Annotated in this window: 75 protein-coding genes and 1 pseudogene; 46 read left to right on the plus strand and 30 right to left on the minus strand. The window is 47.8% G+C overall.

All coding sequences use genetic code 11. The annotated features are described in order from the left end of the window. The 4 genes and pseudogenes from DW800_RS19910 to DW800_RS06105 form a co-directional block, all read right to left on the minus strand. Window positions 1–385, minus strand: a pseudogene (locus DW800_RS19910) (IS66 family transposase); the annotation flags it as partial. A gap of 131 nt (window positions 386–516) precedes the next feature. Continuing rightward, window positions 517–2,073, minus strand: coding sequence for an ATP-binding protein (locus DW800_RS06095; RefSeq protein WP_119957899.1), 1,557 nt, complete (start codon window positions 2,071–2,073; stop codon window positions 517–519). A 73-nt stretch (window positions 2,074–2,146) separates the two neighbouring features. Then, complete coding sequence (locus DW800_RS06100; protein ID WP_117589604.1) at window positions 2,147–2,632, minus strand: UpxZ family transcription anti-terminator antagonist; 486 nt, start codon at window positions 2,630–2,632, stop codon at window positions 2,147–2,149. Window positions 2,633–2,666: 34 nt separating this feature from the next. Continuing rightward, entirely contained in the window at window positions 2,667–3,203 is a 537-nt protein-coding gene (locus tag DW800_RS06105) for a UpxY family transcription antiterminator (RefSeq protein WP_057256474.1), read from the minus strand. A 615-nt stretch (window positions 3,204–3,818) separates the two neighbouring features. Here DW800_RS06105 and DW800_RS06110 point away from each other — a divergent pair. The 11 genes from DW800_RS06110 to DW800_RS06160 all read left to right on the plus strand — a co-directional run bounded on the left by DW800_RS06110 (window position 3,819) and on the right by DW800_RS06160 (window position 15,003). Beyond that, window positions 3,819–4,178 carry a hypothetical protein gene (locus DW800_RS06110; protein ID WP_119957900.1) on the plus strand — a complete coding sequence of 120 codons (360 nt, stop codon included), beginning with the start codon at window positions 3,819–3,821 and terminating at the stop codon, window positions 4,176–4,178. A gap of 180 nt (window positions 4,179–4,358) precedes the next feature. Next, window positions 4,359–4,724 carry an SH3 beta-barrel fold-containing protein gene (locus DW800_RS06115; RefSeq protein WP_119957901.1) on the plus strand — a complete coding sequence of 122 codons (366 nt, stop codon included), beginning with the start codon at window positions 4,359–4,361 and terminating at the stop codon, window positions 4,722–4,724. A gap of 25 nt (window positions 4,725–4,749) precedes the next feature. Next, window positions 4,750–5,451, plus strand: a complete 702-nt coding sequence (locus tag DW800_RS06120; protein WP_005837302.1) for a Lin1244/Lin1753 domain-containing protein — start codon at window positions 4,750–4,752, stop codon at window positions 5,449–5,451. Between the two features lie 59 nt (window positions 5,452–5,510). After that, on the plus strand, window positions 5,511–6,275 hold the full coding sequence (locus tag DW800_RS06125) for a glycerophosphodiester phosphodiesterase family protein (RefSeq protein WP_005837303.1): 765 nt from the start codon (window positions 5,511–5,513) through the stop codon (window positions 6,273–6,275). Between the two features lie 340 nt (window positions 6,276–6,615). Then, window positions 6,616–7,464: a diaminopimelate epimerase gene (gene dapF / locus DW800_RS06130; RefSeq protein ID WP_119957902.1), complete on the plus strand. Its 849-nt coding sequence runs from the start codon at window positions 6,616–6,618 to the stop codon at window positions 7,462–7,464. 27 nt (window positions 7,465–7,491) lie between these two features. Then, window positions 7,492–8,724, plus strand: a complete 1,233-nt coding sequence (locus DW800_RS06135) for an LL-diaminopimelate aminotransferase (RefSeq protein WP_119957903.1) — start codon at window positions 7,492–7,494, stop codon at window positions 8,722–8,724. 84 nt (window positions 8,725–8,808) lie between these two features. Beyond that, window positions 8,809–9,534 carry a hypothetical protein gene (locus tag DW800_RS06140; protein WP_119957904.1) on the plus strand — a complete coding sequence of 242 codons (726 nt, stop codon included), beginning with the start codon at window positions 8,809–8,811 and terminating at the stop codon, window positions 9,532–9,534. A 71-nt stretch (window positions 9,535–9,605) separates the two neighbouring features. Continuing rightward, window positions 9,606–9,962 carry a P-II family nitrogen regulator gene (locus tag DW800_RS06145; protein ID WP_005827548.1) on the plus strand — a complete coding sequence of 119 codons (357 nt, stop codon included), beginning with the start codon at window positions 9,606–9,608 and terminating at the stop codon, window positions 9,960–9,962. A gap of 58 nt (window positions 9,963–10,020) precedes the next feature. Next, entirely contained in the window at window positions 10,021–11,289 is a 1,269-nt protein-coding gene (locus tag DW800_RS06150) for an ammonium transporter (RefSeq protein ID WP_035448679.1), read from the plus strand. A 45-nt stretch (window positions 11,290–11,334) separates the two neighbouring features. Continuing rightward, entirely contained in the window at window positions 11,335–13,524 is a 2,190-nt protein-coding gene (locus DW800_RS06155) for a glutamine synthetase III (protein WP_117652645.1), read from the plus strand. Window positions 13,525–13,704: 180 nt separating this feature from the next. Further along, window positions 13,705–15,003, plus strand: a complete 1,299-nt coding sequence (locus tag DW800_RS06160) for a S28 family serine protease (protein WP_119957905.1) — start codon at window positions 13,705–13,707, stop codon at window positions 15,001–15,003. 85 nt (window positions 15,004–15,088) lie between these two features. On the opposite strand, the gene DW800_RS06165 is transcribed toward DW800_RS06160, so the two are convergent. Then, entirely contained in the window at window positions 15,089–15,664 is a 576-nt protein-coding gene (locus DW800_RS06165; RefSeq protein ID WP_057256468.1) for an HdeD family acid-resistance protein, read from the minus strand. 628 nt (window positions 15,665–16,292) lie between these two features. Here DW800_RS06165 and trpB point away from each other — a divergent pair. The 26 genes from trpB to DW800_RS06300 all read left to right on the plus strand — a co-directional run bounded on the left by trpB (window position 16,293) and on the right by DW800_RS06300 (window position 44,487). Then, window positions 16,293–17,468: a tryptophan synthase subunit beta gene (gene trpB / locus DW800_RS06175; protein ID WP_207814323.1), complete on the plus strand. Its 1,176-nt coding sequence runs from the start codon at window positions 16,293–16,295 to the stop codon at window positions 17,466–17,468. Window positions 17,469–17,530: 62 nt separating this feature from the next. After that, window positions 17,531–18,931, plus strand: coding sequence for an anthranilate synthase component I family protein (locus tag DW800_RS06180; RefSeq protein ID WP_016273891.1), 1,401 nt, complete (start codon window positions 17,531–17,533; stop codon window positions 18,929–18,931). 146 nt (window positions 18,932–19,077) lie between these two features. Next, window positions 19,078–19,704, plus strand: a complete 627-nt coding sequence (locus tag DW800_RS06185) for an anthranilate synthase component II (protein ID WP_022401209.1) — start codon at window positions 19,078–19,080, stop codon at window positions 19,702–19,704. A gap of 64 nt (window positions 19,705–19,768) precedes the next feature. Continuing rightward, a complete protein-coding gene (gene trpD, locus DW800_RS06190) occupies window positions 19,769–20,764 on the plus strand; it encodes an anthranilate phosphoribosyltransferase (RefSeq protein ID WP_005827521.1) in 996 nt (331 codons plus the stop codon). A 4-nt stretch (window positions 20,765–20,768) separates the two neighbouring features. Further along, window positions 20,769–21,596: an indole-3-glycerol phosphate synthase TrpC gene (gene trpC / locus DW800_RS06195; RefSeq protein WP_119957907.1), complete on the plus strand. Its 828-nt coding sequence runs from the start codon at window positions 20,769–20,771 to the stop codon at window positions 21,594–21,596. Window positions 21,597–21,699: 103 nt separating this feature from the next. After that, entirely contained in the window at window positions 21,700–22,323 is a 624-nt protein-coding gene (locus tag DW800_RS06200) for a phosphoribosylanthranilate isomerase (protein ID WP_057089591.1), read from the plus strand. 212 nt (window positions 22,324–22,535) lie between these two features. Next, window positions 22,536–23,315, plus strand: a complete 780-nt coding sequence (gene trpA, locus DW800_RS06205; protein WP_117652637.1) for a tryptophan synthase subunit alpha — start codon at window positions 22,536–22,538, stop codon at window positions 23,313–23,315. Between the two features lie 141 nt (window positions 23,316–23,456). Next, window positions 23,457–24,497 (plus strand): asparaginase, encoded by a 1,041-nt coding sequence (gene ansA, locus DW800_RS06210; RefSeq protein WP_119957908.1) that lies wholly within the window; start codon window positions 23,457–23,459, stop codon window positions 24,495–24,497. 180 nt (window positions 24,498–24,677) lie between these two features. After that, entirely contained in the window at window positions 24,678–26,957 is a 2,280-nt protein-coding gene (locus DW800_RS06215) for an LruC domain-containing protein (protein ID WP_119957909.1), read from the plus strand. Between the two features lie 25 nt (window positions 26,958–26,982). Then, on the plus strand, window positions 26,983–27,342 hold the full coding sequence (locus DW800_RS06220; RefSeq protein ID WP_119957910.1) for a PleD family two-component system response regulator: 360 nt from the start codon (window positions 26,983–26,985) through the stop codon (window positions 27,340–27,342). A gap of 18 nt (window positions 27,343–27,360) precedes the next feature. Then, window positions 27,361–28,527, plus strand: a complete 1,167-nt coding sequence (locus tag DW800_RS06225; protein WP_119957922.1) for a sugar transferase — start codon at window positions 27,361–27,363, stop codon at window positions 28,525–28,527. A gap of 34 nt (window positions 28,528–28,561) precedes the next feature. Continuing rightward, a complete protein-coding gene (locus DW800_RS06230) occupies window positions 28,562–29,398 on the plus strand; it encodes a TolC family protein (protein ID WP_035449302.1) in 837 nt (278 codons plus the stop codon). A gap of 6 nt (window positions 29,399–29,404) precedes the next feature. Beyond that, complete coding sequence (locus DW800_RS06235; RefSeq protein ID WP_117703265.1) at window positions 29,405–31,564, plus strand: GumC family protein; 2,160 nt, start codon at window positions 29,405–29,407, stop codon at window positions 31,562–31,564. Between the two features lie 11 nt (window positions 31,565–31,575). Further along, a complete protein-coding gene (locus DW800_RS06240) occupies window positions 31,576–33,033 on the plus strand; it encodes an O-antigen ligase family protein (protein WP_165859890.1) in 1,458 nt (485 codons plus the stop codon). A 14-nt stretch (window positions 33,034–33,047) separates the two neighbouring features. Beyond that, window positions 33,048–34,274, plus strand: a complete 1,227-nt coding sequence (locus DW800_RS06245) for a glycosyltransferase family 2 protein (protein WP_035448697.1) — start codon at window positions 33,048–33,050, stop codon at window positions 34,272–34,274. After that, the gene (locus DW800_RS06250; RefSeq protein ID WP_035448699.1) at window positions 34,258–35,394 is read left to right on the plus strand and encodes a glycosyltransferase family 4 protein; all 1,137 of its coding nucleotides are present in this window, start codon (window positions 34,258–34,260) and stop codon (window positions 35,392–35,394) included. Before DW800_RS06245 ends, DW800_RS06250 begins: the two co-directional genes overlap by 17 nt. A gap of 15 nt (window positions 35,395–35,409) precedes the next feature. Then, on the plus strand, window positions 35,410–36,609 hold the full coding sequence (locus DW800_RS06255; RefSeq protein ID WP_117703263.1) for a glycosyltransferase: 1,200 nt from the start codon (window positions 35,410–35,412) through the stop codon (window positions 36,607–36,609). Beyond that, window positions 36,606–37,553 (plus strand): phosphoribosyltransferase, encoded by a 948-nt coding sequence (locus DW800_RS06260; RefSeq protein ID WP_035448703.1) that lies wholly within the window; start codon window positions 36,606–36,608, stop codon window positions 37,551–37,553. Before DW800_RS06255 ends, DW800_RS06260 begins: the two co-directional genes overlap by 4 nt. Window positions 37,554–38,073: 520 nt before the next feature. Next, on the plus strand, window positions 38,074–39,198 hold the full coding sequence (locus DW800_RS06270; RefSeq protein WP_044467799.1) for a DUF4373 domain-containing protein: 1,125 nt from the start codon (window positions 38,074–38,076) through the stop codon (window positions 39,196–39,198). Then, window positions 39,141–39,332: a hypothetical protein gene (locus DW800_RS19530; RefSeq protein WP_133303830.1), complete on the plus strand. Its 192-nt coding sequence runs from the start codon at window positions 39,141–39,143 to the stop codon at window positions 39,330–39,332. The genes DW800_RS06270 and DW800_RS19530 overlap by 58 nt, the downstream gene beginning before the upstream one ends. A 94-nt stretch (window positions 39,333–39,426) precedes the next feature. Next, window positions 39,427–41,241 carry a bifunctional DNA primase/helicase gene (locus DW800_RS06275; RefSeq protein ID WP_117703261.1) on the plus strand — a complete coding sequence of 605 codons (1,815 nt, stop codon included), beginning with the start codon at window positions 39,427–39,429 and terminating at the stop codon, window positions 41,239–41,241. Between the two features lie 130 nt (window positions 41,242–41,371). Further along, window positions 41,372–41,620 carry a DUF4248 domain-containing protein gene (locus DW800_RS06280; protein ID WP_005827481.1) on the plus strand — a complete coding sequence of 83 codons (249 nt, stop codon included), beginning with the start codon at window positions 41,372–41,374 and terminating at the stop codon, window positions 41,618–41,620. Between the two features lie 406 nt (window positions 41,621–42,026). Further along, window positions 42,027–42,542: an HU family DNA-binding protein gene (locus tag DW800_RS06290; protein WP_005837337.1), complete on the plus strand. Its 516-nt coding sequence runs from the start codon at window positions 42,027–42,029 to the stop codon at window positions 42,540–42,542. Window positions 42,543–42,637: 95 nt separating this feature from the next. Next, entirely contained in the window at window positions 42,638–42,751 is a 114-nt protein-coding gene (locus DW800_RS19615; protein WP_005837338.1) for a smalltalk protein, read from the plus strand. A 33-nt stretch (window positions 42,752–42,784) separates the two neighbouring features. Then, entirely contained in the window at window positions 42,785–43,228 is a 444-nt protein-coding gene (locus DW800_RS06295; protein ID WP_055288648.1) for an N-acetylmuramoyl-L-alanine amidase, read from the plus strand. Between the two features lie 107 nt (window positions 43,229–43,335). Further along, window positions 43,336–44,487: an AAA family ATPase gene (locus DW800_RS06300; RefSeq protein WP_181979429.1), complete on the plus strand. Its 1,152-nt coding sequence runs from the start codon at window positions 43,336–43,338 to the stop codon at window positions 44,485–44,487. A 23-nt stretch (window positions 44,488–44,510) separates the two neighbouring features. Here the strand turns inward: DW800_RS06300 and DW800_RS06305 are convergent, their stop codons facing one another. From DW800_RS06305 to DW800_RS06360, 12 genes are all read right to left on the minus strand, one after another. After that, entirely contained in the window at window positions 44,511–45,578 is a 1,068-nt protein-coding gene (locus tag DW800_RS06305) for a glycosyltransferase family 2 protein (protein WP_117703258.1), read from the minus strand. Then, window positions 45,563–46,549 carry a glycosyltransferase gene (locus DW800_RS06310; RefSeq protein WP_117703257.1) on the minus strand — a complete coding sequence of 329 codons (987 nt, stop codon included), beginning with the start codon at window positions 46,547–46,549 and terminating at the stop codon, window positions 45,563–45,565. Before DW800_RS06310 ends, DW800_RS06305 begins: the two co-directional genes overlap by 16 nt. A gap of 8 nt (window positions 46,550–46,557) precedes the next feature. Then, window positions 46,558–47,736: a glycosyltransferase family 4 protein gene (locus DW800_RS06315; RefSeq protein WP_227224401.1), complete on the minus strand. Its 1,179-nt coding sequence runs from the start codon at window positions 47,734–47,736 to the stop codon at window positions 46,558–46,560. A gap of 127 nt (window positions 47,737–47,863) precedes the next feature. Continuing rightward, on the minus strand, window positions 47,864–49,393 hold the full coding sequence (locus DW800_RS06320; protein ID WP_117703256.1) for a lipopolysaccharide biosynthesis protein: 1,530 nt from the start codon (window positions 49,391–49,393) through the stop codon (window positions 47,864–47,866). Continuing rightward, window positions 49,387–50,328 carry a glycosyltransferase family A protein gene (locus DW800_RS06325; RefSeq protein WP_051642933.1) on the minus strand — a complete coding sequence of 314 codons (942 nt, stop codon included), beginning with the start codon at window positions 50,326–50,328 and terminating at the stop codon, window positions 49,387–49,389. The genes DW800_RS06320 and DW800_RS06325 overlap by 7 nt, the downstream gene beginning before the upstream one ends. A gap of 17 nt (window positions 50,329–50,345) precedes the next feature. Next, window positions 50,346–51,374, minus strand: a complete 1,029-nt coding sequence (locus DW800_RS06330) for a glycosyltransferase family 2 protein (protein ID WP_117703255.1) — start codon at window positions 51,372–51,374, stop codon at window positions 50,346–50,348. A gap of 6 nt (window positions 51,375–51,380) precedes the next feature. After that, complete coding sequence (locus DW800_RS06335; RefSeq protein WP_243634909.1) at window positions 51,381–52,415, minus strand: glycosyltransferase family 2 protein; 1,035 nt, start codon at window positions 52,413–52,415, stop codon at window positions 51,381–51,383. Between the two features lie 16 nt (window positions 52,416–52,431). Then, window positions 52,432–54,333: an asparagine synthase C-terminal domain-containing protein gene (locus tag DW800_RS06340; protein WP_119957912.1), complete on the minus strand. Its 1,902-nt coding sequence runs from the start codon at window positions 54,331–54,333 to the stop codon at window positions 52,432–52,434. Window positions 54,334–54,370: 37 nt separating this feature from the next. Continuing rightward, window positions 54,371–55,543: a glycosyltransferase gene (locus DW800_RS06345; protein ID WP_119957913.1), complete on the minus strand. Its 1,173-nt coding sequence runs from the start codon at window positions 55,541–55,543 to the stop codon at window positions 54,371–54,373. 640 nt (window positions 55,544–56,183) lie between these two features. Continuing rightward, a complete protein-coding gene (locus DW800_RS06350; protein WP_119957914.1) occupies window positions 56,184–56,852 on the minus strand; it encodes a bifunctional 4-hydroxy-2-oxoglutarate aldolase/2-dehydro-3-deoxy-phosphogluconate aldolase in 669 nt (222 codons plus the stop codon). Between the two features lie 100 nt (window positions 56,853–56,952). Further along, window positions 56,953–57,318: a four helix bundle protein gene (locus DW800_RS06355; protein WP_080650799.1), complete on the minus strand. Its 366-nt coding sequence runs from the start codon at window positions 57,316–57,318 to the stop codon at window positions 56,953–56,955. 51 nt (window positions 57,319–57,369) lie between these two features. Then, on the minus strand, window positions 57,370–58,395 hold the full coding sequence (locus DW800_RS06360) for a sugar kinase (RefSeq protein ID WP_005837352.1): 1,026 nt from the start codon (window positions 58,393–58,395) through the stop codon (window positions 57,370–57,372). 341 nt (window positions 58,396–58,736) lie between these two features. Between DW800_RS06360 and DW800_RS06365 the strand changes: the two genes are divergently transcribed. The 5 genes from DW800_RS06365 to DW800_RS06385 all read left to right on the plus strand — a co-directional run bounded on the left by DW800_RS06365 (window position 58,737) and on the right by DW800_RS06385 (window position 64,851). Continuing rightward, window positions 58,737–59,792 carry a LacI family DNA-binding transcriptional regulator gene (locus DW800_RS06365; RefSeq protein ID WP_005827435.1) on the plus strand — a complete coding sequence of 352 codons (1,056 nt, stop codon included), beginning with the start codon at window positions 58,737–58,739 and terminating at the stop codon, window positions 59,790–59,792. A gap of 115 nt (window positions 59,793–59,907) precedes the next feature. Beyond that, window positions 59,908–61,419 carry a UxaA family hydrolase gene (locus DW800_RS06370; protein ID WP_119957915.1) on the plus strand — a complete coding sequence of 504 codons (1,512 nt, stop codon included), beginning with the start codon at window positions 59,908–59,910 and terminating at the stop codon, window positions 61,417–61,419. 176 nt (window positions 61,420–61,595) lie between these two features. Next, window positions 61,596–62,906: a Na+/H+ antiporter NhaC family protein gene (locus DW800_RS06375; RefSeq protein ID WP_119957916.1), complete on the plus strand. Its 1,311-nt coding sequence runs from the start codon at window positions 61,596–61,598 to the stop codon at window positions 62,904–62,906. A 175-nt stretch (window positions 62,907–63,081) separates the two neighbouring features. Then, complete coding sequence (locus tag DW800_RS06380; protein WP_005837359.1) at window positions 63,082–63,630, plus strand: 30S ribosomal protein S16; 549 nt, start codon at window positions 63,082–63,084, stop codon at window positions 63,628–63,630. A 123-nt stretch (window positions 63,631–63,753) separates the two neighbouring features. Continuing rightward, window positions 63,754–64,851: a TlpA disulfide reductase family protein gene (locus tag DW800_RS06385; RefSeq protein WP_035448721.1), complete on the plus strand. Its 1,098-nt coding sequence runs from the start codon at window positions 63,754–63,756 to the stop codon at window positions 64,849–64,851. 155 nt (window positions 64,852–65,006) lie between these two features. On the opposite strand, the gene DW800_RS06390 is transcribed toward DW800_RS06385, so the two are convergent. Continuing rightward, complete coding sequence (locus DW800_RS06390; RefSeq protein ID WP_005827419.1) at window positions 65,007–65,978, minus strand: hypothetical protein; 972 nt, start codon at window positions 65,976–65,978, stop codon at window positions 65,007–65,009. Between the two features lie 419 nt (window positions 65,979–66,397). On the opposite strand from DW800_RS06390, the gene DW800_RS06395 reads away from it, so the two are divergent. Continuing rightward, window positions 66,398–68,605 (plus strand): anaerobic ribonucleoside triphosphate reductase, encoded by a 2,208-nt coding sequence (locus DW800_RS06395; RefSeq protein ID WP_035448722.1) that lies wholly within the window; start codon window positions 66,398–66,400, stop codon window positions 68,603–68,605. A 137-nt stretch (window positions 68,606–68,742) separates the two neighbouring features. After that, entirely contained in the window at window positions 68,743–69,249 is a 507-nt protein-coding gene (gene nrdG / locus DW800_RS06400) for an anaerobic ribonucleoside-triphosphate reductase activating protein (protein ID WP_022401184.1), read from the plus strand. A 164-nt stretch (window positions 69,250–69,413) separates the two neighbouring features. Here nrdG and DW800_RS06405 read toward each other — a convergent pair whose 3' ends face one another. Next, window positions 69,414–70,760 carry a threonine/serine exporter ThrE family protein gene (locus DW800_RS06405; protein WP_005827410.1) on the minus strand — a complete coding sequence of 449 codons (1,347 nt, stop codon included), beginning with the start codon at window positions 70,758–70,760 and terminating at the stop codon, window positions 69,414–69,416. 112 nt (window positions 70,761–70,872) lie between these two features. On the opposite strand from DW800_RS06405, the gene DW800_RS06410 reads away from it, so the two are divergent. Further along, the gene (locus DW800_RS06410) at window positions 70,873–71,595 is read left to right on the plus strand and encodes a DUF6064 family protein (RefSeq protein ID WP_005837362.1); all 723 of its coding nucleotides are present in this window, start codon (window positions 70,873–70,875) and stop codon (window positions 71,593–71,595) included. Window positions 71,596–71,623: 28 nt separating this feature from the next. On the opposite strand, the gene gpmA is transcribed toward DW800_RS06410, so the two are convergent. Both gpmA and DW800_RS06420 read right to left on the minus strand, forming a co-directional pair. After that, the gene (gene gpmA, locus DW800_RS06415) at window positions 71,624–72,370 is read right to left on the minus strand and encodes a 2,3-diphosphoglycerate-dependent phosphoglycerate mutase (RefSeq protein WP_005827407.1); all 747 of its coding nucleotides are present in this window, start codon (window positions 72,368–72,370) and stop codon (window positions 71,624–71,626) included. Window positions 72,371–72,406: 36 nt separating this feature from the next. Then, window positions 72,407–72,703, minus strand: coding sequence for a hypothetical protein (locus tag DW800_RS06420; RefSeq protein WP_005837364.1), 297 nt, complete (start codon window positions 72,701–72,703; stop codon window positions 72,407–72,409). A 243-nt stretch (window positions 72,704–72,946) separates the two neighbouring features. On the opposite strand from DW800_RS06420, the gene fldA reads away from it, so the two are divergent. Then, on the plus strand, window positions 72,947–73,453 hold the full coding sequence (gene fldA / locus DW800_RS06425) for a flavodoxin FldA (RefSeq protein WP_005827403.1): 507 nt from the start codon (window positions 72,947–72,949) through the stop codon (window positions 73,451–73,453). A 124-nt stretch (window positions 73,454–73,577) separates the two neighbouring features. Here fldA and DW800_RS06430 read toward each other — a convergent pair whose 3' ends face one another. The 9 genes from DW800_RS06430 to DW800_RS06475 all read right to left on the minus strand — a co-directional run bounded on the left by DW800_RS06430 (window position 73,578) and on the right by DW800_RS06475 (window position 85,818). Continuing rightward, window positions 73,578–76,142 carry a glycosyltransferase family 1 protein gene (locus DW800_RS06430; protein WP_005827401.1) on the minus strand — a complete coding sequence of 855 codons (2,565 nt, stop codon included), beginning with the start codon at window positions 76,140–76,142 and terminating at the stop codon, window positions 73,578–73,580. A 30-nt stretch (window positions 76,143–76,172) separates the two neighbouring features. Continuing rightward, window positions 76,173–77,834 (minus strand): glycogen/starch synthase, encoded by a 1,662-nt coding sequence (locus DW800_RS06435; protein WP_005827398.1) that lies wholly within the window; start codon window positions 77,832–77,834, stop codon window positions 76,173–76,175. Window positions 77,835–78,129: 295 nt separating this feature from the next. Beyond that, window positions 78,130–78,549, minus strand: coding sequence for an ATPase (locus DW800_RS06445; protein WP_005827396.1), 420 nt, complete (start codon window positions 78,547–78,549; stop codon window positions 78,130–78,132). A gap of 33 nt (window positions 78,550–78,582) precedes the next feature. Continuing rightward, entirely contained in the window at window positions 78,583–80,409 is a 1,827-nt protein-coding gene (locus DW800_RS06450; protein WP_008664313.1) for a V-type ATP synthase subunit I, read from the minus strand. Further along, window positions 80,406–81,011: a V-type ATP synthase subunit D gene (locus tag DW800_RS06455; protein ID WP_005827391.1), complete on the minus strand. Its 606-nt coding sequence runs from the start codon at window positions 81,009–81,011 to the stop codon at window positions 80,406–80,408. Before DW800_RS06455 ends, DW800_RS06450 begins: the two co-directional genes overlap by 4 nt. A gap of 120 nt (window positions 81,012–81,131) precedes the next feature. After that, window positions 81,132–82,457, minus strand: a complete 1,326-nt coding sequence (locus tag DW800_RS06460) for a V-type ATP synthase subunit B (RefSeq protein ID WP_005827389.1) — start codon at window positions 82,455–82,457, stop codon at window positions 81,132–81,134. Window positions 82,458–82,597: 140 nt separating this feature from the next. Next, window positions 82,598–84,352, minus strand: a complete 1,755-nt coding sequence (locus tag DW800_RS06465) for a V-type ATP synthase subunit A (protein WP_005827385.1) — start codon at window positions 84,350–84,352, stop codon at window positions 82,598–82,600. A gap of 19 nt (window positions 84,353–84,371) precedes the next feature. Further along, entirely contained in the window at window positions 84,372–85,211 is an 840-nt protein-coding gene (locus DW800_RS06470) for a DUF2764 domain-containing protein (protein ID WP_005837370.1), read from the minus strand. Between the two features lie 16 nt (window positions 85,212–85,227). After that, on the minus strand, window positions 85,228–85,818 hold the full coding sequence (locus tag DW800_RS06475) for a hypothetical protein (protein WP_005827382.1): 591 nt from the start codon (window positions 85,816–85,818) through the stop codon (window positions 85,228–85,230). Window positions 85,819–86,121: the final 303 nt, after the last annotated feature.

The raw sequence follows: 86,121 nt of genomic DNA on the forward strand, positions 1-86,121 counted from the left end.
AAATGTAGCACTTCTTATAGTGATCATATTTACGCACTTTACACCAGGTCTCATCGCAATTCACAATCGAGTCTTTTTCCAAAGCTATGGACTTCAATACACAGACCAATTCATCCAGGTATTTCTTGCCTTTCTTAAGCCAGTTGCACAATGTGTTTTTAGAAACGGTCATGCCCATATCTGTCAGCTATTGACGAAGAAGACCGAAAGTCACATTCTTCACATAAACTTCATAGGCAATAGCCTGCAGAAATTCAGGAGTGGCTCTAGTGCCTTCAAAATTGGTTACTACCTCCGGATGGCTTTCAGAAGGGAAATAACCCCACCCGGGCTTTTTACCCGGTTCTGCATAATGAACCATCTCAAAACATTTTTCCGCAAGGAAAGCAATCAATAGCCATTTTTTGACTGCTTACATAAAGAATATCAAAAAAGGACTTGAGTTTTAAGTATTATTAGTTTGGATTCCCATCGTTCATAGGAAAGGAAGTTTGCCGAGGCATGAGTGCTAAAGAGTTATTCCACAATATACCTCTCCACATTCCGTGTCTCCTTGCTGAAGTTCACCCCCACTTTCACCAGCCGCCTGCCATCCAGCACATAAGGAATCAGATAACCTCTCTCATCAATTTGCTTCAAGGCATCTTCGGCACTGCCGTTCAGCTTGAACTCAAAGACGTAAACGGCATCTTTTGTCTGCACCACGGCATCGGCACGACCACGCGCACTGCGCACTTCCGCCTGTACGAATTGACCCAGCAAAGTGAAGACGACATAAAAGATGGCCTGATAGTGGCGTTCGGTATTGTTGCTCAGTTCGTAGGGAATGCCTGCAAAGAATACTTGCAGGCGTTCCATGAATGCATCCACATCACCGGAACGGAGTTCACGCATAAACTTGGCTATGTGGAAACCGGTTTCATCATCAGTCACTCCTGTATAATAAGGAACCAAGAAATTCAAGAAACCATAGCGTACCTCATCATTGGGAAAACCCAAAGTGTACAATAAAACATCCCTATCGTAGTCTTTGATGGTCAGATAACCACTCTGATAAATCATGGGAAGCGGATTCTTTACTTCCGCACGATACTCAAAAAAGGCGGAAGCCGTCACTTCAACTCCCTCAATCAGAAGGCGCAAATCATAATCACTCTCTTTCAATAAATTTACCAAATAGGTAGGAGTACCGGTCTGAAACCAGAAATTATCCAAAATCTTCGACTTGCATGCATTCAACACACTGAAAGGATTAAAAACCCCTTCACAATGAGGGTAAAAATGATAACCGTCATACAGCTTCGTCATCCGCTCCAAAGTTGTATCGAAGTCCATCCCATTGGAAACACCCAAACGTTCTATCTCCGGAGTAAACGTTGTGAGCAGTTCTTCCTTAGTAATACCACATAAAGAAGAATAGTCGGGCCATGTACTGATGTCCTGCAACTGATTTAAATCACTAAACACGCTAATCTGCGCAAACTTCGTCACACCCGTCAAAAAAACAAAGCGGAGATAACGGTCGGCACTTTTCAGTACCCCATAAAAGGCTTTCAATATCCGACGATATTCTTCCGTTAGCTTTTCATCCGAAAGAGCTTGAAGCAAAGGCTTATCATATTCATCAATCAACACTACCACTTGCTTACCCGTCTGGGCATACGCCTGCTCTATCACATAGGCAAAGCGCTCTTCGGGACTACGCTCCTGCTTTTCTGCACCATATTTCAATTCCCACTTTTCCAGATATTGATTAAGCATGGCTATCAAATCTCCGGCTATTTCATATTTACGGGCATTTAAGTCCAGATGTAATACAGGATATTCCTCCCACTGGGTTTCCAGTTTTTCGATGGCAAGTCCGTGAAACAAATCTTTACGTCCTTGAAAGTAAGCTTCGAAGGTAGATATAAGCAAACTCTTACCGAAACGGCGAGGACGGCTCAAAAAATAGGGAGTGGAATTGGATGCTATCTTATAGACCATTGCTGTTTTGTCTACATAAAGATAATTTTCTTCACGCAGCTTTTCAAACGTCTGTATACCAATCGGCAGTTTACGCATCTGTTCCATCTCATTTCTCTTTTTTAGAAGCTATATGCAAATATACGTTTTTTCTTCAAAGAGAAATTCTATTTATACATTTTTATTCCATTTCCTCCCATGGATAAGGATTATCCACCACATTCTGAAACTCGCCAACAGCTTCCTGCTGCTCGGCAGTCAGTGATGCAGCACTCCAGGAAGCAATGATTCCGCGAGCCTCATCCGCCAAAGCCTCATCAAACACCTCCCCATAGCAAGCAGTAAGCAAACGAAGTTTCAGCAATGAAGCAGGCAGAACATCCAAAATATCCCAGCAACGCTTCAATACCTCCTGCACATGCTGCTGTTTTTCACCATGGTCAATGAACGAGGCACTATACCCTTTCAAGAGAGCAAGACAGACATTTGCCTGCTCCTCCACCGTAGTGCCCCAGATACTGGAATTATACAAAGTTGTGGTCAAGCGATAGACTTCGCTGTTACGACGGGACAAGTCATCACTATAGATAGGACTCCCGTCCATACCCAAATACATCAGATCGTGCGCAGCACGCTGAAGGAGGAGTGCTTCTTCTAAAAGAGACATGATTAATTAAAAATTATAAATTAACAATTAAAGACTAGCGGATTACTTCGATGAGGTCTGGATGGATGGTCGCCATAGCAACGGCAATGATACCTTGTATCGCAATTACTACACGACGATCACGGGCACCTTTTACCTTTAGAAAAACACCTTCTTGGCCCTCGAAGTCGCCACCGGTGATACGGACTTTCGTACCTTTGGAGAGATTCAGTTCTTCGGGTTGGAAATAGAGAAGATGGTCATTATAGGTACCGGCGACGGCTATGAAACGCTGCATATCATGGTCGGGAATGATTATTTTCTGGCCGCTACGGGTATCAGTAATATATTGCAAATAAGTAATTTGAGACTTAAATCGCTGCACTTCGGAAGGACGTGCGTGGACAAAAACCAGATTACGGATGACAGGAACCAAAGCACGGACTTTCCTGCCCCTACGGATACTTATCTTATATTGCATGGGAATGAAACAGCCAAGATTTGCCTTTTCGAGAAGATGCATAGCTTCAAGCTCCCTGCGGTATGTAGCACGCATGGCAAACCAAACTTCGGTCTCTTTATCCATTTCTATTCTTGTTAATTTTACTTAGAAAAAGGTATTCCTTGGGGGCTTTGAACTACTATTACAGAACTGTAGTTCAATCACTTGCGAGCATTTTATGGGAAGTTTGACAAGCACTATGCCCTTCTTGTCAACAGATTCTCTGCGGTTGTTCATTACCTTTTGGTAAGAGACTATAAACGAACGTATTAGAAACAAAAAAGCGTTTTTTAATCGTACGTTTAAAAAACACCTATTTCGAACTTATACAAGACATACTCAAAGAGCTAAAAATAAGAAGATTTTAACTGATTACATATATTGCATATACTGCTGAAATTCAATGTAATATACTTATCATTATTTATTATTAGGAACATTTTTCTATCAAACATTTTGCCATTACAAAAAACGTCTCTATCTTTGCGTTCATTAAACGTACGTTTTTAAAACAGCATATCATCTTATATATCAACTATTTACAACTCGCCCTTCACATTTCCCTCCAAAATTCCCTTATTTCTCCCTCACTTTTTATACTTTCGCATTTTTTAACCAGAATAAAAAACAGTTAAACGAACGAAGAATTACACAAATGAAAGAACTCAAAAAAAGAAGCATCTCAACAGTAACGAACAGAGAAGCATGTCGTATCAATCTGATACACAGAAACTAAGAGCAACAAAAGTAAAAGAACACAGTTCCATAGTGGATGAAAAGTTATTGTCAGAACGGGTTTACTACGGAGACCAGACCCATGTTTATGTAGGTTACTTAAGAGCCTTTAAATCAGGCTATTTTGAAGGCACAAAAATTAGAAAAATAACGGATATAGCCAAACTGCTCGTAGCATCCGAAAACTTCACAAAGAGAGCCAGAGGAGAGCAAAAGCCTTTGACTTACAGTACGATAATCACCGAATTGGAGAAGGTATGGGCCATCATAAAACAGGAAGACACCACACTGATTGACCCATACGGATATGATGTAAGGATAAATCACTGATAGTTCAGTACCTGGAAAGGCAGTAATTTTGCCGCCGTCAGCAACCGGACAGAAGGGCTACACCTTTCTTGTCGGATGGTGTAGCCTCAACAAGGCAAGAGCGTAGCCATCCGTACTGAAAGGAGTAGCCCTTTTTCATTGCTGATTATCATACATTTACTAACCCTAAAAACATAAAAAATGGGAAAAGAAAAAACTGAATTTGAGGAGAAATTTGTATCCAAAACAGAAAAAGCAAAAAAGCTATGGGAAAAACGGATTACGGAAAACACGACATTGAGCATGGAGTCTGTACAATGGATGGCACAACGCATAAATTCCCTATTGGAATACATGCGATACGGATATGCATTGATAGCCTACCGAAAGCAGGACGGCAGCTTCTACATGGGAAGAGGAACCCTTGTTTCCTACGAAAGCGACTTCAAAAAGAAACATGACATAACAAGCATTAAAGCTCACGTAGCCTATTGGGACGCGGAACAACAAGGCTGGCGGACTTTTCTGATTGAGAACTTTATGGAATGGAGACCGATAGTAAACTAACAAAAAAACACCAATATCAAAAGCTATGGAGGCTTATTTACTACATGATGCCAATGCCGGCAGCAACTTAAAATTAATGATTATGATACAAGAAGAAGGTATGAAAGGATATGGCATTTACTGGACAGTGCTCGAATTCCTCAGATTGCAGAACGAATATAAAGCCAGCCTGAAAGTGATTCCCATACTGGCACAAAAAGCAAGGGTGACAACCGCCACACTGAAGCGAATCATCTATGACTATGCACTGTTCGAGGTGAACGAGACAAGCTTCTCATCCCCCGGACTAAGCCGCCGCATGGAGCCATGGGACGCCCAACAAGAAGCTAAAAAGGAGGCCGGACGTCGCGGTGGACTGGTTAACCAGCAGAGAATCAGGGATGCCAAGACAAGCAGCGCTTTAGCAAATAAACTAAATAAAGAGAATAAAGAAACCCCCTCTCTATCTCCCCAAGGGGAGACGGGAAGAAGGAAGGAGGAGATTCTTCTGACTCCACCGGAGTACACGCTCAACAGACAGACGCATAATTACCAAGGCCTGATGGAAGAGCTGGCAAGGCAGAAAGTAACCGACATCCACGATTTGAATGCCATCCTGAGACTGACAGATTTTGGAAAACTGGGAGGGAAAATCTGGAAAATCCTATATGAGTTGAACAGCTCACCCCAACTGAAAGCCCGCATCGTGATGCCCGGAAAGTACATACTGAAATTACTCAGGGGTTAGATTTAATAAAAGAAATATAATACTTATCTTTGCGTTCAAAACAAAACACCCTAATCATTATGAATCTGAAAAAACTATTTTTTGCTTCTGCCCTGCTCTTTGCTGCATGCGGCACTATCCAGGCCCAGGAAGTCATTGCCCACCGTGGTTTCTGGACTACGGACGGCTCGGCCCAGAACTCCCTTGCCGCACTTGTAAAGGCTGATTCTATCCACTGCTACGGCTCCGAGTTCGACGTTTGGCTCACCACAGACAATCAGCTGGTTGTCAATCATGACGCCACCTTTAAAGGCGTGACTATGCAAGATGCCACAGCCAAGGTATGCACCGCCGTACAACTGGACAACGGCGAACAACTCCCTACCCTGCAACAGTATCTGGACAAGGCAAAAAGCCTGAAAACCCGCCTTATCCTCGAACTGAAAGCCCACAAGACTCCCGAACAGGAAACACGAGCCGTAGAGGGTATCGTAAAAATGATAAAGGACAAAGGGCTGGAGGACCGTACGGAATATATCACCTTCTCCCAACATGCCACCAAGGAGTTTATCCGTCTGGCACCCAAAGGCACCCCCGTCTACTACCTGACCGGTGACCTTACCCCCAAGGAGCTGAAAGCATGGGGTTGTGCCGGTCCCGACTATCACTTCAGTGTCTTCCAAAAACATCCCGAATGGATAAAGGAATGCCACGACCTCGGCATGAAAGTAAACGCCTGGACCGTAAACGAAGCCAAAGACATGGAATGGCTCATCAGCCAAGGAGTAGATTTCATCACAACCAATGAACCGGTAGTGCTGGAAGAAATTTTAAAGAAAAAATAGCCGCTCCTTATACATTTAGAAACAAAAACCAAACAAACCGCTTCATTATGTCCGCAATGGAGCGGTTTTTTGTTTTCAAAAAGATAGCAATTAGTCTTATAAAAAATCTTTTTTCTTATTTTGAATCAAACTAAACTTTCACATGGATTACAATTTATATAAAAACAAAGCCATATGCTTTTAAATTGAAAGCCTGACAGTAGATATTCTCATTGAATGAAAGTTTCGCTAAAAAATAATAGAAAATAGATATGCTTTACAGTTAATTATAAAACAAAACGTCGTATATTTGCATCGAAATAGAACAAAAGGACATACTAACCAACCAATAAAGGACAAAATGACAAGAGCTATAAAATTCACCAAGATGCACGGTGCCGGAAACGACTACATTTATGTAGATACGACCCAATATCCTATCAGCCATCCGGAAGAGCTTGCGAGGGCATGGAGTGCACCGCATACGGGAATTGGAAGTGACGGTCTGGTACTTATCGGTTCTTCGGACAAGGCCGATTTCAGCATGCGGATATTCAATGCCGACGGCTCGGAAGCCCGGATGTGCGGCAACGCAAGCCGCTGCATCGGAAAATATCTTTTTGACTACGGACTGACCTCCAAAACAGAAATCACACTCGATACACTGTCAGGTATAAGGATGCTAAACCTGCACTTGGCAGACGGAAAGGTCAACTCTGTAACCGTAGACATGGGCATACCTGCCGACGAACCGGCAGATTACGACGGCAAAGGAGCCAAACCGATGAAAGAACAGCCCATCGAAGTGGACGGAGAACGATATGTAGGGACCACCGTATCCATGGGAAACCCGCATCTGGTAATCTTTGTCAATGATATTGAAGCCATCGACCTTACAGTCATCGGTCCCAAACTGGAGAATCACCCTCTCTTCCCCGGACGCATCAATGTAGAATTTGCCCAGATATTGGGAGAAGGAAAAATAAGGATGCGTGTCTGGGAACGAGGCTCGGGCATCACCCAAGCCTGCGGAACCGGAGCTTGTGCCACCGCCGTGGCAGCCTTCCTCACCGGACGCGCAGGAAGGGAATCCATCATCATCATGGACGGAGGCTCACTCAACATCCGATGGGACATCGCCACCAGGCATGTACTGACGACGGGAGAAGCCACCAAAGTATTCGACGGCAAAATTGAATTAATTGACTAACCACCAACTATCAACCAAGAAAAGATTATGGCATTAGTAAACGAACATTTTTTAAAGCTACCGGGCAGTTATCTGTTTTCAGACATAGCCAAGAAGGTAAATACTTTCAGGATAACACATCCCAAGCAAGAGGTCATCCGTCTGGGTATCGGAGACGTTACCCGGCCACTGCCACCAGTCTGCATCGAAGCGATGCACAAGGCAGTGGAGGAGATGGCTGACGCACGGACATTCCGTGGATATGGTCCCGAGCAAGGATACGACTTCTTGATAGAAGCCATCATCAAGCACGATTACCTTCCACGCGGCATCCACTTCGGTCCTACGGAAATCTTCGTGAACGACGGAGCAAAGAGCGACACGGGAAACATCGGTGACATTCTCCGCCACGACAACAGTGTAGGCGTGACCGACCCTATTTATCCGGTCTATATAGACAGCAACGTGATGTGCGGACGTGCCGGAGTATTGGAAGGAAACGGCCAGTGGAGCAACGTTACCTACATGCCTTGTACCGCCGAGAACGACTTCATCCCGGAGATTCCGGACAAACGAATCGACATTGTCTACCTCTGCTATCCCAACAACCCGACGGGAACCACTCTGACCAAGTCCGAATTGAAGAAATGGGTAGATTATGCGCTCGCCAACGACACGCTGATTCTGTTCGATGCTGCCTACGAAGCCTTCATCCGCGAAGACGACGTGCCCCACTCCATCTATGAGATAAAGGGAGCAAAGAAATGCGCCATCGAGTTCCGCAGCTTCTCGAAAACTGCCGGATTCACGGGAGTACGCTGCGGCTACACCGTTGTGCCGAAAGAACTCACTGCCGCCACGCTGGAAGGCGAACGCATCCCGTTGAACAAGCTCTGGAACCGCCGCCAATGCACCAAGTTCAACGGCACCAGCTACATCACCCAACGGGCGGCGGAAGCCATCTATACACCGGAAGGACAACGGCAGATAAAGGAAACGATAGATTACTATATGGACAATGCCCACACTATGAAGCAGGGCCTTGAAGCGGCCGGACTGAAAGTCTACGGCGGTGTGAACGCTCCTTACATCTGGCTGAAAACACCTGACGGAACGGGCTCCTGGCGGTTCTTTGAACAAATGCTGTATGAGGCCAATGTAGTGGGCACGCCGGGCGTAGGTTTCGGCCCCAGTGGTGAAGGATATATCCGGCTGACGGCCTTTGGAAAACACGAAGATTGCGTGGAAGCCATGAAGCGCATCCGGAAGTGGCTGAAATAAAAAACAATTGAATTAGTGAAGTACTTGCTATAATCGAGTCGGACTGATCATCCGGAATTTTTCTAAATTTAAAGGTAAAAAGGTATGAAAACAAGAAGTGTAAAATGGGTAATAATGGCAATGGCGCTATTATCAATGGCAATGCCTTTCACGGCAAAGGCTCAGGATAAAGTGGAAGCATCGATAGGCGTCGACCTCGTAAGCGGTTACGTGTGGCGTGGCCAGGATTTGGGAGGGGTAAGCCTCCAGCCGAGCGCATCCATCGCCTACAAAGGTTTCTCTCTGGGAGCTTGGGGCTCCGTAGGCATCGAGAGTTCGGACACGAAAGAGTTCGACCTCATACTGGGATATTCAACCGGAGGCTTCAGCGTATCGGTGACGGACTACTGGTACAATGTGACCGGAGATGGGGTGACAGCCAAATACTTCCAGTACGGTGCACACAATGCTGCCAACTCACATCTGTTCGAAGCGCAAATCGGCTATGATTTCGGCCCCGTAGCCATAAACTGGTACACCAACTTTGCAGGCGACGACGGTGTTGACAAAGACGGTGACCGTGCTTATTCATCCTACATCTCCGTGGCAGCCCCCTTCACACTGGGCGGTCTGGACTGGACGGCCGAGATAGGCGCTACCCCTTGGGCCACGGACTTCTATGGAGCCAACGGATTTGCCGTATGCGACGTCAGCCTGGGAGTATCAAAAGACATCAAAATCACCGATTCCTTCTCCCTCCCGTTGTTTGCCAAAGCAACCTGGAATCCAAGGTCTGAAGGTGCCTATTTCGTAGTCGGACTAAGCTTCTAAAAGCAAAGAACTATGATTTACACACACCGAACGGTAAATCGTAAATTGTCTAATCGTAAATTATTTAAGGTATGAAAAAGATTGAAGCTATTATCCGAAAGACCAAGTTCGAGGACGTGAAGGACGCGCTGCTCGAAGCGGACATCGAATGGTTCTCCTATTATGATGTACGGGGCATCGGGAAATCCAGGCAAGCCCGTATCTACCGTGGTGTCATGTACGACACCAGTTCCATCGAGCGCATCCTTATCTCCATCGTGGTGCGCGACAAGAATGCGGAAAAGACCGTACAAGCCATCATCAAATCTGCACAAACCGGTGAAATCGGCGACGGACGTATCTTCGTCATCCCCATTGAGGATGCCATACGCATACGTACAGCAGAGAGAGGCGACATCGCACTCTACAATGCCGAACAAGAAAGATAACGGGCAGCTACAAACCACAACCAAGAAAATACAATACAACTAAAAGCAACAAGAAATTATGGATAAACTTATTTTAAGTGAACTGACCAACGGACTGAACACTGTATGGATGTTGCTTGCAGCCATGCTGGTATTCTTCATGCAGCCGGGCTTTGCACTGGTCGAAGCCGGTTTCACCAGAGTAAAAAATACAGCCAATATCCTGATGAAGAACTTCGTTGACTTCATGTTTGGCAGCCTGCTCTACTGGTTCATCGGTTTCGGACTGATGTTCGGTGCAGGCGGATTCATAGGAATGCCCCATTTCTTCGACCTCTCGTTCTACGACGGAGGCGGGCTTCCCACGGAAGGTTTCCTGGTATTCCAGACTGTATTCTGCGCAACGGCTGCCACCATCGTGTCCGGCGCTATGGCAGAACGTACCAAATTCTCCATGTACCTGGTTTACACCATCTTCATCAGTGTGCTGATTTATCCCGTTTCCGGTCACTGGACTTGGGGCGGCGGCTGGCTGATGAACGGTGAGGCAGGTTCCTTCATGATGGAAACATTCGGAACAACTTTCCATGACTTCGCAGGTTCCACCATCGTCCACTCCGTAGGCGGCTGGATTGCCCTGGTAGGTGCGGCCATCCTCGGCCCGCGCATCGGAAAATACGGCAAAGACGGCAAGTCAAGAGCCATTCCGGGACATAACCTCACGATTGCGGCACTGGGTGTATTCATCCTTTGGTTCGGATGGTTCGGCTTCAACCCCGGTTCACAGTTGGCAGCAGCCACTACGAACGATGCAAGGGCCATCTCGCATGTATTCCTCACCACCAATCTGGCAGCCTGCGCAGGCGGTTTCTTTGCATTGGCGGTAAGCTGGATGAAATATGGCAAACCCTCCTTGTCTCTGACACTGAATGGCATTCTGGCCGGATTGGTAGGCATCACGGCCGGTTGTGACATGGTTTCTCCTTTCGGGGCGGTAATCATCGGCACCATCTGCGGCATCCTGATGATTTATTCGGTGGAATTCATCGACCGGACACTGAAAATTGACGACCCCGTAGGGGCCAGTTCCGTACACGGCGTCTGCGGTTTCACGGGAACCATCCTCACCGGACTGTTTTCCACCAGTGAGGGACTGTTTTACGGTGCAGGCTGGAGCTTTCTCGGAGCGCAGGTATTCGGTGCACTCGTAGTAGGCGCATGGGCAGCAGGCATGGGATTCATCATCTTCAAAGGACTCGACAAAATCCACGGCCTCCGCGTTTCCAAACGTGTGGAGGAAGAAGGACTCGACATTTACGAACACGGCGAGTCTGCCTACGGTGCATAATGATTTTATATTTTATTAAACCAACAATTACAACTCTAAGGTATTATGTCAAAATTGAGATTCAGAGTAGTAGAGACGGCGTTCAAGAAGAAACCCGTTGCAGTGGCAGTCCCGGCGGAACGTCCGTCAGAGTATTTTGCCAAGTATGTATTCAACAAGGAGAAGATGTTCCGCTATCTGCCGAGCAAGGTGTATGCCAAACTGACGGATGTGATTGACAACGGAGCTCCGCTGGACCGCAGCATAGCCGACGAGGTTGCCGCAGGTATGAAGAAATGGGCGGTTGAAATGGGGGCGACCCACTATACGCACTGGTTTCATCCGCTGACCGAAGGTACTGCCGAAAAGCACGATGCTTTTGTGGAACACGACGGCAAAGGCGGCGTGATGGAGGAATTCACCGGCAAACTGCTCGTGCAGCAGGAACCGGACGCTTCCAGTTTCCCGAACGGCGGTATCCGCAATACGTTCGAGGCACGTGGCTACTCGGCATGGGACCCCTCCTCCCCGGCATTCATCGTAGACGACACGCTCTGCATCCCGACTATTTTCATCGCCTATACCGGTGAGTCTCTGGACTACAAGGCACCGTTGCTGAAAGCCCTGCGTGCCGTAGACAAGGCTGCCGTCGACGTATGCCACTATTTCAATCCGGAAGTAAAGAAAGTGGTTGCCTATCTGGGCTGGGAGCAGGAATATTTTCTGGTTGACGAAGGGTTGTACGCCGCACGCCCCGACCTGCTGATGACCGGACGCACGCTGATGGGCCATGACAGCGCCAAGAACCAGCAGCTGGAAGACCATTACTTCGGGGCCATCCCCAGCCGTGTGGCCGCTTTCATGAAGGAACTGGAAATCGAAGCGCTGAAACTCGGCATCCCCGTCAAGACCCGTCACAACGAAGTGGCTCCCAACCAGTTCGAGCTGGCTCCCGTCTTCGAGGAATGCAACCTGGCGGTAGACCACAACATGCTCATCATGGCCTTGATGCGTAAAGTGGCACGTAACCACGGTTTCCGCGTACTGCTGCACGAAAAGCCCTTCAAGGGTGTCAACGGTAGCGGCAAGCATAATAACTGGTCGCTGGGTACGGACACCGGTATCCTGCTCCACGCACCCGGCAAACTGCCCGAAGAGAACCTGCGTTTCATCACCTTCGTAGTGAATACGCTGATGGCCGTATACCGTCACAACGGATTGCTGAAAGCCTCCATCTCCAGTGCGACGAACGCCCACCGGCTGGGTGCCAACGAAGCGCCTCCGGCCATCATCTCTTCCTTCCTGGGCAAGCAGTTGAGCCAGGTGCTGGAACACATCGAAGAGAGCACCAAGGACGACCTCGTCAGCCTCAGCGGCAAGCAAGGCATGAAGCTGGACATCCCGCAGATTCCGGAACTGATGATAGACAATACCGACCGCAACCGCACCAGCCCGTTCGCCTTCACCGGCAACCGCTTCGAGTTCCGCGCCGTGGGTTCCGAAGCCAACTGCGCCAGTGCCATGATTGCGCTGAACTCCGCCCTTGCCGAGCAGTTGGTGGAATTCAAGAAAGATGTGGACGAACTGATTGAAAAGGGGGAGCCGAAAATCTCCGCCATCCTCGACGTTATCCGCAAGTACATCAAGATTTGTAAACCCATCCACTTCGATGGAAACGGTTACAGTGACGAATGGAAAGCTGAAGCTGCCCGCCGCGGTCTGGACTGCGAGACAAGTGTCCCCGTCATCTTCGACAACTACCTGAAACCGGAGAGCATCCGGATGTTCGAGTCCATCGGTGTCATGACGAAAAAGGAACTGGAAGCCCGTAACGAGGTGAAATGGGAAATGTACACCAAGAAAATACAGATTGAAGCCCGCGTGCTCGGAGATTTGGCCATGAACCACATTATCCCCGTAGCTACACAGTATCAGTCGGATTTGATTGACAACGTCTACAAGATGAAAGACCTGTTCCCCGCAGAGAAGGCTGCAAAACTGTCTGCCAAGAATCTGGAACTCATCGAAGAGATTGCCGACCGTACCGCCTTCATCAAGGAGCATGTGGATGCCATGATCGAGGCGCGCAAAGTGGCCAACAAAATTGAGAGTGAACGTGAAAAAGCCATCGCCTACCACGACAACATCGTACCGATGATGGAGGAAATCCGTTACCACATCGACAAGCTGGAACTCATCGTCGACAATCAGATGTGGACGTTGCCCAAATATCGCGAGTTACTGTTTATAAGATGAAAAATGAAGGATGAAGGATGAATCCTTAATCCCTATCTCATTCTTTTGTTGGTTGTTTTAAGTTTGCAGGGGGGAGAGGTGCCGCGAGGCAGTTCTCTCTCTTTTTTCGTCCATGCCAACTGTTGGCGGTAAGCGGGAAATAACCTATCTTTGCCCGTCAGATAAAACAATCCTGTCATCATGAAGAATTTACGTAACTGCTATGCAGCGTTCCTGCTGTTTGCCTTGCTGTTCGTTGCGGCTGCTGCCCCGGCACAAACCGATCTGCAGCAAAAACTGGGTCGGATTTCCGCTATTACGGAAACCCGTCCGTTGGAGTCCACCCGGTTCTCCGAGAAGTATGTAACCTATTTTACCCAGCCGTTGGACCACCGTCGTCCCGAAAAGGGCAGTTTCCGCCAGCGCGTGATTGTCTCCCACGTCGGCTTCGACCGTCCCACGGTGATTGTAACCGAAGGCTATGGAGCTGCCTATGCCCTCAACCCCAAGTATCGCGAGGAACTTTCAGAGTTGCTCGATGCCAACATGATTTTTGTGGAATACCGCTATTTCCTGGAATCCACCCCTGAGCCCAAAGACTGGCAATACCTCACCGCCGAGAATTCCGCAGACGACCTGCACGCCGTCCGCAACGCCTTTAAAAGCATCTATCCCGGCAAATGGATTGCGACCGGCATCAGCAAGGGCGGGCAGACTACCCTGCTCTACCGCACGTTCTATCCGGACGACGTGGATATTTCCGTGCCTTATGTAGCTCCGCTCTGCTACGGGGTGGAAGACGGACGCCACGAGCCTTTCCTCAGGAAAGTGTCTACTCCGGAGGACCGCAAACGGATTGAGGACTTCCAGTTGGAAGTGTTGAAACGGAAAGCCGCACTGCTCCCCCGCTTTGAGAAATATTGCAATGAAAAAGGACTCAAGTTCCGTGCGCCCGTTGAAGAGATATACGACTATTGCGTGCTGGAGTATTCTTTTGCCCTTTGGCAGTGGGGAACTCCCGTCAGCAGCATCCCTGCCACCACGGCCTCGGACGATGAGATATTTGCCCATCTGCTCGACATCAGTAATCCCGACTACTTCATTGCCGACAGTCCCACAGCCTCATTCTTCGTGCAGGCCGCCCGCGAACTGGGCTATTACGGCTACGATACGAAGCCTTTCAAGAAGTATCTTTCCATCCAATCGAGCAAGGATTACCTGCACCGCCTCATGCTCCCCGAAGAGCTGAAAGACATGCCCTTCGACAAGACCCTAAGCAAGAAAATCACGAAGTTCCTGAAAGAGAATGACCCGAAAATGATATTCATCTACGGCGAGAACGACCCGTGGACGGCTGCCGGAGTGACCTGGCTGAAAGGAAAGAAAAACATCCATGTATTCGTAGAGCCCGGCGGAAGCCATCGGGCACGCATCGGCACACTGCCCGAAGAGGAAAAGAAGCAAGTGATGGAGCTGATAAATGAATGGTTGAAACAATAAAAACGGATGGTCCGTGTGGCATGAACAGACCATCCGTTTACTCCTGACAGACCATCTGTTCAACCTCAACAGATGGTCTGTTTTTTTATTCTATAATTTGTGCATCCTCAATATCGTCCACTGCCTTTACTGAAGCATCCGGTGTCTTCGGGCGGCGACGCGTAAACTTGAACCAGTTCAGCAGTTCCGAAGCCGCATAGACCAGACTGCTGATACCGATAATGATAAATGCCGTGGAGCGTACTCCCGTAGGATTGAACAGCGCAACCAAGCCGGCAAGCAGAATCAATACCGGAACCACATAAAAACCTCCCGGTACCGGCATCCAGCGACGGGCAGCGGAAAGCGAGGCAATCTGTTGCACTCCTCCCATCACCAGGATAAATCCCAATACAAATGTCAGCAAATCGGCAAAGAAACCGGGCATGATAATCAGCCACAAGCCAAACAGCAGGCTGCCCACCCCCTCGATAGGGAAGCGGCTGCGCATCTCCGTGCTCTGTGCAAAGTAGCCTATGATGCTGACAAGCGAAGGCACCAGGAAAATGACACCTATCGTAATCACAAAGTAATCACCGGCTTGGTCGGGAAACATCACCAGCACCAAACCGATAACCAGCGCACATATAGCACGCAAAAATGAATAACTTAATCCTTTCATGAGTTTATGTTTTTTTGCGAAGATACATCTTTATCCGAATAACTCCACACGAAAATCCCGAAAAATCAGTTTACATTCAGCCAGGCATTCATATCTTCGGCCACAAAGAGCCAGTATAATAACAATAGTACAGCAATAACCACGCCTATGGCAACTAAATGTTTTCTATTCATAGTTTGTTCCTTTCTTTTTTTGAATGAATATTCGTTTTTACTACACTTATAAGAACAATATTTCAAGAAAAATGTTCTTATCCAGAAAAAAAGTCATATTTATTTTGGCAGTTAAAACAAAGTGCTTATATTTGTCGCGAAAACGAAGACAGGCTGCACCTCAGCATAAAAAATGAACAAGTTCATTTTATTATACATTCGGTTTGCACTGTCTTTGCCCCCGATAAAACAAAAAAAGTCAATGAAAACAATGTTAGTAAATACATATTGGTGGTGGCACCCGTTACAACTCCGACAGTCGTAAGGGAGCAGCGCTCGTATGTATATATGTAATATATAGTAAAAAACAAAAAGAGCCCTGTCGCACCAAGCGACGGGGCTCTTTTCGTTTAAGCAATAATGCGTTTTGATTTCTGAAATAGTAAATAGTAAATCGTCAAATAGTAAATAACATGATGAATTTCTTAGTTGACAAAGAAGGTTATTACGGAGAGTTCGGCGGGGCATACGTTCCCGAAATCCTCCACAAATGTGTAGAAGAGTTGCAGAACACCTACCTCAAGGTGCTGCAAAGTGAGGACTTCAAGCGTGAATACGACCAGTTGCTGCGCGACTACGTGGGACGCCCTTCCCCACTCTACTTGGCACACCGCTTGTCCGAGAAGTACGGTTGCCGGATTTACCTCAAGCGTGAAGACCTGAACCACACCGGTGCCCACAAAATCAACAACAGCATCGGGCAGGTGTTGCTGGCACGCCGCATGGGCAAGCGCCGCATCATCGCCGAAACCGGAGCCGGACAGCACGGCGTTGCCACAGCCACCGTCTGCGCCTTGATGAACATGGAATGCATCGTCTACATGGGTAAGACCGACGTAGAGCGCCAGCGCGTCAATGTGGAGAAGATGAAGATGCTCGGCGCCACCGTCGTTCCCGTCACCAGTGGCAATATGACGTTGAAGGACGCCACCAACGAAGCCATCCGCGACTGGTGCTGCCATCCGTCGGACACCTACTACGTGATAGGTTCCACCGTCGGCCCGCATCCCTACCCCGACATGGTGGCACGCCTGCAGTCCGTCATCAGCGAAGAAATAAGGAAGCAGCTCCTTGAACACGAGGGACGCGAATGCCCCGACTACCTCATCGCCTGCGTAGGTGGAGGAAGCAATGCAGCCGGCACCATCTATCACTACGTCAACGACCCGAACGTGCAAATCGTCCTCGCCGAAGCCGGTGGAAAAGGCATTGAAACGGGAATGACAGCCGCCACCATCGCCCTCGGCAAGATGGGCATCATCCACGGCTCGCGCACCTACGTCATCCAGAACGAGGACGGACAGATAGAAGAGCCCTATTCCATTTCTGCCGGACTGGACTATCCGGGCATCGGCCCCATGCACGCCAACCTTGCCAAGCAGAAACGTGCCATCGTCCTCGCCGTCAACGACGATGAAGCCATCCGCGCCGCCTACGAACTGACCCGGCTCGAAGGCATCATCCCCGCATTGGAAAGTGCCCACGCACTGGGTGCGCTGGAGAAGATGAGGTTCAAGCCGACGGACGTGGTGGTGCTGACGGTGTCGGGACGGGGGGATAAGGATATAGAGACGTATTTGAGTGATAAGTGATGAGTTATAAGTGATGAGTTATTTGAAAATACGAGATACAATGAAATAAAATACAAGATACAATGAAACAATATGATTATAAAACAATCAGCCGCACCATGCTCGGTGACTTGCATACGCCGGTGAGCACGTATCTGAAGGTGCGCGACATCTTTCCGCAGAGCGCACTTATGGAGAGTTCCGACTATCATGGCAGTGAGAACAACCGCTCGTTCATCGCTCTGTGTCCGCTGGCAAGTGTCAGCATAGACCACGGCACGGCTATCTTCCGCCTGCCGGACGACAGCCGCGAAGAGCATCCCATAACCGAAGAATACCGGGTGGAAAACGCACTGAACGATTTCCTCTGCCGCTTCCGCGTGGAGGGCGAATACAGCAATTACTGCGGACTCTACGGATACACCTCCTTCAATGCTGTCCGCTACTTCGAGAATATCCCCGTGAAGGACAGCCGCGAAGCTACCAACGATGCGCCGGACATGCTGTACATATTATATAAGTACCTCATCGTCTTCAACGACTTCAAGAATGAGATGCTGCTCCTCGAGATGCTGGCGCCCGGCGAGACCAGCGAACTGGACCAGGTGCAGAAGGCCATCCATAACCGCAACTACACCGCCTACGATTTCCGCGCCATCGGCCCCACCACCTCTCCGCTTACGGACGAGGAGCACAAGGCGAATATCCGCCGGGGCATCGCCCACTGTCTGCGCGGCGACGTTTTCCAGATAGTCCTCTCCCGCCGATTCGAGCAGCGTTTCACGGGCGATGACTTCAAGCTCTACCGTGCCCTGCGCAGTATCAACCCTTCGCCCTATCTGTTCTATTTCGACTTCGGGGGCTTCCGCATTTTCGGCTCGTCTCCCGAAACCCATTGCCGCATCGAAGGCCGCCATGCCTATATCGACCCCATTGCCGGAACCACGAAGCGCACCGGCGATGCAGAGCAGGATGCCCTCAATGCCCGGTACCTGCACGACGACCCCAAAGAGAACGCCGAACACGTGATGCTGGTGGACCTTGCCCGCAACGACCTCTCCCGCAACTGCCACGATGTAAAGGTGGATTTCTATAAGGAGATGCAGTATTACAGCCATGTCATCCACCTCGTCAGCCGTGTCAGCGGAACGCTCCGCGAAGAGGCCGACCCCGTCAAGGCCTTCATCGACACCTTCCCTGCCGGTACCCTGAGCGGCGCCCCCAAGGTACGCGCCATGCAACTCATCAGCCAGCTGGAACCGCACAACCGTGGAGCCTACGGCGGCTGCATCGGTTTCATCGGACTGAACGGCTCGCTGAACCAGGCGATTACGATTCGTACTTTTGTCAGCCGCAACGGTGTCCTCTGGTTCCAGGCAGGCGGCGGCATCGTAGCCAAGAGCAACGACGAGTACGAGCTGCAAGAGGTGAACAACAAGCTCGGCGCACTGAAAAAGGCGATTGAGATGGCAGAAAAAATGTGAGTTTATGTACGATTTGACGATTTACGATGTACGATTTGCCATGCGGCGTACATTGCGCAGCCAAATCGTACATCGTAAATAAAGTAACTTCAATCGTACATCGTAAATCGTCAAATAGTAAATAAAATAGATTGTAAATACAAAAGATGAAAACAGTTATCATAGACAATTACGACTCCTTCACCTACAACCTTGCCCATCTGGTGAAAGAGCTTGGCGCAGAAGTGGATGTGCTGCGCAACGATAAATTCCGGCTCGAAGAATTGGAGCCATACGATAAAATCATCCTCTCACCCGGCCCCGGTGTCCCCGAGGAAGCCGGACTGCTGCTGGATGTCATCCGCACCTATGCCGGACGGAAACCCATACTCGGTGTCTGTCTGGGCGAACAAGCCATCGGACAAGCGTTCGGCGGAAAGCTGGTCAATCTGGAAGAGGTGTTCCATGGGGTACAGACGGAGATAAGGATGAAGGGGGAAGGATTAAGGATTAGGGATGAAGGATTAGGGGGGAAGGATTATGAAGGTATTTCTCTCGAAGAAGACTATATCTTCTGCGGTTTACCCGATAGGATTCCCGTCGGACGATACCACTCCTGGGTGGTCGATACGGAGGACTTTCCCGAAGCGCTGGCCGTTACCGCCATCAGCCCCGAAGGACAAATCATGGCGCTGAAACATCGGGAGTATGACATACACGGCATCCAGTTCCATCCTGAATCGGTACTGACACCCGACGGAAAAACAATCGTAAAAAACTGGCTTTTCAAATGAGGCACTTCAGAAAAAGAGTAAATTCAATCGTCAAATCGTAAATCGTCAAATCGTAAATAAAAAGATGAAAGCAATACTCACCCGTCTCTTCAACCACGAAGAGCTTACGTCGGAGGAAACCAAACAAATCCTCCTCAACATCACCAAGGAAATGTATCCTGAGGCGCAGATAGCAGCCTTGCTCACTGCCTTCCAGATGCGGAGCATCACTGTGGACGAGCTTATCGGTTTCCGCGAAGCACTGATGGAGACACGCCTTCCCATCGACTTCGCCCCCTATCGCCCCATCGACATTGTAGGTACGGGCGGCGACGGAAAGAACACCTTCAACATCTCCACCTGCGCTTGCTTCGTGGTGGCGGGAGCCGGCTACAAGGTTGCCAAGCACGGCAACTACGGAGCCACTTCCGTGAGCGGAGCCAGCAATGTCATCGAGCAGCACGGCGTACGCTTCACCAACAACCCCGACACGCTGAAACGCAGCATGGAGGAGTGCAACATCGCTTACCTCCATGCCCAGCTTTTCAATCCGGCGATGAAGTTTGTCGGTCCCGTACGCAAGACGTTGGGAGTGCGCACCTTGTTCAATCTGCTCGGCCCGCTGGTGAATCCATGCTGCCCGGCATACCAGCTGCTCGGTGTGGCAGACCTCTCGCAGATGCGCCTATACACCAACGTATTCTATAAGCTCGGCATTGACTTTGCCGTGGTCAACAGCCTCGACAGCTACGACGAAATCTCCCTGACGGACGAGTTCAAGGTGATGACCCGCAACTATGAGCGCATCTACCGTCCGCAGGCCCTCGGCTTCAAGGATGCCCGTCCCGAAGAACTCTTCGGCGGCGTATGCAAGGAAGATGCCGCCCGCATCTTCGACAATATCCTTACGGGGCATGCCACACCTGCACAAACGCAATGCGTCATTGTCAACGCCGCCTTTGCCATCCAAGTGATGGAGCCGCAGAAAGAGATTGAAGAGTGCATCGCCATCGCACGCGAATCACTGGATAGCGGACGGGCGCTGGCGACACTGAAAAAATTTATCGAGATTAATAAATAAAGCAATGAAAGATATACTGTCCGAAATCATCGCCCATAAGCAAACAGAGATTGAACTGCAAAAGCAGACCGTCTCTCCGGAACAGTTGCAGGAGCAGGCCGGAATCATCATCCGGGAGAATGCGGCCCACCACCGCAGCATGAAGCAGGCCCTTGCCGCTTCTTCTACAGGAATCATCTCCGAGTTCAAACGCCGTTCACCCTCTAAAGGCTGGATAAACGAGGCTGCCCAAGCAGAGGAAATACCCGCCTCCTACGAAGCCGCCGGCGCCGCCGCCCTCTCCATCCTGACGGATGAGAAGTTCTTCGGCGGTACGCTGCGCGACATCCGCACGGCCCGTCCGCTCGTCCGCATCCCCATTCTGCGCAAGGACTTCATCATCGACGAGTACCAGCTTCTGCAAGCCTGCATCGTAGGTGCCGACGCCGTATTGCTCATTGCCGCCTGCCTCAGTCCGGAGCAGTGTAGCACCCTCACCGCCCAAGCCCACGAACTCGGGCTAGAGGTATTGCTCGAAATCCACAGCCCTTCGGAACTCTCCTATATAAATAAGGAGGTCGACATGGTGGGTGTCAACAACCGCAACCTCGGCTCCTTCGTCACCGATGTGGAGAACTCCTTCCGGATAGCCCGGCAACTGCGCGAAGCCACCCACGGACCGGCATCCCCGCTCCTTGTTTCCGAAAGCGGCATCTCCGACCCCGAAACCATCTGCCGCCTGCGTGCCGCCGGCTTCCGCGGTTTCCTCATCGGCGAAACCTTCATGAAAACAGCCAATCCGGGCGAAACCCTGAAAGAGTTCATCCAAGACAGTCTCTTAATTAGTAATTGAAAGTTGATAATTGAAAGTTGATAATTGTAAATACAAAAGTCTCTCATACAGCGTTACATCGCGCAGCCAAATTGTAAATCGTAAATTGTAAATCGTAAATAAAATGTCTCCTCTCATCAAAGTATGCGGAATGACCGAAGCAGAAAACATCCGCAATGTAGAACTGCAAGGGGTAGATATGATTGGTTTCATCTTCTACCCAAAATCTCCCCGTTGTCTGTGCCAGATGCCCGGGTATCTGCCAGCCTGCGCCAAGCGTGTCGGCGTCTTTGTCAACGAAAGTAAGGAAAACATCCTGATGTATACCGACCGTTTCGGCCTGGACTACATCCAGCTGCATGGCAATGAGGCTCCCGAGTACTGCCGTTCCCTGCGCAATGCAGGCCTGCACCTCATCAAGGCTTTCTCCATCTTGCTGCCCAAGGACCTGCTTTCCGTATCTGCCTACAATGGTCTGTGCGACTATTACCTCTTCGACACCAAGACCCCACAGTACGGCGGTTCCGGCAACCAGTTCGACTGGAACCTCCTACACCGCTACAACGGTCCCACCCCGTTCCTGCTCAGCGGTGGCATCAACCCCTACAGCGTAAAAGCCCTCCGGGAGTTCCGCCACCCCTATTTCGCAGGTATCGACATCAACAGCCGCTTCGAGACGGCACCGGGAATAAAGGATGTGGAACGCATCTCAAACTTCCTGAAAGAACTCAAGGGAGGTACGATTTGACAATCTATACTATTTACGATTTGACGATTTACGATTTACGATTAAAGTTAGATTTTGCTGATAAGAATCGTAAATAAAGTAACTCCAATCGTAAATAGTAAATTGTAAATCGTAAATAGTAAATTGAAAATCGTAAATAGTAAATTGTAAATCATAAATCGTAAATAAAGTAATTTCAATCGTAAATTGTAAATTGTAAAATTGTAAATCGTATGTTGAACCGCATTAACCAACTTTTCCAGGACAGCCCCAAGAATCTGCTGTCCATTTACTTTTGTGCAGGCTGTCCCAACCTCGACGGTACTGCCGACGTTATCCGTGCCCTCGAAAGAAACGGAGTCAGCATGATTGAAATCGGAATTCCGTTCAGTGACCCCATGGCCGACGGCATTGTCATTCAGAACGCCGCCACCCGTGCCCTGCACAACGGCATGTCCCTCCGCCTGCTTTTCGAACAATTGCGCGACATCCGTCGCGATGTCCGCATCCCGCTTGTCCTTATGGGATACCTCAATCCCATCATGCAGTTCGGCTTCGAAGCCTTCTGCCAGAAGTGCGTGGAATGCGGCATCGACGGCGTCATCATTCCCGACCTCCCTTTCCGCGATTACGAAGAGAGTTACAAAGCCATCGCCTCGAAGTATGACATCCGTGTCATCATGCTCATTACCCCCGAAACCAGCGAAGCCCGCGTCCGCGAAATAGACGCCCACACCGACGGATTCATCTATCTGGTGTCCAGTGCCGCCACCACCGGTGCCCAGAAAGACTTCGACACCCGGAAGCAAGCCTACTTCAAGAAGATAGAGGATATGAACCTGCGCAATCCACGCATGGTAGGCTTCGGCATCAGCAACAAGCAGACATTCGATGCCGCCTGCGCCCATTCATCCGGTGCCATCATCGGCAGCCGCTTCGTCACGCTGCTCAACGAGAAGGAAGGAGATGCGGAAAAGGCTATCAGGCAGTTGAAGGAAGATTTGAAACAGTGAGCTTATTCAAATTTCATACAATATATTTTTCGCAATGAAAAAATAAAAGAGACAAAATCTGCAAAGACTTGTCTCTTTTATTTTCTCCCCATCTCATATTTCACTATCTTTGTGCCCGAAAAAAGCTCTAATACGAATATCATGAAAGTCGATTGCCCTTCCGTACTATTGATTTACACTGGCGGAACTATCGGAATGATAGAAAATCCCGAGACCGGTGCGCTTGAGAACTTCAACTTCGACCAACTGCTGCAGCATGTTCCCGAACTGAAGCGCTTCAACTACCGCATCTCTTCCTATCAGTTCGACCCACCGATCGACTCTTCCGACATGGAGCCTTCCCTCTGGGCAAAGATTGTAAAAATCATCAACTACAACTACGACAATTTCGACGGCTTCGTCATCCTGCACGGTACCGATACGATGGCCTATACAGCCTCCGCCCTCAGCTTCATGCTCGAGAACCTTTCCAAGCCGGTCATCCTCACCGGTTCCCAGCTTCCCATCGGCACCCTGCGCACCGACGGGAAAGAGAACCTCATCACCGCCATTGAAATAGCCGCCGCCAAGCATCCGGACGGTACTCCTATCGTCCCCGAAGTGTGCATCTTCTTCGAGAACGAGCTGATGCGGGGCAACCGTACCACCAAAATCAATGCCGAGAATTTCAACGCTTTCCGCTCCTTCAACTATCCCGCACTGGCAAAGGCAGGCATCCATATCCGCTATAACGAGCACCTCATCCGCCGTCCCGACCCGTCGCGCCCCATGAAGCCGCACTACCTTTTCGACACCAATGTCGTAGTGCTCACCCTCTTTCCCGGCATCCAGGAAAGCATCATCAACTCCGTGCTTCATGTTCCCGGCCTGAAAGCCGTGGTCCTCAAGACCTTCGGTTCCGGCAATGCCCCCCAGAAAGAATGGTTCATCCGCCAGCTGAAAGAAGCCAGCGAACGTGGCATTGTCATCGTCAACATCACCCAATGCCAAAGTGGCGCCGTCGAGATGGGGCGTTACGAAACCGGTCTGCAACTTCTCCAGGCAGGTGTCATCAGCGGCTATGACAGCACCCCCGAATGTGCCGTCACCAAACTCATGTTCCTCCTGGGGCATGGACTGGACCAAACCGAAATCCGCCACCGCATGAATTCCGACCTGGCAGGAGAAATCACCAAGATTTAGTAAAGCGGCAATACAGAGGGCATTTAGTAATATTGATAATTTTCAAGACAAACTTGCATTATCTATCCATGTAAAATCGTTAAAAAGCGTTAACCAATACGCTTTTATCCCCCATTAATAAGGCATATTAGCTTAAATAAACGTACTTTTGCTTACAATCAAACAAAACAAATGTAAAATATGGGAGAGAATATCCAATACAAACGCTTTCTGCCGCTTGTTATTCTTGCAATGAGTATACTGCTGCAGGGTTGTAAAGACGATGTTTTTAACCCCGAGAAAGTGAAAGCAGCCTATCAGGATAGGTTTCCGGTCAAGAACATAGACCCGGCTATGGATTGGAAAATGACTCAGCAGGTCCGGGTCAATGTTTCTGTATCCGAAGATACCGGCATCGACTACACCATACGTATTTACGACAAGAACCCCTTAATCAGCCGGTCATCCGCCAAACTGCTGGCAGAAGGCACCGCCAATAATACAACAGTATTTACTACCGTCATGGACTGCCCTTCTGTGCTGACGAGCGCTTTTGTGTGCCGCACCGATGCACACAGCCGCAACATAGTAAAATACGTATCCATCCAAAACGGTCAGCTCCATGCCGCTTTCGGCAGTTCCCCCACAACTACACGTGCCGCATGGACACGCAGTGTCAGCATCGAGACCTATTCACCGGAAAAGTCTGAGGCAGAAATCACCGCAATGCTATCAAGTGCCGAAGAAATAAGGCCGAATACCGATTTTCAAAACGGAAAAGCCTACAAAATCTCCAAAGACAATATATATAGGAATAAAATCAGCAAGGACGGCATGGGAAGTGACAATCCGGCCATCATCATCATTGAAGGCAGCTGGGAACCCAATGGAAACAACATGACCGTTGAACGAGGCTTCGAATTCTATGTGATTGACGGAGGGGAAATCGTGATACCGGACGAGCACACCTTCACTTTAGTGCAATCCAGCCGGTTTATCGTCTACGCGGGTGGAACCATCAAAGGGAACGACATCGAATTGACCAATGCATCCGGAGGCAGCTACAACTACAATGCCGGCACTATGGAAATAGACGATTTCCATGTCAGCCAGGGAGGAGCATTCTATAATTGCGGTACCGTGCGTGTCGATGAAATGAATTTCGACAGCGGATGCAAATTCATCAACCAGGGCAAAGCCTATATCGAGAAAACCGACAGCAACATCACTATAGACAACGGATGCTATCTATATGTAGAAGAATTTGTCGGCACACTGAACATGGGAGACATCTCCTCTGCAGAGATAGAGGATTTCGGAGACCATAGCAACAATTACAACACCCAAATCACGATGGGTGACAACTCCATGATAACCGTGCTTGATGAAGCGGAATTGTCACAAGCACAATTTATGGGTCCAAACAATGAATATGCACTGGTAAAAATCAATAAAATTGAAGATATAGGAAATTTCTCCAGCCAGGGAAACATTCATTATGAAGTGAAAGAAATTGACGATGATATCACCGAGGACAGGTGGGAAGCCAAATTCCTTGATGCCATCAAGAACACCCAAGGAACCATATCCAAATGGGGAGAATCCCCCATCACCATTCCCGCCGGAGACTGTACGGGCGAAGGCAACACTCCGGACGAGTCCGGCTCAGAAACCCCTACAGACCCGGTCTCCTATACGTACGTATTCGAAGACAACTTCCCGTTGGTAGGCGACTATGACTTCAACGACGTGGTCTTGGACGTGGAGACCCGCTATCACCGCGAGAAAAAGACGAACCACATCAAGCGCATACAGCTCGACGTGACCCTTGCTGCAGCAGGAGCAAGCAAGCCGTTGGGCGTAGGGCTACGGATTGTCGGAATCAATAAATCAGCTATCAAAGAAATCAAGACCGGAGGCGACGATTCGCGTTTCCAGGAGTCATTCAACAGCTCGTACAACAAATTCAGGTATAACAACGTTACTTACATGGAAGATTCCGATCCGAGTGTCGTAATCCCCATCGCAGGCGAGGTACACAATGTATTCGGAGTTGAACCGGGTGAGATGGTAAATACCGGCATTGGAGTAACCGCCAAAGAGTACACTTATGAAGTCATTATTGAACTGGCAGACCAAACCCGGACAGAGCCCCCATTCTCAAAAGACAATCTGGACTTCTTCATCTGTTATCAATATAAAAGCATGGAACAACGCATGGAAGTTCATCTTTACGAATTTTGGGGATATGGCGCCACTGCCGCCGGAACCATACAGCAAGAGAATCTTGACTTGGCAGGCAACAACACGTGGGCAATCTGCGTGCCGTATGGCTTCCGCTATCCCAAAGAAACAATCAATGTGTCACGTACTGATATCCCCGAGGCAAGCGCATATCCGGAATTCATCTATTGGGCCCAAGACAGAACCCAGTATACGGAATGGTACGAACACCCGGTAGAAGAAAATGTATATAGATAAATATAGCAAACAACTATCATAAACAATGAAACAAATATTATTTGTAGATGACAAACCTGCCATAGGCAAGGTACTCTCGGTCTATTTAGGGAAAGAGAATGAGCTGGTTTATTTTGAAGATCCCGTCAGGGCCATAGAATGGTTGAACGAGGGGAACGAGCCCGCTCTCATCATTTCGGACATACGCATGCCCAAAATGACCGGAGGTGAATTCCTGGCATATCTGAAAAGCAATTCACTTTTTAAGGACATTCCGGTCGTGATGCTTTCCAGTGAGGAAAGTACCACCGAGCGCATCAACCTGCTCGAAGCCGGAGCCGAGGATTTCATACTGAAACCTTTCAATCCTATGGAGCTGAAGGCCCGCATCAAGAAATTTCTCTAAACAACAAAATCAATGGATATGTTATATTATATCTACATAGGTAGCAACCGCGTCACCATCGACCACTTGAGCAAAATTGCGGGAGGCATGTTCATGGCTGTTTCATCCTGCAACAAAGCGGCGAAAGTCATCGACGGTATCCGCGAACGGTACAACACATCCATTCTTTACGAAGAAAGCACCCCTCAAACGGACAGCCAGAACATCACTTTCCTGCACAAGCGCTTCCCCCGTGTCTACATCATCCTCATCACTGAAGGACTGCAGAAGGAACACCGCAAGCTCTATCTGCAGGCAGGTGTCAACAACACCCTCTCCCCCATGGCCAGCGAAGAGAGCCTCCAGCAAATGACAAAATTCCTCCAACTGCGCAAGGAGCATAAGTTGCAGGAATTCAGCCAGTCACACCGTAAGATATTCAACACCTTCCACCTGCCTGTGTGGAAGCGCATATTCGACATCCTTTTTGCTGTTGCCGTACTGATTGTGCTGTCTCCCATACTCATCGCGACAGCCATAGCCATCCGCGTGGAAAGCAAGGGAAGAGTGATTTACAAGTCCCAGCGTGTAGGCAGCAACTACCAGATATTCAACTTCCTGAAGTTCCGCTCCATGTACACCAATGCCGACAAGCGCCTGAAAGAGCTGAACGCCCTCAACCAATATAAGATAGAGGAAGAGCTTACGGACGAGCAGCCCGATATCCGCTTCGACGACCTGACCGGCACTTCCGAAGAGGAGGCTACCCTGCTGATTTCGGACGATTTCGTCATCTCCGAAGAAGATTTCCTTAAAAAGAAGGCCCAAGAAAAACAGAATACGTTTGTCAAGATAGAGAACGATCCCCGCGTCACCCGCGTAGGCCGTTTCATCCGCAAGTACAGCATTGACGAACTGCCGCAGCTGTTCAACGTCCTCAAAGGAGACATGAGCATCGTGGGCAACCGCCCGCTCCCCCTCTACGAGGCCGAGCTGCTGACCAGCGACGCATATATCGAGCGCTTCATGGCCCCTGCCGGACTGACGGGACTGTGGCAAGTGGAGAAACGAGGCGGTGCCGGGAAGATGTCGGCCGAAGAGCGCAAGCAACTGGACATTAAGTACGCCAAAGAATTTTCATTCTGGCTGGACATGAAGATACTGTGCAAGACGCTGACAGCGTTTGTGCAGAAAGAGAATGTATAAAAATAAAGATAATAGGAATTATATGGCTTTAGAGATGATAAAAAGATATATCACGTCCATCATTTACAGTGTAATCCTCTTAGGATTGTTGGGGGTACCTTTGTCTGTGGCTGCGCAGCAGGAGTTGACACGGGAGGAGCGCATCAAGATATTGGAAGCCTTAAAAGCCGAAGATGAAAAAACAAATATCAGTACAGTTGGTCTGATAACTTCAAGTATGCCTACGGAAATAGACAAATTAGAGCTTCCTCCCCTTTCTGTTTTTTTGGATGCTGTGATAGAAAATGCAACGGTAAAGCGTGCCCAATCACAAGTAGAACAAGTCAGAAACCAATACCGCCTGCAAAAGCGGAATTGGTGGAATTATTTCCGATTCAACGGGAATTATTCTTACGGACGATATAATGTGATTGGTAATGCTAGCGATGAATTCACCCCAATGTACCAAACAACGATGTCAAGTGCCCAACATAATTTTAACGTAGGCGCCAGTGTCGGTATCAGTTTAGGAGAATTGTTCAATCGTCCGTTAAAGCTCAAAGATTACCGTTATCAAATAGAACAACTCCAATATTCACAAGAAGAAGTGATGGAACAACGAAAGCTGAGAGTGTTGGAAGCCTATAATGCAGTTACCGAACAACTGGCAACCATCAAAGCGAAGGCCGAATCGGCTGCATTATACAATGCACAAATGAAGATTTCAGAGAATAATTTCATACAAGGCACTATTGACATAATCTCATTGTCTCTAGAACGTGCCCGCCGTTCCGGCGCCGTTGTTTCTTATGAGCAGGCCCGGGTAGCTTTGCACAACTCTATCGTTCTACTAGAAATGTTGACAAATGTAAAGGTCATTAAAGATAAATAACTCTTTATGGATATAGTACAATTTTTAACCCAATTCTTTTACCGCATCCGTTATTGGTTGCTGTGGGGAAGTCTCATAGTTACCGCATTGGTAATCTATTTTACCCAGTTCCTTCCCTTCAACTATACGGTAAATAGCAGTCTCTATGCTGGTATAACCAACAGCACCAATCTGGATGGAACAGAATTGTTGAATATAAATAGTACCTTTGACAATATCATCAATATTGCCAAATCCAAAAGTACATTGGAAAAAGTTTCCATCCGTCTGCTCGCCACCAACTTGGTCCATGGCGATGAATGGAAAGACAATATGTATATTCAAGCCAAACATTATCGCCAACTCATTCAGGCCACTCCCAAAGAGGTTCTTGCCTTAGTCAATCGTTCGTCTGTAGACAAAACAACAGAAAACCTCACAAAATATCGCAAGGAAAGTGGACAGAATTATATTTATGCAATCTTCAGCCGTCCCACTGCCTACTACAGCTATGCAGCATTGAACACGATTGACGTAAAGCGGTTGGGAACCAGCGACTTGATAGAAATCAATTACACAACTACCGATCCGGGTATTGCCCAAAATACGGTCAAGATACTGGAGGACGAATTAATGAAAGCTTATGAAATTCTGCGTTTCAGTGCCACAAACAATGTCATTGCCTATTTTGAGGAGGAAGTCAGAAAAGCTAAAGCCCTTTTGACAAGAGAAGAAGATGATTTAACTGATTACAGCGTTAAGGAGCAAGTCATCAACTATAACGAGCAATCGAAAGCATTGGCTCTGACCAAATATGCTGCTGATGACCGCATAGAGGCCTCTCAACGTACTTATGAGAGTGCTGTGGCATTACGCAAGATGTTGGAAGAGAAAATGGACATTCGTGCCAAAATAATCCGTACCAATACAAATCTGCTGCAAGAGTTGGAGAAAGTCAGCAATTTGAATCAGAGTATTATGGAGCATGAAATTTTCACAACAGAGAAAAGCCAACAGAGCAGTGAAAAGCTCCTCAAAGAAAAAGAAAATCTTAAAAAGGCGGAAGAGAAAATCAGCCATCTTTCCGACAATTTGAACGAATATAGTTTTTCCAAGGAAGGAGTAGGTATTAAAAACATGGTGGATGAATGGCTTATGGCTTGTATTAACGAAGCAAAAGCTAAAGCAGAATTGCAGGTACTTTCAAATCGCCAAATTGATATCATCAACGAATACGCTCATTTCTCTCCTATAGGTACCCAAGTAAAACGAAAAGAACGTGCCATAGGCATTGCCGAAGATACCTATCGCCAGCAGTTAAAAGGATTGGCAGATGCACACTTGCGTTTGCAAAATATAAAAATGACCACCGCTAACCTACAGATTATTTCAGATCCCAATTATCCGTTGACAGATAACGGTCGAAAAAGAGCCGTTATTATTATAGCAGCATTCTTTGGCAGCCTGATATTTATTACCGCCTACTTCCTGCTCATCGAGTTACTGGACCGTACCCTTCGCGACCCCATACGCAGCAAACGTCTGACGGGATTACCTGTTATTGCTGCCTTCAACGGTATCAGCAATTTAAAATATCGTGGTTTCCTTAAGGCATGCAACCGTTTGGCAGCCGCATACAGTTGTCGTCAATTAAATAACTATTTGCAGCCCGGACGTCCCACTATAATAAATCTGCTCAGCATGAACGCCCGCGAAGGTAAATCATTTCTTGCCAAATACTTTATCCAGTACTGGGAATCGGAAGGTATTCGGGTACGCCTTGTAGAACATAACCATGATTTTGAAATAAAAGACAAAATATATGTACAGGCTCAAGAACTTTCCGATTTTTGGCAATTAAATGAAGCAGAAGAAATACCGGATGTCATACTGGTAGAATACCCTTCCGTCAATGTAGCATCACTGCCTATACCCGTTCTGAAAAAAGCGGATTTCAATCTACTGATAGCCAATGCCTGCCGTTTGTGGGGTAAGGATGACGACAATCGTTTAAAACCGTTGAAAGACGAACTGGCAGACACTCCATTATTCCTTTATCTGAACAATGCCGACCGTGAAGTTGTAGAAGCCTTCACCGGAGAACTGCCTCCGAAGACTCCGGTACACTCCTTCTTCAGCCGATTGGCACAATTAGGCCTGACTTCAAAACCAGCAGCCGTTAAATAATGACCAGAAATATGGGAATTGCAACAAGACACATATCTCCACAAATAGCTTTATCCGCCGTGCTTTTTATCGGTCTGGCGGCTATAGCCTATCATGCACTAAATGACCAATTGCTGAAGGCATTTCTTGTTGTCCTCATCCCCATTGCCATAATTTATATTATATTGTCGATAAAACGTCCTTTGATTGCACTTATCACTTATGGAACGCTCTGCTATTTCTGGGGAGTCATTTATCGCACCTTTATCCGAGTCAACGGCATCAGCATACTCTTGGACATCGGAATGTTATTCTTTCTATTTTGCATGATATTGCATTCCCCTTATTCCAAAGACATCAAGTGGAGACGTTCTTTCAATGTGGTTACGGTAGCTTACGCTATTTGGTTTGTCTTTTGTTTTCTGGAAATAGTCAATCCCAACGGATTGACAGAGGCATGGGTAAACTCCAGAGCCATGTATCCTGCCACACTGATATTCATCATCCTGCTGACAGCTTTCTTTACGCGTTTTAAATTAGTAAAGGCATTGATAATGATTATAGCCATATTTACAACCATATCATTTATCAAGCTAATGATACAAAGATACATAGGCTGGGACCAGTATGAGACAACCTGGCTCTATTCATCCGAAAGTTACCGTACCCACCTTCTCCGCACCGGTATCCGATATTTCTCTACATTTACCGATGCGGGCAATCATGGTTCAAACATGGGCAATATAGCACTGGTATACAGCATCATCTTTTTTTATACCAAAGGGGAAAAAATACGTTGGTTCTATCTGGCAATCGCTATAATGGGAGTTATCGGGCTATTCATGTCCGGCACACGCGGTGCAATGATTGTCCCATTAGGAGGATTGGTCCTTTTCTGCCTAATCAATAAAAGTATAAAGTTCACATTGGCAAGTGCCATAGTAGGAATCGGAATATACATTTTCTTTGCCTTCACCTATATCGGTGAAAGCAATGCTATGATCAGCCGTATGAGAACTGCCTTTAAACCCACCCAGGACGCATCCTTCAATGTACGTATTGAGAACCAGAAGAAGATGGCCGAGTACATGAAAGACAGGCCGTTCGGCGAGGGAATAGGATTGGCCGGAGTAGAAGCGCGGAAATATGGAAACCGATATATCACAACCTTCCCGGTAGATTCATATTATGTCAAAATATGGGTACAAACCGGCATTGTGGGACTTATATTGCATATTGCCGTATTATTAATTTGTCTGTTTTGGGGATGTTATCTCATCATGTTCAAAGTGAGGAATACAGAATTTCGAGGTATACTTACCGCTTTTATATGCGGACTATTTGGATTAATGTTAAGTGCATACGGAAATCAGTTTTTCGGACAGCCCAATACGCAATTTATCCTATGGACATTCTTTGCATGTATCGTCAATAGTCCTTATATTGACAAGCAACTCCTCGAAGAGAAACGACAATTATTAACGAAATAATAAACAGTAACTATATGAACGAAATCTTTTCCATATTCAATCCGGACTGGTGGATGGACGAAAACAACAATGCCCTGCAAATGGGAGATGCTATCTTGTTTTTGATTTTCCTGCTCCCCATTGCCTATTTGTTCATCTATTCTCTCGCTTCTCTGAGAAAGTACAAGAATCCCTATCCCCATGCAAATATACAACACCGTTTTCTTGTTGTATTCACCGTCCTGCGTGACGGCAAAGAGGTTATCAGCAGTATCAACACTTTCCTTGACACGCAAAACTATCCGCGCGAGAAATATGACATTGCAGTCGCTGCCACCCAACTACCCGAGGAGGATCTTATCACACTTCTTCAGATGCCGGTCAATATTGTAGTGCCCGATAAGGAAAGTTGTACCAAAGTATACGCTATCCAGCAGGTCATGGAACGTTATTCTCCACACGAATATGATATGGTAGTTATTTTCAACTCCGACAACCGTGTAGTGCCCAACGCACTTGACTTATTCAACAATGCATATTATTCGGGATGCGATTCCATCCAGGCACACCGTATGGCTGAGAACCTGAATACCAGCATTGCTGTCCTTACGGCTGCCAGTGAAGAAATCAACAACCATATATTCCGCAAGGGTCAAGTAACTCTGGGATTCTCTTCAGCCCTAATCGGTTCGGGGATGGCTTTTGATTTTGCGATGTTCCATGAAATAGCTCCTACATTGAAAGGAAGCGACTTCAGCAAAGCAATGGAAGTAGCTTTGCTGGAACAAAACATATATACAGAATACTTGGAAGAAATTGTCTGTTACAGCAAGAAGAAGGACAATGCGTACGGCTATAACGAAGAGCGCCAGCGCTGGATTGCCTCCCAGTACAGCAGCACTTTCCTGGCATTGAAGCGCCTTCCCCTTGCCTTCCTGCAAGGGCGGTGGGATTATTGCAATAAACTGGTACAGTGGATTATGCCTTCCCGCCTGCTACTTATCGGACTTACCGTCCTCATAGCTATAGGGATGACTTTCTTGGACTGGACACTCTGCTTTAAATGGTATATACTGCTGCTAGCCATTGGCGTCACCTTCCTTATGGCAATGCCCGAAGGGGAAATAGCCCGCCATTTCCGCAAAGCAGTTTGGGCCATGCCTATACTGATATTCTCAAGTATATTCAGCCATATAGGACGCTTTTTCGGCAAAAAAAAGAAAAAGATAACAAGCATCAGTAACCATGAAAATAGCGATTGAAGCTCAACGCATCTTCCGCAGTGACAAGCACGGAATGGACTTTGTCATTCTGGAAACTCTAAAAGAGTTGCAGAAGCGTAAGGACGGGAACCACTATTATGTGCTGGTTTCTGCGGGCGAAGACCGCTGTCTGGAAGAATCGGAGAACCTAAGCATCATAGAAGTGCATTGTCCCTCTTATCCATTATGGGAGCAAGTGGCATTACCTTATACTGTACAGCAATTGCAGGCAGACCTGCTACATTGTACATCCAATACAGCTCCGTTGTGGTGCCCGGTCCCCTTGGTACTGACATTGCATGACATCATCTATCTGGAACCGCGGCAGCACCGCAGCCCTTCGCTCTATCAGGAAATGGGATGGCACTACCGACGGATGGTTGTTCCAAGAATATTGAAGAAGTGTAAAAAGATAATCACAGTGTCACATTTCGAATGCAACCGCATCCGGGAAGCGTTGCACCTGCCGGAGCAACAGATAACAGCTGTATACAACGGATACAATAAACACTTTATCCCTCGGACACCCCACTCCAACATCATCAAAAAATACATCCCACAAGAAGGTTTTCTGTTCTTCTTGGGCAATACCGACCCCAAGAAAAATGCAGCACGCACACTGAAGGCTTATGCCCTCTATCTGGAAAAATCGGCTGTGAAACGTCCGTTGCTGATAGCCGATTTGAAAGAGGAATATATTGACGCCCTCCTCCGGCAAGAGCAAATCACAGAAATAAAGAAACAGTTGTTTTATCCGGGCTACATTGACAACCAAGATTTGGCAGCCCTTTATAATACAGCCTTCACCTTTTTATACCCTTCCCTGCGCGAAAGTTTCGGCATTCCCATACTCGAAGCCATGGCTTGCGGCACTCCCGTCATTACAAGCCACACTTCGGCCATGCCCGAAGTGGCAGGTGAAGGAGCAGTTCTTATCAATCCGGAACAACCGCAACAAATAGCCGATGCCCTGATTAAATTGGAAAATGACGCGGACTTCTATCAAAAACAAGTAGACTATGGGCTGGAACGTGTGAAACTCTTTTCATGGAGGAATACAGCTGAAGCATATTCGAAGATTTATCGCGAAATACAGAAGAAACAATCATTAGAAACCTAAATAAAAGCCATAGGTATGAAAGACTTTATCATTACCAGCCTGCAGACGTGGGACATTGAAATAGGAAGCACCATCAAGAATACGGCGCTAGAAATTTCAAAGCAGAACCGAGTGCTCTACATCAATACACCTATGGACTATTCCACCCGGCTGAAAGGCAACAAGCAAGCTCCCTCCTACATACGCCGTATGTCTGTCATCAAAGGAGAAGCTTCTCCCCTGCGGCAAATCAACAAAAACATGTGGGTACTGGACTGCCCGTTCACACTTTTGTCCGTAAACTTTCTACCCGCTCCCTTGTTCAACTCCTTCAACAGACAGAACAACCGCCGTATCGGCCGGTGGATTGTGCAGCAAGCTGCACAACTCGGTTTTAAGGACTACATCCATCTTATTGATACGGACATCTACCGCAGCCGGTATCTGAAGGAATACATTCATCCGGTGCTATCCATCTACTACCGTCGCGATTACATCATCGGAGAAGCCTATTGGCGCAAGCACGGTACCCGCCTCGAGCCAGAGCTGGCCGCTTCTGCAGACATTGTATTGGCGAACTCCAGCCGCTTCGCTGCAGAATTGCTAGCCTATAATCCGGAGACATATCCGATAGAAACCGGAGTGAACATAGAGCTGTATGATGCTTCCCGAAGCTACGGCATACCCGCCGACATAAAAGGAATTCCCCACCCCATCATCGGATACATGGGTACTGTAAACAGTACCCGCCTGGACGGAGATTTGCTCTATGAAATAATCAGACAACGCCCCGAATACAACTTTGTGTTCACCGGACCGGAAGATAACGGATTCCGCCAACACCGTATCCACACACTGAAGAACGTCCATTTTCTCGGGCAAAAAAAAACAAGTGAATTGCCTGCATATATTGCCACCTATGACGTTTGCATAAACCCACAAATAATAAACGACATCACCGATGGCAACTACCCGCTGAAAATTGACGAATATCTGGCAATGGGCAAACCGACCGTGGCAACCAGTACCCACACCATGCGCAACATCTTTGCAGGCTACACGCACTTGGCCACGAACCCGCAAGAGTGGCTTTCTGCCATTGACCACGCCATAACCGAATCCGATGACAAAAAATTGGCACAACAACGCATATCCTTCGCTGAAACCCACAGTTGGGGGCACAGCGTGAAGAAAATTTATAGAATCATTGAGCATTTCAATAATAGAATATTATGAATTATCGCAACATCGATGACTTGAACCACTGCATCCTGCAACATCTCAGCATACTGCCACGTGATTTTGACCTGATAGTGGGCATCCCCCGCAGTGGCATGTTTCCCGCCAACCTGCTGGCACTCTATTTGAATCTGCCAGTAACAGACTTGGACTCATTCCGCAACGGACACATCTATCAGACCGGAGAACGTGGCAAAACTTTCAACATGACCCACATCCGCAAAGTATTAGTGGTAGATGACAGCATTGCCACCGGAAACGCCATAAATAAATGCCGAACATTGCTGAAAGCTCTCAATGACAACTATGAAATAAAATATTGTGCCATTTACAGTGTGCCTGAACATACCAGAAGCGTGGATTATCATTTTGAGATTCTGGATTATCCCCGTTTCTTCCAGTGGAACATAATGAACCATGGAATCCTGAAAAAAGCATGTTTGGATATTGACGGGGTTCTTTGCGTAGATCCTACTCCCGAAGAAAATGATGACGGACCACGCTACCGCGAATTCCTACTGAACGCCCAACCCTTATTCATTCCCCGTACCGAAGTAGGTACGCTGGTCACTTCACGTTTAGAGAAATACCGCCCGGAAACCATGGCCTGGTTAAAGAAAAACCATGTAAAATATGATAAACTGGTCATGCTAGACCTGCCCAACAAAGAAGCCCGCCAACGTGCCAACTGCCATGCCTCATTTAAAGCCAAAGAATATAAATTATCCACCACCTACATGCTTTTTGTAGAAAGTTCCCTACAACAAGCCATAGAAATCAATCGTCTGACCAAGAAGCCAGTACTCTGTACGGAAACTTTTCAAATGATTTACGATTCAAAATCCATCTACTATAATCTAAAGTCTGGAGAAACTTTCCCTTGGCTACGACGTTTCCTCATCTCAAAGCGTGACAAGCTAAAAAGGCTGCTAAACAAATAAGCTTTATACAATATTATGACTACCTTTGCATCTTTTTAAAAACAAATAATCATGACTAAAAATTTAATTTAGCCCTTACCGTAGATGGGCAAAAGTTCTGGAGTTTTAACGGAACAACCAAACATGCAGAAGAAAGACTGGTAATAGCCGAAGTTATTAAACAAGTCATTCGGACAATCTTCAAGAGTGACCGGAAAGCCAGCTTCAGGGAAAGCAAGGAACTCATCCCCATAGAGAACCGGATAAAAAAAATAAAACAAGTTTCTGAACAAGAGAAAGAATAAAAAGCTTTCAATTTACATTTATTAAGACAAGTACGGTTTCCATAAGTTTAGAAACCGTAACTTGTTGTTTGTCAACAAAAACAACGTATGCAGACCGTACCTATTCGGGCTGCACCACTATTTTATTATCCCTACCTTTGCACCATAAAACAAAGAGAAAACGCTACGAAAAACGCCGTCGCAACAACAAGCAACCACGCTTTACGCAATACTTTTCCTTGCAAAAAACAATTAAAATGAAAAGAAATTTCTATTTACAACATCCCTTGATGGCCATGTGCGACCCCAGAATGCAACAACTGACAGAAAAAGAAGGCTTGAGAGGATTGGGTGCCTATTGGGTCATCATCGAGAAACTGGGAATGCTGCCCGAACCTCGCGCACGACAAGAATACCTCCGTCCCCATTGCGACGGGAAGAAAGTAACGCTTGCCTACCTCCTGAAAATTATCCGGGAATACGGACTCTTCGAACTCGAGGAAGACGGATATTTCACGCCGAAAGAGCTGAATCCCCCACGCAAAAAAGACGAAAAAACGGCAAAAAAGGGGGAGGCAAAGCCGTATTCCAAGGCAAAAAATGACGAAAAATGGCAAAAAACACCGAGGGAAAACGCCGAAAAACAAGCCCTAGAAACAATCAATCCACTAGAAAACAGCGAATTACCGAAAGCGACAGAGGGAAATAATAAAGAGAATATAAATAATCATATAAAAACAACAGCAGCATCAGCAGCAGAAGAAGAAACTGCCGCTGATGCCGATAGGCCTCTTCCGCCGTCGGATGCCGGAGGAGTGCCACCGTCAACGTCCGGAGGAGCGCAGACCACTTGCGACGGCAACGATGACGACGACAACGACGATGGCAGCGACCGGTCGCAAGACCCGGGACACCCCGTACGACCATGGCGCGAAATGGTGGATAACCTCACCCTCGAAAGCTCCTGGCTGGACATCGCCTGCATGAAAAGCGGCTACGGATGCCTGCTGAAACGCCACATCCGGGAAGCGGTGAAAATATTCAAGCAACACATCGAAGCCTACGGCAAAGGAGGTAATCTACTGGAAATAAGTGATGTGCAAGGATATTTCGTCAACTATGTCAGTGCCGGAAGCCGGACCTCACACGCCCTGCACGAGGCTCTCTGCTCCCTGGACACCAAGCAGCAGGCGACAGCACCTCCCGACCCCTACCGCTACGAGCAGCTTGTGGACGGACGGCGCACCTACCTGGGCTGCCCCATCCCCGACGGAGCGCCACCCCGACCGGACAATACCGCCTTCTGGAACGAAACGACCCGTTCGTGGACGTCGCAAACCCCGCCGCCTTCATCGAAAAAGCCGAAACAGAAACCCGGCTGAAACGCCACACTCCGGCATCCGGAATGCCACACCCCAGCGCCCCGGATGCCACACTTCAGCACGTCCCAAGTGTGGCATTCCACCCCGTGAAGTGTGGCATTTCCCCCCGCGAAGTGTGGCTTCGGAAGGGGTGAAACCATTCATGTATAACCATTTACCGGACAAAAGGACAAAGAGACAAAAACGAGAAGACAAGTACGTCCTTCTGTCCAACAAAACAAATCCCATATGAGAAATTTTCATCAACGCGGCATTGACACCCGCGGCCGCATCAGCGGCAAAATCAAGACCATCTGCCCGCAATGCAACGACACCCGCGGACACAAAGGCAACAAGTCACTCTCCATAGACCTGGACAAAGGCCTGTGCTACTGCCACCACTGCGGCTACAAGCTCTACGTGCCCGACGACGCCGAAGAACGCCTCAAGCAGCAGCGCCGCGACATGCACCGGAAGCCCTCCGCACCGCCCCAGCACTTCCGCCGTCCCACCTTCGACCCTGCCCGGATGCAACTCTCCGAGAACCTGGAACGCTACTGGACCACCGTCCGCTGCCTGCCGCAGGAGCTGCTGCGCACCCTGCGCATCACCGAAGAGACGGTGCGCCTCCCGGAGAGCAGCCAGGAGGAGAACTGCATCTGCTTCAACTACTTCGAGAACGGGACGCTCGTCAACACCAAGTACCGCAGCGCCCTGAAACACTTCATGATGGTGAAGGGGGCCGAGCTCATCCCCTACAACGTGGACAGCATCCTCGGCACCCCGGAGTGCATCATCACCGAAGGCGAGTTCGACGCGGCAGCCGTCATCGCCGCCGGACGCAAGGACGTCGTCTCCGTGCCCGCCGGCGCCCAGAGCAACCTCACGTGGCTGGACCGCTTCGTGGAGTCGCACTTCGAAGACAAGCAGGCCATCTACATCGCCGTAGACGAGGACCCGGCAGGGCAGTCGCTCCGGCAGGAACTCACGCGCCGCCTCGGAGTGGAACGCTGCCGCATCGTGCACTTCGGCGAGGGCTGCAAGGATGCCAACGAGCATCTGGTGAAATACGGCGCCGAAAGCCTCCGCATCTGCATCGAGCAAGCCGAAGAAGTGCCCCTGGAAGGCATCTTCACCGCCGAAGACTGCCGCGACGACCTGCGCTCCCTCTACGAGAACGGCCTGCAGCGGGGTGCCGACACCGGCTGGGACAACTTCGACGAACACTGCACCTTCGAGCCCCGCCGCCTGCTGGTGATGACCGGACGCCCCGGCGACGGCAAGTCCGAATTCACCGACGAGCTGGTGCTGCGCCTCTGCCTGCGCCACGAGTGGAAAATCGCCTTCTTCAGCCCCGAAAACATGCCCATCGCCTACCACCTGCACAAGCTGGCGGAGAAGCTGACCGGCCACCGCTTCACCCTCGGACCGGGCATGACGGAAGCCGTCTACGGGCAGGCAGTGGGCTGGCTGGACCGCAACGTGTCGCACATCCTGCCCGACGACGGGAGCTACGGCATCGACCACATCCTGGAGAAAGCCCGCCAGGTGGTGCGCCGCAAAGGGGTGCGCATCCTCGTCATCGACCCCATGAACCGCCTGGAACAACGTCTGGAACCGGGGCAGACGGAAATGGACTACATCACCGACACGCTGAACAAGCTGGGACGCTTCGCCACCCGCAACCAGTGCCTCGTCATCCTCGTGACCCACCCCCGCAAGGTGAACCGCAACGAAAAGGACGGCACCCTGCGCCGCGTCGAGATGAACGACATCAACGGCTCCGCCAACTTCGCCAACATGTCCGACTTCTGCCTCGTGGTAGACCGTAACGACACGAAACAGATAGCCACCATCTACATCGAGAAGGTCCGTTTCAAACACTTGGGCAGTGCCCACACCGAAGCCAAGTTCGTCTACAACCACCTGAACGGACGCTACTGGCCCTGCGAGGAAGACATCATCCACACCCCCCAAGGAGAGCGACCGGGACCGGTGAACACGCAGTTCGACAATGAGAATTGGTTGAAAAATAATGAAGAACAAGGCAGGTTATTCGAATAAAAATCCGTATCTTTACAAGACAGAAAAAGAGAATCCGTGCAAGCATGTGCAAACTGTGCAATCACAGGTTATCCGTGCAATCATGTGTTATCCGTATTAAAGAAAACATACAACCTGAACTTTAAAGAATATGATGAAACAGAATGATTCCTTTGCAGAGCCACGCTTCCCCGTCCGCAGTTACGGGAAAGGCGAACTCGCCATGTACTACCTTCCGGGCATTGCCCAGCAGACTGCCGTCAACCGGCTGAACGAATGGATACGCACCGCCCCCGGGCTGGAACAGCGCCTGCTTGCCACGGGCATGAACCCCTATTGCCGACGGTACACGCCCGCGCAGGTGCAGCTTATGATCAATGTCTTCGGGGAGCCTTCTTAGAAGGTTCCCCACTTTTCACATAAATCCTCACCCCCACTCTGTCTATATGCTCACGCAATGCCTCGTTTTCAAGATTGGCATATACCACCACATCACGCACTTCATCAAAACGAGCTAAAACAGCACATATCCTGATTACTGTTTTCCAACATATTCCATGTCTTTTTATTCAGTTTACGCACATCTATGCGAATACAAATATACCTCCTATTTGTCACAAATCCAAAACAAAAGAAACAATAACCTCCCTTATCCTCTCCCAACCTCCTCCTGCCTCCCCCAACCTCCCTTCTTCCCTGCCCCATGTCCTATCTTTGTATCAACGAAACGGAACAGAGGCCATCGCCGCGGAGACACCTCCTTTCCCCCTTCGGAATGAAACATTAACCATTAAACATCAACCATCATGTCAACAGCATTAGTAGTGCGCACACAGCGCCACAAGAAAATCGGGGACAGCAGCTCCCCCATGGTCTACACCCTGAAACGCAAGCCCCAAGATGCCAAAATCTTCGACCTTGCCCGCATCGCAAAAGACATTGAAGCCCTGGGCGCCATGTCGTCCGAAGACGTGGAGCACGTAGGCAAAGCCATCGTACGCCAGATGCGCCAGACGCTGACGGACGGCAACAGTGTCCGTCTGGACGGTTTCGGAATCTTCCACACCACCTTCAAGTGCCGTGCCACCGAACTGGCCAAAGACTGCACCGTAAAAAACATCGAGCGCGTCAACATCCGCTTCAAGGTAGCCAACACCCTGCGCTTAGTGAACGACAGCAACGCCACCACCAAAGGCGGAGCAAACAACCTCGTCTTCGAGCTTGTAACTGCCGACAAGGATAGCACCGGCGGCGGAAGCGGCGACAATAATCCCGATGGCGGAGGTTCCGACGGAGACCAGGGGGAGAATCCGCTGGGATAAAAAATAGGGGTTAGCGATAAGCGATGAGCTTGTGTTCCCTAACCCCTACCCCTAATCACTAACCCCTAATCCCTAATCACTAACCATTAACCATTATGAGTACAAAATCATCAACCTGGGACAAGATTCTGAAAGTAATCATCGCTGTAGCTTCGGCACTTTTGGGTGCATTCAGCGCACACGCCATGAACAGCGGTGGTCCCCTTTAGCGCACAGCCCCCAAAGGCAAACAGTAGAAAGAAATGAGAAAAATCAACTTGATTGTAATACATTGCAGCGCCACGTGCGAGGACCGTCCCTTTACCGGGCAAGCTCTGGAAGCCGCGCACCGCCGACGTGGATTTGATGGCACGGGCTATCATTTCTACATCCGCCGTGACGGACAAATCCTGACCACACGCCCGGTCGAGAGGGTCGGCGCCCACGCCCGCGGCTACAATGCCCACTCTATCGGAATCGCCTACGAAGGCGGATTGGACCACTATGGGAATCCCAAAGACACACGCACGGAATGGCAGCGCCACTCGCTCCGCGTACTGGTCCGCGCTTTGCTGATGGACTATCCGGAAGCCAAAGTGGCGGGACATCGCGACCTCAGCCCCGACCGGAACAACAACGGAGAGGTGGAACCGATGGAATGGACGAAACAATGCCCGTGTTTTGAAGTAAAAAAAGAGAAGTGGTAACCAAGAAAAGGGAGGTGACAAAGCATGACAAAAGCTTTGCCACCTCATTTTTTATTCATACATTTCTTCTAATTAAGCAAAATGCGCATCAAACAAAGTTCAGCCGTATGAAGTACCCTATTGGAATACAGAGTTTTGAGAAAATCCGTCTTGGTGAGTACACCTATGTAGACAAAACTGCATTGATTCACCAATTGGTCAATACAAGTAACTACTACTTTCTGAGCCGCCCACGGAGATTCGGAAAGAGTCTGCTCATCAGCACACTGGAAGCCTACTTCAACGGGCAGCAGGAACTGTTCAAGGGACTGGAAATGGAACAGCTTGAAAAAGAATGGACGAAATATCCGGTACTGCATTTGGATTTGAACACAAGCAAATACGATGAGAAAAACAGCCTTATCAATGTATTGAACGATACCCTCTGCCAGTGGGAAAGCATCTACGGAACTGTCCCCAGCGAAGTCAACCCAGAACTGCGCTTCAAGGGAATCATCCGCCGCGCCTACGAGCAGACCGGCCAGCGCGTGGTCATCCTCGTGGACGAATACGACAAACCCATGCTCCAGTCCATAGGCAACGAAGAACTGCAGAACGAATACCGTAACACGCTCAAAGCCTTCTACTCCGTAATGAAGACGCAAGACCGGTATATCCGCTTCGGATTTCTGACGGGGGTGACGAAATTCGGAAAGGTCAGTGTGTTCAGCGACCTGAACAACCTGATAGACCTCTCCATGGACCGACAGTTCCAGACGCTCTGCGGAATGACCGACAAGGAGATACACACCTATTTTGAAGAACCGCTGCACCAGATAGCCGAAAACTACGGTATCACCTACGACGAAGTCTGCCTGCGACTGAAAGAAAGGTACGACGGCTACCGCTTCCGCCAGAACGGAACCAATCTGTATAACCCCTTCAGCCTGCTGAATACGTTCCGTTCCTTGGAGTTCGGCAGCTACTGGTTCGAGACCGGCACCCCCACCTACCTTGTGAAACTGCTGAAAGACAACAACTTCTGTCTGCCCAACCTTACGAGTGAAGGAGTGACTGCAGAGGCACTGACAGACGTGGAGTCGTTCAAGGACAATCCCATTGCCGTGATTTACCAAAGCGGCTACCTCACGATAAAGGAATATGACGAAGAATTCAACATCTATCGGCTGGGATTCCCTAACAAGGAAGTAGCCGAAGGATTCATCAAATACCTGGTTCCCTACTACATGCCGATAAAGGACAGTGAGTCCGTCTATTAATAGATGAACAACAATGCCACTTGCTAAAAATGAAGCCAGCGCTTCACCTTATCCTTCAGATTTATATTGACCATGAAGCCAACCATCCACTTTTTAGCGGCCATAGGCATCATATAGAACAGAAGAAAAGGAAGCAGTTTCATCAAATTTTTATCCAAATGCCAATGTGACGGATAGGAAAAATGGCGGGATAAAAGATTTTCCAGATATTGCCGCTTCTTCTTCGGCGAAATACATGCAGAAGCATATAACCGGTTGGCATGATAAAGGCTCATTTTCAAGATGTCGAGCATCAGTCCGTTATAGAAGGGTTCGCCAGTCAAAGAGTGTATATACCCGGACTTCAACAACTGCGTACCGATATATTGTTCTGTCAAGAACTCGGAATACCCTTGCCGCTCTTTCACACTGGTCACCGATTGAGGATTATAAGTAAAGAACAGTGTACAATCCGGCAACAAGCGGCAAGAACGGGCCCGCAATATCACTTGATACGTAAACCAGGGGTCATCAATCAGGTAATGAGGAATACAACGAACCTCGTTCTTGCGCAGAAACTCCGTCCGGTAGAGCTTGTTCCAGGTAGCTACAAAAATATTCTGTCCCCGTCCGTAACGATATTTAGCCACAGCATAATCTCCATCAGCAATCAGAGTATCCGCGTACCGGCATCCGCCGGGATACACTTTTCCTTCCAAATCACGCCGGACGAAAGATGCTGCCACAAAATCCACCGGATGTTCCTGCATCTTATTGTATAGTAATTCGATGCACTCCGGTATAAGAACATCGTCGCAATCCATCGTAAACAGATATTCTCCCGTCGCCTTCTCCACAATGGCATTGCGTGCCGCCCCCGTACCCTGATTGACCACTTGGTCGATAATACGGACAGCACTTCCACGTGGATGTTCCCCGACTACCCTGCGAACTATATCCATACTGTCCCCTTTATCATCGACAAAAACAAATTCAATGTTCGGATACGTTTGATTAAGGGCGGACAATAATGTACGCTCTATAAGACTCGCAGCATTATAAATAGGTATTCCCAGCGTTATGAGCGGAAAAGTATTCATCTTTTTATCCATCGTTTCATTGTACGTAAAAAACGTTGCACATCCAGTATCAATAAAGGGGAAAGCGAAGCCAGGCATAAGACAGCATAATCAATGGACAACCGGAAAGGCAACCGCTTCAACGCCGACCTTAGAGCCGACCTCTCCCGGCAAATGAACCCGCTTTTCTCTTTCCTATTACCACAAGCAGTATCCAGCCAAATGTGTACCCGTCGTATATCGTGTACACAAACCCTCATCCAGAAACCAGGGGCCGGATGTTCTTTCATATAGTCACTGTGGCTTTCGAGCCCTTCTAATAAAGACTCTATAATTCTTTTCTGATTATCAACATGATGAGACACCGACTGACTACGCATCCGATAATAATAAGCATCGACCGGAAGTGAACAGACAGCATTGGCATGATAAAAACAAAGAGGATTCAGCACACAATCCTCTGCCTTATTCCCCGGAATATAACGCAAACGGTGCCTTGCCAGCAGGTCACGGAGTATCAAGCGATTGGTCAGTACCGGATTGTAATAGAAATCCTGATAGAGTTCTATCCCCGTCTTTATCGGTGATTCGGGTACATCAAATCCGACAAAACGCCTGCATTTGCCGTCTTCAAAAGCTACATTATTGAATATCAGCATGTCCAAATGGCCTTCACGGGTCTTCTCATAAAGACGGGACAACAAGCCGGGAGCTATGAAATCATCGCTGTCAACAAACCAGATGTATTTGCCGACTGCCTTTTCAATGGCCTCATTGCGAGTTTCAGCCGCTCCGGAATTCGGATGGGTAAAGACACGGATATTAGCATAATCAGCCCCATATTTCTGCGCTATCCGTAGACTTCCGTCAGTGGACCCGTCATCATAGAGTATTATCTCATATAGCTCTGACGGAACATCCTGATTCAACAAGCTATCTACACATTCAGACAGATAATCTTCCACATTGTATACCGGAACAATAAAACTCAGCCACTTCTCCATAAATTCTGTTACTTTAATAAATCAGAATGTTCTTCCAGCAATTTCTCGAAAAGTTTTTTCCATTGCAAAGCCACCATCTCTATTTGGAAACAACCAACACTTTTAATAGCATTCTGCCCCATCCATTTTCTTTCTTCCTCATGCTCTATCATGTATATAATCTTCTGAGATAGCTCATGGACATTCCCATTCTCTACCAAAAATCCGTTCACTCCTTCCTGAACAAGATTTTTAGGACCACATGGACAAGCATATGAAACAACAGGGAGCCCACACGCCATAGCCTCTGCTATCACCATTGCAAACCCTTCAAAACGAGAACTCAACACAAAAACTGAATTCTCCACGTATTTTTCGGCTACATTATCAGTACGACCTTCCAAAAAGCAGGACTCATCCAATCCCATCCTATCAATTTGGCTTTGAAGCTGCTCTCTCAATTCACCCTCTCCCCAAATATGCAACTTCCAATCAGGGCACACTGCCACAACTTGTGCCCAAGCAGTAATCAACATATCAAAGCCTTTTTGAGGAACATACCTTCCTACTGCTATCACATGATGATTAGTACAAGTGGAAAAAACAGAAGGGACAAAAGCTATAGGATTAGGAATGATTTCTACATTATCCAATTCTGTCCAAAGAACTCTATCCTCTTGGGTAAGAACTACAAAACGAGACAAGCAATTGAGTTTTTTTACAATTTTTTTTATCCAATAGTCCCACATAAACCTGGGTAGAAATCTTGACAGTTGTGGATTTATATGTAAAAAACAATCTTTATAGAAATGACTTTCCGCTATTTTGATGCTTCCATCTGACATACTGGACAAAAATCCCACCTCACGACGTAGCATCGCAATTGTAATATCTGGTTTTATTTTATTTAGACATTGCTCCAAACGCCTTTTATACAAGAAACGTTTATAAGCATACATCAAAAAACGCTTATATTTAGGCATCCATACATCAAAATGGATATTCAAATCATGAATCTGAACAGAAGGATGAAAATTGAAAAAAGGAGTACCTGAAATGCCTTCAGTTGTAATGATATGCACTTCATAACCGAAAGTCTCAACAAAGAAATTCACTTTCAAAGCAAGCACTCTTTCCATTCCCCCCATTTTATAAACAGAAGGAATGCAATACACTATCCTCAATCGTTTTCCCATTTCATATTCCATGCTATAACACAAATATAGAAGTTTACTTTTAGCCTCACAAATAAAATTATAGAAAAGGCGAACCGATTCCGTAAATTGCCTTCATCGACATGTATCACTTTTATAAATCTGTTTTTATATTCAAAAGTTACCAATGAATAAATCGCCCCAGCAAAGTCCGAATACCTTTTGAAAAATTATAAAATAGAATTGTCAAAATCGACAAAAATAATAACGAAGAAACCAAAGCATACAAGCTCCACTCTAAATAACCTTCCTCTGGTTTTGGCAGAGCCAATGATAAAAGAATACCATCTGTCAAAGCCCAAGAAAAAACAAACATACATAAATACAGCAATACATTTTTCCAATAAATTCCAACAGACATTTTAAAACCGTAGCGATATAAAAAATAAGGTTTCCAAATGCTTATGACAGTTATGGAACTGGCAACATCTCCTAACAAGACCCCTGGAAGTCCCCAATAATATCCTCCAACCAAAGCTGCCAGTATCGTGATACCAAGTGTAGCAATGGGCGCCCAGGTATCTTGAAAAAGACCATAGCCATAAATAAACTGATCATTTGTACCGCGAAACTGACTGATGAAAAAATTGGCAAGAATCACTACCAATACAGAATGAGGCAATACATACTCTGTCCCTAACCATACAACAATAAAGGAATCCATCAGGTGGTATAGAGCAAATGTTAAAAAAGAAGCTACCATAAAGCGTAAAGAGCTGAGTTCCCAAAATACTTGTTGTATACGCTTTGAGTCACCCTCGGCAATCAAATTTCCCACTCCAGCCCCCGTACTTCCTAAGAAATTATTAACGAGCTGGTTCAATTTGGTCAACAGCAACATGTAATTGCTATAATAGGCTACCAATTTTAAGGAAGTAAATGCGTAAACCAAAAAAGGAAGCAGCTGGGAACGCCCCATCCCTGCCAATTGATGTACAAACATCTGACGTGCCTTGCGTACGATTATCTTATTTTCAGGATATTTTCGACGACCTTCAGCAATGCTACACTTCAACCATGGATATACCCTATTTATCTTCCAATTAAGTATGTATGAATACAAAATACCAAAAAGCAGCTCAATGGCAATCCATAGATAAAAACTGCCTATATAGCAAACAAGCATCATCTGCACCAATATCTTTACAATATTTGCAGTCTGGAAATAGGCAGTCACAACATAATTACGCTGATCGGCTCCTAATAAGGTTTGTCGATAATTAATAAAATAACTGATTAGGGCAGAAGACAGAAAAGCAAAATATGCAAAATAGACTACGCCCAAACCAATGCTGATATTTGCAAATATCAAGGGAAGGAAGCAGGCTAATATAAGCCCCACCCCCAAAATTATCAGTCCGACATTGCGATACAGATACCCCAATACAGAAATTATATCCCGTATCTTGTCCTTGTCGCCATTAAATAGAGGTTTGTAAAGAACAAAACCAATAGATGCCCCAATTCCCAATTCGGCCAGATTCAAAAAGCCCAATAAATTTTGCAATGTCCCCATAAGACCTACAAAATCCGCTCCCAACATATCCAGGAATATCTTGCGGGAAAAAAAAGAAATGAATAGGGTAATAAAATAGAAAAGCACGTTTACCCGGGCATTCAAATAGCTTTTTTTAAGACGAGACTCTACCATGATGTTAACTTTTCACAAATATTTTTCACCTTATTCATTAAAATTCCCCTAAAAGTAGCATACACCATATTCCGGTGTTCATTACATACAAAAATCCACAAAGCTTTGTAATATCCTCGCTTTCCAAAATACTTTCTACATTGCATTACACGGTAATAGCTGCTCAAGAGTTTATCCTCACGTCCTATTCTTCTCAAAAAACTATTGCAGCGGCACACCACTCGAACTCTTGCCAGCAAATTATCCAGCACAACGCCATATTGTAAAGAGTCCTTACGTATCGTAGCACAATAAATAGCATCTGAACATACAGTTACATGCTGTGCATAATAATCCAAATAAAAAGAGAACATTATGTCATTGCCAGCCGGTATTTCATCAAATTGAAGCGAATATTTCCGAACCAAAGCTCCGGAAATCATTTTTGCCCAAGGTACATCATTCTTATACTTTAACTTCTCCACATCAATATTTTCAGCTACGTCGAAACCTAAAAATTCAGATTGTCGCGAATGTACTGAAGTTAATGTATCTGATTCAACGCTCGTAGCCCGAAAAGTTATTAAATCATAATCTGTGGAACAATAACGATCCAATGTTTTAAGAAAATCTGGAAGAAAGAAATCATCAGCATCAGCAAACAGCAACCACTTTCCTTTTGCTTGAAGCAATCCACAGTTACGAGCATATCCGGCTCCCTTTCCATCTTTGGTAAAGATAATTTCTACATTCTCACGGTCAGTACCCGGAAAGTTAGTAAAATCTACCACATTGCTGGAACTGCCATCATCAACCACGATAATTTGGACATCATTACGCAAAGGAACAGAGTCCAAACAACGTTGCAACAACAACGGAATATTCTTATGAGGTATAATGATAGTGTAAGTATACTCAAAAGGAATAGTAACAGATGTAGTCAAAACTTCTTTCATGTTTTTATCCATTTATGTCAATGTACTCCGAAACTTTTTTTGAACCGGAGAAAACGTAACAAAGAAATCCAGCAATCAAAGAAACCGCCTCCCATGTGGCAAAGAAGATATTTCGCTATGCAATCTGCTTTATAATCTGGCATGAATCTTTCTTCTATCCATTCCTTTTCCTTGGACAATAAATCTTCCAAACAAGATATCCGTTGCCTGAATGGATAGCAATTAGCATGGAGGGATAGCAATACACGCTGAAAAACCAAACTTACGGAGTGCCTCAAATAGTAGGTAAGCTCATCCGACAAATAATAAATATCCTCAAATCTTTCCATTCTGCCTCTATAAGCTGAAAAAAGATTGTATTCATCGCTGTATGTATTCATACGGGAAGAAAGAGTTTCTGCAGAATATGCTATTCTATAATTATAATCCATGAAATTGCAAAGAAGAATATAATCTGAAAGCAATATATAATCCATCATAAAAATCAAATCTTCCATGCAATGGACATTACAATCAAAACATAATTTATTTTCACGAATCAATTCCGCACTATATAGTTTTGAACAAGAAAATCCAAAACGGTCAAGGCCATACTCCGCAAAACCTTCACCTATATTACTTCCTAATAATATTTCCGGAAGTGCAATCTTTCCTATTAACTTACCATCAATTGAATATTTTAAAGCTCCTCCCATCACCAAACCAATACCCGTATCGGGCAGGCTCTTATATAAATGCAACAAATAATCCGTGGAAACCCAATCATCTGAATCCACAAAAACAATATATGTACCCTTAGCATGCTGCAATCCTATATTACGTGCAGCGCTAACGCCACTGTTCTGTTGATGGAACACCCGTATCCTCATATCCTTCCCGGCATACTCTTCACAAATCTCCCCGCAACGGTCAGGGCTCCCGTCATCTACCAGCAACAGCTCAAAATCCGTAAAGGTCTGTGCAAGAATACTGTCAATGCACTGGGGCAAGTACTCTTCTACCTTATAAACGGGTACTATAACGGATATTTCCGGAAGATTATTCATATTCGCTCATTTTACATGAAACACTGCCTTCATTTTTATAGACAACACCAACAAATAGTAGGCTGACTTTACAAAAGCCTTAAAATACAGATAGCCGGCATACGTAGGAAGCACATAATGGATGTTCTGCAACATCAGCTTCCATTCGGGACGCAGGCCCGTCATCTCCAACAAAGACGCATACTTTTTGTTCCTGAATACCAAATAACTCTGATAATGAAAGGATGTGTCTTTCGTGAAATACAGAATACGGTCAAAATATTTCGCCTTCAGACTCTCAAAGTATATATATATCAGCCGGTTATCCTGCAAACACCGGGAAGACCGGATAAAGTCGTAGATATAACCAAGCACCAGCACACGACATTCCAAATTACGCATAGACGGCGCTCGCATGATGGAATCTGGCTGCATGGAATAATAGTAAGTGGTCTCATTGACGACATACATACTTTGAGACATACATGCCAACTTAAATGACCATAAATCATCCTCGTGTACAATGCCCTCCTGGAAGTAGAGTTTATGCTGCAAAACGAGGGGACGACTCACCAGCTTGTTCCATGCCATGACATACCATTTTCCCTGCACATAAGTGGAAAGTACAAGAGCATTCCCTTCATAAAACCCGGTGCCTAATGATAAAGGAGGAGCCCAACGTCTGGCGCCGGTCACCTCGTAATTGCCTATCACAAAATCCGGTCGCTTCTGCACCGCTGCATCCGCCAAAAGCTCTATTGCATTCGCTGAAATATAGTCGTCGCTATCCAAGAAGTACAGATAATCGCCAACAGACGCTGAAATACCGGTGTTTCTTGCAGCAGAAAGCCCTCTGTTCTCTTCATGTTCCAGACATCTCACCACCGTTCCGCGCGGATGCGAAGCCACCACCCGTCTGGCTATCTCCATAGAGTTGTCCGGAGTGCAGTCATTCACAAGAATGACTTCCAAATCCTGCCAAGTCTGGTCCAACACGGACAACAAACACCGTTCTATGTACTTGGCAACATTATAAACCGGAATAATAATGGAAACTTTCATGCTTTCAATCATATTTTCAGAATTTCACCTCATGGCCTTCCACAAACTCTTCCCACCACACAACAAGCGTCAACAGATTGAAATATTGCAAAGCCTTGTTCTGCCTATGCCAGAACCAACCACCCTCCTTCTCTGCAACTTGTTCATAATCTGTAAGAAACTTCTCCACTGCATCACGACGCAGATAGTTGTCCATAATGCCGGAAGCAAGAATAAATTCCTTAAAGAAAGCACGTCGGGCCCTATCACGGAAGAACAGTGGCATAGGTGCAAAACCGCCCTGCTTCTTCTTCAAGGTAATGGCCTCGGGAAGTAAAGGTTTATAATGGTGCTTTAACAGATATTTAGAAACGGAACGGCCCCGCGCAATGTCCAGTACACTGTTGCCCCTGCACTTCAACCCTACCGGCAGCTCCTGCAGGAAATGGAAAAGCTCCAGGTCCATAAAAGGATACGTCAGATTGTTACCGAACATGCGTGCCATGCTGGAAGCCTTGAAAAGAATGATACGGTTGATTACAGTCTCCAAATCGGAAAGAATGGCATGCTGCGCGTAAAGATGTTCGAAACTGTGGATATCGGGCCGTAGTGATTTTACCGGCTCAAAATCTTCTTTCGGATTTTGCAGAAGGGCACACAAGGCAGAGTCGGAAAAGCCGAAACGCTCCCCTTCCAGAATATGAAGTATCTTATCCAAATGGAAATTGATGCGGGAAAGCTCTCCGCCGGTATCAAAGGTTTCATGCTCCAGCAGACGGTTGATGCCACGCAGCAAGGGACGCAATCCTATGCGGGCGGCTAAATAATGCAGCGCCACTTCACGGCCGGAAGTACCGAAATACTGGTCACTGCCGTCACCTCCCAAAATCACGTCGGGCTTGTCATCGCCTATCATGCGCATGGCACAATAGTTTACCATCAGCCCACCTTCCATAAAAGGCTCACCCAGAAAACGGACAATGTCGGGCAAGGCACTGATTTCCGTACCGTCAATCTCGTACTCGTGGTGACGGGTACCAAAAGTTTCGGACATCAGGCGGGCCATGGGCAGCTCCGTCCAGGTATCCCCTTTAAAGCCTACGGAATAGGAGTCAATCTGTCCGTCGTAAATGCTGCGCAGCGCAGCAAGGTTTGAACCGGAATCATAGCCGCCACTCAGCAGGATACCTACCCTGCGGCTATGGCCGATACGCCGGCGGATGGCTTGCGCATGCAATTCTCCATAACGGCGGGAATAGGCCTCGACATCCGGATTCCGTTCAGTCACCACCTTGGGTTCATGCTCAAAAACGCTGTCGCGCTTCAGACAATAAATGTCATCTGCCACCTTTTCATATAAGCCGGGATTTCTTTCCTTCAGCGAATCAAACATGGAATGTACGTTCGCCTGTGTCTCTAACTTTACAGAAGCCCAAACCGGCATCAGATAACCAAGCTCTGTCAACATGTAGAACTTTTCGCCGGCACCTAAAGAATGAACATCGAATAGGGCGAAATTATTCTTCTTCAAAATGCCACGCTGAAGGAATGTACTCAATGAAACCAGATTAGGCTCGAAATTTTCTTCCAGCTGGTCCTCTAAAAATTGCCAGGAAGTGGCAAAATTACCATCAATGTGACAATAGACGGGATAATGCGTGCCATGATGGTCGCGCACCACTCCGCATTCATTTTCTGAATAATATACTATGGTGAACGAACCGTCCAGGCGTGAAAAGCCATATGCCGGATCGGATAGAAACGCATCGGCAGCAAGCTTGGCATTGGTATCATCCGGAGTTGCCTGCAAGGTGTCCCGATTATACAAAGTTCCGAAAAAGAAAAGTCTCAGATTATAACTTTCAAAAGAAGATTCCGGCTCTTCTCCCTCTACGCAGGCTGTACGCCAATCTTCTAAAGTGATTTTTCCGTATATCATTTGTTTGCTTATAGACTTGTTTATTGTGTATCCCTTTCTATTTTTCCACCACCCCATGCCTGGTATGTATAAAGCTCTTGTTTGCCCCCCGCAGCTTAAAGATATTTCCCGCCATCAGCAGGAAAGTGTAAGGTATCTTTTGCAGGGCCATTGCCAGGCGGCTGGTACAGAATCTTTTGGGAACGGCAACGAGCAATGCCACAGCGAGCAGAACCAGAAGCAGCCACCACTTCAGTCCCCACGTCCAGCGATAAACCGTAAACAACACGGAGAAGAGGAACGTGAAGCCCATCAACAGCAGGCGGGGAATGGAAAGCTGCTGGAAAAGCTTGTCGCAGAAGTCCCAGTTACGCGCAACAAGCGCCTTCCACAGAAACTTGGCGAAAGTCTGGCAGTAGTGCCATTGTGCCGACAGCCAGCGGCGGCGCTGACGGGAGAAATCGCCGGTGTTCTGTATCTTCTCATCGAACACAAAGGTTTCGGGCAGATAATAAAAACGCTTGCCGCGATAGAGCAGGGTCAGCTCCAATTCACGGTCGAAACCGCCCACAGCCTTGATGTCAGCCATCGTATCACGAAACAAGTCATAACGGAACGCCATACCGGAACCGATAAGGGCAGCCGACAAGCCCAGCTTGGCATGCCCCAGACGGAAAATGGTATTGTTGATTTCCTCACTGATGGCATCGAGCAGGGCCATGTCATTGTTCAGGTTCTTGGCACTCCGGTGGGTCTGCACAATCTCGACTTCCGGATTGGCGAAGAGGTCGTTAATATCACTCAGATAATCGTAAGGGATGACATTGTCCGCATCGAGCACCAAAGCGATGTCATAGTCATTGCCGATGGCAGCCATGGCGGCATTCAGAGATTTGGACTTGGTGCTTTTCTCAAAATGCACTTCAACCAGGCGGACAGGAAGCACAGCGAGGGAAGCGTTGGTTTCGGGCTGCATACGGTCCGAAATGACAACCGTATCAAAACAGTCGGCGGGATAATCCTGCTCCAGACATGAATGGACGCACTCGTGTATCACGGCATCTTCGCGGTAGGCAGGAATCAGTATGGCAAAACGCTTGTGTTCCTTGGCTGGAGGGGGCATAGGCAGGTCACGCCGGCGTGACGCCAGACTGTAAACCAATAGATACAGTATGTTTATTGCAAACCATATGTATAAAAGCCAATCGAATATATTCAATATATGTTCCAAATTCAGAGCTATTTAAGCTTTAGAGTTGCTGCTTGTTTTTAATGGGTATCCGACACAAAGATACAAAAAAGAAGTAGAGTCCGGACAAAATATACAAAAAATGCGAAGAATATAGGAATAAAAAAACGAGCAAGCTCTCACGAACCCCTCGCCCCTGTAAGAAAAGCCTTAAAGGCTTTTCTTTTAAACTGCGTCAATGTTACCTAAAAATCAATCTTTCTCTTTACCTGAAAAATAAAACTTCAATTACCTATTCTGAAAACTTCAAAATCCAATTTTTACCTTTACCTAATTTACCTATTTATTCAAAACATTTAGCTTATGAAAAAAATCTATTTTCAATCCTTTTACCTAACAACTAATATCCTTTATTGAAAACTGTTTTTATTATTTATCAAATCCAAATGCAGTTTCCCAACTGCACTGCAAAGGTAAGTGTTTTCTCCGCGCACGCAAAATACCGGCACATTTTTCGCATGTTTTATAACATTGTTTTAGAGTTTAAGGGTGTAGTTTACACTTATAAACAGTTTGTTGTTCATCGGGAGTATACTTTCCAGTAAAAAACAAGCCACCGAAGCGCCGAAACGCTTCGATAGCTGTCCCCTTTAAACACCTTTAAACAAAATGAATTTCTTATTTATTTTCTTGCTTCGGCAATATACCCCAAAGCTTCTTTACATTTTTCTGTAACGTAAGTCCAGTCTTCGGCAGCGACCTTATCCTTCGGGAAGAGTTTGGAACCCATACCTACGCAGAACACACCCGCCTTAATCCAGGAGGTCAGGTTTTCCTGAGTCGGCTCCACCCCACCGGTCACCATCAGCTTGGACCAGGGCATCGGAGCCAGCAGACCTTTCACGAGTTTGGCACCAAGCACGTCGCCCGGGAATATCTTGCAGAGGTCGCACCCTACTTCTTGCGCGAAGCCCACTTCTGAAACGCTTCCGCATCCCGGAGTATAGGCTACCAGGCGACGGTTACAAATCTTGGCAATCTCCGGGTTGAACAACGGGCCTACAACGAAACATGCACCCAACTGCAAGTACAGCGCCGCAGTAGCAGGGTCAACGATGGAACCTACACCCATAGCCATCTCCGGGCACTCTTTGGCCGCAAACTTCACAACTTCCGCAAACACCTCGTGGGCAAAGTCACCACGGTTCGTGAATTCGAACGCACGAACACCTCCATCGTAACAAGCCTTTACAACTTTCTTTACAACTTCTGCATCCTTATGATAAAAGACGGGCACCATGCCGGTAGAACCAATCTTATTCAATACTGAGATTTTATCAAATTTACTCATCTTTTTATTTACGATTTGACGATTTACGATTTACGATTTACGATTTACGATTAATATTACTTTACTTTATATCTATTCTTTTTATTTACGATTTGACGATTCAAACTTCCTTTGCTAACCGATTTCTTGTAGTGACAATAGAACTCACTATTATTTTATACAATTCATGCGCCTCTTGTTGCAACCCAAGCAGTTTATTAGCAGGAATCATCTCACTTTCAGCAATAATTTCCAACCAGTGTATAGTTTCATCCAGTTCTTCCTCTACCATTTTCAGTTTATTCAGAAAATCCTTATCAGACTTTCCCAAACAAGCTGCCCTATAATTGGCAGCAGGTGAAGTCCCTGAACGTACTATTTGTTTAGCTATAGCCATTGACGAAATCCGATTAGGCATACAATCTACCATCTTGATTATTCTCAAAGAGAACACCTTCAATCGTATTTTCAATTCCTCCGAGTTCACTGTAGAAGTAATTTCAATCGTACATCGTAAATCGTCAAATCGTAAATGAGCTTAGCGTTGTACTCGTCCGCTTGCATCCCCTCCTGCCAGCGCTTCTACCTCTTCTGTGGAAACAAGGTTGAAGTCACCGTTGATAGTGTGCTTCAAGGCGGAAGCGGCTACTGCAAATTCGAGGGCGGCACCCTGGTTGGGTTTTGTCAGCAGGCCGTGGATGATACCACCTGAGAAAGAGTCGCCGCCACCTACGCGGTCGACGATAGGATTGATGTCGTAACGCTTTGACTCGTAGAATTCCTCGCCGTTGTAAATCATTGCTTTCCAGCCGTTGTGGGTAGCGGAGAAAGACTCGCGCAACGTAGAGATTACGTATTTGAAGCCGAATTCCTTCGCCATCGCCTTGAAGATTCCCTTGTAGCCTTCAGCGTCCGTCTTGCCGCCTTCCACGTCTGCATCGGGCTTGAAGCCCAGACAGAGTTCAGCATCCTCTTCATTGCCGATGCAGACATCCACATACTGCATCAAAGGCTTCATGATGGACTGGGCTTTTTCTTTGGTCCAGAGTTTTTTACGGAAATTGAGGTCTACCGACACCGTAACGCCGTGACGTTTGGCAGCCTCGCAAGCCAGGCGGGTCAACTCGGCGGCCTTGTCGGAGATGGCGGGAGTGATACCTGACCAGTGGAACCAGTCTGCACCTTCCATGATGGCATCGAAATCAAAGTCTGCCGCATCTGCCTCAGCAATGGCAGAGTGTGCACGGTCATAGATTACCTTACTGGGACGCATGGAAGCACCGGTCTCAAGATAGTAGATACCTACACGGTCACCACCACGCGCAATGAAATCCGTCTTTACGCCATACTTGCGCAATGCGTTGACAGCCGACTGGCCTATTTCATGTTTCGGCAACTTGGTTACAAAATAAGCATCATGTCCGTAGTTGGCACAGCTGACAGCCACGTTGGCCTCGCCGCCGCCATATACCACATCAAAAGAGTCGGACTGCACAAAACGGGTGTTTCCCGGAGTAGACAGCCTCAGCATGATTTCACCTAATGTAACTACTTTCTTTCCCATAATCTTTCTATGTTTTATTTTAATATGAAATTAATTTGTTTCCTTTCAATTTATCATTTCGAGGTATAAACAGAACTTAAACACCTGAAACTATGGAGAGTAAATCAAAATAATATTCGTTCTTCACAGTCTTCGTGTACGGGCACAAAGATACAACAATTTTTGAAATACAAAAAATTATCATATATTTGTATCGAAAATATTAAGATTATAATTGTGTGCGAGCACAAGAAGATGTACGATGGGACGATTTACGATTAGACGATTGAGATTACATTGTAGAATCGTAGCCAAAGCAACATCAATCGTACATCGTAAATCGTTAAATCGTAAATATACAGATGGAAAGAGTCAGAATAAAGGATATCGCCAAGATGGCCGATGTATCCGTGGGAACCGTCGACCGTGTGATTCACGGGCGTAGCGGTGTGTCCGAGTCCAGCCGGAAGCGGGTGGAAGAAATCCTGAAACAACTGGATTACCAGCCCAATATGTATGCCAGCGCACTGGCTTCGAACAAGAAGTACGCATTTGCCTGCCTGCTGCCACTGCACGAGAAAGGCGAATACTGGACAGACGTGGAGACAGGCATACACAACGCCGTAGAGACTTACTCTGATTTCAACGTGGCTGTGCACCTCTCCTACTATGACCCGTATGACTATCATTCATTCGCGGAAGCCTCCGGACAGATTCTGGCACTGGAGCCGGACGGAGTGATGTTTGCCCCCACCGTTCCGCAATACACCAAGCCCTTCACGGATGAGCTGACGCAACATAATATACCTTATATATATATAGACTCCAACATAAAGGAAGAGCCCGCCCTCTCCTTCTACGGGCAGAACTCGCACCAGAGCGGATATTTTGCCGCCCGCATGCTGATGCTGCTTGCCGGAGAAGACGCGCAGGAAATCGTCATCTTCCGCAAGATAAATGAAGGCATCGTGGGGTCGAACCAGCAGGAACGCCGCGAAATAGGTTTCCGCGAATACATGCAGGAGCATCATCCCGCCTGCCGCATCTGGGAACTGGACCTGCATGCCAAGCGCGACAGCGAAGACACACTGATGCTGGACGAGTTCTTCCAAGAGCATCCTACCGTAAAGAACGGAATCACCTTCAACTCCAAAGCATACATCATCGGGGAATACCTGCTGAAGAAAGAGAAAAAGGGCTTCAACCTGATGGGCTATGACCTGCTGCAACGCAACGTAGACTGCCTGAAGCAGGGAAGCATCTTCTTCCTCATAGCACAGCAGCCCACCCTGCAAGGATTCGACGGCATCAAGGCTTTGTGCGAATACCTGATTCTGAAGAAGGAAATCACAAGGGAAAACTTCATGCCGATTGACTTGCTGACGAAGGAGAATATAGAGTTTTATTACAATAAATAGTTGCATGTACAATGTACCATCTACAATGTACAATTCGGCCATGCGGAAGGGGACTAATACTAATGCAGCGCAGCCAAATTGTACATTGTAAATGGTAAATGGAAAATTTTAAAAGATGGAGGCAAAGTACCTGAAAATCAACCCTGCCGACAATGTTGCAGTGGCTATCACAGCACTCCCGGCCGGTGAAAAACTCACGGTGGACGGAAAGGGAATCACCCTGAACGAGGATGTTCCTGCCGGACACAAATTCGCACTGAAAGATTTTGCGGAAGGCGAAAACGTCATTAAATACGGATATCCCATCGGCCACGCCCGGAAAGCGCAGAAGCAGGGGGACTGGATGAATGAAAACAATATCAAGACCAACTTGTCCGGGTTGCTGGAATACACATACAACCCCGTCAACGTAGACCTCAATACTACAACTCTAAACCTCAATACCGGCGCGCCAAACCTGACCTTTAGAGGGTACAAACGTAAGAACGGCGACGTAGGTGTGCGCAACGAGATATGGATTATTCCGACAGTGGGCTGCGTGAACGGAATCATCAACCAGCTTGCCGAAGGCCTGCGCCGCGAAACGGGCGGAAAGGGCGTGGATGCCATCATGGCTTATCCCCATAACTACGGCTGCTCCCAGTTGGGCGACGACCACGAGAATACAAAGAAAATCCTCCGCGACATGGTGCTGCATCCCAATGCGGGAGCCGTACTCGTGGTAGGCTTGGGGTGCGAGAATAATCAGCCGGATGTGTTCCGCGAGTTCCTGGGAGACTATGACCAGGACCGCGTAAAGTTTATGATGACTCAGAAGGTGGGCGATGAATACGAAGAAGGAATGAAGCTGCTGCGCGAACTTTATGCCAAAGCCATCCAGGACCAGCGCGAGGATATTCCCTTAAGCGAACTGCGCGTAGGCCTGAAGTGTGGCGGTTCGGACGGTTTCTCCGGTATCACCGCCAATCCGCTACTGGGCATGTTCTCCGACTTCCTCGTAGCACAAGGCGGTGCCAGCGTACTGACGGAAGTGCCGGAAATGTTCGGTGCAGAAACCATCCTGATGAACCGCTGCCGCACCAAAGAGCTGTTTGAGGACACGGTGAAGCTGATTAATGACTTCAAGGAATATTTCCTTTCACACGGTGAACCGGTAGGTGAAAACCCGTCTCCGGGAAATAAGGTGGGAGGCATCTCGACATTGGAGGACAAAGCCTTGGGATGCACACAGAAATGCGGCACAAGCTACGTGGAAGGGGTACTTCCGTATGGCGAACGCCTGAAAGTAAAGGGACTGAACCTGCTGTCTGCTCCGGGAAACGACCTTGTAGCCGCCACTGCCCTTGCCTCTTGCGGATGCCACATGGTGCTGTTCACCACAGGACGCGGAACGCCCTTCGGAACCTATGTGCCGACCATGAAGATTTCCACCAACTCCACTTTGGCAAAGAACAAGCCGGGCTGGATAGACTTCAACGCCGGAGTTATCGTCGAGAACGAACCGATGAAGAAAACCTGCGAACGCTTCATCGAGTATATCATCAAAGTAGCAAGCGGTGAATTCGTGAACAACGAAAAGAAAGGCTACAAGGAAATAGCCATCTTCAAGACCGGAGTAACTTTGTAAATTGAAAATTAAAGGCTGATATATGGAGGGCGGGACAAAACCATTTTGTGCCGCCCTTTGTTTTTGTTACCTTTGCGACGGAATTGATTTCACCACAGATAACACCGATTAACATGGAATTGATTGAAAGATAGAAATCTGTGGTGAAACATTAATCTCAACCAAACAATACAACTATGTCAGCAACAACCGATACAACCCCTAAAACCAAAGGCGGCTGGTGGGCACTCAGCCCGTTGGCGGTGTTCCTTTGCCTCTACCTGGTGACCTCGCTCCTGGTGAACGACTTCTATAAAGTCCCCATCACGGTAGCCTTCCTCACCTCGTCCTGCTATGCCATCGCCATCACGCGCGGCCTGAATCTGGAACAGCGCATCTATCAGTTTTCCGTAGGCGCCAGCAACAAGAACATCATGCTGATGGTATGGATATTCATCCTTGCAGGAGCATTCGCCCAAAGCGCCAAGCAGATGGGCGCCATTGATGCGACCGTAAATCTGACCTTACATATACTGCCGGACAACCTGCTACTGGCGGGCATCTTCATTGCCGCCTGCTTCATCTCCCTCTCGATAGGAACAAGCGTAGGAACTATCGTCGCACTGACTCCCGTAGCCGTGGGACTGGCGGAAAAGACGGGCATCGACCTGCCCTACATGGTCGCCATCGTGGTGGGAGGCTCGTTCTTCGGAGACAATCTTTCCTTCATATCCGACACCACCATTGCATCGACCAAGACGCAGGACTGCGTGATGAGGGACAAGTTCCGCGTCAACTTCATGATTGTAGTCCCCGCAGCTCTTGTCGTGCTGGGTCTCTACATCTTTCAAGGACTGTCCGTCTCCGCCCCGCCCCAAGTGCAGACCATCGAGTGGATAAAGGTAATCCCCTACCTCATCGTGCTGGGCACGGCCGTAGCAGGTGTCAACGTCATGCTGGTACTGCTGCTGGGCATCCTCTCTACTGGAATTATCGGTATCTATACCGGCACCGCCTTCTTCGACTGGTTCGGAGCCATGGGAACGGGCATCACCGGCATGGGCGAGCTCATCATCATCACCCTGCTGGCCGGAGGCATGCTCGAGACCATCCGCTACAACGGCGGCATCGACTTCATCATCTCCCGGCTGACCCGCCACGTCAGCGGCAAGCGGGGAGCCGAATTCAGCATCGCCGCCCTGGTCGGCATCGCCAATCTCTGTACCGCCAACAACACCATTGCCATCATCACCACCGGCCCCATAGCCAAGGACATCGCCCTCCGCTTCCACCTGGACCGCCGGAAAACAGCCAGCATACTGGACACCTTCTCATGCCTCGTGCAAGGCATCATCCCCTACGGAGCGCAAATGCTGATAGCCTCCGGACTTGCCGGCATTTCACCCATCAGCATCATCGGAAACCTGTATTACCCCTTCTGCATGGGAGCATGCGCCATACTCGCCATTCTGCTGAGATACCCCAGGAAATACTCGGGAGAAGGATGAGTGATAAGTGATGAGTTATGGGTGACGTTGTGTGAACATTTAAAAAAAACACCCCTCGTGCCAACAAATAACTCATAACTCATAACTCAAAACTCAAAATCTTTTCTTACCTTTGCACTCGCTATTACGAGATAGTAGCATAATTCAAATCATTAACTAAAAACATTTTAATTAAATGGCAACAAAAATCAGATTGCAAAGACATGGACGTAAGAGCTACGCTTTCTACTCTATCGTTATTGCAGACGTAAGAGCACCACGTGATGGTAAATTTATTGAGAAGATTGGTACTTACAATCCTAACACCAATCCTGCCACAGTAGATTTGAAGTTCGACCGCGCACTTGACTGGGTGTTGAAGGGTGCACAACCTACTGACACAGTTCGTAACATCCTCTCTCGCGAAGGTGTTTACATGAAGAAGCACTTGCTGGGCGGTGTAGCGAAAGGCGCATTCGGCGAAGCTGAAGCTGATGCTAAGTTCGAAGCCTGGAAGAACAACAAACAAAGCGGTTTGGCTGCTCTGAAGGCTAAGGAAGACGAAGCTAAGAAAGCTGAAGCAAAAGCACGTCTGGAAGCTGAAAAGAAGATAAACGAAGAAAAAGCAAAAGCACTGGCTGAAAAGAAAGCTGCTGAAGCTGCTGCAAAAGCCGCTGCCGAAGCACCGGCCGAAGAGGCTCCTGCCGAAGAAGCCCCTGCTGCTGAAGAAGCTGCTGCCGAATAATAGTAAGCACAGCGTTATCGCTAAAAATGGGATTAAAACTATAAAAATCCTCTCCGGTTCATATCGGAGGGGATTTTTTATTACTATATTTGCAGCTATAATCATTCATTAAAAAAACAAACAATGAAAAAGTTTACTTATCTGCTCGCTGTAGCCGCTGTATTTACAGCTTGTAACAGTGGAAACAACGGTTACACCGTAACCGGAACTGTAGAGGGTGCAGCCGACGGCGACACCGTATATCTGGAAACCGTGGAAGGACGCCAATTCGTAAAATTGGACTCTGCTGTCATCAAAGATGGAACATTCACCTTCAAGGGTACACAAGATACTGCTGTCAACCGCTACATCTCCTACAAAGCCGAAGGAAAAGACGGCGCAGCCATCGACTTCTTCCTGGAAAACGGCAAGATTAAAATCAACTTGTCGCAGGAAAACAACTCTGCCACCGGTACTGCCAACAATGATGCCTACCAGGAAATCAGAGTCCAAATCAACGGCCTGAACAAACAGATGATGACTATCTACGAATCCATGTCGGACACCACCCTGACCGACGAACAACGCGAGGCTAAAAGCAAAGAGATGGAAAATCTGGAAAACAGCATGATATCCGCCATCAAAGCCGGCATCAACAAGAACATCACCAACCCGGTGGGTGTACTCCTGCTGAAGCAGAACTACTACTACATGGATGTGGCAGACCTCGACCCGCTGATGCCCCAAATCCCTGCAGCTTACGACAACGACGAAGCCATCGTCAAGATAAAGAACAACGTTGAAAAGATGAAAGCCACTGCCGTAGGCCAGAAGTTTACAGACTTCGAGATGCAGACGCCGGAAGGAAAAACGGTAAAACTGTCCGACTACGTAGGCAAGGGCAAAGTTGTCCTTGTTGACTTCTGGGCAAGCTGGTGCGGCCCCTGCCGTCGCGAGATGCCCAACCTGGTGGAAGCTTACGCCAAATATAAGAACAAGAACTTCGAGATTGTAGGCGTATCTCTGGACCAGAGTGCTGACGCATGGAAAGAAGCCATCAAGAAGCTGAACATCACGTGGCCGCAAATGTCCGACCTGAAATACTGGAACTGCGAAGGCGCACAGCTTTATGCCGTAAGCAGCATCCCCCACACTGTGTTGATTGACGGTGAAGGAACTATCCTTGCACGCGGACTGCACGGTGACGAGCTTCAGGAAAAGATAGCCGAAGCTGTCAAATAATAAACCGGACACACCGGAGACTAAAAGAGGAGTGCCACACTTCGTCAATCGAAATGCCACACTTCACGAGGCCCAATCAATGGCATTTGCCTCTGTGAAGTGTGGCATTTCCCTTGCTGAAGTGTGGCATTCGGAATGATGGAATGCGGCGTTTTTCAAGAGAAGATACGCGCAGCCATTTCCATCCCCAACCTTACGGTTTCCCACTGTTTCTCCTCATCGGCCTCCGAAGGCGAAAGAAGCGCATTGGCATCCGGCAGACATAAAGTGAAACGTTTCAAAGGAATATAGTTCAATACACTTTCGGTTTTTGCCTGCAATTCATCCAATTCGTCTTCCTGAGGATAATGGGACAGCACGAAACCGAACACCGCTTCCTTCTCGTGTATGAACCAGAGCAGACGGTTACGGTCGCACGCGCCACAGTCGTAATTCAGGAAATAAGCATCGGCCCCATGCAGTTGCACCAGCATGTCCGTCGGTGCATGGAATGCAACATACATCCCTGCAGGACGCTCACGCAAAACCCGGTTGTTGAGCCGGATGGTATCTTCCATTATCACCGAATGTACCCCGTCGAACTGGACGTAGCGGCAGCCTGCATCATAAAGTTTGGTAAGCAAAAATTTGTAGCAGGAAGCAATATCATCCGTCAAAAGCCGGATGTCGGAGTAAACGGTTTCTATCTGAGTCCGCTCCACACGTTGAATAATCTGGGTCATAACCTCTGCCGGCGAAGGGATATGCTGTTTTTTCATCACCCCTCCGTCCACAATGGAATCAAGAAATGCGAATTCTTCCAGAATAGGATGCCGTAGCAAACTGAGCCGTCCTGTAATCTCCAAAGGAGAGCCTTCGGAGAAAGGCCGGCCGTCTTTGGAACAAATACCCTCCCAGCTTTCCAAAAAATCGCGACTTCGGAAACCACCATCGGAAACAACTTTCATGCCTCCCAGCTCCAGCCGTTCCACCAGACTGCGCACTTCCGCATCTTCAACAGCCTGCAATATCTGCCGGCTCACCTGCCCGTTCTGATATTGCTCGCGGACATCCTTCAATGCACGAGGTACACAAAAAGCCCCAGCTATATCAATTTTAAACGGAGGAAATACATTTGCCATGTTCATCCTTTCTTTGATTATTATAATAATGATACTTTTGCCCCAATACCATGAGCAGCAAAGCAATACAATCGAATGGCAACAAGAAGTATTATCAAGGACTAAAAACCTTAAATAAACCAATTCGTTGCAAATATAACTAAAAAAATCGAAGATTCACAATCTGCCCAAAAGATTTATCTTCATTTGACACTTCGAAATCAGATGATGCTTATGCATGCAATAATAGTCAGTAATGAATAACTTTAAAAGTTATTTTTCATTAGAAGTTTTCCACTTTAAACAATTACATCATTAACAATCAACAAATTAACACTTTTTAAACCACAAAAAGTTTTCCAAAAAGCAAAACCTATCAATAACTATAATATCTTTGTTTCCGCAATTAAACTAAAAAAGACAGTCACATTTAAGCATAAAAGGTTATGATACAGACAGTACTCAAGCGCGACGGGCGCGTCGTCGGATTCAACGAAGAAAAAATAGCAACGGCCATCCGCAAAGCCATGTTGCATACAGACAAGGGGGAAGACCTGCAACTGATACACCAGATTACGGACCGCATCTCTTTCAAGGGAGATTCGCAGATGACGGTGGAAGCCATCCAGGATTTGGTGGAAGTGGAGCTGATGAAGAGCAGCCGCAAGGACGTTGCCCAGAAATACATCGCTTACCGCAACCAGCGAAGCATTGCCCGCAAAGCAAAGACGCGCGACATGTTCCTGGAAATCATCAACATCAAGTCCAACGACATCACACGCGAAAATGCCAACATGAATGCCGATACCCCGGCGGGCATGATGATGAAGTTTGCCAGCGAAACCACCAAGCCTTTTGTGGACGACTATCTGCTGAGTGAAGAAGTGCTGGATGCTGTCACCCAGAACTATCTGCACATCCATGACAAGGATTATTATCCCACCAAGAGCCTGACATGCGTGCAACATCCGCTGGACCATATTCTGAAATACGGCTTCTCTGCCGGACACGGCGAATCGCGCCCGGCCAAACGCATCGAGACTGCCAGTATCCTGGGATGCATCTCGCTGGAAACAGCCCAAAACGAGATGCACGGCGGACAAGCCATCCCTGCATTCGATTTCTACCTTGCCCCCTACGTGCGCAACAGCTTCATCGAGGAAGTCAAGAACCTGGAAGAACTGAATGGAAAAGACTATTCACACCTCTATCAGAAGGAACTGGCCGACTATCTGCTACAGCCGTTGGACGGACTGACGGGCGAGGACCGCATCGTACAGCATGCCGTCAACAAGACCGTATCGCGTGTGCACCAGTCCATGGAGGCGTTTATCCATAACATGAACACCATCCACTCACGCGGCGGCAACCAAGTGGTGTTCAGCTCCATCAACTACGGCACAGACACCTCTGCCGAGGGGCGCTGCATCATCCGCGAGCTGCTGAAAAGCACCTATCAAGGGGTAGGAAACGGAGAAACCGCCATCTTCCCCATCCAGATATGGAAAAAGAAACGGGGTGTGAGCTACCTGCCTGAAGACCGCAACTACGACCTCTACCAACTGGCCTGCAAGGTGACGGCACGGCGTTTCTTCCCGAACTTCCTGAACCTGGACGCCACCTTCAACCAAAGCGAGGACTGGAAAGCCGATGACCCGAAACGCTACCAGCATGAAGTTGCTACCATGGGATGCCGTACCCGTGTATTCGAAAACCGTTTCGGACCGAAGACCTCCATCGGACGCGGCAACATCTCTTTCTCTACCATCAACATCGTCCGTCTGGGCATTGAGTGCATGAACATCGAAGACAAGGAACAGCGCATCGCCCGGTTCTTTGCCAAGTTGGATAGTATGCTCGAAGTGACCGCACGCCAGCTGCACGAGCGCATGGAGTTTCAAAAGACCGCCTTCGCCAAGCAGTTCCCGCTACTGATGTCTGCCTTGTGGATAGGCAGCGAGAAGCTGAAACCGAACGATACGATTGCTTCCGTCATCAACCAGGGAACACTGGGAATCGGTTTCATCGGGTTGGCAGAATGTCTCGTGGCATTGCTCGGAAAACATCACGGCGAATCTGGCGAAGCCCAGGAGCTGGGACTGAAAATCGTGACCTACATGCGCGACCGTGCCAACCAGTTCTCGGAGCAATACCAGCACAACTACAGCGTGCTTGCCACTCCTGCCGAAGGGCTGTCGGGCAAGTTCACCCGCATCGACCGTAAAAAGTTCGGCACGCTGCCGGGCATCACAGACCGTGACTACTACACCAACTCCAACCACGTGCCCGTATACTACAAATGCAGCGCCCGCCACAAAGCGGAAGTGGAGGCTCCTTATCATGAACTGACCCGCGGCGGACACATCTTCTATGTGGAGATAGACGGTGACGCCACCCACAATCCGGAAGTCATTATGCGTGTAGTGGACATGATGGACCGATACAACATCGGCTACGGTTCGGTAAACCACAACCGTAACCGCTGTCTGGAGTGCGGCCACGAAAACTCCACCCCAAACCTGGAAGAATGCCCGAAGTGCGGCAGCAAGCATATCGACAAGCTGCAACGCATCACCGGCTACCTGGTGGGGACAACCGACCGCTGGAACAATGCCAAGCTGGCAGAGTTGAACGACAGGGTCGTTCATAATTAAAAATTGAAAATTAAAGGGCTGCGCAGTGCAAAGCGGAGCTTCATTTTTAATGGTTGACGTTTAATTTTTAATGATTAATGTTCAGCTTCCTACCTGCGATGTTTAATTTTTAATTTTTAATTATTAATTCCCTACTCATGCTTTCTATTCTCGATATTTTAGAAGATACCACAGTAGACGGTCCGGGCTTCCGGACCGCCATTTATGCTGCCGGATGCCCCAACGGTTGTCCCGGTTGCCACAATCCGGAGTCGTGGGACATCAACCGCGGGCACTGGATGAGTACGGAAGAGATTCTGGAAAAAGTCCTTGCCGACAACTTTGCAGACGTCACCTTCAGTGGTGGAGACCCGATGTTCCAGCCGGAAGGATTCACCCAACTGGCACATGCCATCAAGGAGCGGAGCCGGAAAAACATCTGGTGCTATACGGGCTATACTTTCGAAAAACTACTGTGCAACCCGCGCCAAGCCCAACTGCTGAAGTACATCGACGTACTGGTGGACGGCAAATTCAAGAAAGAACTGAGGGATGAGGAACTCTATTTCCGGGGAAGCCGCAACCAGCGTCTGATTGACGTACAAACATCCCTGCAAAAAGGCGAAACCGTCATTTACCACTATAATCCGAAAAAGGGCATTTAAAAAAGAAGAGAAGTTTTCAAAAATATATGAGCACTTTTATAATGTTATAATATCAGGCGCGAATTACACGGAATAACACGGATTCAATAAACAAAATCCGTAAAATCCGCGTAATCCGCGCCTAAAAGAAAGTGTTAAGAGTTTTTTGACACCCTCCACCTATATCACCATTCTATAAATTTCCCTCTTTCCCTGCGCTTCTGCAGCTCCTCCTGAAGAAAGCGCTGCCTATCCTTGGCAATATACCGGCGGGCAAAGATATTGGGCACCGCCACTCCCAGCGCTATGCAGAGAATAATCAGTGAAGCCGTGATGCCGTTGGAAACAACCGCCGTCACCTCGCCTACCACACCGTGCATATTGATAAGCCCGAAAAGTGCACGATACATCAGCACTCCCGGAATCATCGGGATGACAGAAGGAATCGTCAGCACATGATTGGGAACATGGAACCAATGCACTGCCTTCACGGCTATCAGGCTGACAACCATGCTGCCCATGAACGAACCTATCACCGGTCCGTAACCCAATTCGAAATTGACAAAGTTACGCGTACAAACGGCAATGATACCGCCCACCGCAACAACCCACAACAAGCGCCGCTGTATGTTGAATATCATGGAAAATCCCATGGCAGCTATCGCCGCCGCAATGGCATACACCAGATAACTGTCATGAGGCACCATACTCAATTCGCTGAACTTCTTGTCAATCACGACATCCTCCACCGTCAGCAGGCGCATGGCTATTACAATGCCGAAGGCCATTGCACAGACCATCAGCACCGTATTCACAGCCCGCACAATGCCCACCTGGATATAATTGTCAATCATATCATCCACAAAGTTTATCAGCGGCACCCCCGGAACGATGAACAGTGCACACGCCAACAACGGATGATAGGGAGTTTCCGAGAGCCCGGCAAACGAAGACACATAGGCCAGACAGGTAGAAATCAATGCGGCAATGGCAATACTCATATAGTGATTGATGCCGAACTCCATGCAACGGGCACGGACGCGGAAGCCGGCAAAAGCGCAGATAGAGGTAAACAGAAACGCCATCCAGTCACCACCGAACAGTTTACAGAAACCTCCGCAGGCAAAGCCGGCACCGATGGCAACAACGTATGGCACATAGTTCCGCTTCTTGTTTTTGATTCTTTCCAGTTCCTCCTCATACTGGTCGAGGGAATAGTCATTCTCAATAGCCCGCCAGGACAGTTTGCTGATTTCGGAAATGGCAGTCATGTTGATGCCATGCTTTTCACATTTCTGGAATTTGGAGAACGAATGCAGGCCGTCGCTCACATTCACCACCAGCATGGTATAACTTACGTCGATGTGGAGCTTTTCTTCCGGCAGCCCCAGATAGGCGGCAACACGGTTCAGGTTACGAACAACACGGTTCGTATCAGCCGCACTCTCCACCAGCAGCTGTCCGGTACGAAGCAATAAATCGAGTTTCCTGCGCAGCAGGGCAATCTCTTGTTCAGTCAAAGTCTTATCCATGAATCTTTTTACCTATTTTTTTGGAGGCACAAAGATAGGCAAAATGTAGAAAACGATTTCATTCTTTCGGCAGAAAACTCTACCTTTGCAGCCGTTTTTTTAATGGACACAAATGGAAATATTCTGGAATACTATCGCACAATACAACGAGGCCACCTGGTGGACACAGCTCCTCATCACCGCAGCAGGTATCCTGCTCACCACGCAACTCTACCGGAAACCGACCTTATGGGCAAAACGCTCCATGAAAATCTACATGGTATTTCTGAACGGGTGGATATCCATCGTGTACTACATGATGTATTGCGGAGCGCGCGGACACCACCATATACTCGCCATCTTCTGGGGAGTGATTGCAGTGTTGTGGCTATGGGATTTGTTTACCGGCTACACTCCGTTCGAGCGCAACCCGAAATACAAGGTACTGGTGGGGGTACTCTATGCAATGCCTTTCCTCTACCCGCTCCTTTCGTGGGCACGCGGAATGGAATTTCCCATGATGACCACCACCGTGATGCCCTGCTCGGTAGCAGTTTTCACCATCGGGCTGCTGCTGGCTTTCTCGCGCAGGGTCAACCTGCTCGTCATTCTGTTCCTTTGCCACTGGGCGCTCATCGCCTTTTCCAAAGTCTACATCTACAAGATTCCCGAAGACCTGCTACTGGCAAGCGCCACCGTGCCTGCCATCTATCTGTTCTTCAAGAACTACTTTGAACAGAACTTGCACAAGGAAACCAAGCTGGGCGCACGGCTCATGAACTGGTTCCTTATCCTCATCTGTATAGTGGTCGGGGTACTGCTCAGCATGACGCTGCTCCATGGAATGAGAGGATAAAGAAATAGCGCGCTTCCGCGCGCCAAAATCATTTCTTCTTTCCCTGATTGGCCACAGCCTCCATCAATTTCTTTATCTCCTCGGGATCACCCAAGAAATAGTCTTTCGTCAAGTTCAGCTCATCGTCAAACTCAAAGACGTAGGGCACCGCCGTAGGCAGGTTCAGATGCACAATTTCATCGTCCGAAATATGCTTCAGATGCTTGATAATACCCCGCAGGCTATTGCCATGAGCCACTACCAGCAATTCGTCGGCCGTCTTCAGATTCGGGAAGATGACACATTTCCAGTAAGGCATGATACGCTCAATCGTATCTTTCAACGACTCCGTACGGGGCAGTTCGGCATCGGGCACTTCTTGATAACGGTCCTCAAAACGCGGATTACGCGGGTCATCCTCGGCCAATGCATGCGGAGCCACATCAAAGCTCCGGCGCCATACCAACACCTGCTCGTCACCGTACTTGGCAGCCGTCTCTGCCTTGTTCAGCCCTTGCAACTGGCCGTAGTGTTTCTCATTCAACCTCCACGATTTCTCCACCGGAATCCAGTCCTGGTCGAGGCGGTCCAGCACACAATCCAGTGTCTTCACGGCACGCTTCAGATAGGAAGTATACGCCTTCTTGAAGCGGAATCCCTTTTCTGCCAGCAGCTCACCCGCCCTTACAGCTTCAGCAACGCCTTTCTCTGTCAAATCAACATCCGTCCACCCCGTGAAGCGGTTTTCCTTATTCCATGCACTCTCGCCGTGGCGAAGCAAAACAATCTTTTTCATATAGTCTCCTTTCAGTTTTACCTATAGAACACCCGGCTACCTCCTCTTGTTCATGCAATAGCGGACCACATATACCAAAAGTATCAGAAACGCCACCCACACCATGCTGATGACCGGCAGGTAGCGGTTATACAAATATTCCCCTTCCTTCGGGACACGGTTGAAAGTACAGATTATGCAATTACAGCACGCATCGAGTGCATCATGCGAGAATACCGAAAAAACAATGATAGCCACCCCCGCAAGAAGCATCATCAAAGTCCCCCACACCAGCCACTTACCAGCCACGGAAGGATGGAATTGCGAATGAGTGGAATGTACGAATCTAACCATAAACACTTGTCTATTATTACCGGTACAAATGTCCTTCATTTTTAACAATCCGGCAATACCTACTTTTCATCAAAAAGAGAGTCTGCCATCCCAATTAGTAGGTAGCCGCGACCTCTATAAACCACGCCACAAGCTAACCCGAAATGGGGAGCGGCACAACACTAAAAGCCCTACATGTAGGTATTTCACGTTCTCCGGCAAAGCCTTTACTTTGCAGCAAACAATTTAATCACTTTATTTACAATGAAAAAGACTGGTGTTTTTTATGGTTCCAGTACCGGAACCTGCGAAGAGTTGGCTAACCAGATAGCCGAAAAGTTGGGAGTTTCCTCCACCGACGTACATAGTGTTGACAAGATGACCGCCGATAAAATCAAGGAATATGAAGTGCTGGTTCTAGGTACCTCCACTTGGGGAGACGGCGAACTGCAGGACGACTGGTATGACGGCGTAAAGGTACTGAAGAGCGCCGACCTTTCCATGAAGTTCGTAGCCTTATTCGGTTGCGGCGACTCCGACTCCTACTGCGACACATTCTGCGACGGCATCGGAGTACTCTACGAGGACCTGAAGGATAGCGGGTGTACCTTCTTGGGCAACAAAGTCAGCACGGACGGGTATTCCTTCTCCTCTTCCATCGCCGTGGTAGACGGTGCATTCGTAGGACTTCCCCTCGACGAAGTGAACGAAAGTAACAAAACCGCCGAACGCATTGACGCCTGGACAGCCGAAATAAAAAGCAAGCTCTAGAAAAGAAACAGACCATCCGTTTACTTTAAACGGATGGTCTGCCTGCATCATGCAGATGATATCTTTTATCTGAACAGATAATGTGTTCCGCCATATCCGCAGGCACATTATCTTTTTTATGCTCTTATACGAACCAGCGAACGTAGCAGAAGTCCTGACGGTGAGGCAGGTCTGCATTCTTCGGGAACATACGGTAAGAAACCTTGAAGCTACCCGCATTTTCCATCTTGTGCTTAGCTTGGAAAGTATAAAGGTTACCTTCTTTCTTCACTACATTGAACGGTTCTACGGAATAAACGTGCTGTTTGCCATCCTGAGCCGTATAAGTAGTCACCAGTTCCAGACCGATAGCATCGTTCAAGCCCTTCTCGTCGATAACGTAAGTAATGGTGTATTCCTTACCGCTCTCGATGGAGCCTTTCACCAGGTCTTCGGTCTTTTCGCAAGACACCACTTCAATGCTGTCCCACTTCTCGGCAACTTCTTCCTTCCAAGCAGCTATTTCCTTAGCCTTGGCACAACCGTCGGCAGCCAGCATCTTGAAACGTTTGGCCTCCTTGATGTAGAACTTGTCGTAATAGTCATCCAGCTGACGCTTCATTGTATAGTGGGGAGCAATCTGTGCGATGGAGTTCTTGATAGTCTTCACCCAACCTTCAGAATATCCCTTCTTGTTGCGTGCATAGAACAACGGCAGAATTTCTTGCTCAAGAATGCTGTAGATAGTAGCGGCATCGAGCTGGTCCTGATGTTCCTGGTTCTGGTAAGTACGCTTTTCGGTCAATGCCCAACCGGCACCTTCACGATAGCCTTCCAACCACCAGCCGTCGAGTACGGAGAAGTTTACAACACCGTTCATCAACGCCTTTTCGCCGGAAGTACCGGATGCTTCGAGCGGACGTGTCGGAGTGTTCAGCCAGATATCCACACCTGAAACGAGGCGACGTGCCAACTGCATGTCATAATTTTCCAGGAAGATAATCTTGCCCAGGAACTCCGGACGACGGGAAATCTCAATGATTCTCTTAATCAAGCCCTGGCCGGCACCATCGTGCGGGTGAGCCTTACCGGTAAAGAGGAACTGTACCGGATAGTCGGGGTTGTTCACAATCTTGGCCAGACGGTCGAGGTCGGTGAACAGCAAGTGTGCACGCTTGTAGGTAGCGAAACGGCGTCCGAAACCTATCAGCAGAGCGTTCGGATTGATTTTGTCCAGCAGGGAAACGATGCGTGAAGGGTCACCCTGGTTCTTCAACCAAGTTTCACGGTATTGCTTGCGAACATAGTCAATCAGTTTGTTCTTCATCACCATGCGCGTCTTCCAGATTTCTTCGTCGGACACGTTATAGATAGCCTCCCAAATCTTGGGGTTGGACTGGTCGTAGAGGAAGTTCTCATCAAAATGCGCAGCATAGAGATGTTTCCACTCCGTAGCGCTCCAAGTGGGGAAGTGTACACCGTTGGTAACGTAGCCCACATGGCTTTCTTCGGGGAAGTAACCCTTCCAGATGGAAGCGAACATCTCCTGGGAAACCTTTCCGTGCAGCCAGCTCACACCGTTCACCTCCTGAGAAGTGTTGCAAGCGAATACAGACATACAGAAACGTTCACCCTTGTCGCCCGGATTGTTACGTCCGAGGTCCATCAGGTCGTCCCAGCTGATACCCATTCTTGAAGGATAGCCGCCCATGTACTTGCCGAAAAGGCCTTCGTCGAAGTAGTCGTGACCGGCAGGAACCGGAGTATGTACAGTATAGAGAGAAGAAGCACGTACCAGCTCGATAGCCTGGTCGTAAGTCAGACCTTCGGCCACGTAGTCACAGATGCGCTGTACGTTGATTAAAGCAGCATGTCCTTCGTTGCAGTGATAGATATCTTTCTTGATGCCCAGCTTCTTCAGCGTCAGAATACCACCGATACCGAGCAGGATTTCCTGCTTCAAGCGGTTTTCCCAGTCACCGCCATACAGCTGGTGAGTGATGGAACGGTCGAACTCGCTGTTCATTTCATTATCAGTATCAAGCAGATAGAGAGAGATACGTCCAACGTTCACTCTCCACACATAAGCATGCACGTAGTAGTCCAGATAAGGAACATCCACTACCATCTGCTCGCCCTTCTCATCCAATACACGGTCGATGGGCAACTGGCCAAAGTTCTGTGCCTCGTAATTGGCAATCTGCTGGCCGTCCATAGACAATGTTTGTGTAAAGTAACCGTAGCGGTACAGGAAACCGATTGCACACAAGTCGGCGTTGCTATCGGAAGCTTCTTTCAGGTAGTCACCGGCAAGTACACCCAGACCGCCGGAATATATCTTAAGTACATGGCTCAAACCATACTCCATACTGAAATAAGCCACGGACGGGCGCTTGCTGTCAGGCTTCACATCCATGTATGTGCGGAACTTGGAGTATACGTCATCCATTCTGCGCAGAATAACTTTGTCATTTGCGAGTGCCTCGAGTTTAGCATAACTCATACGTTCCAGCAGAAGTACGGGGTTCTGTCCCACTTCTTTCCAGAGAGCAGGGTCAAGGTCTCTGAACAGTTCGGTGGCTTCATAATTCCATGCCCACCAGATGTTATGTGCCAGTTCAGACAGTTTCTCCAGTTCGGCGGGAATGTGCGATTTCACATTCACATCTTTCCAGTTAGGAGTGTTTACATTACTAACTTTAATCTTCATTGTATGATAACTAATTGATTAATAATTCTTTTATTTTAGTTGACGCTTCATGGCATTGCGCAGTGCAATGTCGTAAGCCTCGTAATAATATTGTATAAAGTGCTTCCACAAAGCCTGCTCTGCCACCTGGCCTGCACGCTTGCGTATTTCCTTGATTTCGGCTTCCGTCTTGGTAGAGAACAAGGCTACGGTGTCCTTGATGCCGTCTGCCACTTCGGAATAGTTATAGTCCGAACGGTGCAGCACTTCCACTCCGTCGTTTATGCCATGCTGGTTTTTCAGGCTGTTCACCCAAAGTCCGAAACCGGCAAGGTCGGTGGTGATGGTAGGCACCCGGAAAGCCACGCTCTCCAGCGGGGTATATCCCCACGGTTCATAATAGGACGGATAGACACTGAGGTCCTCGCCTAAAATCAAGTCATAATAATGCTTGTTGAGGATGCCATCGTGACCATCCTGATAGCAAGGTACAAAAATTACTTTCACCTTATCTTCGGGACGATTGCCCATACCGAGGTATTTCAGCATATCCAGCACCTGGTCGTGCGTCATATTGTGCAGCCAGTGGGTGATGAAAGGACACTGCAACGGTTCGGTGAACTTATCTTTGCTCTTCAAGCGCTTCTGCAAGTCCTCGCGGGGGTCTCCCACCCAGCTGGGCACGTTGACAAACGCCAATACTTTCTTCTTTAAATCTTTATCGCGGTTCAGCCGGTTCAATGATTCCAGGAACACATCGATACCCTTATTTTTGAACTCATAGCGTCCGCTGGTACCGATAATCAGCGTATCGTCGCCCAAGTCCTCACCCAGCAGGCAGTTTGCCACACGCAGCATGGTGGAACGGGCACGTTTGCGCTTGCCGGTAAAGGTGGCGCCTTTCGGTACAAAATCATCTTCAAAACCGTTCATCAGCACAACATCCGCAGGCTTGTCAAGCAATTCCCTGCATTCGTTGTTTGTGATTTCGCTCACAGTGGTGAAACAGTCCACATAGTGGGCCGTCTGCTTTTCAATGGAATGTTTGGACTGCATGTTCAGCTCCTCCGCCATCTGGTCGCCGTTGTAGGCGAAAAGATAATCGTAAAGCGGCTTGTTGTTGCCAGCTATGGAGCGGCCGATGGACGTGGCATGGGTGGTGAAGATAGTCCCTATCTCGGGAACGGCAGACTGAAGATAGAGGGCGGCCATGCCGGTCATCCACTCGTGTGCCTGGAACACCACTTTGTCCGTTTCCGTCAAATTATAGCGATAGAAGCTCTCTATCACCTTGCCGGTAGCGAAAGCAAACATGGATGCTTCGTCATAATCACCATATCCATGCAGTGAATCCACCTGATAGCGGTTCCACATTTCTGTATAAATCTCATTTTTTTCTGCAAAGAACGGTTGGAAATCAACCAATATAACAATAGGTTCTCCCGGAATGTTCCAGCGACCTACGCGGACGGAAAGATTGTCTTTCAACGCTGCATGTTTTTTCCACGCTGCACAAAGGTTATCAGACTCAATGAACAAAGGGTTCTCTTTTCCCTGCCAGAAATCCGGCCCTATAAAGAATAATCTATCGCGAAATTTAGTCTGTAAAGTATTTGCCCTTGTAGACAAAACTGTATAGATACCGCCTACTTTATTACACACTTCCCAACTCGCTTCGAAGATGTAATCGGGGGTAAGTAGTTCTTTAGTCATATTATGTTATAATCTCTTTATCTTAATTACGGCTGCAAAAGTACGTATTATTCTTTGAAAAATAGCCTTTTAATCGAAAAAACTGATTAAATATGCATAAACAATCGTTTGCGGAATGTCATAGTTTAGCCACAAAAGCCCCATTGGCTCGCCCATCCATGCATTTTTCGTCTAAAATTCCCGAAGTTTCAAAAAAGAATTCCTGGAGTTTTCAGTTGAAGCCCCAGGAATTTAAACAAAAAACCCCAGGGATTTCAATTGTAAATCCCTGGGGTTTATTTTCTTATAATCCGGATTATACCATCAATGCAGCTACCAGCGCCAAAATAGCGTAGAATTCAGGAAGCGCGGCGTAAATCATTGTATTGGTCTGTACGTCGTGTCCCTGGGAAATACCCACAATACCGCTAGCACAAATCTGTCCCTGACGGATAGCGGAGAACAGGCATACCAGCCCCACACCCAGTCCGATGCCCAGCATCAAAGGGCCGTCCGTAGCAAAATCCCTGCCCATGGACATCAGGAAAGCCACGAAGCCGTAAAGTCCCTGCGTAGCCGGAAGGGCCGACAAAATCATATAACTTGCTGACTTGGAAGGGTCTTTCTTCAACGCACCTTCTGCCGCACTACCGGCGATAGTTGTACCGAAGCAACTGCCAATTCCTGCAAGGGCCAACATCAGGCCCAGACCGAGATAACCTAAAATTTCATTCATAATGTTTCTATTTTTATTTGTTTTTTAATTTGTTTATTTCTTTACTACTGTAAAAGGTTTATAGGCTTCGCCCTTACCTTCGTAACCGGAATTCTTGAAGTATTCCACAAATGTCAGACGGAGCGGGTGTACAAAGGCACTCAGACAAGACATGGCAATGTTCAGCGTATGCCCGAATATCAGTATCAGACCGCAGAACAGCCATCCCAGGGCCGGACCTGCAGCATCGTTCACCATGAAGGCAAGCTGGTTGAACACGCCTCCAAGCATACCGCCTGCCAAGCCGAGGGCATAGAGACGGATGTAGGAAAGTATATCGCCCATCAATCCGGTTGCCATGTTATAGGTATCCCATACTCCGGCACCGATGTTGACAAATACATTCCGGTGGATATTGTTCAGCAGGTAGATACCGATGGCAGAAACACCGCCAATCACGATAAATGCCCACGTAGACACGTCTTCCGAAATTATTTTGAAGAAGGAAAGTCCGCCGGTGCAGATAAATCCCACCACCAGCAACAGCCATCCCCAAGCACTGAGCGACTCCTTGAAGCCGAAACGAACGGTCTGTCCCACGGCCTTCACCGTCATGGCAATGCAGATGTGCACCGCACCGATAATCAACGCCAGCAGCATTTGCTTGTCATAGGTAGTCTCACCTATCTTACCCACAATCATGAATTCCTTCAGTTTGGCGGGTATCTCCAGGTCAAAGAGGCTTACACCGAAGAAGGTTCCCAATATGGCACCGATGACGGACGTAAATATACCCAACGTAATCACCAGGTTCATCATGCCTTTCATGGACTTGGACATCTTCCTTTTCAAAATGAACCCGAGTGCAATCAGTACCAGACCGTAGCCCGCATCTCCCATACAGAAAGCAAAGAAGAGCGAGAAGAATGGCGCAAGTATCGGTGTCGGGTCGAACTCGGCATATTCGGGCATACCGTACATTTTGGTAAGCACTTCGTACATGCGTGTATAGGCGTTGTTTTTCAGCTTGATGGGAGCATTGTCCTCGCGCTTGGCAGCCCTTATCTCATAATAAGTGCCGCTTTCATCGAGAAGTTTCCTCACATCCGCCTCGCAGTCTTCGGGAATCCAGCCTTCCATCAACACTACGGCACCTTCTGCCATATGTTCGCTGTTCAGCTTGACTTTCAGCAGGTCTATCTCTTCCTGGAGCTGTAGGTTGTACTTCTCCAACGTGCAGTAATTCGCTTTGCAGAATTCTTTCAATCCGGCATGTGCCTGCACAAGGGCCTCTTCCGTATCGGCTTTCTTCCGGCTCAGTTCGGAGAGGCTGAGTGAAGGCAGACGGAGCGGTTCCACATCCAGTTCTACCGGTTGGGGAGTGACGGTCACGAAATAAAGATGTCCGCCGTTCTCTTTCACCACGATGGCATTGTAGTCCTCTGCCCACGCTTCGTTATAGTCTTTCTCCGGGCAGGTATAGAACTGCACGAACCAACCAGCATCTTCCAGCTTGCGGATGGCTCTCCAATCGAAATCGCCCCAGACTTCCATCTGCGCCACATCCTTGTCGATGGCGGGAATCTGCTGGTTCAAGTCTTGTATCCGCGCCTGCAAGTCCTCGTAGAATTTCACCAGAGCATCGGCCGACAACTCTTTATGCACCTTTTCTTCCGGCTGTTTGTCTGCCAGGGTGTGCATGCTCTGAAGCATATTCTTGTAGAGCGTACGCTTCTGCATGAATTGCTGCAAGGTGTCGTCCATCTCGCCGCACTGCCTTTCCACAACGTGCACCACGCCCAGTTCCCGGATTTGTGCCAGAAATGCTTCGTACTCCTTATGATACACAAGGAACGTGAGCTTCTTCATTTTCGTAATCATGCCTCTGCCTCCTTCCTTTTCTCCTGATGGGATTTCATGATTTTCTGCGATGACTTGGAAAGGTTCTCCTCGTCTTCCATAAACCGCTTGATTTTGCGCAGAGCATCCTGATAACCCGGAATCTGTACTTTCTCAAAAAGATTCACCTTCTGGGTGGTCTTTTTACGCGCATGTTCCAACAAGTTCAACTTGGCAACAGTAAATTCACGCTCGATGGCAGTATGTGCCAGTGACTTAAGCAAATGCAGCCCGTCTGCATACCATTTGGGCGCATTGAACAAGCTGTAAGGGCGTATCTCGAAATCTACATTCTCGAGCAACGGCACCCGTACACCGGCAATCTTCTTTACACCGAGATGAACATCGCTGACCTTTATCAATGAAGCGTCGAACTCATTCCAAAGGGCGAACATGGCTTCGTAAGCTTGGATTTCCTTTTCCAACCTCGCGTCCAACGCGGCAGCGTCTCCCTTGCAGCGCTTCACTTCCATACGCAGGGCACTCTCCTTATTCTTAATAATGGGGAGTGTACGCACGCGCACCTTCAGTTGCTTTTCGAGTTGCTGAAGCGAGGTTTTGTTATATTGAAACTTAATAGCCATTTTATTTACGATTTAACGATTTACGATTAGACGACTGAAGCTACTCAATTTCTCAATTTACAGATTTACAATTTCAGTAATATCAATCGTAAACCGTAAATCGTCTAATCGTACATTTATTTAGTTTGCTTTCGGCCAGAACTGGTCCACAAGCTCTTTCTTGATATTCACCTCTTCCGGACGGAAATACTTGCCGAACAGACTCCATGCCACATCGAGCATCTCTGTGGTATCGAGGTTGACATCGATGGCCAGTAGCTGGTTGGAGTAGTCCTTGGCAAAGGCAAGGGTACGTTCGTCGTAGTTCGTCAGGTCGAAACCGTTTTCAAGCTTGGTTTTGGCGTTGGCGGCATCGGCGTACAGACGTACGGCGGCATTCATCACCTGCGGATGGTCCTTACGTGTCTTTTTGCCCGTAACAAGCTGTTTCAGACGGGACAAGGAACGGAACGGGTCAACGATAACCTTACCGATGTCGCTGTCACGACGGAGGAACAACTGGCCTTCCGTGATATAACCCGTATTGTCGGGCACGGCATGCGTAATGTCGCCACCGGACAGAGTCGTCACCGCAATAATCGTGATGGAACCGCCGCTTGGGAACTGCACCGCCTTTTCGTATATCTTCGCCAAGTCCGAATAAAGGGAACCCGGCATGGAGTCCTTCGAAGGAATCTGGTCCATACGGTTGGACACGATGGCGAGCGCATCGGCGTAGGAAGTCATATCCGTCAGCAGCACCAGCACCTTTTCATTATTGTTTACAGCAAAATACTCGGCCGCCGTCAGTGCCATATCCGGAATCAGCAGACGCTCTACCGGAGGATTCTCGGTGGTATTCATAAAGCTGACGATACGGTCGAGCGCACCGGCATTGGAGAATACGTTCTTGAAGTAAAGGTAATCATCGTTCGTCATACCCATACCGCCAAGGATAATCTTGTCAGTCTCCGCACGCAGAGCCACATTCGCCATCACCTGGTTGAAGGGCTGGTCGGGGTCGGCAAAGAACGGAATCTTCTGTCCGGACACCAGCGTATTGTTCAAGTCGATACCTGCAATACCGGTTGCAATCAGTTCCGAGGGCTGCTTACGGCGCACCGGATTCACGGATGGACCGCCAATTTCCACCTCCTCGCCTTCAATGGCCGGACCACCGTCGATGGGGTCGCCAAAGGCGTTGAAGAAGCGTCCGGCAAGCTGCTCGCTCACTTTGATTGTAGGAGCCTTGCCCAAGAATACTACCTCTGCATTGGTGGGAATACCTTCCGTACCCTCAAACACCTGCAAAGTCACTTCGTCGCCGGCAATCTTCACCACCTGGGCCAGCTTGCCGTTTACGGTCGCCAACTCGTCATACCCCACTCCGGTTGCCTTCAGCGAACACGTAGCTTTCGTAATCTGAGTAATCTTGGTATATATTTTTTGAAATGCTTTTGTTGCCATCTATTTATTTACAATTTAGCAATTTACTATTTACTATTTAAATCTCTGCCATCCTATTCTACTATTTTCCTATCTACAACCTCCGTACACCTGCATCCGCAAGGCAAATAGTAAATTGTAAATAGTCACATAGTACATCCTTAGGCTTTACGTTCCTCAACCAGTTCCTGCAACTGCTTATGGAACTTGTCGTATTCTTCCGACTTAAACTTCGAGTAGTTCATCTGCTTACAGATGTTAATCATTTTCTTGAAGTAATCCATTACTTCGTTGAAGTTGTCGAACTCAAATTCTGTATGACAGATTTCTATTACCATATTCAGAATCTCCTCCTGACGCTCCATCGGGGTCACGGCATCAATTTCATCAAAGGCATCCTGCTGCAGAATAACGAAGTCAATCAATTCCGATTTCCAGAAAGTCACGTGATACTCTACGGGCACACCGTCGTCACCCAAGATGTTGATTTGCTCGGCAATCTCCTTACCACGCTGCAAACGGGTCTTGATTTCATTCACCTTGCCAATCCACTCACCGTTGATGTGCTTGGTGATATACTCTTCAAATTCAGGGTATTCTATATATTTGGAATACGAGTCAATCGGGTTTACGGCAGGATAACGCTTCTTGTCGGCACGGTCTTGCTCAAGGGCATAGAAGCAGCGTGCCACCTTCTTCGTATTCTCGGTTACCGGCTCCTTCAAGTTACCACCGGCAGGCGATACCGTACCGATGAAAGTAATGGAACCGGACTCGCCGTTGTTCAGCTTCACATAACCCGCACGGCCGTAGAAGTTGGAGATGATGGAGGACAAGTCCATCGGGAAGGCATCGGGACCGGGCAACTCCTCCATACGGTTGGACATCTCGCGCAATGCCTGCGCCCAACGTGAAGTGGAGTCCGCCATCAGCAGTACCTTCAATCCCATGCTTCGGTAGTATTCTGCAATCGTCATAGCCGTGTAGACAGATGCCTCACGGGCAGCCACCGGCATGTTCGAAGTATTGGCAATGATAATCGTACGTTCCATCAGCTTCCGTCCCGTATGCGGGTCAACCAATTCGGGGAATTCTGTAAAGATTTCCACAACCTCGTTGGCACGCTCACCGCAGGCAGCGATGATTACGATGTCCGCTTCCGCTTGTTTTGAAATGGCATGCTGAAGCACCGTTTTTCCAGTACCGAACGGACCGGGGATAAAACCCGTACCACCTTCCACAATCGGGTTTACGGTGTCGATTACACGCACACCGGTTTCCAGCAATTTGAAAGGACGCGGTTTTTCCTTATAGTTGGTCATGGCGCGCTTCACGGGCCATTTCTGTATCATGTTCACCCGGATGTCATTACCTTCGCTATCCGTCAGCACTGCAATGGTATCCTCAATGCTGTAATCACCTTCCTTTGCAATGGATTTCACGGTGCACACACCTTTCTGTTCAAAAGGCACCATGATTTTCAGAGGTTGGAAGTTTTCGTCCACTTGTCCCAGCCAGGCAGCGGCTTCCACTTGGTCGCCCACCTTTGCCAAAGGCACAAAATGCCATTTGCTTCCTTTATCCAGCGGATAGGTATATTGCCCGCGTTTCAAGAAAACACCGTCCATCTTATCGAGGTCGTTTTGCAGACCGTCGTAGTTCTTCGAAAGCATACCGGGCCCCAGTGTTACTTCGAGCATATGTCCGGTAAACTCAGCTTCGGCCCCCACTTTCAGTCCGCGGGTACTCTCAAATACCTGCACGTAGACCTGGGTACCTACTACCTTAATCACCTCCGCCATCAACTTGTCTCCTCCGGTCGAGATATAACAAATCTCATTCTGCGCTACCGGTCCGTCGACGACGAGGGTCACCATGTTGGCTATTACGCCACTAACAGTTCCTTTTGTTGCCATATATTTTTAGTTGTTTATTTTATCTGAATTCTGCGGGTATCTGCACCTCGTCTTTCAAGGCAGCGATAATGCTGCGGAACAGTTGGTTACCCTTCTCTTTATCCAACGAAATCCACCGTTCTATCATCTCCAGCTGTAGCAGGAAGACAAACAGACGTTCCACGGTAAAGTAATCGAAGAATGTGGCCTCCTCCATCCAGTCCCAGCGAAGCTGGTCCAGTTTCTTTTCCCGGTCCACCAGTTCCTCCGTCTCACTGATTTTCACCAGCTGCTCCAGATAATCCACCTCAGTACCCAGACCGAAGTCACGGGCATTGGAAGTACGCAGAGCCTCGCACACTTCCGTATCACCCACAATCAGCGGAGCAATGTCCAGCTTGAACTTACGTGCTGTGAGCGCCACCAATATATTATTGAGAGTGAGGTTGAAGCCAAACCAGGAAGACACAAACTGATTCCTGGATTCCATAGCATAGGCGTAATAGAGCGCTGCCAGGCGGTCTTCATACAAGAAACCGTCCTCGGCAGGCAGGCTGAAGTATTCGGAAATGAACGTAGAGAGATAAGATGGGAATACACTGTCAGAGACTTCGTCGCCATCCTTCAGTTGTGAGATATATTCCACCAGTTCCTCCGACGAATAGTTTCCGCGCGGGTCGATGGCAGCATCCTTATCCTTCAATAGTTTCAAGACATTCGCATTATCGAATTTCAGATAAAACAAATCTATCAACTTTTTATCATCTTCCGACAAGGCAGGATATAGTTCCGTCTTGAAATCGGCTACTGTATAGCTCAGTTTACTGTCTTCCAGAGTAAGTTCAGGCAAACCGGCTACCAAGTAATAGTATTTACTCATAATCCTGTGGGAGTTTTTAGAACAGCATTTCCACTAATTGCGGACGCAGGAATTCCTTGAAGTAATTCATAAATTCTTCTTCGCCGAAGTTCACCTTGTACGAACCATCGGCAGGCGATACGGAGAACAAGGTTTTGATGCCATTCACTTGCTCAATCTTCACACCCTTGTCCAGCAGGTCTTTCGCCTTCGCTGCGAAATATTTTGTCAAGCCTTCCGCATCGGCAGTAGAGATAACGATTGGTTCGTTCACACTCCATTTGGACGCCAATGCAACGATGAAGGCATTAAGATAATCCTTGTTTGCAGCAAATGCCTTTACATCGGCATTCACAATGTTGTCCGTCACCAACGTAGCGATTTCGGACTTCAGAGCATTCACAGCCTGACCGGCAAACAACTTTAATTCAGATTTTGTATTCTCTGCCAGTTCATCGGCAGACTTATGAGCGGTAGCCACGATAGAATCCGCTTCCTTGTGAGCATCCTCTATAATTCTCTTGGCTTCTTCCTGAGCTTTTGCGATAAGTTTCTGTGCCTCTTCGTTTCCTTTCTCTACGCCTTCGCGGTAGATCTTATCGGTCAGCTCTTGAATCTTGTTTTCCATATTTGCAGGAGTTATTATATGATTTATATTACAATATTAATTGCGTGATTTTTTCCCTTCCTATTAGATTCACGCCAAATTTACAAAAATCCATTTGATATTGAATAGAAAGAAAGGAAGAAAAGTTCTTGCTCTTCCAAAAAAAACTCATTTTACACCAACTTTGTTCTGTAATGATAACAAAAGAATGACAAAAGAAGCAGAAAAATACGTATGCAACAACGCATGACAGGGATTAAGGGGAGCAGTTCCGGAGGTATATAAACGAACAAAGCCTCCGTATCCTTATCAGACACGGAGGCT

The sequence above is a fragment of the Bacteroides sp. AM32-11AC genome (assembly GCF_003603515.1).
GTDB classification, from domain to species: Bacteria; Bacteroidota; Bacteroidia; order Bacteroidales; family Bacteroidaceae; genus Bacteroides; species Bacteroides uniformis.

Excerpts from the sequence above, each read along its gene's own strand:
- DW800_RS06095 (WP_119957899.1), bottom strand. The coding sequence starts at position 2,073 with ATGGAACAGATGCGTAAACTGCCGATTGGTATACAGACGTTTGAAAAG.
- DW800_RS06100 (WP_117589604.1), bottom strand. The coding sequence starts at position 2,632 with ATGTCTCTTTTAGAAGAAGCACTCCTCCTTCAGCGTGCTGCGCACGAT.
- DW800_RS06110 (WP_119957900.1), top strand. The coding sequence starts at position 3,819 with ATGTCGTATCAATCTGATACACAGAAACTAAGAGCAACAAAAGTAAAA.
- DW800_RS06115 (WP_119957901.1), top strand. The coding sequence starts at position 4,359 with ATGGGAAAAGAAAAAACTGAATTTGAGGAGAAATTTGTATCCAAAACA.
- DW800_RS06120 (WP_005837302.1), top strand. The coding sequence starts at position 4,750 with ATGGAGGCTTATTTACTACATGATGCCAATGCCGGCAGCAACTTAAAA.
- DW800_RS06125 (WP_005837303.1), top strand. The coding sequence starts at position 5,511 with ATGAATCTGAAAAAACTATTTTTTGCTTCTGCCCTGCTCTTTGCTGCA.
- dapF (WP_119957902.1), top strand. The coding sequence starts at position 6,616 with ATGACAAGAGCTATAAAATTCACCAAGATGCACGGTGCCGGAAACGAC.
- DW800_RS06135 (WP_119957903.1), top strand. The coding sequence starts at position 7,492 with ATGGCATTAGTAAACGAACATTTTTTAAAGCTACCGGGCAGTTATCTG.
- DW800_RS06140 (WP_119957904.1), top strand. The coding sequence starts at position 8,809 with ATGAAAACAAGAAGTGTAAAATGGGTAATAATGGCAATGGCGCTATTA.
- DW800_RS06145 (WP_005827548.1), top strand. The coding sequence starts at position 9,606 with ATGAAAAAGATTGAAGCTATTATCCGAAAGACCAAGTTCGAGGACGTG.
- DW800_RS06150 (WP_035448679.1), top strand. The coding sequence starts at position 10,021 with ATGGATAAACTTATTTTAAGTGAACTGACCAACGGACTGAACACTGTA.
- DW800_RS06155 (WP_117652645.1), top strand. The coding sequence starts at position 11,335 with ATGTCAAAATTGAGATTCAGAGTAGTAGAGACGGCGTTCAAGAAGAAA.
- DW800_RS06160 (WP_119957905.1), top strand. The coding sequence starts at position 13,705 with ATGAAGAATTTACGTAACTGCTATGCAGCGTTCCTGCTGTTTGCCTTG.
- DW800_RS06165 (WP_057256468.1), bottom strand. The coding sequence starts at position 15,664 with ATGAAAGGATTAAGTTATTCATTTTTGCGTGCTATATGTGCGCTGGTT.
- trpB (WP_207814323.1), top strand. The coding sequence starts at position 16,293 with ATGAATTTCTTAGTTGACAAAGAAGGTTATTACGGAGAGTTCGGCGGG.
- DW800_RS06180 (WP_016273891.1), top strand. The coding sequence starts at position 17,531 with ATGAAACAATATGATTATAAAACAATCAGCCGCACCATGCTCGGTGAC.
- DW800_RS06185 (WP_022401209.1), top strand. The coding sequence starts at position 19,078 with ATGAAAACAGTTATCATAGACAATTACGACTCCTTCACCTACAACCTT.
- trpD (WP_005827521.1), top strand. The coding sequence starts at position 19,769 with ATGAAAGCAATACTCACCCGTCTCTTCAACCACGAAGAGCTTACGTCG.
- trpC (WP_119957907.1), top strand. The coding sequence starts at position 20,769 with ATGAAAGATATACTGTCCGAAATCATCGCCCATAAGCAAACAGAGATT.
- DW800_RS06200 (WP_057089591.1), top strand. The coding sequence starts at position 21,700 with ATGTCTCCTCTCATCAAAGTATGCGGAATGACCGAAGCAGAAAACATC.
- trpA (WP_117652637.1), top strand. The coding sequence starts at position 22,536 with ATGTTGAACCGCATTAACCAACTTTTCCAGGACAGCCCCAAGAATCTG.
- ansA (WP_119957908.1), top strand. The coding sequence starts at position 23,457 with ATGAAAGTCGATTGCCCTTCCGTACTATTGATTTACACTGGCGGAACT.
- DW800_RS06215 (WP_119957909.1), top strand. The coding sequence starts at position 24,678 with ATGGGAGAGAATATCCAATACAAACGCTTTCTGCCGCTTGTTATTCTT.
- DW800_RS06220 (WP_119957910.1), top strand. The coding sequence starts at position 26,983 with ATGAAACAAATATTATTTGTAGATGACAAACCTGCCATAGGCAAGGTA.
- DW800_RS06225 (WP_119957922.1), top strand. The coding sequence starts at position 27,361 with ATGTTATATTATATCTACATAGGTAGCAACCGCGTCACCATCGACCAC.
- DW800_RS06230 (WP_035449302.1), top strand. The coding sequence starts at position 28,562 with ATGATAAAAAGATATATCACGTCCATCATTTACAGTGTAATCCTCTTA.
- DW800_RS06235 (WP_117703265.1), top strand. The coding sequence starts at position 29,405 with ATGGATATAGTACAATTTTTAACCCAATTCTTTTACCGCATCCGTTAT.
- DW800_RS06240 (WP_165859890.1), top strand. The coding sequence starts at position 31,576 with ATGGGAATTGCAACAAGACACATATCTCCACAAATAGCTTTATCCGCC.
- DW800_RS06245 (WP_035448697.1), top strand. The coding sequence starts at position 33,048 with ATGAACGAAATCTTTTCCATATTCAATCCGGACTGGTGGATGGACGAA.
- DW800_RS06250 (WP_035448699.1), top strand. The coding sequence starts at position 34,258 with ATGAAAATAGCGATTGAAGCTCAACGCATCTTCCGCAGTGACAAGCAC.
- DW800_RS06255 (WP_117703263.1), top strand. The coding sequence starts at position 35,410 with ATGAAAGACTTTATCATTACCAGCCTGCAGACGTGGGACATTGAAATA.
- DW800_RS06260 (WP_035448703.1), top strand. The coding sequence starts at position 36,606 with ATGAATTATCGCAACATCGATGACTTGAACCACTGCATCCTGCAACAT.
- DW800_RS06270 (WP_044467799.1), top strand. The coding sequence starts at position 38,074 with ATGAAAAGAAATTTCTATTTACAACATCCCTTGATGGCCATGTGCGAC.
- DW800_RS06275 (WP_117703261.1), top strand. The coding sequence starts at position 39,427 with ATGAGAAATTTTCATCAACGCGGCATTGACACCCGCGGCCGCATCAGC.
- DW800_RS06280 (WP_005827481.1), top strand. The coding sequence starts at position 41,372 with ATGATGAAACAGAATGATTCCTTTGCAGAGCCACGCTTCCCCGTCCGC.
- DW800_RS06290 (WP_005837337.1), top strand. The coding sequence starts at position 42,027 with ATGTCAACAGCATTAGTAGTGCGCACACAGCGCCACAAGAAAATCGGG.
- DW800_RS19615 (WP_005837338.1), top strand. The coding sequence starts at position 42,638 with ATGAGTACAAAATCATCAACCTGGGACAAGATTCTGAAAGTAATCATC.
- DW800_RS06295 (WP_055288648.1), top strand. The coding sequence starts at position 42,785 with ATGAGAAAAATCAACTTGATTGTAATACATTGCAGCGCCACGTGCGAG.
- DW800_RS06300 (WP_181979429.1), top strand. The coding sequence starts at position 43,336 with ATGAAGTACCCTATTGGAATACAGAGTTTTGAGAAAATCCGTCTTGGT.
- DW800_RS06305 (WP_117703258.1), bottom strand. The coding sequence starts at position 45,578 with ATGGATAAAAAGATGAATACTTTTCCGCTCATAACGCTGGGAATACCT.
- DW800_RS06310 (WP_117703257.1), bottom strand. The coding sequence starts at position 46,549 with ATGGAGAAGTGGCTGAGTTTTATTGTTCCGGTATACAATGTGGAAGAT.
- DW800_RS06315 (WP_227224401.1), bottom strand. The coding sequence starts at position 47,736 with ATGGAATATGAAATGGGAAAACGATTGAGGATAGTGTATTGCATTCCT.
- DW800_RS06320 (WP_117703256.1), bottom strand. The coding sequence starts at position 49,393 with ATGGTAGAGTCTCGTCTTAAAAAAAGCTATTTGAATGCCCGGGTAAAC.
- DW800_RS06325 (WP_051642933.1), bottom strand. The coding sequence starts at position 50,328 with ATGAAAGAAGTTTTGACTACATCTGTTACTATTCCTTTTGAGTATACT.
- DW800_RS06330 (WP_117703255.1), bottom strand. The coding sequence starts at position 51,374 with ATGAATAATCTTCCGGAAATATCCGTTATAGTACCCGTTTATAAGGTA.
- DW800_RS06335 (WP_243634909.1), bottom strand. The coding sequence starts at position 52,415 with ATGAAAGTTTCCATTATTATTCCGGTTTATAATGTTGCCAAGTACATA.
- DW800_RS06340 (WP_119957912.1), bottom strand. The coding sequence starts at position 54,333 with ATGATATACGGAAAAATCACTTTAGAAGATTGGCGTACAGCCTGCGTA.
- DW800_RS06350 (WP_119957914.1), bottom strand. The coding sequence starts at position 56,852 with ATGAGTAAATTTGATAAAATCTCAGTATTGAATAAGATTGGTTCTACC.
- DW800_RS06360 (WP_005837352.1), bottom strand. The coding sequence starts at position 58,395 with ATGGGAAAGAAAGTAGTTACATTAGGTGAAATCATGCTGAGGCTGTCT.
- DW800_RS06365 (WP_005827435.1), top strand. The coding sequence starts at position 58,737 with ATGGAAAGAGTCAGAATAAAGGATATCGCCAAGATGGCCGATGTATCC.
- DW800_RS06370 (WP_119957915.1), top strand. The coding sequence starts at position 59,908 with ATGGAGGCAAAGTACCTGAAAATCAACCCTGCCGACAATGTTGCAGTG.
- DW800_RS06375 (WP_119957916.1), top strand. The coding sequence starts at position 61,596 with ATGTCAGCAACAACCGATACAACCCCTAAAACCAAAGGCGGCTGGTGG.
- DW800_RS06380 (WP_005837359.1), top strand. The coding sequence starts at position 63,082 with ATGGCAACAAAAATCAGATTGCAAAGACATGGACGTAAGAGCTACGCT.
- DW800_RS06385 (WP_035448721.1), top strand. The coding sequence starts at position 63,754 with ATGAAAAAGTTTACTTATCTGCTCGCTGTAGCCGCTGTATTTACAGCT.
- DW800_RS06390 (WP_005827419.1), bottom strand. The coding sequence starts at position 65,978 with ATGAACATGGCAAATGTATTTCCTCCGTTTAAAATTGATATAGCTGGG.
- DW800_RS06395 (WP_035448722.1), top strand. The coding sequence starts at position 66,398 with ATGATACAGACAGTACTCAAGCGCGACGGGCGCGTCGTCGGATTCAAC.
- nrdG (WP_022401184.1), top strand. The coding sequence starts at position 68,743 with ATGCTTTCTATTCTCGATATTTTAGAAGATACCACAGTAGACGGTCCG.
- DW800_RS06405 (WP_005827410.1), bottom strand. The coding sequence starts at position 70,760 with ATGGATAAGACTTTGACTGAACAAGAGATTGCCCTGCTGCGCAGGAAA.
- DW800_RS06410 (WP_005837362.1), top strand. The coding sequence starts at position 70,873 with ATGGAAATATTCTGGAATACTATCGCACAATACAACGAGGCCACCTGG.
- gpmA (WP_005827407.1), bottom strand. The coding sequence starts at position 72,370 with ATGAAAAAGATTGTTTTGCTTCGCCACGGCGAGAGTGCATGGAATAAG.
- DW800_RS06420 (WP_005837364.1), bottom strand. The coding sequence starts at position 72,703 with ATGGTTAGATTCGTACATTCCACTCATTCGCAATTCCATCCTTCCGTG.
- fldA (WP_005827403.1), top strand. The coding sequence starts at position 72,947 with ATGAAAAAGACTGGTGTTTTTTATGGTTCCAGTACCGGAACCTGCGAA.
- DW800_RS06430 (WP_005827401.1), bottom strand. The coding sequence starts at position 76,142 with ATGAAGATTAAAGTTAGTAATGTAAACACTCCTAACTGGAAAGATGTG.
- DW800_RS06435 (WP_005827398.1), bottom strand. The coding sequence starts at position 77,834 with ATGACTAAAGAACTACTTACCCCCGATTACATCTTCGAAGCGAGTTGG.
- DW800_RS06445 (WP_005827396.1), bottom strand. The coding sequence starts at position 78,549 with ATGAATGAAATTTTAGGTTATCTCGGTCTGGGCCTGATGTTGGCCCTT.
- DW800_RS06450 (WP_008664313.1), bottom strand. The coding sequence starts at position 80,409 with ATGATTACGAAAATGAAGAAGCTCACGTTCCTTGTGTATCATAAGGAG.
- DW800_RS06455 (WP_005827391.1), bottom strand. The coding sequence starts at position 81,011 with ATGGCTATTAAGTTTCAATATAACAAAACCTCGCTTCAGCAACTCGAA.
- DW800_RS06460 (WP_005827389.1), bottom strand. The coding sequence starts at position 82,457 with ATGGCAACAAAAGCATTTCAAAAAATATATACCAAGATTACTCAGATT.
- DW800_RS06465 (WP_005827385.1), bottom strand. The coding sequence starts at position 84,352 with ATGGCAACAAAAGGAACTGTTAGTGGCGTAATAGCCAACATGGTGACC.
- DW800_RS06470 (WP_005837370.1), bottom strand. The coding sequence starts at position 85,211 with ATGAGTAAATACTATTACTTGGTAGCCGGTTTGCCTGAACTTACTCTG.
- DW800_RS06475 (WP_005827382.1), bottom strand. The coding sequence starts at position 85,818 with ATGGAAAACAAGATTCAAGAGCTGACCGATAAGATCTACCGCGAAGGC.